The organism is Actinomadura nitritigenes (genome assembly GCF_017573545.1).
GTDB classification, from domain to species: domain Bacteria; phylum Actinomycetota; class Actinomycetes; order Streptosporangiales; family Streptosporangiaceae; genus Spirillospora; species Spirillospora nitritigenes.
Window position 1 is genome coordinate 166,596 of sequence record NZ_JAGEOK010000015.1, and the last position, 101,508, is coordinate 268,103.

Consider the following 101,508-nt stretch of genomic DNA (forward strand, 5'->3'; position numbering starts at 1 on the left):
TTGGGCGTGCCCGTCGAGCCCGACGTGAAGATGACGTAGGCGAGGTGGCCGGGCCGGACGTCGGGGCGGTTCCGGGGCGGAGCGTCGAGGGGCGGCTCGTCCCGCCCGAGGACGAGCAGCGGGCGGGCGGCGTCCAGCATCGCGTCGACCCTCGCCCGCGGGTGGGCGAGGTCGATCGGCAGGCAGGCCGCGCCGGTCTTGAGGACGGCCAGCAGCGCGACCGCGAACGCGTCGGAGCGCGGCAGGGCGATGCCGACGACGCGTTCGGGTCCCGCGCCGGCCGCCGCGAGCCGGGCGGCGAGGGCCTCGGCGCGGCGGTCCAGTTCGGCGTAGGTGATCGCGGTGCCGCCGAACACCAGCGCGGTCGCGTCCGGGGTGCGCGCGGCCTGCGCCTCGACCAGTTCCGCGACCGTCCGGACCGGCAGGTCGCGGGCCGTGTCCGGGTGCCCGACGGGCGTGCCGAGGGCGGACAGGCGGCGGCCGGGATCCTCCGTGACCTGGTCGAGGAGGCGGGCCAGGTCGTCCAGGAGGCCCTCGACCGTGGCGGCGTCGAAGAGGTCCTCGGCGTAGGCCGCGAACCCCTCGATCCCGTCTCCGCCGTCCGTGTCCTCGTCCGGGCGGGCGGGGCCTTCGGCGAAGTACAGGTCGAGGTCGAACTTGACGCCGCCCGTCTCGGGCAGGAACGGCTCGGCGCGCACGCCCGGCAGCGCGATCCGGACGTCGTCGAGCCGCTGGTGGACGATCATCACCTGGAACAGCGGGTTGCGCGCCGCCGACCGCTCCGGCGCGAGGCGCTCCACGACGCGCTCGAACGGGACGTCCGCGTGCGAGAACGCGGCGAGGTCGGCGGCGCGGACCCGCTCCAGCAGCTCGGTGAACGCGGGGTCGCCGGACAGGTCGGTGCGCAGCACGAGCGGGTTGACGAACGCGCCGACCAGCCCGGCGAGGTCCTCGTCGGCGCGCGCGGCGATGGGCGTGCCGAGCGCGACGTCGTCGCCGGCGCCGGACCCCTGGAGCAGCGCGGCGACGGCGGCGTGCAGGACCATGAAGATGCTGGTGCCGGTCGCGCGGGCGAGCCGCCGCACCCCGGCGGCCGGGAGCCGGAACGGGACGAGGCCGCCGCGGTGGCTCGGCTCGGCCGGGCGCGGTCGGTCGAACGGCAGCACGGTCTCCTGCGGCAGCCCGGACAGCGTCCGCTCCCAGTGGTCGAGCCCTTCGGAGAGGTCGGCGGAGGCCGCGCGCTCCCAGGCGGCGTAGTCGGCGTACTGGACGGGCAGCGGTTCCCAGCCGGGGGCCTCCCCGGCGCGGCGGGCCTCGTAGGCGCGGGCGAGGTCGGCGAGCAGCGGCGTGAACGACCACTCGTCGGCGGCCGCGTGGTGGAGCAGCAGGATCAGCGACCATTCCTCGGCGCCGGTGCGGAGGAGCGTGCCGCGGACGGGCGGGTCGGCGGCGATGTCGAAGACGTGCGACGCGGCGTCCCGCTCGATGGCCGCGCGCTGTTCCGGGCTCTCGGCGCGGGCGTCGACCACGGTGAAGTCCACCGGCGTGCCGGGCTCCAGGATCCGCTGGACGGGCAGGCCGTCGTCGCCCTCGACCAGCAGCGTGCGGAGCGCCTCGTGCCGGGCGACGACGTCGGCGAACGCGGCGCGCAGCGCGGCCGGGTCGAGGGCGCCGGTGAGCCGGAGGCCGAACGGGAGGGCGTAGGAGGCCGAAGGCCCGCGCAGCCGCTCCTCCAGCCACATCCCGCGCTGCGCCGCGGACGCCGGGACGGTCCGCGGCCGCTCCACGTCCCGGACGCGGACGCCGTGCCGCGCCACCAGGCGCGGGGCGAGCGCGGCCACGGTCGGCGCCTCGAACACGTCGGCGATGGAGAACTCCGCGTCCAGGACCGTCCGGACGCGGGCGGCGAGCTTCGCGGCGAGCAGCGAGTGGCCGCCGAGCGCGAAGAAGTCGTCGTCGACGCCGACCCGCTCGTACCCGAGCAGCTCCGCGAACAGCGCGCACAGTGCGGCCTCGCGCGCGTCGCGCGGCCCCCGGCCGTCTGCGTGCGTGCCGGGCGCGGGGAGGGCGCGGCGGTCGAGCTTGCCGTTGACGGTCATCGGCAGGGCGTCGAGGCGGACGAGTGCGCCCGGGACCATGGAGGCGGGCAGTTCGGCGGCGAGCACGGCGCGCAGCCGCGCTTCGCCGGGAGCGCCGGGGCCGGCGACGTAGTAGCCGACGAGGCGCGGCTCTCCCGGCCGGTCCTCGCGGACGGCGACGGCCGCCTGCGCGACGCCCGGCAGCGCCGCGAGGACGGCCTGCACCTCGCCGGGCTCGATCCGGAAGCCGCGGATCTTCACCTGGTCGTCGGCGCGGCCGAGGTACTCGGCATGGCCGTCCCGCGTCCACCGGGCGAGGTCGCCGGTCCGGTACATGCGGGTGCCGGGCGGGCCGTACGGGTCGGCGACGAACCGCTCCGCGGTCAGGTCGGGGCGGCCGGCGTAGCCGCGGGCGAGCTGGGCCCCCGACAGGTACAGCTCGCCGGGGATCCCCGCCGGGACGGGCCGCAGCGACGCGTCGAGAATGCGGGCCCGCGTGTTCCACAGCGGGCGGCCGATGCCGGGTTCCGGCAGGTCGGCGGCCGTCGCGTAGATGGCCGTCTCGGTCGGCCCGTACATGTTGACGGCGGCACGGGCGCGCGCGGTCAGCTCCCGCGCGAGCGCGGCCGGGAGCGCCTCGCCGCCGGTGATGATCCGGAGGCCGTCGAGCGCGGCCGGGTCGAGGGAGCCGAGCAGCGACGGCGTGGCCTGCAGGTGCGTGGCGCCGCGGCGGAGGAGGCGGGCCAGCGCCGCCGGGTCCCGGACGGTCTCCCGCGACGCGAGGACGACCGTCGCGCCGGCGACCAGCGGCAGGCAGACCTCCAGCGTCGCGATGTCGAACGCGATCGTCGTCACCGCGGCCCACCGGTCGCCGGGGCCGAGCGGGTGCTCGGCCCGCATCCGCGCGACGAGGTTCGCCAGGGCGCGGTGTGGGACGGCGACGCCCTTGGGCCGGCCCGTCGAGCCGGAGGTGTAGATGACGTAGGCGAGGTCGTCGGGGTCCGGCTCGGCGGCGACCGGGGCCGGGCCGTCCGCGTCGGGGGCGCCGTCGAGGAGGGCGCCGTCGAGAAGGAGGACGTCCGCGCCGTCCGGAAGCAGGCCGGCCGTCCCGGGTGCCGCGACGGCGCAGAACGCGCCCGCGTCGTCCAGCATGTAGGCGACGCGGTCGCGCGGATGGTCCGGATCGAGCGGCAGGTAGGCGGCGCCCGACTTCAGCACGGCGAGGACCGCCGTCACGAGGTCCGCGGTGCGCGGCAGCGCCAGCGCGACGACGGCGTCCGGCCCGGCGCCGCGGGCGCGCAGCGCGCGGGCCAGCGCCGACGACCGCCGGTCCAGCTCGGCGTAGGTGAGGACGTCCCCGGACTCGGTCTCGACGGCGGGCGCGGCGGGCGTCCGGGCGGCCTGCTCGGCGAACAGCGCGGCGACGCCGGTCGCGGCGGTGTCCCGCTCTGTGGCGTTGGGCTCCTCCAGCCGGGCCGCCTCGCCGGCGTCCATGAGCGCGAGTGCGCCGACCGGGCGGTCCGGGTCGGAGATCGCGTCGCGGAGCAGCGTCTCCAGGTGGCGGAGGAGGGCGTCGATGCGCGCGTCGTCGAACAGCTCGCGGCGGAAGGTGGCCTCGACCGTCATGCCCCGCGGCCGGACGAACGCCTCCAGCGACAGGTCGAAGTGCGTCATGCCGTTGTGGACGTGCGTCCAGGACGTGGTGAGGCCCGGCAGCTCCAGCTCGCCGATCTCCTGGGCGAGGAACAGCAGCATGGTGTCGAAGAACGGGGAGCGGCCGCGCCCGCGCGCGGGCCGCAGCTCGCGGACGAGCGCGTCGTAGGGCAGGGACTGGTGCGCGAAGGCTCCGGTCACCGTCCGCCCGGTGCGGCGCAGCGCCTCGCGGAACGTCGGGGCGCCGGACAGGTCCGTCCGCATGACGAGGGTGTTGCCGAAGTTGCCGGCGAGCCGCTCGACCTCGGCGTGCTCGCGGTTCATCACCGACGATCCGACCGCCACGTCGGCGGACCCGGTGTAGCGGTGCAGCAGGACGGAGTAGGCGGCGAGCATCACCGTGTACGGGGTGACGTTCTCCTCCTCGGCGAGCCGGGCGAGGCCCTCGGTCACGTCGTCGCCGAAGCGGCGGGCGCGCCGGCCGCCGCGCTCGGACGCGGCGGCGGCGCGCGGCCGGTCGGCGGGCAGGTCGAGCGGCGCGGGCGGCGGGTCGAGCCGGGCGCGCCAGTACGCCAGGTCGTCCTCCGCGAGGGGCCGCTTCTGCTCCCAGTCGGCGAAGTCGGCGTACTGCACGTCCAGCGCGGGGAGGCCGTCCGGCTCGCCGGTCAGGGCGGCGCGGTACAGGGCCGACAGGTCGCGCGAGATCGAGCCCCAGGTCATGCCGTCCCAGGCGATGTGGTGGACGACGAGGACCAGCGCGTGCTCGTCCGCGCCGGTGCGCAGCAGTTCCAGCCGGACGGGCCGTTCCGCGCGCAGGTCGAACGGCGTCGCCGCGAGTTCCGCGGCGCGCGCCTCGGGGTCGGCGCAGTCGAGCGGGGCGAGGTCGAGCGCGTCGTCGCCGGTGACGATCTGGACGGCGCTCTCGCCGGGCCCGTCGGCGTAGACGGTGCGCAGGACGGCGTGGCGCCGGACGAGGCCGCGCAGCGCCTCGCGGAGCGCGGCGGCGTCGAGCGGCCCGGACATGCGCACGAGCAGGCACACGTTGTAGGCGGGGCTCGCCGGGAAGGCGCGGTGGTGCAGCCACATGCTCTGCTGCGCGTGGGACAGGGGGGCGGGCCCGCCGGCCTCGCGCGGGGCGGGGCGTCCGGCGCCGGGTCCGCGCCGGTCCGCCGGGAGGCCGGCCTCCGCCATCATCCGCCGCATCAGTTCGCGCCGCAGTCGAGCACCTTGCGCCGCCGTCGTCGTCCGCTCCCGCACGCCTCAGCTCTTTCGTCGTCGGCTTGATCAGCGAAAGTTAGGTTAGCCTTGCCTATCAAAATCACACAAGGTTAGCCTTACCTAAGTTTTTGGTTCGAATCCCGACAGAGTCGGATTTCGCCACCCAAAGGGAGCCCACTGCCTTGTCCCCCGGTCCGCGCACTGACGAGAAGCCCACGGAGCGAGTGGTCGAGGCCGCCCGCGCGCCGCTCGACCTGATGACCCGCCTGGCCGGATCCGGCCTCTTCACCGACCACGTCGTCTACGAGCGGCCCGGCCGCTGGACGTTCGCCGGCGGCGTCCGCGGCGAGGTCGTCCTCGACGCCGGCACCGTGCACACCCGCTGGCCGGACCGCGAGCCGCTGAGCGCGCCCTATGGCGGCCGGCCCGCCGGCGCGCTGCGCGAGGCGTTCGCCGCCGCGCCGCTCCCGGCCTGGAACGCCTACGGCTGGATCGCGTTCGAGTTCGCCTCGGCCCGCCCGTCCGGGCGCCTCGCCCATCTCGTCGTCCCGCGCGTCGAGGTCCGGGTCGAGGACGGCGAGGCCCGCGTCAGCGGGACCGACCCCCGCGATGTGGAACGCGTCGCGGACCTGCTGGCGGCGGACGTCCCGTCGCGCACCGCGGCACCGTCGCCGGTGGACGTGCGGCAGGGCGGCGACGCCTACCGCGCGCGCGTCGCCCGCGCCGTCGGCGACATCGCCGCCGGCCGCTACCAGAAGGTCATCGTGTCCCGGCGGGTGGACGTCCCGTACCCGGTCGACGTCGCCGCCACCTACGCGCGCGGCCGGGCCGCGAACACCCCCGCGCGGTCGTTCCTGCTCGACCTCGGCGGGTTCCAGGCCACCGGGTTCAGCCCCGAGGTCCTGGCGAGCGTGGACGAGGACGGGCGCGTCATGACGCAGCCGCTCGCCGGCACCCGCGCGTTCGGGTCCGGCGGCGACGCCGACGCGCGGACCCGGAAGGAGCTGGAGACCGACCCGAAGGAGATCTTCGAGCACGCCGTGTCGGTCCGGACGTCGCAGGAGGAGCTGTACCGGGTGTGCGATCCGGACTCCGTCCACGTCACCGGGTTCATGACGGTGAAGGAGCGCGGCAGCGTCCAGCACCTCGGCTCCAGCGTCGGCGGCGTCCTCGCGCCCGGCCGCACCTGCTGGGACGCGCTGGACGCGCTGTTCCCCGGCGTGACGGCCTCCGGCATCCCGAAGGCCGGCGCGATCGAGGCGATCGGCGGGCTGGAGGAGCGCCGCGGCCTGTACGCGGGCGCGGTCGTCGCCGTGTCGCACACCGGCGCGCTCGACTCGGCGCTCGTCCTGCGCGCGCTCTACAACGAGGACGGGCGGGCCTGGCTGCGCGCCGGCGCCGGCATCGTCAGCGGCTCGACGCCCGACCGCGAGTACGAGGAGACCTGCGAGAAGCTGTCCAGCATCTCCCCGTACGTCGTCCCTCTCGCCTGACCGGCCACGCATGCGGCGCGCCGCCCCCGGACGTCTGCGCGAGGGCGGCGCGCCTCCTCGCCGGTGCGGGAGGGTCCGCTAGCGCAGGCGGGCGGCGAGGGCCTTCTTGCTGACCTTGCCGACCGGGGTGCGCGGGAAGGCGTCGGCGGTCTCCAGGCGGTCGGGCCACTTGTAGGCGGCCAGGCCGCGGTCGCGGAGGAAGTCCTTGACGTCGCGGAGCGTCGGCGGCGCGGCCTTCGCGGCGTCGCGCAGGATGAGGAACGCGCAGGTCCGCTCCCCCATCATCGGGTCGGGGACGCCGACGACGGCCGCGTCGTGGACCGCCGGATGGGCGAGGAGGTGGTCCTCCAGCTCCTCGGCGGACACCTTGTCGCCGCCCCGGTTGATCTGGTCCTTCTCGCGGCCCTCCACGACGAGGTGCCCGGACGGCAGCTCGCGGACGAGGTCTCCGGTGCGGTAGTAGCCGTCGGGCGTGAACGCGCGGGCGTTGTGCGCGGGCGCCCGGTAGTAGCCGCGCAGCGTGTACGGGCCGCGGGTGAGCAGCTCGCCGACCTCGCCGGGCGCGACCGTCCGCCCGTCGCCGTCCACGATCCGGATCTCGTCGGCCGGGGACAGCGGGCGGCCCTGCGTCCGCTCCACCAGGTCGGGCGGGTCGTCGAGGCGGGTGAAGTTCAGCAGCCCCTCCGCCATCCCGAACACCTGCTGGACGCGGCAGCCGAGGGCGCCCGGCACCTCCGCGGCCCGTTCGGCGGCCAGCTTCGCGCCGCCGACCTGCAGGAGCTCCAGGGAGGACAGGTCGTCCCCGGACCAGGCGGCCGCGTCCAGCCACAGCAGCGCGATCGGCGGGACGGCCGCGCAGGCGGTGACGCGCTCGCGCTCGATGAGCGGGAACGCGTCGTCCGGCGACGCGGACGGGGCCAGCACCACCGTCCCGCCGGTCGCGAACGCGCCGAGCAGCCCCGGGCACGCGAGCGCGAAGTTGTGCGCGGCGGGCAGGACGGCGAGGTAGACCGTGTCGCGGGTGAAGCCGCACAGCCCGGCGCTGGCCTCCAGGTTGTAGACGTAGTCGCGGTGCGTCCGGGGGATCAGCTTCGGCAGCCCCGTCGTGCCGCCCGACAGCAGGAGGACGCCGACGTCGGCGGGGTCGGGGCGCGGATGGTCCGCGGGTTCGGCGTCCAGGTCGGCGAGGGCGGTGAACTCCTGGGCGTCGCCGTCCACGACGACGTGCTCCACGGGCAGCGTCCGGGCCATCGCGCGGTAGTCGAAGCCCCCGTCCGTCTCGCCGCACACGTAGGCGCGGGCCTCGGCCAGCTCGCACAGGTACCGGATCTCGCTCTCGCGGTGCGCGGGCAGCGCGAGGACGGGCGCCGCGCCGATCCGGACGAGCGCCAGGAACGCCACGACGAAGCCGGTGGTGTTGGGCAGCTGGACGACGACGCGGTCGCCGCGGCGGACGCCCAGCCGGAGGAATCCGGCGGCGGTCCGCTCGGCGCGCCGGTCGAGGTCGGCGTAGGTGAGGCGGTCCTCGCCGGCGACGAGCGCCGTCCGGTCCGGGTCGCCGCGCAGGACGTCGCCGAGGAGGCGGTCCTTCCAGTAGCCCTCCGCCTTGTAGCGCCGTTCGAGCTCGGCGGGCCAGGGCGTGAAGCCGTCCATGGCGGCCGGAGTGGTGTCGCGCACCGGTCAGCGCCCGGCGAGCTGGGCGGAGGCGCCCGGGACGGGCTCGGCGGGGTCGGAGCCGAGCGCCACGATCCGGTTCGCGGCGTCGACGTGCACGACGCGCGGCTCGTGCGCGGCCAGCTCGGCGTCGTCGAGGGCGGCGTAGGTGATGACGATGACGAGGTCGCCGGGCTGGACGAGGCGGGCCGCCGCGCCGTTCACGCCGACGACCCCGCTGCCGGCCTCGCCGGTGATGGCGTAGGTGACCAGGCGGGAGCCGCTGGTGATGTCGACGAGGTGGACCTGCTCCCCCTCGACGACGCCGGCGGCCTCCATCAGCTCGGCGTCGATCGTCAGCGATCCCACGTAGTGCAGGTCGGCCTGGGTCACGGTCGCTCGGTGGATCTTTCCGTTCATCAGCGTGCGCTGCACCGGGAGGGCCCCTTCTCTCACGATCAACTAAGGATAGGCTTACCTTAATCACCTCCCCTTCCGAGGAGAACCCCCGACGATGCTCCGGCGCCTCGCCCTGGACATCGGCCCGCTGCGCGACAGCCGGCCGTTCCGCAACGTGTTCATCGCCCGCACCGTCTCGGTCTTCGGGATCGGCATGCTGGCCGTCTCCGTCCCCGTGCAGGTCTACGCGCTGACCGGGTCGACCGTGCAGGTCGGCGCCGTCTCCGCCGCCGAGGGCTTCGCGCTGCTGGCCGGGTTCCTGTGGGGCGGCACGCTCGCCGACCGGCGGGACCGGCGGCGGCTGATGGTGCGCGCCCGCACCGCCTCCGGGATCGCATTCGCGCTGCTCGCCCTGAACGCGTTCCTGCCGTCCCCGTCGTCCGCCGCGCTGTACGTCCTGGCCGCGTGGGACGGGCTCGCCACCGGCGTCGCCGTCACCGCGCTGCTCGCCACGACCCCCGCGCTCGTCGGCCCGGACGGGCTCGTCGCGGCGGGCGCGCTGAACGCGCTGACGGTCCGGCTCGGGTCGATGCTGTCGCCCGCGCTCGGGGGCCTCGTCGTGTCGGCGTTCGGCGTCGGCTGGAACTACGCGGCGGCGGCGGCCGGCACCCTCGGCACGCTCGGCCTGCTGACGTCGCTGCCGCCGCTCGAGCCCGCCCGCGCCGACGGGGCCGACGAAGCGGATGGGCCGGACGGGGCCGGGAGCCATCCGCTGAAGGCGATCGGCGGCGGGCTGCGGTTCGTCGCCTCCCACCGCGTCGTCGGGTCGCTGATGCTGCTCGGCCTGCTGTTCATGGTCGCGGGCGGCATCCCGGTGCTCATGCCGGCGTTCGCCGCGCACGGCCTCGGCGGCGGGCCGTCCACGGTCGGGCTGCTGTACGCCGCGCCCGCCTGCGGCGCGGTCCTCGCCTCCGTCACCAGCGGCTGGGCGGGCTCGGTCCGGGCCCCAGGCCTCGCGCTGCTCGCGGCGTCGGTCGCCGGGTTCCTCCTGCTGGCGTGCACCGGCCTCGCCCGCCATCCGGCGCTCGCCGCCGCGATCCTGTTCGGGTACGGGTTCGCCGCGTCCGTCGAGGAGATCCTGCGGTACGGCCTCATCCAGTCGCACACCCCCGACTCGCACCTGGGCCGAGTCAACTCCCTGTGGGCGGCGCAGGAGACCGGCGGGACCGCCATCGGCTCGCTCGGCGCCGGCGGCCTCGGCCGCTACCTGGCCCCGGGGCCGGCGATCGTCGCCTACGGGACGGTCAGCGCCGTCCTCGCCCTGGTCCTCGCCCTCACCCTGACGACCCTCCGCACCGCCACCCTCAGCCCCACCACCGAATCCGACCGTTGAGTCGCGGCGAGCCGCCGTCACGGGACCCCTCATGACGACGGCCCGCCGCAGGTGAACGGGGTTCGGTCAGCGGGCGAGGCGCGCTTCGATCTCGTCGTCGGACATCGCGTCGACCTCCAGCCAGATGGCGGCGACGGCCTCCAGGCGGCCGGGGGCGTCCTCCAGCTCGGTGAAGCGGCGGGCGATGCGGGCGATCGTCCGCTCGGCGAACAGGACGCGGACCGGCAGGGCGGAGGTGTCCAGCGCCTCGCGCAGCCGCGCGACCACGGTTGTCGCGAGGACGGAGTCGCCGCCGAGGGCGAAGAAGTCGGCGTCCGCGCCGACGCGCTCCCTCCCCAGTACCTCGGCGGCGATCCGGGCCAGCACCCTTTCCAGGGGCGTCGCGGGCTCGGCGTAGGGGGCGGCGTCCTCGCCCGCCTCGGCGGCGGCGAGCGCGGCGAGCGCCCTCCGGTCGACCTTGCCGTTCGCGGTGAGCGGCAGTTCGGCGACCGGGACGAGCACCTCCGGCACCATGTGCGGCGGCACGAGGTCGCGGGCGCGCGCCAGCACCGCGTCGGCGGGGACTTCGCCGGGGGTGACGGCCGCGCACAGGCGGTCCCCGGCGAGCAGGGCGACGGCGCGCTCCACGGCCGGGTGGTCGCGCAGCGCGGCCTCGACCTCGCCGAGCTCGATGCGGAACCCGCGGACCTTCACCTGATGGTCGCGGCGGCCGAGGAACTCCAGGGTCCCGTCCGGGCGGTAGCAGGCGAGGTCGCCGGTGCGGTACCAGCGGACGCCGCCGCGGACGACGAACCGGTCCGCGGTGCGCTCCGGGTCGCCGGTGTAGCCGTCGGCGACGCCCGCGCCGCCGATCCACAGCTCGCCCGCGACCCAGTCGGGGCGGTCGCGGCCCAGGTCGTCGACGACCCGGCAGGCGACGCCGCCGAGCGGCACCCCGTACGGGACGGCGCGCCAGTCGGCGGGGACCTCGCCCGCGACCTCCTGCACCGTGGAGTGGATCGCGGTCTCGGTGGTGCCGCCGAGCGCGACGAACCGGGCGCCCGGCGCGCGCTCGGCGAGCAGCCCGGGCAGGTGGGTGCCGACCCAGTCGCCGCCGAGCAGCACCAGCCGCAGGGACGGGACGGGCCCGGAACGCAGCAGCATCTCCAGCACGGACGGGACGCTGTTGAGCACGGTCACCGACCACCGGGCGGCCAGCGCGTTCCAGCGGGCGGCGTCGCGCCGCTCGTCCTCGCCGGGGATCACCACGGCGCCGCCCGCCGTCCAGGGGGCGAACAGGTCGAACACCGACAGGTCGAAGTCGAGGGCGGAGACGGCGAGGGCGACGTCGTCCGGGCCGAGGGCGAAGCGTCCGACGAGGTCGCCGATGGTGTTCATCGCGGCGCCGTGCGGGACCTCGACGCCCTTCGGCTCGCCCGTGGACCCGGACGTGAACAGCACGTACGCGACCTGGTCGGGCCGGACCGCGACGGGCTCGGCCAGCGGCTCGGCGGCGGGCTCGAAGCCGGGGGCGACGGACGCGGCGACGGCGGCGCTCGCGCGGATCCGCTCGCGGCGCGCGTCCGGCTGATCGGGGCCGATCGGCACGTAGGCGGCGCCCGCGGCGAGAACGCCGAGCGCGGCGGCGGCCTGGCCGGGCCCCTTGGGAAGCTCGATCGAGACACGGTCGCCGGGCCGGACGCCCTGGGCGACCAGGGCGGCGGCGATGCGCAGGGCGCGGTCGGCGAGGTCGGCGTAGGTGAGGGTGCCGTCGTCGCCCCAGTGCAGAGCGGGGGCGTCCGGGGCGCGGCGGGCGTGCTCGAAGAAGCCCTCGGCGAGGGTCGAGGACGGCGGGGCCTCGGTGGCGTTGAGGCGGTCCCGGACGCGGAGCTGTTCCGGCGGCGCGCCGATGCCGAGCGGCGCGTCCCAGTCGGCGCCGTCCGCGCCGAGCCGGGCGATCGCGCCCGTATAGGCGGCGAACATCGCCTCGGCGACCCCGCCGGGGAACGCGGGGCGGCGCACGTCCCAGTTCAGCAGCAGCCCGCCGGACACCTCGGTGACCTGCGCGTCCAGCAGCACCTGCGGGCCCTGCGAGATGATCCAGGCGGGCTCGCCGAACCGTTCGCGGACCGCGTCGCCGAACAGCTCGCCGAGGTTGAGCGCGCTGGTGTGGACGATCGGCGCGAGGACCTGCTCGCCGCGCAGCCGCGACAGGTCGCGCAGCACCTCCAGGCCGGAGTAGTCGCTGTGCGCGCCGCCGGTGTGCAGGTTCGCCTGCAGGGCGCGGGCGCGCTCGGCGAACGCCCGTTCCCCGGAGAGGTCGGCCTCCAGCATGATCGAGCCGGTGAAGTCGCCGACGACGGAGTCCACGTCCGGGTGGACGGGCTCGCGGTGGAACAGCGGCAGGTTGAGCAGGAACCGCGGGGTCGCCGACCACGCGCCGACGACCTCGGCGAACACGGCGGCGAGGGCCATCGCGGGGGTCACGCCCGCCGCGTGCGCGCGGGCGATGAGCCGGGCCTTCCCCTCCGGCGGCAGCCAGTGGTGCAGCCGCTCCACCTCGTCGCCCGGTTCCGGCACGACCGGCAGCTCAGGCGGGCCCGGCAGGTCGGCGAGGCGGTCGGCCCACCACCGCCGGTCCTGCTCGCGGGCGTCGGCGCGCGGGTCGTCGGCGAGGTAGCGGGCGTAGCCGTAGCGGATCGGGGCGAGGGTCTCGCCCTCGTAGAGCGCGGCGAGGTCGGCCAGCATGACGCGGTAGCTCATCGCGTCGGCGGCGACCATGTCGACGTCGAGGTGCAGCCGCGCGGTCCCATCGGGAAGCAGGCTGAGACGGGCGTCGAAGACGCGGCCGTCCTCGATGGGGAGCCGCTGCCGCGACATCTCGCCGCGGATCCGGTCCAGCTCCGGGCCGGGGTCGGCGGCGCCGCGCAGGTCGTGGACGGTCACGGCGGGGCCGGGGCGCTCGGGCAGGATCCGCTGCGTCCCGTCGTCGCCGACCGCGACGCGCAGCATCGGGTGCCGGCCGGCGAGCGCGCGCACGGCGGCCTCGAACCGGGACGGGTCGATGGCGCGGCCGTCCAGCTCGACGTACAGGTGCGCGGCGACCGAGCCGAGGGACTGGCCGGAGTCGCGGCCGATCCAGTACGCGTGCTGCATGAGGGCGAGCGGGAACGGGCCGTCCGGCTCCCCGCCGCCCGCCTCGCCGCCGGACCCGGGTCCGGGTTCCGGCGGGCGGGCCTCCATCTGGCCGCGCTCGGCGAGCAGGTCCCACCAGGCGGCGAGGGTGGGCCGCTCGGCCAGCTCGGCGAACCGGACCTCGACGCCGCGGCGGCGGAGCCGGCCGGTCAGCCGCATGAGGCGGATCGAGTCCATCCCGAGCTCGATGAGGTTGTCGCCGGGCCCTGCGTCCTCGCCCAGCTCGTCGGCCAGCGCGACGTGCAGCTCTTCTCGGGTCAGCACGGAACTCCCCTCAATTTAGGTAAGGCTAACCTAAATTGATCGCCGGTCCGGCGTCAACGCGAGGCCGGGAGCGCCGGCGTGGCGGCCGTCAGGCCGCGGCGCGGCGGCCCGCCGTGAGCAGCAGCCAGGCCAGGTAGGCGCCGCCGAGTACGCCGGTCACCACCCCGACCGGCATCGCCACCGGCAGGTGCAGCGAGACGAGGTCGCCGCAGGCGAGCAGGGCCGCACCGGTCAGCCCGGCGGGCAGCAGCTGCGCGCCCGGACGGCGGGTCAGCCGCCGCGCGAGCTGCGGCGCCGCGAGCGCGACGAACGGCACCGGGCCGGCCGCCGCGGTCGCCGCCGCGACGAGGCCGACGCCCGCGACCGTGAGCAGCGCGCGCGTCCGCTGGACGGGCACGCCGAGCGCGCGCGCCGCGTCGTCGCCCATCTCCCCCATGCCGAGCGGGCGGGCGAGCAGCAGCGCCATCGGGACGAGCACCGCGAGCGCGGCGGCGAGCGGCGCGGCCTGCGCCCAGCCGCGCCCGTTCAGGCTCCCGGTCAGCCAGAACGCGGCCTCGTACGCCTCGCGCAGTTCGGCGCGGGTGATGAGGTAGGAGTTCGCCGCCTCCAGCATCGCGGCGGCGGCCACGCCGATCAGCACCAGCCGGACGCCGTGCACGCCGCCGCCCCGGCGGTACGCGACGGCGTACACCCCCGCCGCCGTCAGGAAGGCGCCCGCGACCGAGCCGACCGTGATCGCGACCGCGCCGCCGCCGAACACCAGGATCTGCAGCAGCGCGCCGGTCGCGGACCCGGTGGTGAAGCCGATGAGGTCGGGGCTGCCGAGCGGGTTGCGGGACATGCTCTGGAAGATCGCCCCGCTCATGCCGAGCGCCAGCCCGGCGAGCAGCCCGGTCGCGGCGCGCGGCAGCCGCAGCGTGCGGACGATGAAGCCGGTCGCCTGGTCGCCCTGCCCGGCGAGCGAGCGCACCACGTCGCCGGGCGAGACGGGGAACTCGCCGGAACCGACGACGAGCACCGCGGCGCCCGCCGCGACCAGCGCCACGAGCCCGCACACCAGCGCCGCCCGCGGCTCCCACCGGAACGACACCCCGCCCGCTCGCACCACCCGGCTCACGGCTCGCGCGTCCCTCCGCGGCGGACGATCAGCATGAACAGCGGCGCGCCGAGGAACGCCGTGACGATCCCGGTCTGCAGCTCGCCCGGCGCGGCGACGCGCCCCGCGATGTCGGCGGTGAGCAGCACGACGGGCGCCAGCAGCAGCGAGTACGGCAGCACCCAGCGCTGGTCGGGCCCGACGAGCGCGCGGACCGCGTACGGGACGGCGAGGCCGAGGAAGGTGATCGGCCCGACGGCCGCGGTCGCCGACCCGCACAGCAGCACGACCGCCAGCGCGCCGAGCGCCCGCGTCCGCCCCGGACGGGCGCCGAGCGCCCGGCCCGCCTCGTCGCCGAGGCCGAGGGCGTTCAGCGGGCGGGCCAGCAGCAGCGCCAGCGCCGTCCCGGCGGCGATGAACGGCAGGATCCGGGCGAACACCGCGGCGTCCCGTCCGGCGAGGGTGCCGACCTGCCAGAACCGGAAGCCGTTGAAGGCGCGCGGGCTGAGCAGCATCAGGCCGGCCGTCAGCGCGCTGGCCACGGCGTTGACGGCGGCCCCCGCGAGCACCAGCCGCGCGGGCGACGTGCCGCCGCGCCCCCGCGCGCCGATCGCGTGGACGAGCACCGCGGCCCCGGCGGCGCCGGCGAACGCGGCCCACACGTAGGCCAGGACGTCGTCGGCGCGGAACGCCCCTATGACGATGACGACCGCGAGGGCGGCGCCGCCGTTCACGCCGAGCAGGCCGGGTTCCGCCAGCGGGTTGCGGGTGAGGGCCTGCATCACCGCGCCGGCGAGGCCGAGCGCGGCGCCGACGCCGATCCCGAGCAGGGTGCGCGGGAGCCGCAGCTCGTGCACGATCAGCGCGTCCCGCGACCCGTCCGGCGAGAGCACGGCCGGCGCGACCCGGCCGATCGGGACGTGCTCGGCGCCGACGGCCAGGCTCGCGGCGGCCGCCAGCAGCAGGAGGACGGCGAGAACGCCGAGCCCGGCCCAGCGCCCCGCCGGATGCCGGACGGGGGGCGCGGCGGCCTCCTTCGCCGGGGGTGTGCGGGGGGTTCTCCGCGCGAGAGGCAGCACGGCAAGTAAGGCTAGCCTAAGCTAACTTGCCGCTTCCACCCCCCTTTCCCTCCGCCCCCCGAGCCGCCGCACCCCCTCCGCCAATACACGTGTATGGTGTACATCGGTATTGGGAACTGAACGCTTGTATTGGAGGAGGCGGGAGCGTGACGGAGACAGGCCCCGCACCGGAGGACCTGACGGCGCGGGCGCGGATCAGGGACGCCGCGCTGGAGATGTTCGCCGAGCACGGGATGAGGGGCGCGACGTTCCGCGGCATCGCCGAGGCCGCGGGCGTGTCGGTCGGGCTCGTCCAGCACCACTTCGGCTCCAAGCAGGAGCTGCGGGAGGCGTGCGACGCCTACGCGCTGGACACGATCCACCGGCTCAGCGCCGAGAAGATCGACGGCATCGGCGACCCGGGGTTCCTGGCGAAGGCGATGCGGATCGACCTGCCGGTGCGGCGCTACCTCGCCCGCGCGCTCGTCGACGGCTCCCCCGCCGCGGCGCGGGTGTTCGACGACCTGGTCGACACCACCGAGCGCTACTTCGTCGAACCGCTGCCGCCCGGCGTCAACGCGCCCGCCACCGCCGACGTGCACGCCTACTCCGCCGCGCTCGTCGCGATGTCGATCGGGATGGAGGTCCTGCACGAGCACCTGTCGCGGGCGCTGGGCGTCGACACCTTCACCCCGGAGGGCTCGCTGCGGCTGCGCCGCGCCCTCTTCGAGATCTTCGACGACCGCCTGCTGAGCCCGGAGCTCGCGGCGCGCGCCCGCGCCGCGATGCGGGAGTACGAGAGCGGGAACTTCGGGCGCACCGCCCCCATCGGGGAAGACCCGGGAGAGAAGGCAGGATGACTGAGGCAGTACGGGCCGACGGCCTGGTCAAGACGTTCGGCAGGACGCGCGCGCTCGACGGGCTCGACCTGAGCGTGGCGTCCGGCGAGGTGCACGGCTTCCTCGGCCCGAACGGCGCCGGGAAGTCCACCACCGTCCGCGTCCTGCTCGGGCTGATGCGCGCCGACGCCGGGACAGCCCGGCTGCTCGGCGGGGACCCGTGGCACGACGCGACCGCGCTGCACCGGCGCCTCGCCTACGTCCCCGGCGACGTCACGCTGTGGCCCAACCTGTCCGGCGGCGAGGTCATCGACCTGCTCGGGCGGCTGCGCGGCGGGCTGGACGAGCGCCGCCGCGACGACCTCCTCGACCGCTTCGAGCTGGACCCGAAGAAGCGGGGGCGCGCCTACTCCAAGGGCAACCGGCAGAAGGTCGCGCTCGTCGCCGCGTTCGCGTCCGACGCGGAGCTGCTCATCCTGGACGAGCCCACCTCCGGCCTCGACCCGCTCATGGAGGAGGCGTTCCAGGAGTGCGTGCGGGAGGAGCGGCACGCCGGGCGGACGGTCCTGCTGTCGAGCCACATCCTCAGCGAGGTGGAGGCGCTCTGCGACCGCGTCACCATCATCCGCAAGGGCCGCACGGTGGAGACCGGCACGCTCGCCGAACTTCGCCACCTGACCCGCACGTCGATCCGCGCGGAGCTCGCCGCGCCGCCCGACGGCGTCCCGCTGCCCGGTGCGCACGACGTGCGCATCGACGGCAACACCCTCACCTTCGAGGTCGAGACGGCCGAGCTGGACGCCGCGCTCCGGCAGCTCACCGAGATCGGCGTCCGCTCCCTCACCAGCCGGCCGCCCACGCTCGAGGAGCTGTTCCTGCGGCACTACGAGAACGACAAGGCCGGACGGACCCTGCAGGAAGGCGGGGTGTCATGACCGCCACGACCCTGCCGCCCTCGGCACGGGCCGCCCGCGCGGAGGGCGGCCTCGCGGGCACGGGCACGCTGCTGAAGATGTGGCTGCGCCGCGACCGCGTCATGATGCCGTCCTGGATCTACGTGCTCACCGCGCTGGTCGCCAGCACCGTGTACAGCTTCAAGAACGGGTACGACACGCCCGCGGCGCTGCGGAGCTTCGCGCGCGGCATCGACGGGAACCCGTCCATGCGGGCGCTGTACGGGCCGGTGCTGAACGACCACACGGCCGCGGGCGTCAGCGCGTGGCGCGTCGGCACGACCGGCGCCGCGCTCACCGCCGTCATGTGCGTGCTGCTCGTCGTCCGGCACACCCGCGCCGAGGAGGAGACCGGCCGGCTGGAGCTGGTCGGCGCTGCCGCCGTCGGGCGCCGCGCCCCGCTGACCGCCGCGCTGGCCGCCGCCGTGACCGCCGCCGCGGCCGCGGCGTCCCTGGCCGCCGCCGTCATGATCCTCTTCGGGCTGCCGGCCGCCGGGTCGGTCGCGTTCGGGCTGTCCTGGTTCGGGGCGGGCCTGGTGTTCGCCGGGGTCGCCGCCGTCACCGCCCAGCTCGCCGAGACGTCCCGGCTGGCCAACGGGCTGGCGTTCGCCGTGCTCGCCGCCGCGTACCTGGTCCGGGGCGTGGCGGACGCCGGGTCCGCGCACTGGGCGTCCTGGCTGTCCCCGATCGGCTGGGCGCAGCGGGTGCGCCCGCACGCGGGCGAGCAGTGGGCCGTGCTGCTGCTCCCGCTGCTGGCGTCCGCGGTCCTCGTCGCGGCCGCGTACGCGCTGGCCGGGCGCCGCGACCTCGGCGCCGGGATCATCGCCCCCTCGCCGGGACCGGCCCGGGCGGCGCCGTCGCTGCGCGGCCCGCTCGCCCTGTCATGGCGGCTGCAGCGCGGCTCGCTGCTCGGCTGGTCCGTTGGGTTCCTGGTGTACGGGCTCGCCATCGGCGGCGTCGCCGACGGCGTCGGCGACCTGGTCAACGGCAGCGACGCCGTCCTCGACGACATCCGCAGGATGGGCGGGCAGCAGGACCTCGCGGACGCCTTCCTCGCCACCTCCATGGGCCTCATGGCCCTGTTCACGTCGGCCTACGCGGTGCAGAGCGTGCTCCGGATGCGGGCGGAGGAGAGCGGCGGGCGCCTCGAGCCGGTGCTCGCGGCCGCCGTCGGCCGGACCCGCTGGGCCGTCGCGGGCCTCGCCGTCACCGTCGCGGGCACGGTGGTCCTCCTCGGCCTCAGCGGGCTCGCCGTCGGGCTGGTGCACGGAGCCCGCTCCCACGACCTGGGCGGCCAGCTCCCCCGGCAGCTCGGCGCCGCGCTCGTGCAGCTGCCGGCGGTGTGGGTCGTCGCCGCCGTGACCGCGCTGCTCTTCGGCCTGCTCCCCCGCGCGACGTCCGCCGCGTGGGGCGTGCTGGCCGGGTGCCTGCTGCTCGGGCAGGTCGGGCCGCTGCTGAAGCTGCCGCAGGCGGTCATGGACGTCTCGCCGTTCACGCACACGCCGAAGCTGCCCGGCGGCGGCTTCGACGTCCTGCCGGTCGCCGCGCTCACCGCCGTCGCGGTCGCCGTCGCCGGGGCGGCGCTGCTCGGCTTCCGGCGCCGCGACATCGGCTGAGCCCCGGGGGCACCGGGGACGTCCCGGTGCCCCCGGGCATCAGGAGGCGTCGTGGTCGGGGTGGGAGAGCAGCCACGCCCAGATGGCGGCCGGGTCCTCGGCGGTGCGCCGGGCGCCGCAGTGGCAGATGCCGGTGAGCCGGTCCGAGCCCGGGGACCACTCCACCCGCAGGCGGCCGGCGCTCACCGCTCCGCCGTGAGGCGCTGGAGGACGCGCCGGGCGGCCAGCCCGCCGGTGTCGATGTTGATGGACAGCTCCTGGTACCCCTCGGGCTCGGCGGCGATCACCGTCTCCAGCAGGTTCAGCGCCTCGACGTCCTGCAGGACGACGGTGCGGTTGCTGTCGCGCAGGAACCGCGAGACGCCCTCGTCGTCCAGCGCGAAGTCGCGGGCGACCCACCAGAAGTCGTGGGTGGTCGTGTCGGTCTCCGGGACGATCGCGTAGCCGACCTCCACGTGGAACGCGTGCGGGTCGTCGCCGTCCGGGCCGGGCTCCACGCCGGTCGGCGCGATCCGGCTGTGCAGCAGGTAGAAGCACGGCGGGTGGTACTCGATGTCCTGCCACCGGTCGATCCGGCCCTCGACGCCGGTCGACTCGGAGTAGAACGGCGGGCACTCGACGTCCTTCATGCGCCGGCTCACGTAGACGATCCCGGCCTCGTCGTCGACCTCCGTGGTGATCGGGGTCTGCGCGACCTCGGGCGTGCCGATGTACCCGGCGTGCAGGTAGGTCTCGTGGGACAGGTCGAGGAGGTTGTCGACGAGCAGTTCGTACCGGGCGGCGAGCGGCTCCATCCCCCGGACGGTCACGTAGTCCGGCGAGCTCAGCCAGGGGGCGCGCGGGATCGAGTCCGCGTCGCCCGTCCCGTCGCCGATCCACACCCAGACCAGCGAGTCCTGCTCGACGACCTGGTAGGCGGGGACGCGGGCGGTGCGCGGGATCCGGGTCTGCCCGGGCACGGCGACGCACGCCCCGTCGGGAGCGTAGGTGAAGCCGTGGTAGCCGCAGACGATCCGGTCGCCGTCGCGGTTGCTCGCCGACAGCGGGAAGCGCCGGTGCACGCAGCGGTCGGCGAGCGCGACGGCCTGCCCCGCCCCCGTGCGGTACATGACGAGCGGCTCGCCGCAGATCGTCCGGGCGAGCAGGCCGTCGCCGACCTCCTCGCTGTAGGCGGCGACGTACCACTGGTTGCGTGCGACGGCCATGGGCTGCTCCTCGGGGTGGACGACGGACCGTGCGGACGAGACGACCTTCGCCGCCGCCCGCGAGGCCGGACCACACCGATTCCGTCCAACGGAAGAACCCGCCCTTTCGGGACGCGGCCTCGCTCAGACCTCGCGCATCGCCGACTCCGGCGGGCGCAGGGCGCGCGGCGCGCCGAGGGCCCGGGAGATGCCGCGGGCGCCGGCCCGCACGACGGGGACGAGCGAGCGCGCCTCCCAGCCGGACGCCGGGACGACGACCGCGACGGCCGCCACGACCGCGTCGTCCGGCCCGAACACCGGCGCGCCGACCGACATCGCGAACGTCTCCACCTGCCCGTCGCTGACCGCGGCCCCGGTGCGGCGGACCTCGGCCAGGACGCGGCGCAGCTCGGAACCGGTGGTGATGGTCCTCGGGGTGAAGCGGCGCAGCGGCCCGGCGATCGCGCGTTCCTGCAGGTCCCTGCCGGAGTGCGCGAGCATGGCCAGGCCGACGCCGGTCGCGTGCGCCGGCCAGCGGCCGCCGACGCGGGAGAACACGTGCACGGCGTCGCGGGCGGAGATCCGCTCGATGTACACGACGTCCAGGCCGTCCAGGACGGCGAGGTGGACGTTCTCGTGGGTGGCCTCGTACAGGTCCTCCAGGAACGGCATCGCCGCCTCGCGGAGGGCCGGCCCCCGCGCGAGCGCGCCGACCTCCCACAGCCGCAGCCCGACGCGGTAGAGGCCCGCGTCGTCGCGTTCGAGCGCGCCCCAGCACGCCAGCTCGCCGACGAGCCGGTGCGCCGTGGACAGCGGCAGCCCGGCGCGGCGCGCGATCTGGGTGATGGTCAGCGCCGGGCGCTCGGGCGTGAACGCGCCGAGGATGCCGAGGACCCGGGTGGTCACGGTGGGGCGCCGCCCGGGCGCGGCGGGCCGGGCGGCCGCGGCTCCGTGCGCCGCCGGCGGGGCGCCGGGTCCTTCGTCGAGCATGCGGGCCGTCCTCTCGGGGCGTCACGGTCGAAGTTAGGCGTATGCTTCACAGCGGTCAAGCATGTGCCGAACAACGAGGTCCCGGGCTCCTTCCGGGGCCGCGCTGCGCGGCGGAGGACGGGAGCCGAGCGGATGGGACGAGAAGGCCGCCCGGCGGCGGACGCCCCGGTCGGCGACGAGGCGCCGCCGCGGCTCCGGCCCCGGTCGCTGATGCTGAGCTACCTCGGGAACTACGTGCTCGGCCGCCGCGTCGCGGTGTTCTCCGGCAGCTTCATCGACGCCTTCGGCCGGCTCGGCGTCGGCGAGCACGCGGTCCGCTCGACGCTGGCCCGCATGGTCGACCGCGGCCTGCTGGCCCGGCACCGCGCGGGCCGCCGGATGCACTTCGGCCTCACCCCCCGCTCCGAGGCGATCCTGCTCGACGGCGAGGACCGGGTGTGGCGGCGCGGCGTGCTGAACACCGACTGGGACGGGACCTGGACCGTGCTGGCGTTCTCGCTGCCGGAGTCCTGGCGGCGCGTCCGCCACGACCTGCGCGCCCGGCTGGCCTGGGCGGGGTTCGGGTCGCTCGGCAACGGCACGTGGATCGCGCCGTCGGCGGTCGACGTCCCCGCGCTCGTCGACGGGCTCGGCCTGGACGGGCGCCTCAAGGTGTTCACCGGCCCGGCGCAGGCGCCGACCGACGTCCCGGCGATGCTCCGCGAGGCGTTCGACCTCACCCCCCTGGCCGCCGGCCACCGCGCCTTCCTCCGCCGCTGGGACCGCCCCGAGCCGCTGCCCGGTGCACCCGACGACCTGGCCCGCTACCTGTGGATGTCGGCCGAGTGGCTGGAGCTCGTCCGCGCCGACCCCCGGCTGCCGGTGGAGCACCTGCCGGACGGCTGGCCCGCCGTCCGCGGCCAGTGCGTCGTGCGCGAGCTGCGCCGCCGCTGGGAGGGTCCGGCCCGCCGCATCGCCGACGCGTCGATGGAGTGCATCGACGTCTGACGGCCGCCGCGCCCCGGGGGCTCAGCCCCGAGCCGTCATCCTCGGCACGGTCTCCTCGATCAGATGCATGATCGTGTCCTCCAGCAGCAGGTGCACCTGCGCCCGGGTGAGCCGGCCGTGCCGCAGCCACTCGCGGGTCGCGGCCTCCGCCATCCCGCTGAACCCGCGCAGCGCCGAGCGCACCTCCGGATGCTCGGCGGCGAGCCGGGACAGCCCGACCACCTCGGTGATGTGGTCGACCGCGCCCTCCCGCGCCGCGTCCACCAGCCGGGCGAGGTCGTCGTCGCTCGCGGTCCCCGCCGCCATGTCCAGCGCGACGAGCCAGGTGCCGGCGTTGCGCTCCAGCAGCTCCAGCCAGCCGGTGATGCTCTCGGTGACCCGCTCGCGGACGCTCGCCCCCGGCTCGTAGGCGGGCACCGGGACCGGCGGGATGTGCAGCATCCGCTCCACGACCGCCAGGTACAGCTCCCGCTTGGTGCCGAAGTAGTGGTTCAGGAGGCCCCGGCTGACGCCCGCCACCGCCGCGATCTCGGTGTTCGAGACCTCCTCGTACGGCCGTTCGCTGAACAGCTCCCGCGCGCACACCAGGATCTGCTCGCGCCGCTCGTCACGGTCCTTGCGCACCCGTACCCGCTCGCCCATGTCTCCCTGTCCGCGCCGTCCTCGCCGGCCGCCGCCCGGTGGTCCGGGTCGCGCGGCGGCGCGCTCCAGTGTTCCAGAAGCACGGCCTCCCACGTCAGGTCCGCGTCCGCCGGTGGCGCCGCCCGGCCGGTCATCGGGGCGCGGGCAGGGTGATCCGGACGGTGGTGCCCCGGCCGGCGCGACTCTCGACGTCGACGTGCCCGCGCAGCGCGCGGACCCGGTCGGTCAGGCCCGCGAGCCCGCCGCCGGGGACGGCGTCCGCGCCGCCCGCGCCGTCGTCGCGGACCTCGGCGACGACGCGGCCCGCCTCGTCGCGCACGCTCAGCCGGATCTCGTCGGCGCCCGCGTGCTTGGCCGCGTTCGCGAGCGCCTCGCACAGGGCGAAGTACAGCGTCGACTCGATCTCCGGCGGGTACCGCCGATCGGGCAGGTCGAGCCGGACGGGCACCGGCGCCCGGCCGGCGACGAGCCGCATCGCCGCGTCCAGCCCCGCGTCGGTGAGGATCGCCGGATGCACGCCGCGGGCCAGGCCGTCCAGCTCAGCGGCCGCCTCCGCCAGCTCCCGGCGGCAGGCGCGCGCGTGCTCGCGGGCGCGCGGGCCGACCGCCGCCTCCAGCCCTTCGAGCAGCCCCTCCAGCGCGCGCAGCCGCTGCTGGGCGCTGCGCTGCAGTTCGGCCGCGAGCCGTTCGCGCTCCGCCGCCTGGACGCGGACGAGCCGTTCCCGCGCGTCGCGCGCCCGCTCCAGGTGCGCCCGCGCCGCGGCCTGCAGCCGGACGGTCTCCAGCGCGCGGCCGCCCGCGACGAGCGCCGCCTCGACGAGCGGCTCGTGCCCGCGCAGCCGGTCGTCGGTGTCGACGGCCGCGAGCGGTTCCCCGACGGACGTGCGGACCTCGTGCCGCCAGCGGCCCGGCGCCGGCCCGTCGCCGGCCGCGGCGCCGCGCCCGGCGACGTCGACGTAGCCGCCGGCCGCCCACAGCCACAGTTCCAGGGTGCCGTCGCGCAGGACGCGGCGCAGCGCGTCCCGCACCTTCTCCACCGACACGGGGTCGGTGAGGCGCTGCATGCGCTCGGCGGCGGACAGCTCCGCCATCCGGGCGCGCAGCGCCGCGGCGAGGAACGCCAGCGGCAGCACCGTCGCGAACACTCCCTGGACGAGGTAGACCTCCATCACGTCGTCCAGGGCCACGTCGCGGCCGATGAGCGAGCCCTGCACGGCCAGCGCCCCGGCGACGCCGACCGTGACGGCGACCGCGACCGGGACGGTGTACCGGCGGTCGAGCCGGCCGGTGCCCGGCAGCCGCAGCAGCAGGATGATGACGAGCGCGCCTGCCAGCACCGCCTCCACGGTCGTGACGCCGCGGTAGGCGTCACCGAACGTCTCCCGGTCGGGGGAGACCGACGGCCAGGCCACCGCCGCGTCGAACCCGTTCCACGCGGGCCGCGACAGCGCGCACAGCAGCGCCTGCCCGCCGAGCATGACGGCCGCCGTGACGCCGGTCCACAGCCGGGCGACGGCGCCGTCGAGCCGGCCGTCGGGGTACAGCAGCACGCCCACCCCGATCGCGACGAAGAAGACGGACTGCGCGAACACCGACACCACCGGACCGGCGCCCGCGTTCCAGCTCGCCGTCCAGGTCAGCGCCCACGCCGCCGCGCCGGCGGTGAACGCCGCGCCGGTCCGCCGGCCGAGCCTCCCGGCGGCCAGCAGCCCGCCCGCGACGGCGAACCCGCCGCAGCACGCCAGCGTGACCGCGGCGGCGGCGGGGTGGTCGCGCCAGTACGGCCAGCCCGCGGCGAGCGCCCCCGCCGCCACCGCCGCGCCCCCCGCGGCGGCGCGGCGCAGCGGAGCGCCGAACCACGACGGCGCCCGCAGGCGCACCGCCCTCACAGCCAGCCGTCCCTTTCCTGTCGGGGGCCCGGGGGCCCGCGCCGGAGACCGCGCACACGGCGAGCCGGCGGACGCGGACCCCGGGGAACCACCGGGCGGGCCTCGGGTTTCCCCGGATGCGCCCGGGGCGCGGCGGCGGGAGGATGGGGGCGCCGGACGGCCACGGGCACGGCCCGCGGCGCGCCCCGGTGGCGTGCGGGGGCCACCACCGGCGTCACGTACCGCGACCGGACTCGTACAGAGGATTCTTCCCACCGCACCGCCGTGCGCGGAAGCCCGTTACCCGATCGATGCGCGGGGCGGGCGGTTCAGGCGCGTCCTCACGCGGTCTCCGCGTCCGGCGCCGGCCCGCTCACCGCGTCTCTCGCCGGTCTCTCTCACTGCGTCTCGGCGGCGCGCAGCCAGGTGAGCACCGCCAGCACCCGCTTGTTGCTGTCCTGCGGGCCGGGCGGCCCGCCCGACGAGGTGATCTTGAGTTTGGTGAAGATGGCCCGGACGTGGTCCTCCACGGTGCGCGCGGACAGGTGCAGCCGCTTGCCGATCCCCGCGTTGGAGTGCCCCTCCGCCATCAGGCCCAGGACCTCCCGCTCGCGGCCGGACAGCCGGGAGAGCTCCCGCTCCCGGTGCCGGGCCTCGACCAGGCGGCTCACCACGTCCGGGTCGATGACGACCTCGCCGCGCATCACCCGCTCCAGCGCGCCGCGCAGGTTGTCGACGTCGGTGACGTGGTCCTTCAGCAGGTAGCCGACGCGCCGCGGCTGGTCGCGGAACAGCTCCATGGCCTGCGGCGTCTCGTTGAAGGCCGACAGCACCAGCACGCCGATCCCGGGGTGGCGCCGCATCAGCTCGCGCGCCGCGACCACGCCCTCGTTGGTGTGCGTCGGCGGCATGTGCAGGTCGACGATCGCGACGTCCGGCGGGTCCTCGGCGACGCGTGCGAGCAGCTCCTCGCCCGATCCCGCGGACACCGTCACCTCGATGCCGACCGTGGTGAGCAGGGTGACCAGGGCCTGCCGGAAGATCCCGCTGTCCTCCGCCACGGCTACTCGCATGGCAGGACCATCCTCACCGTCGTGCCCCGGGCGGGCTCGCCGTCGATTTCCACGTGCCCGCGCAGCGCCCTGATCCGCCCGGCCAGCCCGTCCGGCACCGCGCCGGGCTCCCCGCCCGGCCGTTCACCGTCGTCGCTGACCTCGGCCACCAGCCGGCGGCCGTCCGGGCGCACCCGGACGGTCACGCGGGTCGCACGCGCGCGGTCGACAGCGTACGACAAAGCCTCGCAGAGCACCGAGTAAAGCGTGGACTCGATCTCGCGGGAGTAGCGCTCGGCGGTCACGTCCAGCAGCACCCGGGTGCCGAGCCGCTCGGCGACGACCTCCAGCGCCGGGCCGAGCCCGTCCTGGACGAGCAGCGCCGGCTGCACCTCGCGGGCGAGCGCGCGCAGCTCGGCCAGCGCCGCCATCAGCTCCGCGCGGCACGTGCGCGCCTGCTCCCTGACGGCCGGCTCCTCGGCGAGCGCCTCCAGGGTGGCGAGCATCGCGCCGAGCGCCAGCAGCCGCTGCTGCGCGCCGTCGTGCAGGTCGCGGGCCAGGCGCTCGCGCTCCACGGTCTCGGCGCGCACCAGCCGCTCGTACGCCGACCGCACCTGCTCCAGGCCGGCCTGGACGTTGGACTGCAGCCGCGCCGTCTCCAGCGCCCGGCCGCCGGCCGCCAGCGCCGCCTCGACGAGCGAGCCGTGCTCGCGCAGCGCCCCGCCCAGCTCCACGATCGCGAGGGGCTCGCCCGCGGCGGTCTCGACGCGGCGGCGCCACCGCCCCCCGTCCCCCTGCGGCGGATCGCCGTCCGCCGGTTCCGCGTCGCCGGCGTCCGGCGCGACGGGGCGTCCCGAGATGTCGACGTAGACCTGCTCGGCGGGCGCCCAGAACCACAGCTCCAGGGACGGGTCCTGCAGGACGTCGCGGAGGGCGTCGCGGATCCGCTCCACCGACACCGGGGCGGTCAGCCGCAGCATCCGCCCGGCGACGGCCAGCTCCGCGAGCCGGACGCGCAGCCCGGACGCCAGCAGCGCGAGCGGGATGAGCGCGGACACCGCGCCCTGGATCGCGTACACCCTCAGCAGCGCGTCCAGCGAGATGGACTCCTCCATGATCGGCCGCTGCGTCAGCGCCGCGGAGAGCCCGACGAACGCCAGCGCCACCGTGACCGGCAGCGCGACCACCCGCCGCATCCGGCTCATCTTCGGCAGCCGCAGCAGCAGGACGACGGCGAAGGACGCGGCGAGCACGAGGTACAGCGCGGCGGAGACCTCCAGGACGGCGCGGAACGCCGCGTGGTCGGGGAACGGCGCCGGCCACCACACGTGCCGCCCGGGGAACGCCGCCCACTCCGGGCGCGAGGTGACCCACAGCGCGGTCGGGCAGCCCCACAGGACCACGCAGGCGAAGACCGTCCAGATCCGGTCGGCGCGGTACTCCAGCCTCCCGGCCGGGTACAGCAGGACGCCCACGGCGAGGGCGAGGTAGAAGTCGGCCTGGGCGTACGGCGACAGCAGCGGTCCCGGCCCGGCGTTCCAGCTCGCCAGCCAGTTCAGCGCCCAGGACAGCGACGCGGCCAGGAACAGCAGCCCCGTGCGCCGGGTGCGGGCGCCCGTCGCCAGCAGCGCGCCGACGACCGCGATCCCGCCGGTGCTGACGAGGCCGAGCGCCGCGGCGGCGGCGTGGTCGCGCCAGTACGGCCACCCCGCGGCCAGCGCGAGCGCGGCCACCGCGAGGCCGGCGGCGAGGGCGCGCCTCGCCTCCGCACCGAACCACGGTGGCGACCTGCGCCTCCGCGGGGCGGATATCACCACGACCATCCCCTCCATGCTCGGGCCCGGAGCGGTCCCCCGGGTACCGGGAACCCACGGGCGCGGGCACCGTGCTTTCCCGGACGCACGGGAAGTGTCCCCGCTCCGCCGCGTCCGGGAGAGCCGCGTTACCGGATCGGGATGAGCGTTTCCGGCCGCCCGTTTCCCCCAGGCTGGATGTTTGCGCTACCACGATTGCTTCCTGGGTATTGACATCGATTCGCGTTACCGCAAACATTCAGGGCACCCGACCGATGTGGAGCAGATCACAGTGACCACCGCAGCGCCCCCTCCCCCGTCCGGCACCGGCCCGTCCGGTTCCGGGACGGGCGGCGTGCGGTCGCGCGCGGCGGTCATGGAGGACGTCGCGGCGCTCGCGGGCGTCTCGGCGATGACGGTGTCGCGGGTGCTGAACGACCCCGGCAAGGTCGCGCCGCGGACCCGCGAGCGGGTGCTCGCGGCGATGCGCGAGCTGGACTACCGGCCGAACTCGGCGGCGCGCGTGCTCGCGACCGGCCGGTCCGGGGTGCTCGGCGTGGTCAGCTTCGACACGACGCTGTACGGGCCCGCCTCGACCCTGTACGGGATCGAGCGGGCCGCGCGCAGCGCCGACTACATGATCAACATCGCCAGCCTCGGCTCGCTCACCCGGCGCTCCATCGAGGACGGCGTGCAGCGGCTGCGCGCCCAGTCGGTGGACGGGATCGTCATCATCGCGCCGCACCAGTCGGCGGCCGAGGGGCTGCGGCGCCTCCCGCCGGACATGCCGGTGGTGGCGGTCGGCGCGGGCGACGACCTGCCGGTGCCGGTCGCGTCGGTGGACCACCGCGCGGGCGCGGTGCGGGCCGTCCGGCACCTGCTGAGCCTCGGGCACGAGACCGTGTGGCACATGGCCGGGCCCGCGGACTGGATCGACGCGAGCGCCCGCGTGGACGGCTGGCGCTCGGTGCTGGCGGACGAGGGCCGGGAGGTCCCCGAGCCGCTGTCCGGCGACTGGAGCGCCCGGTCGGGATACGAGCTCGGCCGGCGGCTGGCCGCCGACCCGGCGGTGACCGCGGTGTTCGCCGCCAACGACCCGATGGCCCTCGGCCTGCTGCGCGCGCTGCGCGAGGCGGGCCGCCGCGTCCCGGAGGAGGTGAGCGTGGTGGGCTTCGACGACGTTCCGGAGGCGCCCTACTTCGCGCCCCCGCTGACCAGCGTCCGGCAGCCCTTCGGCGAGGTCGGGCGGCACGCGTTCCAGCTTCTGCTGGAACGCGTCGACGACCCCGCGGGCGAGGGCGCCGGGCCCCCGGCGCGCCGCACCGTGGAACCGGAGCTGGTGGTGAGGGAGAGCACGGCCGTGCGGCCCGGCGGCCGCTGACGCCGGCCGCGGGAGGGACCGGTTCCGCAGGCGCGGGAATGTTAGCGCTAACACAAGCTAGTGCCAGGTTGATTCGAGAGGGGCGGCACGTTGCGCATCACCGAGATCGGCACCCATGTCCTGGGCACCCCGTGGCGGAACCTCACGTTCGTGACCGTCCGCACCGACGAGGGCCTCACCGGCGTCGGCGAGGCGCGGATGCTCGGCCACACCGACGCGCTGGTCGGCTATCTCGCCGAGGCGGAGCGCCGACACATCGCCGGCAGCGACCCGTTCGACGTCGAGGACCTCGTCCACCGGATGAAGTACGGCGACTTCGGCCGCGCGGGCGAGATCGTCATGTCCGGCATCGCGTGCGTCGAGATGGCGTGCTGGGACATCATCGGCAAGGCGCTCGGCCAGCCGGTGTGGCGGTTGCTCGGCGGCAAGGTGCGCGACCGCGTCAAGGCCTACGCGAACGGCTGGTACACCGTCGACCGGACCCCGGACGACTTCCACGCCGCGGCCAAGCGCGTCGTGGAACGCGGATACCAGGCACTGAAGCTGGACCCGTTCGGCGCGGGACGGATGGAGCTGGACCACGCCGGGACGGTGCTGGCCGTCGACCTGGTCGAGGCGGTGCGGGACGCGGTCGGCCCCGACGTCGAGCTGCTCGTCGAGATGCACGGCCGGTTCTCCCCCGCCACCGCGATCCGGCTCGCCGGCCTGCTCGCCCCGTTCGACCCGGCCTGGCTGGAGGAGCCCGTCCCGCCGGAGAACCTCAAGGCGCTCGCCAAGGTGTCGGCGCACACCGGGCTGCCGATCGCGACCGGCGAGCGGATCCACGACCGCATCGAGTTCCGCGAGCTGCTGGAGCTGCAGGCCGCCGACATCCTGCAGCCCGACGTCGGGCACAGCGGCGGCATCGCCGAGGTCCGCAAGCTCGCCGCGACCGCCGAGACCTACTACGTGCAGGTCGCGCCGCACAACGTCGGCGGGCCGGTGCTGACCGCCGCGAGCCTCCAGCTCGGCGTCTGCACCCCCAACTTCAAGATCCTGGAGCACTTCAACGACTTCGCCGACGCCGCCGTCAAGGACGTCGCGAAGGGCGCCCCGCAGGTCGTCGACGGCCACTTCGCCCTGCCGGAGGCGCCGGGCCTCGGCGTCGAACTGGACCTCGACGCGGTCGCCGCCTTCCCCCAGCAGAACGCCGACTTCGACCTGTACGCCGACGGCTGGCACTTCCGCGGGACGCGCAGTTGAGCCGCGCGGTGCTCGTGGAGGCGCCGGGCCGCTGGCGGATCGACGCCGGCGACCCGCCGGAGCCGGGACGCGGCGAGGCCCGCGTCCGGATCGCCGCGGCCGGGCTGTGCGGCAGCGACCGCGAACTGTTCGACGGCGCGCGCCCCGAGGGCTTCTCCCGCTACCCCGTCGTCCCCGGGCACGAGTGGTCGGGCACGGTCGAGGCGGTGGGCCCCGACACCGACCCGTCGCTGGTGGGCGCGCCCGTCGTCGGCGAGGGGTTCCGCGGCTGCATGGCGTGCGGGCGCTGCCGGGAGGGCGCGCCGAACCTGTGCGCCGCCCGCTACGACGAGACGGGCTTCACCCGGCCCGGCGCGTTCGCCGACCACCTGCTGGTCCCGGCCCGGCTGCTGCACGTGCTGCCGCCCGGCGCCGACCTGCGCGCGGCGGCGCTGCTGGAGCCGGCCGCGGTCATCGCCGGGGCCGTCCGGCACGCGGCGCCGCGTCCCGGCGAGACGGTCGCGGTGGTGGGCGCCGGCACGCTCGGGATGCTCGCGCTGCAGTTCCTCGCCGCGTCGTCGCCGGCCCGCCTCGTCGCGATCGACCCGCGGGTGGAGCGCGGCGAGCCGGCGCTGGACGCCGGGGCGACCGCGTTCAGCCGTCCGGGCGAGGCGCCCGAGGGGGCGTTCGACGTGGTCGTGGAGACCGCCGGCGCGTCCGGCACGGCCGGTTCGGCGGTGCGGCTTGCGCGCCGCGGCGGCCGCGTCGTGCTCACCGGCATCCCCGCCGACCCGGCCGACGCCGTCCCGACGTCGCTGCTGGTCACCCGGGCCCTCGCGATGCACACCGTGTTCGGCTCCGGCCCCGCCGACTGGACGTACGCGGTGCGCGCGTTCGCCAGCGGGGTGCTGCGGCCGGCGTCCCTGATCACCCACGAGCTGCCGCTGACCGCGTTCGCGGCGGCGCTGGAGCTCAGCGGCTCCCCCGACGCCGGGAAGGTGCTGCTGCGCCCCGACCTCGACACGCCCCCGACCGGCGGGAGGACCGATGCACCCCTTCTCTGACGACCCGGCCGAGACCGGCCGCGCGCCCGGCGAGGACGCGCTGCGCTCCCTCGGCCTGCCCGGCCGCGCCGCGCCGCCGCCCGCGTCCGGCCTGCGGTTCCCGGACGGCGGCACGTGGCGCACCGAGCTGCCGTCCTGCGAGGGGCCCGCCGTGCTGGCGGCGGTACTGGAGGAGAGCGAGCGCCTTGAGGTGCCGCTGCACCGCATCAGCCAGGGCAGCGGCGTGTGGATGCTCACCGACGCCGAGATCGGCGAGATGGTGGACGCCTGCGACGCGCGCGGCATCGAGCTGTGCCTGTTCCTCGGCCCGCGCGGCACCTGGGAGCCGGGCGCCGGCGGCCGGTCCTACAACGCCTCCGGGCCGCGCGCCCGCGGCCGCGACCAGCTCGCCCAGTGCGTCGAGGACGCCGAGCGCGCGACGGCGCTCGGCGTGCGGTCGCTGCTGGTCGCCGACGAGGGCGTGCTGTGGACGCTGCACCGGCTGCGCGAGGCGGGCCGGCTGCCCGCCGACACCACGTTCAAGGTGTCCGCGCTGGTCGGCCCGGTGAACCCGGCCTCGTTCGCGGTGTGGGAGGGCCTCGGCGCCGACTCGGTCAACGTGCCGAGCGACCTCACCGTCGCCCAGCTCGCCGAGATCCGCGCGGTGAGCGCCGCGCCGATGGACTTCTACGTCGAGGCGCCCGACGACCTCGGCGGGTTCGTCCGCTTCTACGACGCGGCGGAGCTGATCCGCTGCGGCGCCCCGCTCTATCTGAAGTTCGGGCTGCGCAACGCGCCCGCGCTGTATCCGGTCGGCCTCCACCTGCTGCCCGCCGCCGTGGCGAGCGCGCGGGAGCGGGTGCGGCGCGGCCGGCTCGTCCTGGACACCCTCGCCCGGCTCGGGGCGGGCGGCGGGATGTCCCCGATCGGGTCCCGGGACCCGGGGCCGCTGCGGCGGTTCCCGTCCGCGCCCGAGGCCCTGCCCACGTCCGCCGTCCCACGCTGATTCGCTCCGCTGCCCTCCCCCACCCCGAAGGAGAACGAGATGAGACTCCGGCGCATCACCACGGTCCTGTCCGCGCTGGTCCTGGCGACCGCCATGACGGCGTGCGGCTCCAGCGAGAAGAGCATCGACAAGAAGGGCAAGTCCGGCGACACCAAGGGCGCGCTGATCGGCGTGACGATGCCGACGAAGTCGTCCGAGCGGTGGATCCGCGACGGCAACACCCTGAAGGCCGACCTGGAGAAGCTCGGCTACAAGGTGGACCTGCAGTACGCCGAGAACGACATCCCGACGCAGGTCAGCCAGATCGAGAACCAGATCACCAAGGGCGCCAAGCTGCTGGTCGTCGCGTCCATCGACGGCACCGCGCTGACCAGCCAGCTGCAGGAGGCGCACCAGAACCACATCCCGGTGATCTCCTACGACCGGCTCATCATGCGCAGCCCGGACGTCGACTACTACGTCACGTTCGACAACTACAAGGTCGGCGTGGAGCAGGCGACCTCGCTGCTCACCGGCCTGAAGATCAAGAACGCGGACGGGTCGGAGGGCAAGGCGAAGGGCCCGTTCAACATCGAGCTGTTCGCCGGCTCCCCCGACGACAACAACGCGCCGTTCTTCTACAAGGGCGCGATGTCGGTGCTCCAGCCGTACATCGACAAGGGGACCCTGGTCGTCAAGAGCGGCCAGACCGACTTCAAGACCATGGCGATCCTGCGCTGGGACCCGGCCACGGCGCAGAAGCGGATGGAGGACATCCTCACCAAGACCTACCGGGGCGGCGCCAAGGTCGACGGGGTGCTCTCGCCGTACGACGGCCTGTCGATCGGCATCCTGTCGGCGCTGAAGAGCAACGGCTACGGCACCGCGAGCCAGCCGTACCCGGTGGTGACCGGGCAGGACGCGGAGCGGGCGTCGGTGAAGTCGATCCTGGCCGGCGAGCAGTACTCCACCATCTTCAAGGACGTCCGCAAGCTCGCCGACGAGGCGGCGAAGATGTCCGACGCGATCCTCAAGGGCGGGAAGCCGCAGGTCAACAACACCACCGACTACAACAACACCAAGAAGGTCGTGCCGACCCAGATGCTCCAGCCGGTCATCGTGAACAAGGAGAACGTGCAGACCGAACTGGTGCAGTCCGGCTACTACACGCAGGCGCAGCTGGGTTGACGCCGTGACCACCGACGACACCACCGACACGACGGGCACGGACGCGCCCGGCGCCCTCACGGAGGGCGCCGGCGCGGCCGGCGCGGGGCCGGCCGGCGCCGCGGGGGGCGACGAGATCCTGCGGATGCGCGGCATCACCAAGACGTTCCCCGGCGTGAACGCGCTGGCGGACGTCGACCTGACCGTGCGCCGCGGCGAGATCCACGCGATCTGCGGCGAGAACGGGGCCGGCAAGTCCACGCTGATGAAGGTGCTGTCCGGGGTCTACCCGCACGGCTCGTACGACGGGGAGATCCTCTTCGACGGCGAGCCGTGCCGGTTCTCCGGCATCCGCGACAGCGAGGAGCGCGGGATCGTCATCATCCACCAGGAGCTGGCGCTGTGCCCGCAGCTGTCGATCGCCGAGAACATCTTCCTCGGCAACGAGCGGGCGGCGGGCGGGTTCCTGGGGCGCCGGTTCCTCGGGCGGGGCCTGGTCGACTGGAACCGCACCAACCACGAGGCCGGGCTGCTGCTGGAGCGGGTCGGGCTGCCGGAGAACCCGGTGACCCCGATCGCCGACCTCGGCGTCGGCAAGCAGCAGCTGGTGGAGATCGCCAAGGCGCTGTCCAAGCGGGTCCGGCTGCTGATCCTGGACGAGCCGACCGCCGCGCTGAACGACGCGGACTCCGCGCACCTGCTGGACCTGATGCGCGGGCTCCGCGACGACGGCATCACCTGCGTGATCATCTCGCACAAGCTGAACGAGGTGCTGGCGATCGCCGACACCGTCAGCGTGCTGCGCGACGGCCGGATGATCGAGACGCTCGACCCGTCCGGCGGCGGGGTCACCGAGGACCGCGTCATCTCCGGGATGGTCGGCCGGGACCTGGAGCACCGCTTCCCGCCCCGCGAGCCGGAGATCGGCGAGGAGGCGCTGCGGATCGAGGACTGGACGGTGCACAGCCCGGCGCAGCGCGACCGCGCGGTGGTGTCGGGCGCCGCCCTGACGCTGCGGCGCGGCGAGATCGTGGGGCTCGCCGGGCTGATGGGCGCGGGCCGCACCGAGCTGGCGATGAGCGTGTTCGGGCGGTCCTACGGGGTCGACATCTCGGGCAGGGTCTACAAGGACGGGCAGCCGGTCCGGCTGCGCACCGTCCGGGACGCGATCCGGCACGGCATCGCCTACGCCACCGAGGACCGCAAGCGCTACGGGCTCAACCTCATCCAGGACATCAGGCGGAACGTGTCGGCCGCGCGGCTCGGGAAGCTGTCCCGGGCCGGGTGGGTGAACGAGTACGACGAGTACCGGGTCGCCGAGGAGTTCCGCGGCGGGATGAACATCAAGGCGCCGAGCGTGCTGGCCACCACCGGGCAGCTGAGCGGCGGGAACCAGCAGAAGGTCGTCCTGTCCAAGTGGATCTTCACGGACCCGGACGTGCTGATCCTGGACGAGCCGACCCGCGGCATCGACGTCGGCGCCAAGTACGAGATCTACACGATCATCAACCGGCTCGCCGCCGAGGGCCGGGCGATCCTGCTGATCTCCTCCGAGCTGCCGGAGCTGCTCGGCATGTGCGACCGGATCTACACGATGGCGGCCGGCCGGATCACCGGCGAGGTGCCGCGGGCCGAGGCCACCCAGGAGCGCCTCATGTCCTACATGACCATGGGAAGGGAGCAGGCCGGATGAGCCGTACCGCGCCCGCGAAGACCGACGCCGCGCAGGCCGCGACCGCGCCGCGCGGCGGCGCGGCGGCACCCGCCGCCCGGCCGCGGCTGACCGTGAACGTGCGGCAGAGCGGCATCTACATCGCGTTCGCGCTGATCGTGGTGCTGTTCGCGGTGCTGACCGGAGGCGATCTGCTTCAGCCGCAGAACATCTCCAACATCATCGTGCAGAACTCCTACATCCTGATCCTGGCGATCGGGATGATCCTCATCATCATCTCCGGGCACATCGACCTGTCGGTGGGCTCGCTGGTCGGCGTCACCGGCGCGATCGCGGCCTGGCTGATGGTCAGCCACCATGTCGCGTGGCCGGTCGCGCTGCTGCTGACGCTGGTGGCGGGCGCCGCGATCGGCGCGTGGCAGGGGTACTGGACGGCCTTCTTCGGCATCCCGTCGTTCATCGTCACGCTCGCGGGGATGCTGCTGTTCCGGGCGCTGACCATGACGGTGCTCGGCAACCAGGGCCTCGGCCCGTTCCCCGACCAGGTCCGCACGCTGTCGAACGGGTTCACCTCGGGCTACCTCGGCAACGTCGGGCTCGGCCCGCTGGGCGGCGCGGACCTGTTCAGCCTGCTGGTCGGGATCGTGGTCGTGGCGGGGCTGGCGGTCTCCCGGTGGCGCACCCGCGCGACGCGGCTCGGCTACGGGCAGACCGTCGACCCGGTGCCGGTGTTCCTGCTGAAGATCGTCGCGGCGGGCGCGCTGATCATGGCGGTGACCGTGCAGCTGGCCCGGTTCCACAACCTGCCGTGGGTGCTGGTGCTCCTGGCGGTGCTGGTGCTGGCGTACTCGCTGCTCACGAGCCGGTCGGTGTTCGGCCGCCATGTGTACGCCGTCGGCGGCAACCTGCAGGCGGCCGTGCTGTCCGGGGTGCGGGCCAAGTCGGTGGTGTTCTGGCTGTTCGTCAACATGGGCGTGCTGTCGGCGCTGGCCGGGGTCATCTTCGCCGGGCGGCTCAACCAGGCGGGCCCCACCGCGGGCAACACCTTCGAGCTGGACGCGATCGCCGCGGCGTTCATCGGCGGCGCGGCGGTGCAGGGCGGCGTCGGCAAGGTGGTCGGCGCGATCACCGGCGGCCTGATCATGGGTGTGATCAACAACGGGATGTCCCTGATGGGCGCGCCGAGCGAGCGGGTGATGCTGGTCAAGGGCCTGGTCCTGCTCGCGGCCGTCGCGTTCGACGTGTGGACCAAGCGGCGGTCCGGCTCCCCGCTGCTGCGCTGACCCGGCCGGCGCCCGCCGCCGCCGATCCGTCCGTACGACCCCGCGGCCCCCCTCTTCCACCAGAAAGGTCCCTGTCCCCAACCAGAACACGCCAGTCCGTCTCCTCCCTCCCCCCAAGCGAGAGGAACACCGATGAAGCGCGTCCCACCCCTCACCGTCCCGCTGGCCACCGGCGCCCTGATCGCCGCCGGCCTGCTCGCCGGCGGCCTGCTGACCGTCCCGGCCACGGCCGCGGCGTCCGGGCCCACCATCGCCAAGGAGCCGTTCGGCGCGCTGCCGGACGGCACGAAGATCGACCGGTACACGCTCGGCAGCGGCCACGGGATGAAGGTCCGCATCCTCACCTACGGCGGCATCGTCCAGTCCCTCGACGTCCCCGACCGGCACGGCCGCTCCGGCGACGTCGCGCTCGGGTTCCGCACGCTGGACGGCTACCTCAGCGACACCTACAAGGACGCGAACCCCTACTTCGGGGCGCTGATCGGACGCTACGGCAACCGGATCGGCGGCGCCCAGTTCACCCTGGACGGCAAGACCTACAAGGTCCCCGCCAACGACGGGGAGAACAGCCTGCACGGCGGCACGACCGGCTTCGACAAGCGGGTGTGGACGGCGCAGCCGGTCAAGGGCGGCGACACGGTGTCGCTCCGGCTGTCGTACGTCAGCCCCGACGGCGAGGAGGGCTACCCCGGCACCCTCCGCACCACCGTCACCTACACCGTCACCCGCGGGAACGACCTGCGCATCCGCTACCAGGCCACCACCGACAAGCCGACGGTCGTCAACCTGACCAACCACACCTACTTCAACCTGGCCGGTGAGGGATCCGGCGAGGTCTACGGCCACAAGGTGCAGATCAACGCGTCCCGCTACACGCCGGTCGACTCCACCCTCATCCCGACCGGGCAGCTGGCCACGGTGCACGGCACGCCGCTGGACTTCACCCGCCCGCACACCATCGGCGAACGCGTCCGCCAGGGCGACCAGCAGATGGTGTACGGGCGCGGCTACGACCACAACTTCGTGCTCGACGGCACCGGCATGAAGCTCGCCGCCCGCGTCACCGAGCCGACCACCGGCCGGGTGATGGAGATCCGCACCGACCAGCCCGGCCTCCAGTTCTACTCCGGCAACTTCCTCGACGGCCGGCTGGTCGGCACCGGCGGGACGATGTACCGGCAGGGCGACGGGTTCGCCATGGAGACCCAGCACTTCCCCGACTCGCCCAACAAGCCGCAGTTCCCGAGCACCACGCTGCGGCCCGGCCAGACCTACGACTCCACCAGCGTCTACTCCTTCTCCACGTCCTGACCCGGCCGGGAGCGGGCACCCGGCCGGCGCCGCGCCGGTGCCCGCTCCCGCCCGTCCGGAGCGACCGAGGATCCCCATGGAACACCGCATCGAGATCGCCCTGCCCTCCCGCGTGCGGCTCGGCGAGGGGCCCAACTGGCACGCCGCCGGCGGCGTGCTGCTCTGGGTCGACATCCTCGGCAACGAGGTGCACGCCTATGACCCGGCCACCGGTGCCGACACCGTCCGCCACACGGCGCAGCACGTCGGCGCGGCCAGGCCCCGGGCGGGCGGCGGGCTGGTCGTCAACCTCCGCGACGGCGTCGGGCTCTACGATCCCGACGGGGCGTTCCGCTGGCTCGCCGAGCACCCCGTCCCCGGCTGCCGCGGCAACGACGCCGCCGTCGGCCCGGACGGCGCGCTCTGGGCCGGGACCATGCGCTACGACGAGGCGCCGGGAGGCGGCCGGCTGCGCCGCGTCCGCCCCGACGGCGGGACGGCCATGGTGCTGGACGACGTGACGGTCAGCAACGGGATCGCCTGGAGCCCCGACGGACGCCTGATGTACTACGTGGACACGCCCACGCGCCGCATCGACGTCTTCGACTTCCATCCCGAGGAGGGCGCCACCGGCCGCCGCCCGTTCGTCTCCGTCCCGGGGCTGCCGGACGGGCTGACCGTCGACGCCGAGGGGCGGCTCTGGGTGGCGCTGTGGGGCGGCGGCCGCGTCCTCTGCTACACCCCCGGCGGCGCCCTCGACCGCACCGTCGAGGTGCCCGCCGCCCAGACCACCGCCTGCGCGTTCGGCGGCCCGGACCTCCGCGACCTCTACATCACGACGGCGACCGTGGGCGCCCCGAAGGACGACTCCCACGCCGGGTCCCTGTTCGTCGTCCCGGACGCGGCGCAGGGCCTTCCGTCCCCCGCGTTCGCCGCCTGACCCGTCCGGGTGCGGCGGCCGGGTGCCTCGGCCAGGTGCCTCGGGGTCAGGTGCGGCGGCCGACGCCGGCGAGGGTGAACGTCCGCTCGGCGTGCCGCACGTCCTCGCCGCCGGGGTCGGGCCGCCACAGCGGGGTGTAGGTGAGGCCGGGTTCGAGCAGGTCGAAGGGCTCGACGATCGACTCGATCTCGGCGCGGGTGCGGCCCCAGAAGTGCCCGCTGGTCGGCTTGAACACCTCCCCCACGTCGCCGCTGGACTCCGGCTGCGGGTCCTGGGTGATGTGCGTGAACACCAGGTGGCCGCCGGGCGGGAGGGCGTCGTGCAGCCGCCGGACGGACCGCCGGGCGTCGGCGGCGTCGCCGATGAAGTGCAGGACGCGGTCGAGCACGATCGCCACCGGCTCGGTGAAGTCGATGTGCTCGCGGACGTCCGGATCGTCCGGGAGCGTCTCGGGACGCGCGAGGTCGCAGTGCACGGCCGCCGTCCGCTCCGTGCCGGCGAGCAGCGCCCGCGCGTGCACCAGCACGACCGGGTCGCCGTCGGCGAACACGACGGTCGCGTCCGGGGCGACGGCGGCCGCGACCTCGTGCACGTTGCCGGCCGCAGGAAGCTTGCTGCCGACGTCGATGAACTGCCGCACGCCCTGCCGGGCGAGGTGCCGGACCGCGCGCCCGATGAAGGCGTGGTTCGCCCTGGCCGCCGCGCGCGCCTCGGGGATGACGGTCAGCAGCTGCTCGGCCACCTCGCGGTCGGCGGCGTAGTTGTCCTTGCCGCCGAGCAGGTAGTCGTAGATCCGCGCGGTGTTGGGGGTCGTCAGGTCGACGCCCGCGGGGGACCACCTCTCCTCGGCCATGGCATTCTCCGCTTCGTCCGGGGGAAGACGATCGTCTCACGGGACGCGCCGTGCTCGCACGGGGACGCACCGCGTCCGGCCCGCCGGCGTCAGGCGTCGAGCAGGTCGATCAGCTCGGCGTCGAGGCCGATGTCCGGGTCGGCCGCGCGCGCCGCGCGCAGGGCGCCCGCCAGCGTCCCCGCCGCGAGGGCCGCCAGCCGGTCGCGCGGGACGTCGCGGTGCCGCAGGTGGTCGATGACGACCTCGTCCAGGTAGCCGACCCAGCCGCGCATCGCGGTGCGCAGGACGGGACGGGCGGGACCGGCGGCGCCGAGCGCGTCCAGCAGCCGTCGCGCGCCCTGCCAGCGCAGGTCCTCCACGATCGCGCGGACCTCCGGGTCGGAGCCGTTGCCGCCGCGCGTCACCGCCAGGAACCCGGCGGCGTTGTCCTCCATGAAGGCGATGTGCCGGTCGAGGGCGTCGCGCAGCCGCTCCCCCGGCGCCGCCCCCCCGGGCTCCGCCTCGTGGACGACCCGCAGCCGGTCGGCGGCGGCGCGGATCGTCGCGAGGTACAGGCCGCGCTTGTTGCCGAAGTGGTGCGCGATCAGCCCGTAGGCGACGCCCGCCCGCCGCGCTATCTCGGTCGTGGTGACCTCGTCGTAGGCGCGGTCGGCGAACAGCTCGGCGGCGGCGTCGATCAGCATCTGCCGGCGGTCGGGCCGGGCCATCGGCGGCTCCCTCGGATTGACGTGCGGTCGCGGACCAGTCTAGCCTCCGAAACTGATTGATAATCAGTCAATATCGGGAGGCGATGATGGCCCGGATCGAGCTGGCGGACGCGCCGGTCCTGCTCACCGGCGCGTCCAGCGGGATCGGCCGCGCCCTGGCGTTCGCACTGGCCGCGCGCGGCGCGCGGCTGGCCATCGCGGCGCGCCGGCGGGACGCGCTGGAGGAGGTGGCCGACCTGGTCGCGGCCCGCGGCGGGACGCGCCCGCACGTCGTCGAGGCCGACCTGTCGCGTCCGGGCGCCGCCGCCGAGCTGGCCGGCGCGGCGGTGGAGGCGCTGGGCGGCGTGCGGGTCCTGGTCAGCAACGCCGGCGCGGGTCTCGTCGCGCCCCAGGGCGAGCTCGGCGACGGCGACGGCGCGCGGGCGCTGTTCGAGACGAACTTCTGGTCGCCGCTCGCGCTGGCCCGCGAGCTGCTGCCCGGCATGCGCGGCGGCGGCGCGATCGTCAACGTCACGTCCACGCTGCAGGCGCTGCCGGTCCCGATGCTCGGCCACTACGGCTCGGCGAAGGCCGCGCTCGCGCACGCCACCCGCACGCTGCGCAACGAGCTGCGCGGCACCGGCGTCACCGTCCTGGAGTACGTGCCGGGCGCCACCGACACCGACGCCCGCGACGTCGGCCTGCTGCCCTGGCGCGGCCGGCCGGTGCGCACGCTCCCGCCGGTCTCCCCCGAGTCCGCCGCGCGGGCGGTCGTGCGGGCCGTCGAGCGCGGCCGGCGCCGCCGCGTCCACCCGCGCCCCTCGCTGCTGCCGCTGGAGGTCCCCGCGATCGGGCGCCTGGCGGCCCTGGCCGCGGCGCGCCGGATCGAGGTGCCGCGCCCGGCTCAGGTGCCGCGGAGCCTCTGAAGTCCCGGGCGGACGCGCTGCCCGGCACCGCCGTGTACGGCACGACGCGGTACCCGGGACCGGCGCGCACGTTCGCCGAGCGGGCCCGCGACCACGCCGCCGACGCCCGCTAGCCCGGTGGCTCGTCGGGCAGCGTCGGCACCGCGATGCCCGGGTCGCGGCCGAGCAGCACCGCACGGGTGATCGCGGACGACCCGAACCGGCCGCGGACCCCGTCGACGGCGGCGTCCGCGGCCTCGCCCGCGTCGAACGGCAGCGCGAGCTGGACGGTCCGGTCGTCGTGCAGCGAGCCCAGCGACACCCCGATCAGCGTCAGCCCGCGCTCGGCGACGAGCGGGGCGGCGCCGCCGAGCAGCCGGCGCGCCGCGTCCAGCAGGACGGACGTCTCGGCCGTGGCCTGCGGCAGCGTGTGCGAGCGGGAGGCGCGCGCGTAGTCGCCGAACCGCAGCCGCAGCGTGACCGTCCGACACACCCGGTGCGCGCCGCGCAGCCGGCCCGCGAGCCGGTCGACGAGGCCGACGAGGATGGCGTCCAGTTCCTCGGGCGGCCGCCGCCGGCGCCCGAGCGCGCGCTGGGCGCCCATCGACCGGCGCCGCACCCCGGTGCGGACGTGCCGCGGGTCCCGGTTGCGGGCCAGCGCGTGCAGGTGCCGGCCGGCGCCGGGGCCGAGCAGGGAGACCAGCGTCGCCTCCGGCATGTCGGCGACGTCGCCGACCGTGACGACGCCGTAGGCCGCGAGCTTGGCGGCGGTCGCCGGGCCCACGCCCCAGAGCCGCCGCACCGGCAGCGGGCGCAGGAACTCCAGCTCGCCGTCCGGCGGGACGACGAGCAGCCCGTCGGGCTTCGCGACGCCGCTGGCCACCTTCGCCAGGAACTTCGTGCGCGCCACGCCGACGGTGATCGGCAGCCCGACCTCCTCGGCCACCCGGCGCCGCAGCCCCGCCGCGATGCCGGCGGGCGTCCCGGAGATCCGGCGCAGGCCGTCCACGTCGAGGAACGCCTCGTCGATCGACAGGCCCTCGACGAGGGGCGTCGTCGCGCGGAACAGCGCGAACACCGCCTTGCTCGCCTCGGCGTAGGCGTCCATCCGGGGCCGGACGACCACGGCGCCCGGGCACAGCCGGCGCGCCTGCCCGCCGCTCATCGCGGTGCGGACGCCGTGCGCCTTCGCCTCGTAGCTGGCCGCCAGCACCACGCCCCCGCCCACGATCACCGGCCGCCCGCGCAGCGCCGGGTCGTCGCGCTGCTCGACCGACGCGTAGAACGCGTCCAGGTCGGCGTGCAGGATCGTGGCGGCGCGGGACACGAACATATGTTCGCATACCGGTTCGCGACCTGGGCCGGTACGCTCCCCGCGTGACCGAGACCGGGTTCGCCGAGTCCGCCGACGGGACGATCGTCGGCTACGAGACGCGGGGCTCGGGCCCGCCGCTGGTCCTCGTGCACGGCGCGGCCGTCGACCGCCGGTGCTGGGCGCCGGTGCTCCCGAGGCTCGCCGAGCGGTTCACCGTCCACGCGCTGGACCGCCGGGGCCGCGGCCTCAGCGCCCGGGAGGGCGGCCCGTACGCGATCGAGCGCGAGGGCGAGGACATCGCGGCGGTCGCCGAGGCGGCCGGAGGCGGCGTGCTCCTCGTCGGCCACTCCTACGGCGCGCTGTGCTCCCTGCACGCGGCCGCGGCGACCGGCGCGATCGGGCGGCTTGCGCTCTACGAACCGCCGATCACGACGCCCTGGCGGGAGGTCGCCTCCCCCGCGATGCTGGCGCGGCTCCGCGAGCTCGCGGACGCGCGCGACCACGACCGGCTCCTCGCGACGGTGTTCCGCGACCTGATGGGCCTGTCGCAGCGGCAGGTCGACGTGCTGCGCGGGGCCCGCCGGTTCTGGGCCGCCTGCCTGGACAACGCGCCGCCGCTCGCCCGGGAGAGCGAGAGCGTGCCGCGGATCGAGGACTGCGCCCGGTTCGCGGGCTTGAACGTGCCCGTGCAGCTGCTGGTCGGGACGGCCGGCCCTGCGTACCAGCGGCCGACGGCCGACGCGCTGGCCCGGATCGTTCCCGGCGCCGAGGTCGTCGAGCTGCCCGGGCAGGGGCACATGGCGATGGCGGACGATCCCGACCTGTTCGCCAAGGCGCTGTTCGCGTTCGCGGGCTGAGCGTTCGCGGGCCGAGCGTGCCGCGGCGCCGGGGGGCGCGCCGTCATCCCTTGGTCGCGCCGGCGGTCAGGCCGCCGATCAGCTGGCGCTCGGCGACGGAGTAGAACGCGATGGCGGGGATCATCGCCAGCACGATGTAGGCGATGACGAGCGCGTAGTTCGTCGCGTACTGCCCCTGGAACTGCTGGATGCCGACGGGGATCGTCTGCCATTTCTGGTCCCCCAGCACGAGCAGCGGCAGGAGGAAGTTGTTCCAGCTCGTCACGATGGCGAGGACGGACACGGTGCCGAGCGCGGGCCGCGCCATCGGCAGCAGGATCCGCCAGAAGAACCCGAACCGGCCGCAGCCGTCCATGACGGCGGCCTCCTCCAGCTCGGCGGGGATCGTCCGGAAGAAGGAGCGCAGGATGATGAGCGTCATCGGCAGCGCGAACGCGGCCTGCGGCAGGATCACCCCCAGCGGGTTGTCGAGCAGCCCGAACGAGCGCAGCAGGACGAACAGCGGCAGCACCGCCACCGCGGGCGGGAACATCAGGCCGGCCGCGAACAGCGTGAAGAAGAACTCGCGGCCGCGGAAGGCGTAGCGGGCGAACGCGAACGCCGCCAGGGCGGCGGCCGCCACGGTGATCAGCGTGGTGGCGACCGCGATCAGCACGCTGTTGCCGATCTGCCGCCAGAAGGTGTCCGAGGACAGGATGCCGGTGTAGTTCGACACCTTCCACGGGTGCGGGAGCCCGGCGGGGTCCGTGGTGAGGTCGCCGGTGGTCTTGAACCCGGACACGACGGCGTACAGGAGCGGGACGACGACGAAGGAGCCGAGCACCCACACCAGCACGTGGCGGGACGCGCCCCGGACGGCGGCCGCCCTCATCGCCCGCCTCCCGCCGAGGTGACCGCGCCCTGCAGGTCGCGGCGCAGCGCGTAGCGCTGGTACAGCAGGGAGAAGACCATGCTGATGAGGAACATCGCCACGCTGATCGCGCTCGCGTAGCCCATCTGGTAGCGCTTGAAGCCGAACTGGAACATGGTGACGGCCATCGTCTCCGTGGAGTTGGTCGGCCCGCCCGTCGTGGTGACCCACACCAGGTCGAACAGCTGGATGGAGCCGATGACGGACAGGAACACGCTGATCCGCAGGGTCGGCGCGAGCAGCGGCAGCGTGACCGAGCGGAACCGGCGCCACGGCCCGGCCCCGTCGATGGCGGCCGCCTCCAGCACCTCCGCCGGGACGCCCTGCAGCCCGGCGAGGTAGATCATCATGTGGAAGCCGAAGTACTTCCAGGTCATGACGGCGAACAGGGTGGGCAGCGCGGTGCCGGGATCGGAGAACCACTTTCCGGCGAGGCCGCCGACCAGCGGAAGGCCGCCGACCAGCTCGTCGGCGAGCCCGCTGCCGGGCAGGAAGATGATGCCGAACAGCACGCCGGCGATCACCTCGGACAGGATGTAGGGCGCGAAGAAGACCGCCCGGTACACCGCGCGGCCCCGCATCCGCTGGTTCAGCAGTACGGCGGTGCCGAGCGCGATCGGCAGCTGGACGACCAGCGACAGCACGACGATCAGCAGGCCGCGCCACAGGTCGCCGCGGAAGACCGGGTCGCCGGACAGCTTGCGGTAGTTGTCCAGCCCGACGAAGTCCTCCGGGCGGCCGAAGCCGCCCCACTTGAAGAGGCTCGTGTAGAGGGCGACGGCGATCGGGATCAGGACGAACAGGAAGAACAGCAGCAGGGCCGGCACCAGGAACCAGGTGGCGGACGCCCAGTCGCGCAGCCGCCGGCCGAGCGGCGCCCGGGAGCCCCGCGCGCGCGGGGCCCGGGCGGCGCGCCGCCGGTCGCCGGTCGCGGCGGGCAGCGTCAGCGGTTCCGTCATTGGCTCTTGGCCGCCTTGGTCACCTGCTGGGCGACCTGCTCGGGCGTCGCCTTACCGCCGATGAGCGCGGCGACGCTGTCGTTGACCTGCTGCCCGACGGCGGGCGGGAACGCCTGGTCGAGGTACAGCTGGAATCCGGTGGAGGCGCCGAGCGCCTCGGCGACCTGCTTGCGGCCGGGGTCGGCCAGCGCGCTCTCGGCGCCCTTCACGACCGGCATGAAGGCGCCGGAGGAGACGAGCTCGTGCTCGTTCTCGGTGTTGACGAGGAAGGCGAGGAAGTCGACCGCCTCCTTGGGCGCGTCCTTGCCGAGGGCGTGGCCGTTGCCGCCGCCGAAGACGTCGGTCAGGACGCCCTGCCCGCCGTCGACGGCCGGGAACGGGAACCAGCCCTCGTCGTCGCCGAGCCCCTTGCCGGAGGCGTCCTTCTCCACCGCCGGCGCCCACTGCCCCATCAGCTCCATGGCGGCCTTGCCCGCGCCGACGCTGGCCGCCTCGCCGCCGGGCGTGTCGAATCCGGCGTTCTGGAAGCCGGCCTGGAAGGGCTGCAGGTCGACGAGTTCCTTGAGATGCCGCCCGGCGCCGACGAACGCGGGCCCGGTGAAGTCGTTGGTCTTGGCGGCCTGCTGCATCGCGGTCATGCCGCCCATGCGCATCGCGAGGTAGGCCCAGTAGTACATGCCGGGCCACTTGTCCTTGCCGCCGAGCGCGATGGGGGTGACGCCGGCGGCCTTGAGCTTGCGGACGTCGTCGAGGAACTCCGCCCAGGTCCTCGGCGGCGCCTTGATGCCGGCCTTGTCGAAGTGCCGCTTGTTGTACCAGAACCCGACCATGCCCATGTCGTACGGCACGGCGTAGGTCTTCCCGTCGAACTGGTACGGCTTCTGCGACACCGGGGTGATGGTGTTCAGCAGGCCGGACGCGGACGAGGTCAGGTCCTTGACGAGGCCGGCGTCGATCTGCTGCTTGAGGACGCCGCCGCCCCAGGTCACGAAGATGTCGGGCACCTTCCCGGAGGCGGTGAGCGCCGTCATCTTCGACTTGAACGCCTCGTTCTCCAGGTTGGTGAGCTTGATCTTGACGTTCGGGTGCGCGGCCTCGTACGCCTTGGCGATCTTCGGGTAGAGCGTCTTGGACGGCTCGGTGGTGGCGATGTCCATCCATTCGATCGTGACCTTGCCGTCCGAACCGGAGCCGCCGTCGCCGCAGGCGGCGAGCAGCGGCGCGGCGGTGACCGCGGCCGCCCCTGCGGAGACTGCGGTCAGGAACGAGCGGCGCGACAGGTGGGGGATGCCCATGGTGGTCTCCTGGATGGGGGGTGGGCGGCCGGAGCGGAGGACGATCCGCTCGAAACATTTCGAAACTCTTCGAGGCTCCGTTGCCGTGGAACTCTAAGAACGTGTTCCCTTTCGGTCAAGGCCCTGCGGGCAGTTCGCCACATCCGGCACACGCTTGGCCACATCACGAGCGCCGAATGAAACCCGATCACGGGGCTAGGAGAGCGCGAAAGATTGCGATACTGTTCGCAATCGTTTCCTCGGGGAGGAGAGAGGCGTGCCCGTGCGCACCACCGACGAGATGCCGGATCCGCCGTCCCGGCCGACCCTGGCCGTCATCGCCGCCGAGGCGGGGGTCTCCCCCGCCACGGTGTCCAAGGTCCTCAACGGCCGCACCGACGTGGCCGCCGCGACCCGCGAGCGGGTGGAGGCGCTGCTGCGCACCCACAACTACCCGGGTCCCGGCGGCGTCGCCCGGCGCACCCGCCGGTCCGGGCTGATCGACCTGGTGCTCGCCGGGCTGGACAGCCCCTGGGCGGTGGAGATCCTGCGCGGCGTCGAGGCCGAGTGCGCCGAGCAGGGCACCGGCGTCGCGGTCTCGCTCGTCCGCGAGGACGACGCGCGCCCGCCGAGCTGGCAGAACCTGCCCGCGCTGCACCACAGCGACGGCGTGATCCTCGTGACCTCCCGGATGACGCACCGCCAGCGCGCCCAGCTGGAGAAGGCGGGCGTCGGGCTGGTGCTGGTCGACCCGGTGAACCTGCCGGACACCGACATCGCCAGCGTCGGCGCCACCAACTGGGCCGGCGGCCTGGCCGCCACCGAGCACCTCATCGACCTCGGCCACCGCCGCATCGGGATGATCGGCGGGCCCGCCGACATGCTGTGCACGCAGGCCCGCGTGGACGGCTACCGGACGGCGCTGGAGCGCGCCGGGATCGAGGTCGACAGGGACCTCGTCCGGTACGGCGACTTCCACCACCGCGGCGGCTTCGCCCGCACCCGCGAGCTGCTGGAGCTGCCGGATCCGCCGACCGCCGTCTTCGCCGGCAGCGACGAGCAGGCCATGGGCGCCTACCAGGCGGCCCGGCTCGCCGGCCTGCGCATCCCCGAGGACCTCAGCGTCGTCGGCTTCGACGACCTGCCGACCTGCGAGTGGCTGTCGCCGCCGCTGACCACCGTCCGGCAGCCGCTGGAGGAGATGGGCCGCGTCGCCGCCCGCACCCTGCTCCAGCTGCTGGACGGCCGCCCGCCGCTGACGCCGCGCGTGGAACTGGCCACCGACCTGCGCGTCCGCGGGTCCACCGCCCCGCCGCCCCCACGCCGGCGGCCCTCGGCCCCACCGTCCCCCGCGGACGAGCGGGTCGCCGGCCTGCTGGCCCGGATGACGCCGGAGGAGAAGGCCGGGCAGCTCGCCGGCTTCTGGGTGATGCCCGCCGAGCCGGGCGCGCAGGTGGCGCCGATGGAGGACGACTTCGACGAGGACGTCCCGAGCCTGGACGAGGTGCTGCCCCGCGGCCTCGGCCAGCTCACCCGCGTGTTCGGCACCCTGCCGGTGCCGGCGGCCGAGGGCGCCGCCCGGCTCCGCGAGCTGCAGGCCCGCGTCGCCGCCGGGAACCGGTTCGGCATCGCGGCGATCGCGCACGAGGAGTGCCTCAACGGCTTCATGACGTGGGGCGCCACCGTGTTCCCCAGCCCGCCCGCCTGGGGCGCGACCTTCGACCCGGAGCTGGTGGCCGAGATGGCGTCCGCGATCGGGGCGAGCATGCGGGCGGCCGGCGTCCACCAGGGCCTCGCACCCGTCCTGGACGTCGTCCGCGACGCCCGCTGGGGCCGGACGGAGGAGTGCATCGGCGAGGACCCGTATCTCGTCGGAGTCCTCGGCACGGCCTATGTGAGCGCCCTGGAGCGATCGGGCATCGTCACGACGCTGAAGCATTTCGCCGGCTACTCGGCGTCCCGCGCGGGGCGGAACATGGCGCCGACGCCGATCGGACCGCGCGAGTTCACCGACGTGGTGCTGGAGCCGTTCGTGATGGCGCTGCGCGACGGCGGCGCCCGGGCGGTCATGCACTCCTACACCGACGTCGACGGGATGCCCGCCGCCGCCGACGAGCGCCTGCTCACGGGCCTGCTGCGCGAGGAGCTGGGCTTCACGGGCGTCGTCGTCGCCGACTACTTCGGCATCTCGTTCCTGCAGAGCCGGCACCGGGTGGCCGGGTCGCGGGCCGAGGCCGCCGTACTCGCGCTGCAGGCCGGCGTCGACATCGAGCTGCCGACCGTCCGCTGCTACGGCGCGCCGCTGATCGACCGGGTCAGGCAGGGGGAGGTGCCCGAGGAACTGCTCGACCGCGCCGCCGGCCGCGTCCTGGCCCTGAAGGCCGAACTCGGCCTGCTGGACCCGCTGCCGGCGGACGACGACCGCGCGCCGCTCGACCTCGATCCCCCCGAGCACCGGGCGCTGGCGCGGCGGCTGGCGGAGGAATCGGTCGTCCTGCTGGCGAACGACGGCGTCCTTCCGCTGCGCTCCGGCTCCGGCGTGGCGCTGACCGGCCCGCTCGCCGACGACCCCTTCGGGATGCTGGGCTGCTACACCTTCCCCAGCCACGTCGGCCGCGAGCATCCGGACCTGCGGCTCGGCGTGGACGTCCCGACGCTGGCGGACGCGCTGGCCGCCGAGCTGCCCGGAGTCCGGGTGGCCGCGACGGACGACGTGTTCGTCGCCGACGACGCCGACATCGAGAAGGCCGTCGCGGCGGCGCGGGACGCCGAGGTGTGCGTGCTCGCGCTCGGCGACCGGGCAGGGCTCTTCGGCCGGGGCACGTCCGGGGAGGGCTGCGACACCGAGACGCTCGCGCTGCCGGGACGGCAGGCCGAACTGGCCTCCGCCGTGCTGGACACCGGCACGCCCACCGTGATCGTCATGCTCAGCGGGCGCCCCTACGCGCTCGAGTCCGTCGCCGACCGGGCCGCGGCCGTCGTGCAGGCCTTCTTCCCCGGTGAGGAGGGCGGCCGGGCGGTGGCGGCGATCCTGGCGGGACGGGCCGAGCCGTCCGGGCGGATGCCGATCAGCGTGCCGCGCCGCGCCTCCGGCCCGCCGGTCACCTACCTGCGGTCCCTGATGGACGGCGGGCACGACTGGAGCGTGGTCGACCCCGTCCCGCTCTATCCGTTCGGCTACGGCCTGACGTGGACGTCCTTCGACTACGAGGACCTGAGGACCGAGGAGCGCGCCGCCACCGACGGGACGGTCACGGTCAGCGCGGTCGTCCGCAACACCGGGGACCGCGCGGGCACCGAGGTCGTCCAGCTGTACCTGTCGGACCCGGTCGCGTCGGTGGTGCGGCCGGCGCGCTGGCTCGCCGGGTTCGCCCGGATCCGGCTGGAGCCGGGCGAGGCGGCCCGCGTCACGTTCGAGGTGCACGCCGACCGGACCTCGTTCACCGGCGCGGACCTGCGCCGCATCGTCGAACCGGGAGTGATCGAGGTGGCCGTCGGGGGGTCCAGCGCCGACCTGCCGCTGCGCGGCTCGTTCACGCTGGACGGCCCGGTCCGCGAGCCCGGCCCGGACCGCGTCCTGACCGTCCCGGTGAAGGTGACGCCGCTGTGAGGCGCTTCCGCAACCCCGTGCTGCCGGGCTGCCACCCGGACCCGTCGATCTGCCGCGTGGGCGACGACTTCTACCTCGTGACGTCGACGTTCGAATGGTTCCCCGGCCTGCCGGTGCACCACAGCCGCGATCTGGTGCACTGGCGGCCGATCGGGCACGCCCTCGACCGGCCGGAGCAGCTGCCGCTGGACGGCGTCCCTGCGTCGGGCGGGCTGTACGCGCCCACGCTGCGGCACCACGACGGCACCTTCTACCTGGTCTGCACCCTCGTGGACGGGCCGGAGTGGTCGGGCCATTTCGTGATGACGGCCGGCGATCCGTCCGGACCGTGGTCGGACCCGGTGCGGCTGGAGGGGGACGGCATCGACCCGTCCCTGTTCTTCGACGACGACGGCCGCGCCTGGTGCACCGGGACCCGGCCGACCGGGCGGTACGAGGGGCACACCGAGATCTGGCTGCGCGAGTTCGACCCGCGGTCGCTGTCCCTCGTCGGCGAGGAGCACGTGATCTGGGACGGTGCGCTGAAGGGCGCGATCTGGTCGGAGGGCTCCCACCTCTACCGCATCGGCGGCCGGTACTACCTGCTGACGGCCGAGGGCGGCACCGCGATGGACCACGCGGTGATGATCGCGCGGGCCGACCGCGTCACCGGCCCCTACGAGGGGAACCCCCGCAACCCGATCCTGACCCACCGCGACCTCGGCGCCGGCCACCCGATCGTCGGGACGGGGCACGCCGATCTCGTGGAGACGCCGGACGGCGAGTGGTGGATGGTCCTGCTCGCCATGCGCCCGCACCACGGCGACCGGTGCGCCCTCGGCCGCGAGACGTTCCTCGCCCCGGTCACCTGGGAGGACGGCTGGCCGGTCGCCGGCGGCCGGGTCGAGGCGGAGTGCCCCGCGCCGTCGCTGCCGGAGCGTCCGTGGCCGGCCGTCCCGGCGTGCGACCAGTTCGACGGGCCGGAGCTCGACCCGTCGTGGACCATGCTGCGGACCCCGCGCGAGCGGTGGTGGAGCCTGACGGACCGTCCCGGCCGGCTGCGGCTGCGGCTCCGTCCGGAGGGCCTCGCCGACGCGGCCAACCCGTCCTTCGTCGGGCGGCGGCAGCGGCATCCGGAGTTCGCCGCCTTCACCGCCCTCGACTTCGCGGCCGGCGACGACGAGGAGGCCGGGCTCGCGCTCGTGCAGAACCCCGACTTCCACGTGGTGCTGGCCGTGACGGACCGGGGGCTGCGGCTGGCCAAGCGGGAGCAGGGCGTCACGACCGTCCTGGCCGAGGCGCGGGCCGTGCCGGGGATCGTCGGGCTCGGTTTCGAGGCCCACGGCCGCTGGTACCGGGCGTCCTACTCCCCGGGTCCGGGGCGATGGGCGCCGCTCGGCGACCCGATCGACGGCGACTTCCTGACCAGCCAGGTCGCCGGGGGCTTCACCGGCGTCCTCGTCGGGCTCTACGCCACCTCCAACGGCCGGTCCGGCACGAACCACGCCGACTTCGACTGGTTCGAGTACGTCCCGCTCTAGAGGAGGCGCGCGGGGTCGGCGATGACGCGCTCGATGACGAGGCCGGCGGCGCCGAGGACGGCGGCGCCCTCGGCCAGGCCGGACACCTCCACCGGCGGGACGCCGCGGCGCAGCGACCCGGTCCCGGCGGCGAGGACCCCTTCGAGCGGCGGCCGGATCCACTCGGCCAGCGGCGAGAAGACCCCGCCGAGGACGATCGCGTCCGGGTCGATGAGGTTGACGACGGAGGCGAGCGCCCCGCCGAGCGCGCGGCCCGCGCGGTCCACCGCGGCGAGCGCGGCGGCGTCGCCGCCGTTCAGCCGGTCGAGGAGCGCGTTCACCGAGCCGTCCGGCCCGGTGACCGCCCTCGCCTCCGGGATGCCGGCGGCGCGCAGCATCGCCTCCTGACCGGCGATCTGCTCCAGGCAGCCGCGCCCGCCGCACGAGCAGGGCGGGCCGGACGGGTCGGCGACCAGGTGGCCGAGCTCGCCGGCGAAGCCGTGCGCGCCGCGGAAGACCCGGCCGTCGACGACGATCCCGGCGCCGATCCCGATCTCGCCGGAGACGTGCACGAAGTCGCCGAGCCGCGCGCCGCCCCCGAACCACAGCTCGCCGAGCGCGGCGAGGTTCGCCTCGTTGTCGTACTCGGCGGGCAGCGGCGCCGGGCCGGTCGGCACGGCGACGGGGACGTCCGCCCAGCCGAGGTTCGGGGCGTGCCGGACGACGCCGTGCTCGCGGTCGAGCAGGCCGGGCAGCGCGACGGCGGCGCCGGCGACCGCGAGGCCCTGGCCGGCGACCGCGGCGATGGCCTCCGCGGCGAGCGCCGACAGCGCGGCGAGGACGGCGGCGGGCGGCCGGCCGCGGTTGTCGGCGCTGACCACGTGCCGGTACCGGACCTGCTTGCCGAGGTCGAGGACGCAGGCGGCGAGGTAGTCGACGTTCACCTCCAGCCCGAGCCCGGCGGCGCCGTCCCCGGCGATCGACACGCCGACGCCGGGCCGGCCGCGCTCCCCCTCGTGCACGGGCGCGCCGTCGCGGACGAGACCCGCCCCCTCCAGCAGGCCGACGAGGTTGGAGACGGTGGTCTTGGTGAAGCCGGTCAGCTCGGCGAGCCGGGCCCGGGTGACGGGCTGGTGCCGGGCGATGTGCTCGAGCACGACCGCGAGGTTGCGCCCGCGCATCGTGGCGTGCCGGACGGGGGCGTTTCCGGACTTCGTCATGGACCAACCCTAATTCAATCGGGTGCCTGGGCAGGGGGGATGTCATCTGCTACGTTATTTAGTCCAAACTCTTTACGAAAGAGGGCGCATGGCCGAGACCCTGGTGGCGGGCGTCGATTCGTCGACGCAGTCGACGAAGGTCGTGCTCTGCCGTGCCGGGGACGGCACCGTCGTGGCGCAGGCGTCGGCACCGCACCCGGACGGCACCGAGTGCCATCCCCGGCACTGGTGGGACGCGCTGTCGCAGGTGCGCGACGTGCTCGAACGCGCCGACGCGGTCGCCGTCGCCGCGCAGCAGCACGGGATGGTCGCGGTCGACGGCGCCGGCGAGGTCGTGCGGCCGGCGCTGCTGTGGAACGACACCCGCTCCGCGCCGCAGGCCCGCGCGCTGGTCGCCGAGTTCGGCGGGCCGCAGGCGTGGGCGGAGCGGACCGGCAGCGTGCCGCTCGCCTCGTTCACCGTCGGCAAGCTGCGCTGGATGGCCGAGCACGAGCCCGAGAACGCGCGCCGCACCGAGCGGGTGATGCTCCCGCACGACTGGCTGACCTGGCGGCTCGGCGCGAGCGAACCGGTCACCGACCGGGGCGACGCGTCCGGCACCGGCTACTGGTCCCCCGCCGCCGGCGCCTACCTGCCCGACCTGCTGCGCGCCGCGCTCGGGCACGACGCCGAGCCGCCGCGCGTCGCGGGCCCCGGCGAGGCGGTCGGCGAGACGTCCTGGGGCGCGGCGCTCGGCCCCGGCACCGGCGACAACATGGGCGCCGCGCTCGGCCTCGGGCTGGAGCCCGGCGACGTCGTGGTGTCGATCGGCACGTCCGGGACGGCGTTCGCGGTCGCCGACGCCCCCGCCGCCGACCCGTCCGGCCTCGTCGCCGGGTTCGCCGACGCGACCGGCCGGTTCCTCCCCCTCGTCTGCACGCTGAACGCCGCCCGGATCCTGTCGGCCGCCGCGTCGATCACCGGCGCGGACCTGGAGGAGCTGTCGGCGCTCGCGCTCGCCGCCGAGCCGGGCGCGGGCGGCCTGACGCTGCTGCCCTACCTCGACGGCGAGCGCACCCCCGACCGCCCCGACGCCAGCGGGGTGCTCGCGGGCCTCACCACGTCCAACGCCACCCGCGAGAACGTCGCGCGGGCCGCGGTCGAGGCGCTGCTGTGCTCCCTCGCCGACGCCGTCGGCCATCTCGCCGCGCAGGGCGTCGCGCCCCGCCGCACCCTGCTCATCGGCGGCGGCGCGCGCTCGGAGGCCGTCCGGGCGCTGGCCCCCGCGATCCTGGGTACGCCGGTCACCGTGCCGGAGCCCGCCGAATACGTCGCGCTCGGCGCCGCCCGCCAGGCGGCCTGGGCGCTCGCGGGCACGCCGGAGCCGCCGCGCTGGCCCGCGCCGCCCGCCACCGAGCACACCACCGACCGCGCGGCGGACGCGGACCCGGTCCGCGCGCGCTACGCCGCGCTGCGCGACTCCGCTCCGCAGATCTGACAAGGAGACCCATGAGCGACTACACGCCCGTCCCGGAAGACCGGTTCTCGTTCGGCATCTGGACGGTCGGCTGGCAGGGCGTCGACGTGTTCGGCCCCGGCACCCGGACGCCGATGCCCGCCGACCGCGCCGTCCGCAAGCTCGCGGAGATCGGCGCCTACGGCGTCAACTTCCACGACAACGACGTGTTCGACTTCGACGCCTCGCCCGCCGAGCGCCAGGAGAAGATCGACGCGTTCCGGAAGGCCCTCGACGAGACGGGCCTGGTCGTCACCACCGCGACGACCAACCTGTTCTCCCACCCGGTCTTCAAGGACGGCGCGTTCACCTCCAACGACCGCGACGTCCGCCGGTTCGCGCTGCGCAAGGTCATGGACAACCTCGACCTCGCCGCCGAGCTGGGCGCGAAGACCTACGTGTGCTGGGGCGGCCGCGAGGGCGCCGAGTCGGGCGCCGCCAAGGACGTCCGCGCCGCGCTGGACCGTTACAAGGAGGCGTTCGACGTCCTCGGCGACTACGTCGCCGACCAGGGCCACGACCTGCGCTTCGCCATCGAGCCGAAGCCGAACGAGCCGCGCGGGGACATCCTGCTCCCCACCATCGGCCACGCCCTCGCCTTCATCGAGACCCTCGAGCGGTCCGAGAACGTCGGCCTCAACCCCGAGGTCGGGCACGAGGAGATGGCCGGCCTCAACTACGCGCACGGCCTCGCGCAGGCGCTGTGGCAGGGCAAGCTGTTCCACATCGACCTGAACGGCCAGCACGGCCCCCGCTACGACCAGGACCTGCGGTTCGGGGCGGGCAACGCGCGCGGCGCGTTCTGGGTCGTCGACCTCATCGAGAACAGCGACTACAGCGGTCCGGTCCACTTCGACTTCAAGCCGCCGCGCACCGAGGACGACGAGGGCGTCTGGGAGTCGGCGCGGGCCTGCATGCGCAACTGGCTGATCCTGCGCGAGAAGGCCCGCGCCTTCCGCGCCGACCCCGAGGTCCAGGACGCCCTGCGGGACGCGAAGCTCGACGAGCTGGCCGTCCCGACCCTCGCCGACGGCGAGGACTGGCGCTCCGTCCGCGACGCGTCCCCCGACATCGAGGCCCTCGCCACCCGCGGCTCCGCCTTCGAACGCCTCGACCAGCTGGCCCTGGAACACCTCTACGGCGTCCGCTGACCCACCGGCACCCGTCGACGGGCAGGGCGTCAGCGCGAGCGAGGAACGCCCTGCCCGTCGTGACGGGGGTTCCAGGGGGTCGTCCCCCCTGGGCTAAACAGCCCCCAGGGCCTCGGTCGGGGGGAGGCGTGCGGCGCGGATCGCCGGGTAGAGGCCGGCGACGGCGCCGATGAGGAGGGTGGCGAGGACGCCTCCCGCCATCGCCCAGATCGGGACGACCGTCGGCCAGCCCTGCGCCACCGCGAACACGGCGGTGACGGCGGCGCCCAGGGCGACGCCGCCGACTCCGCCGAGCCCCGCGAGCAGCTGCGACTCGGTGAGGAACTGCAGCCGGACCTGGCCGCGGGTCGCGCCGAGCGAGCGGCGCAGCCCGATCTCGGCGCGGCGCTCCAGCACGGAGATCACCATGGTGTTCGCCACGCCGACGCCGCCGACCAGGAGCGCGACGCCGCCGAGACCGAGCAGCAGCGCGGTGAACGTCGCGTTCGCGGCGTTCTGCGCGGCCAGCGCGTCGGAGGGGCGGCTGACCTCGACCTCGTTGGGCGACTGCGGGTTGGCGGTCGCGGCGAGCAGGTTCTGCGCCTTCTCCACCGCGTCCTTGCGGGCGCGGGCGTAGACGGTGGTGGGATGGCCGTCGAAGCCGAGGTGGGTCATGGCGGCGTCCCAGCCGACGAGGGCGGCGCTGTCCAGCTCCGGAGCGAGCTGGTTCGGGTCGAGGATCCCGACGACGGTGAACCACTGGGCGCCGAGCCAGACCTGGACGCCCGGCGTGGAGACGCCGAGCGCCTGCGCCGCGTCCGCGCCGATGACGACCGCGGGGTAGCGGGCCGTGCCGGCGTTCAGCCAGGTCCCCGCGGCCATGGTGAGGCCGATGGTGCGGGGCAGGTCCAGCCGGGCGGCGAGCACCGAGATGCCGCCGGTCTGCGCCTCCGGGATGTGGTCGTTGCGGTAGACGTCGGTGTCCTCCAGCTTCCCGGTGGCGGACGCCGAGTCGACGTCGGACATCCGCCCGACCATGCCGGTGGACTCCTCGGGCAGCTCGCTGTTCGAGCCGAACAGGTCCTTGCCGGGCGCCACGGTCAGCAGGTTCGTGCCGAGCCGGTCGAGGGTGGCCTGGAGCTGCGCGCGGCTGGACGTGGAGATGCCGACCACCGCGATCATGGCGGCGATGCCGATCGCGATGCCGAGGGCCGACAGGAACACGCGCAACGGGCGGGCGCGGAGCCCGGCGGCGCCGACGCGCAGGACGTCGGGCGGGGTGAGGCGCGCCGGGGCGTCGCCGCTTCTCGGGTGCGCTGCGGGGGGCGTCATCGCGCGGCCTCCAGTCCGGCGTCGTCGTGGACGATCCGCCCGTCGCGCATCCGCACCTGCCGGGGCAGCGACGCGGCGATGTCGCGGTCGTGGGTGATGAGGACGACGGCGGTGCCGCCGCCGGCCAGCTCGCGCAGCAGGTCGAGGACGCCGGCGCCGGACGCCGAGTCCAGCGCGCCGGTCGGCTCGTCGGCCAGCAGGATCGCCGGTTCGCCGACGACGGCGCGGGCGATCGCGACCCGCTGCCGCTCGCCGCCGGACAGCTGGTGCGGCCGGTGGCCGAGGCGGTGCCCGAGGCCGACGCGCTCCAGCGCGAGGCGGGCGCGCCGGCGCCGCTGCGCGAGCGGCACGCCCCCGTACAGCAGGCCGTCGGCGACGTTGTCGAGCGCGGCGACCCCGGCCGCGAGATGGAACTGCTGGAAGACGAACCCGATGCGGCGGGCGCGCAGGGCCGACAGGCGGCGGTCGCTCATCGCGGACGCGTCCCGGCCCTCGACGAGCACGGTGCCGCTGCTCGGCCGGTCGAGGGTGCCGAGCAGGTGCAGCATCGTGGACTTGCCGGAGCCGGACGGCCCCGCGATCGCGACGAGCTCGCCCGCCCGCACGGTGACCGACACCCGGTCCAGGGCGGTGACGCCGCCGGGGTAGCTCCTGGTGACCTCGCGCAGTTCGACCACCGGCGTCACGAGGGGACCCCCACCTTCATGCCCTCGGCCAGCCCGGATCCGGAGACCTCGACCTTCCCGCCGGCGAACACGCCGGTCTCGACCGGGACCGTCCGGACCGTCCCGTTCTGGACGACCTGTACCGCGTAGCCGCCGTCGCCCTGCGCGAGGAGCGCGGCGACGGGCACGGCGAGGACGCCGGGGTGCCGGCCGGCGACCAGGTTCACGCCGACGGGGGCCTTGTCGTACGTGCCGAGCGCGTGCCGGCCGGTGACGGAGATGGTGAGGTGGACGGTGGTCGGGTCGTCGCCGTGCCCCTGCTCGGCGACCTTCCCGACGGACGCGATGGTGCCCTGCGCGGTGCGGTCGTCGGGCAGCGCGATCTCGACCTTGGCGCCCTTCCTGGCGAGCCGCTGGTACTGGACGTCCAGGTCGACGCCGACGACGCGGGTCGTGCCGGTGTAGGTGAGGACGGGGCCGCCGAGCTTGTCGCCGACCTGCGCCTTGTGGTCGGCGACGCGGATCCGCCCGGGTGCGATCACCACCGAACCGGGGGCGACCTTGCCGGTCTCGTCCACGCCGAGGTCGTCCTGCCAGCGCTTGACGGCCGCCGCGGTGGCGGAGCCGTAGGTCTTGTCGACGGTGAACCCGGTGTAGCCGAGCGCGGCGAGGTTCTTCTCGAACTGGAGGACGTCGGCGCCCTCCGTCCCCTCGTCGAGGGTCCGGTAGAGGGGCAGCTTCCCGTACAGCAGCGGCACGGGCTCGTTGTCGGCCCGGTACACCGGCCGCCCGCGCGTGACCACGGCCCCTTCCCCGGCCAGCCAGGTGAGCGTGCCGCGTCCCTGGGCGGAGACGGAGGCGGACGTGCCGTAGCCGAGCGTGCCGTCCACCTTCTGGGTCTCCACGAGCGTGGTGCGCTCGACCGCCGCCGTGGCGGGCGGCAGTGCGCCGTGCCGGGCGGAGGGGCCGTCGCCGCCGCCCAGTCCGGCGGCGGCCAGGCCGGCGCCGCCGACCACCACGACGCCCGCCGCGCCGAGCACGGCCGTGCGCCTCCGGCTCACTTCCCGCCTCCGCTGAAGAGCCTCGGGCGGCCCTTGCCGCCGTCCGGCTGGTACTTCTGGCACGCCTTGTCGGCGTCCTTGAAGGTCTGGCTCTGCGGGTCGATCCCCGTGCCCTTGCCGGCCCGCAGCTGCATGCCGCCGTCGGGATTCGGGTCGGGGAAGGCGGTGACGCCGTGGTCGCGCATGCACTTGGAGTAGGCGCGCATCGTGGCCAGTTCCGCCGAGGAGGGCTTGCGCGGCTTCCCGCCGTTCGGCATGAGGTGCGCGCACTTCTTCTGCGCCGCCTCGATGGTGGGGTCCGAGAGCTTCGGCCCGCCGCCCGCCGAGGACTTCGCGCTCGCCTTGATCTCAACCCGGCCGTCCTTCGGGTCCTGCATGTCGACGCCGTTGTCGCGCATGCACTGCGCGAACTTGCGCATCTTCGCCTCGTCGCTCGCCTTCCGGGAGGCGCCGGTCCCGCCGCCGTCTCCGCCGCATCCCTGGAGTCCCAGGGCGAGGACCGGCAGCAGGGCCAGCATCGCGAGCTTGTTCCGTCTCATCGGTCGTTCTCCTCAGGCCGCCGGGCGGACGCCGGCGGCGAGGCAAGTCCAGCGGCCGGGCGGTAACCCCGGCGTAACCGGAACTCGTTATGCCGGCGTTACGCCCGATGCCGCAGGCTGGCGCCGAACGGTTACGGGCGAGGCGGAGGACGGCACAGGTGCGCGTATTGGTCGCCGAGGACGAGCGGATGCTCGCCGACTCGATCGCCGAGGGCCTGCGGGCGGAGGCGCTGGCGGTGGACGTGGTGTACGACGGGGACGCGGCGCTGGAGAGGCTCGGCCTCAACGACTACGACGTCCTCGTCCTGGACCGCGATCTGCCGGTGGTGCACGGCGACGACGTGTGCCGCGCGGTGGTGGAGTCGGGGGCGCTGGTGCGGGTGCTGATGCTCACGGCCGCGGCGGCCGTCCCCGCGCGCGTCGACGGCCTGCGGATCGGCGCGGACGACTACCTGACGAAGCCGTTCGCGTTCGAGGAACTGGTCGCGCGGATCCTGGCGCTCGGCCGGCGGGCCCGCCCGGCGGCGCCGCCCGCGCTGGAGCGCGCGGGCATCCGGCTGGACCCGTCCCGCCAGGAGGTCGTGCGGGACGGCCGGTACGTGCGGCTGGCGCGCAAGGAGTTCGGACTGCTCGCCGAGCTGATGCGCGCGGACGGGACGATCGTGTCGGCGGAGCGGCTGCTGGAGAAGGTGTGGGACGAGCACACCGACCCGTTCACCAACACGGTGCGGGTGACGCTGATGAAGCTGCGCCGCAAGCTCGGCGAGCCGCAGGTCATCGAGACCGTGCCGGGAGCGGGGTACCGGATCCCGTGACACGCCTCGCAGAACGCGTCCGCCCCACCATCCGGATGCGCCTCACCCTGCTCTACACCGGCCTGTTCCTCGGCGCCGGCATCGTCCTGCTCGGGCTGACGTACCTGCTGGTGCAGAACAACCTGGCGCAGCGCAGCGGCCCGATGGAGGTCAGCGGTTCGGCTCCGAGCGGGGCCACCGACCGGGTGTTCACCCAGGCGCCCGCCGACGTCGCCGCCCCCGACGCCGGCCAGACGATCACGCCGGGCCAGCTGAAGGGCGTGCTGGTGAGGGCGCAGCGCGACTACAAGGACGACACGCTGAACGCGCTGCTGACGCAGGGCGGGATCGCGCTCGGCCTGGTCGGCGCGGCCGGGCTCGGGCTCGGCTGGCTGCTGGCGGACCGGGCGCTGCGCCCCGTCCACAAGATCACCGAGACGGCGGGGCGGGTGGCGCGCAGCCACGACCTGACCGAGCGGATCGGCTACGAGGGCCCGCGCGACGACGTCAAGGAGCTGGCGGACGCCTTCGACACCATGCTCGGCCGCCTCGCCCGCGCGTTCGACGGGCAGCGCCGCTTCGTCGCGAACGCCTCGCACGAGCTGCGCACCCCGCTCGCGATCAACCGCACGCTGGTGGACGTGGCGGTCCGCCGCCCGGACGCGACCGACGACGTCAAGCGGCTCGGCGAGTCGCTGCTGGTCGTCAACACCCGGCACGAGCGGCTGATCGACGGGCTGCTCACCCTCGCCGGGACGGAGAACGCCGAGGCCGGCACGGACCCGCTGGACCTGGCGGACGTCGCCGGGCACGTCCTGGACCAGGCCGCGCCCGAGGCCCGCGTGCACGGGGTCACCGCGGACCGGCGGCTCGGCCCCGCGCCGACCGCCGGCGACCCGGTCCTGGTCGAGCGGCTCGTGCAGAACCTTGTGGAGAACGCGATCCGGCACAACCGCGAGGGCGGCGAGCTGTGGGTGTCGACGCGCGGCCGGGACGGCTGGGCCGAGGTGCGGGTCGCCAACACCGGGCCTGCCGTGCCGGGCTACGAGATCGAGACGATCTTCGAGCCGTTCCGCCGGCTCGGCAACGACCGGGTGCGCTCGGACCGCGGGTCGGGGCTGGGCCTGTCGATCGTCCGCGCGATCGCGGGCGCGCACGGCGGGACCGTGACGGCCGAGCCGCGTCCCGGCGGGGGCCTCGTCGTCACCGCCCGGCTGCCGTCCCGCATGCCCGTCCCGCTCGCCGCACACGGCGCTCCCGGGCACGGCACGCCCGCGCAGGACGGGCGGCCGGTCCAGGGCGGCCGCCCCCTCCGCGGGGACGAGGGGGTGTCTCACTCGCGCGAGTGAGGTGCGCGGCGGCCCCGGTCCCCGACACTGGCGGCATGCGCGACGCGAGGACCGCCGACCGGGCGGTGGCCGCCGCCGTCACCGCCGCGACCGTGGCGCCGGCGCTGTGGGCGGCGCGGCCGTGGTGGGTGGTGGCGCTGGCGCTGCTCGCGTCCGTCCCGGTGCTGTGGCGGCGCCGCGCCCCGCTGCGCGTCGGCCTCGTCGTCGGCCTCGCGATGACCGCGCTGGTCGAGTGGCAGAAGCCGCTGCTGCTGCCGTGGGGGCCGCTGGTGGCCGTGTACACGATCGCCGCGCTGAGCCGGCCGGTGCTGCGGCTGCTGTCGGTCCCGCTACTCGCAGCCACCGTGTACGTCTCGATCGTGCTGCCCGGCGAGGACTCCGACGTCTACCCGCTGCTGGGCACCGCCTTCACCGCCGCGTTCGCGCTCGGGACGGCCGAGCAGGCCCGCCGCGCGCAGGCCGCCGAGCACGCCGAGCGGACGCGCCGGCTGGAGCAGGAGCGGGCGGCGGCCGCCGCCGGCGAACGGGCCCGCATCGCCCGCGACATGCACGACGTCCTCACCCATTCCGTCGGGCTGATGGTGGTGCAGGCCGAGGCGGCGCCGCTCGCCGGCCCGGACCGGGCGGACGCGGCGTTCGCGCGGATCGCCGACACCGGACGCGGCGCCCTGGCGCAGTTGCGGGCGATCCTGGACGCGCTGCGCGAGGACGCGGCGGCGCCCGGCGGCGCGCAGCCGGGCCTCGCGACGCTGCCCGACCTCGTCCGCGACTGCGGGCTGCCGGCCGCGCTGACCGTGGACGGCGAGCCGCGCCCGGTCGCGGCGGACGCCGGGGTCGCCGCGTACCGGATCGTGCAGGAGGCGCTCACCAACGTCCGCAAGCACGCCGGACCGGTGGGCGCGGTGACCGTGGCGGTGCGCTGGCGGGACGCGCTGGAGATCGAGGTCGCCGACGACGGGCGGGGCGGCGAGCCCGACGCGTCCGGGCACGGTCTCGCCGGGATGCGCGAGCGCGCGGCCGCCTGCGGCGGCGCCCTGCGCGCCGGGCCCGGCCCGCGCGGGTTCACGGTCCTCGCCCGGCTTCCGGTTGAATGAGCCCGTGACGGACGACACGGCGTTGCGCGTCCTCGTCGCCGACGACCAGGACCTCTTCCGTGCCGCGTTCACGATGATCCTGGACGCGCAACCGGACATGACCGTCGTCGGGGAGGCGGCGGACGGGGCCGCCGCCGTCCGCGCCGCCGCGGAGCTGCGGCCCGACGTCGTCGTGATGGACGTGCGGATGCCCGTGATGAACGGGATCGAGGCGACGGAGCGGATCTGCGCGACGCTGCCCGCCAGGGTGCTCGTGCTGACGATGTTCGACTCCGACGAGCACGTCTACGACGCGCTGCGGGCGGGCGCCGGCGGGTTCCTGCTGAAGGACATCCGGCGCGACGAGCTGGCGGACGCCGTCCGGGTCGTCGCCGCCGGCGACGCGCTGCTCGCGCCCGCGGTGACGCGGCGGCTGGTCGAGGACCTGGTCCGGCGGCCCGGCCACGGCGTCGTCCCGCGGCTCGCGGCACGGCTCGCCGGGCTGACCGAGCGGGAGGCCGCGACGCTGCGGCAGGTGGCGCGGGGCCGGTCCAACGCGGAGATCGCCGAGGCGATGGTCGTCACCGAGCACACCGTCAAGACGCACGTCAGCCATGTGCTGGGCAAGCTCGGGCTGCGGGACCGGGTGCAGGCGGTCGTGTTCGCCTACGAGTCGGGGCTGGTCGTCCCGGGCGACCCGGCGGACTGAGCGGCGGCCCGGCGGGGTCCGGTGGAGTGAGGCGGGGTTTCACTCGCCCCGGCGACGCGGCGGAGGGCACGCTCGGCCGACGCTCGCTCCATGACCGCGATCGTCTCGACGCTGCTGTCCTCCGTCCTTCTGCTGTTCGGCACCGGGCTGCACCCGGTCGCCTGGCTCACCTGGTTCGGCCCGCTGCCCGTCCTGTGGCTCGCGCCCCGGACCGGCGGGCGGGCCGCGTTCGCCGCCGCGTCCCTCGCCTGGCTCGCCGGGCAGAGCCGGATGTGGCCCTACTACCTCGGCACCCTGGAGATGCCGCCGCCCGTGGCTGCCGGCATCATCGCCGGCACCGCGCTGGCGTTCGGCCTGCTCGCGCTGGCGTTCCGGCGGCTGCTGCTGCGCGGGCTCCCGCTCATCGCGGCGCTGACCGTCCCGGCGGGCTGGGCGGCGCTGGAGTACGCGCTGTCGGTGGCCGCCCCGCACGGCGCGTGGCTGAGCCTGGCCTACACGCAGGCGGACGTCCCGCCGGTCGTGCAGACCGCGTCGCTGACCGGCCCGTGGGGGATCACGTTCCTCGTCATGGGCGTGCCCGCGGCCGTCGCGGCGGCCGCCGCACCCGGCACCGCGCGGCGGTGGCGGGTGCTGCTCGCCGGCGCGCTCGTCCTCGCCCTCCCGCTGGCCTACGGCGGCTGGCGGCTCCGGCAGCCGCACGACCCCTCGCGGGCGACCGTCACGCTGCTCGGCACCGACCGCCCCGACGACACGGTCGACCTCGCCGCGCCGCAGGGGCGCGACCTGCTGCGCCGCTACCTCGCCGCGATCCGCGCGACGGCGCCCGCCGGCACGGTCGTCCTGCCGGAGAAGACCTTCGCCGCGAACGAGACGACCCTGCCCGCGCTCACCGGGCCGCTGGCGCGGCTCGCCGCCGAACGCCACGAGGACATCGTCGTCGGGCTGGTCCTGACGACCGCGGGGACCGCGCGCAACGTCGCGCTCGGGATCCGCGCGGACGGCGGCGCGCCCGTCCGCTACGCCAAGCACCACCTGATCCCCGGGCTCGAAGACGGCCTGGCGCCGGGATCGGAGTTCGCGTTCCTGCCCTCCGGCCGCGGCCTCGCCATCTGCAAGGACCTGGACTTCCCGGGCCTCGTCCGGGGCTACCGGGCCCGCGGCGCGACGGTGCTGTACGCCCCCGCATGGGACTTCACCGGCGACGGCCGGCTGCACGGGCGGATGGCGCTCGTCCGCGGCGTCGAGAGCGGGCTGACCGTCGCGCGGGCGGCGCGGGCGGGGACGCTCCTGGTCAGCGACCCCTACGGCCGGGTCCTCGCGGAGCGCGCCACCGGCGGAGCCGGGTTCGCCTCCGTCACCGCGACGCTCCCCGCGGGCGGCGTCCGGACCGTCTACTCCCGGTTCGGCGACTGGTTCGCCTGGCTCTGCGTGCTGCTCGTCGCCGGGGCGTCCGGGACGAGCCTGATATATCGCAGGTGCGCGGCGGACGCGGCGAGGGCGACCGCCGACCCGATGACGGCGTAGCCCGCCAGCACGCCGAGGGCCTGCGCCGTCGCGTGGCCGGAGAAGTAGACGGTGTTGCGGACGGCGGTGGTCCCGGCGCCCGTCGGCAGCCAGTCCCCGATGGCCCGCCAGAACGTCGGCAGCAGGGTCATCGGGTAGGCGCCGCCCGCGCTCGGGTTGCCGAAGACGACGAACACGAGGATCGCCAGCCCGACGCCGAGCAGCCCGAGCAGGATCTGGAACGCGACGGTCGTCGCGGCGGCGGCCATGACGACCAGCGCGCCGATGCCCCACAGCGCCCAGAAGTGCCCGTTCAGGGCGCCGAGGACCGGCCCGGCGATGATCGCGCCGCCGAGCCCGGACACGATCGCGTACAGCGCGAGCGCGCCCAGCCGGATGACCGTGCGGCGCAGGTTCGCCGGGCGCGCGCCGCCGGCCACGCCGAGGATCGCCGCCGCCAGGTAGCCGCCCACGATCCAGCCGATGACCAGGTAGAACGACGACAGGCCGCGGCCGTCCCCGGGGGCCGGCGGGCGGATGTCGACGGTCCGCACCCGCCGGTGCCGGGACTGCTCGATCCCGGCCGCGATCTGCTGGGTGGTGCTGGAGACGGCGGGGCCGCTCGCGGACGCCACGAGCAGCGTGTCGGTGCCGCCGCGCGGGTCGACGACGATCGCGGCGTCGACCGTCCGGTCCAGGATCAGCTCACGGGCCCGCTGCCCGCTCGGCGCGGTGCGGGCCTCGAGCGGGTCGCCCTTCAGCGCGTTCAGCTGCGCGGCGACCTGCCCCGCCGCCGGCCCGGGCGCGACGACCGCGACGGGGATCCGGTGCGGTGTCGGCGAGTGGAACGCGCCGATGTAGGACAGGATGAACGCCAGCTGCAGGATCAGCACGCCCACGACGAGGCTGAACGAGCGCAGCGTCACGGCGTCGCGCAGCTCCGCGGCGAAGCCGCGGACGGGCGCGGCCCCGTTCCGGCCGGTCGCGGGTGTGCCCATGCCGGACAGGTACCCGCTCAGCAGCCGCTACTCCAAGGGGAAGCGCAGCACCCAGCGCCGCTGCCAGGGCGTCTCGACCGCTTTGCGGTGATAGTTCTCTCTCGTCCATGCGACGGCGCGGTCCGCCGGCACCCCGGACAGCACGGCCAGGCAGGCCATGACGGTGCCGGTGCGGCCGACGCCGCCGCCGCAGGCGACCTCGACCCGCTCGCCGGCGGTGGCCCGCGCGTGCAGGTCCCGGATCAGCGCGACGGCCCCCTCCCGGTCGCGGGGCAGCAGGAAGTCCGGCCAGTCGACCCACGCGTGCGGCCAGGCCAGCGCGGCGTCGTGGCGGCCGCGGGGGCGGTCCGAGCCGAGGTACAGGCCGTAGTCGGGCGCGGCGCCGCCCGGCGCGGGCCGGCGCAGCCCCCGGCCCCTGACGAGCAGGCCGCCCGGCAGTTCGGTCGCGTCTTCGAGGCGTGTGCTCACCATCGCCCCATCCTGGCGCGGCCCCGCCGCCCCGCGCCCCGTCCTCCGCTCACAGCGGACGCCCTCCGCTCTCAGCGGACGCCCTTGCCGAGCGGACGCTCCCGGGTTCGGCGGGCGCCCCCGCATCGAACGGACGCGCGCGGGGTAGCGTCGGGGAAATGACCAGTGCGCAACTGCTCGCCGACGCCTTCGACCGCATCCAGGAGGTCGTCCGGGAAGCCGTGGACGGCCTCACCCCGGACCAGCTCGTCCTCCGCCCCGACGCCGAGGCCAACACGATCGCCTGGCTCGTCTGGCACCTCACCCGCGTCCAGGACGACCACGTCGCCGACGCCGCCGGCACCGAGCAGGTCTGGACGTCCGGCGGCTGGGCGGACCGTTTCGCGCTGCCGCTCGCGACGGCCGAGACCGGCTACGGCCACGACCCCGGGCAGGTCGCGTCCGTCCGCGTCGACTCGGCGGACCTGCTCACCGGCTACCACGACGCGGTGCACGACCGGACCGTCGAGTACGTCGGCACGCTGACCGACAAGGACCTCGACCGGATCGTCGACACGGCCTGGGACCCGCCCGTGACGCTCGCGGTGCGGCTGATCAGCGTGATCTCCGACGACCTCCAGCACGCCGGGCAGGCCGCCTACGTCCGGGGCCTGATCGAGCGGGCCTGAAACGCGCGAGCGGCGCCCCCCGAGCGGGGGGCGCCGCCACGACGCGTCTCGGCGCGCCGTCAGCCGGTGGTGACGGTGCGGTCCAGAGCGCTGCCCTTCACCCACTTCTTCCAGGACATCTGGTAGAAGCCCCAGCCGTTGTCCGGCTCCAGCTTGCGGCTGGTACCGGTGATGATCACCGGGTCGCCGCGGTAGGAGAAGTTGTAGAACCAGCGGGCGGCGGCGGGCGGGGAGTTGACGCAGCCGTGGCTGACGTTCTGGTGGCCCTGCGCCCACACCGTCGAGGCCATCGAGTGGATGTACTCGCCGCTGTTGGAGATCCGCACCGCGAACGGGATGACCTCCTTGTAGCCGCCCGGCTCGTCCGGCTTCACGCCCATCCACTCCGACGTCATGATCGCCGGATTCTCCTTGCCCATGGTCAGGTGGATGCCGCTGGTGGTGGCGTAGGTGTCCACGCCGTTGACCACGCGGCCGCCCCGGCCGGCGCTGATCGGCCAGCTCTTGACCTTCCTGCCGTTCTTGGTGACGGTCAGGTGGTGGGTCTTGGTGCTCGCCTTGATGATGTGCGCGTCACCGATGGTGAACTTGCGGCTGAAGTCCGTCATCCCGTAGGTCTTCTTGCCCGACTTCACGCCCGCCAGCTTGGCGGTGAAGGTCACCTTCTGGTTGGGCTGCCAGTAGTGCCCGTTCTCCGTCCGGAAGATCACCTGGGTGTCGCCGACCCAGCGCCAGGCGCCGGTGGCGGGCTTGGTCGAGGTGACCTCCAGGGCCTGCTCGACGGCCTTCTTGTCGCCGACCGCGCGGTCGAAGGTGACGATGATCGGCATCCCGACGCCGACCTTCTCCCCCTTGGTCGGCGAGACGTCGGCGATGCCCAGCTCGTTGGCCGCCTTCAGCGTCGTGAAGGTGGAGTTCACGGTGGCCGACTTGCCCTTGGGGCTGACGGCGACCGCGGAGACCTGGTACTGCGAGCCGGGGCGCAGCGTGCGCGACTTCCAGCTCTTCTTGTCGGCCGCCATCGCGCCGTCCACCGGCTTGCCCTTGCGGGTGACGGTGACCTGCTGCAGCGTGCCGCCCGCCGCCGTGACGGTGACTCCGGCCTCCGGCGCCGCCTTCCCGTTCCCGTTGCCCGGGCTGATCGTCACCTGCGGAGCGGCGGCGTCCCCCTGCTCGCCGACCGGAACGCCGTGCTCCTTCTCGCCGCCCGAGCAGGCGGTCGTGAGGAGCAGCACGGCCCCCGCCATCCCCGCACCGGCCCGGACACCCGCGGACATCCTCCGCTGCACCTCAAACCTCCAGAACCCCGCCGTCTACCACAGCGACATTAGCGACAAAATTGGGCGACGATGCCATGACCCGGGGTTTTGACGGCAGTCCGAGATCAAAGCGTTGCAAGCGGACACGGTCCGTAGTACCTGCCGGGCATCGCCCGGCCCGGAACCGCGATCGGGCGGGAAAGCGCGGTCGGCGGGGAAAGCGCGGTCCGCCGGGAAAGCGCGGTCATCCAAGGGCGCTGCCCTCCTTCCACTTGGCGAAGGGCAGCTGCCAGAAACTCCAGCCGTTGTCCCATTCGACCTCGCGGTTGGAGCCGGTGAGCTCGAGCACGTCACCGCGCTGGGCGATGCCGTAGAACCAGGCGGCGTCGGACGGGCTGACGTTCAGGCAGCCGTGGCTGACGTTCGCCGATCCCTGCGACCCCACCGACCAGGGCGCCGAGTGGACGTACTCGCCGCTGTCGGAGAAGCGCACCGCGTAGTCGACCACCTCCTGGTAGTAGCCCGGGTCGCCCGGCTGCCGGCCGGGCGAGGTCATCGTGACGGGGTTGCCCTTGTCCATCAGCAGGTGGACGCCGCTGGTGGTGGTGAACTCCCGCGTCTCCCCGTTGCCCGCGCTGAACGGGACGGTCCGCAGCTTCCGGCCGTCCCGCGTGACCGTCATGTGGTGGCCGCCGATGTCGCCGGTGGTGACCTGCGCGGCGCCGATGGTGATCGTCTCGGCGACGTCGGCGGCCCCGTACACGCCGCCCCCGGCGTTCACGCCCGCGAGGTCCGCCCGGAACCGGACGGTCTGGTGCGGCTGCCAGTACGTCTTCGTCCGGTAGACGACCTGGTCGGACCCGATCCAGCGCCAGGCGCCCTCGACCGGCTTGTCCGGGGTGACGTGCAGGGCCTTCTCCACCGCGGCCTTGTCGGCCACCGGGCGGTCGAACCGCAGCATGATCGGCATGCCGACGCCGACCTTCTCCCCGGCCAGGTTCGGCGTGACGTCGGTGATCGACAGCGTCCGGTCCGGGGTCAGCACGGTGAACGCGCTGGTCACGGTGCGGAGCTTCCCTCCGCTCTTGGCCTGCGCCGTCACGGTGTAGGACGCGCCGGGCGTCATGGTCCGGGTGGAGTGCCACGACTTGCGGTTCCCCGCGAGCTCGCCGGTGACGGCCGAGCCCTTGCCGCCCTGGACGGCGACCTTCGCCAGCTTGCCGCCGGACGCCTTCACCCGGATCACCGCGTCCGGCGCGACCCGCTGCGTCCCGTTCGCCGGCGTGATCGTCACCGTGGTGTCGGACTCGCCCGCCGACAGCACCCCCGTGCCGCCGATGCCGCATCCGGCCGCGAGCAGCGCCACGGCGCCCGCTCCGCCCGCCGCCGCCAGAGCCGGCCGCCCCTTGATCGCCACGAAACTCCCCCAGTCCCAAGACTCACCCTGCTTCGGCGAATGCCTGTGCAAAGAAAGATGGTCCGGGAACCGGAAAAGTTCGCGCCGGGATCAGAGAATCGCAGCTCAGGACGGTCAGAGCGGCCGGAGCGGCCGGGAGCGGGTCAGGCCGCGGGGGCGGGCTCGCGGTTGATGTGCCGCAGGAGCCGCTTGAAGCCCAGCACCGAGACGCCGACGCCCAGCGCGCCGAGCCCCGCGACGATGCTGGTGCGCAGCCACAGGTAGGTGCCGATCGACTCGTTGAACAGCATCCAGAGGCTGAGCGCGACGTTGACGAACAGCACCATCGACCAGAGCAGCGAGATCCGCAGGAAGAACTGGTGCACCTTGTCGTGCCGGAAGAACGCCTCGGGGATCGGCACCATGTCGCGGGCGAGCTTCATCGCCAGTGGCCGCCCGAGCGGGACGGACGCGAGGAAGGCCATGCTCACCATCAGCGTGCCGAGCGTCGGCTGCAGGAAGTAGACCACGGCGCTGTGCGTGGCCGCCGCCAGGGCCGCCCGCACGGTCACGCCGACCGCGGCCAGCATCAGCATCCCGGAGACGGGGTGCCCGCGCAGGTACCGGAAGATGATCCCCCCGTACACCCAGGCGACCGCTGCGGCGAGGGCGCCGTTCAGCCCCAGCAGCGCCAGGGCGGCGTAGAACACCGCGACGGGCGCCACCACCCCCTCGACGAAGCGCGGCAGCGCGTGCAGGAGCAGCGCCCGGATCCGCGGCAGTTCGAAGTGGTGCCCGCCGCCCTCGGCGACCACGGCCGCGGCCGTGGCGCCCGAGGGCCCGGCCGCCGAGACGGCCGGCGTCGTCGCTGGTGGGTTCATCGAGTGCTGCGCTCCCCGATCGGTGTGCATGGACTGATGCATGGCCTGGGACGGCGTCACGATTCGCACCACCGTACGTGATGATCCGTGTGCGTCGTCCCGTTTTGACGAACCTGGAGGCGTCCGTGTTCAGACCGTCCGCCGGATTGCTCTCTCATCAGCGACTTCCCACCACAGAGCGATCTATTGAGGTGATTTGTCTCTTAATTCGGATTTGTCCCGCGCTTGGCCGAGCCGCGGCCGGAAGCGGTCAGAACTCCGGCGCGGCGGGCTGGGCCTCCCGGGCGGCGGCGTAGATCGCCCGCAGCGTCACCGCCACCGACGGCCGCCGCACGCTCGCCCGCCGCGTCACCGCGTACACCTCCCTGGCCAGCCTGCATTCGGGGATCCGGCGGACGGCCACGCCCTGGTCGCCGGCGGCCAGGGCCAACGCGGGCACGGCGGTGATGCCGATCCCCCGCGCCACCAGGCTGAGAATCGTGTGCAGGCCCTCGAACTCCCAGGGGACGGGCCGGGCGCCCCCCACGGTGTCCAGCAGCCGCTCGACGGCCTGCCGGGACGGCTCGCCAGGGGGCGCCGCCATCCACGCCTCGTTCCGCAGCATCTGCAGCTCCACGGGGCGGTCCGGGTCCGACATCGGATGCCCGGCCGGGACGACCAGGACGAGCGGGTCGCGGCGCAGGTGGAAGAACTCCAGCACCGCCGGGGACTGGTCGGGGACCTTGCCCGTCCAGTCGTCGATCAGCGCGATGTCGACCTCGCCGTTCTGGACCTGGCGGATGCCGTCGCCCGGGCGGGTCTGCCGCAGCACGAAGGTCAGCCCGGGATGGTCGCCGAGGCTGTGCGCCAGCGCCGGCGCGAAGGCCACGGCGGCGGTCGGGAAGGCCGTGACCACCACCCGGCCCATGGGGGTGTCGGCCTGCGCGGACAGCTCCGCCTCCGCGGTCTCCACCAGGCTCAGGATCTCCTCGGCGCGCCCGGCGAGCCGCCGTCCGGCGTCGGTCAGCTCCGCGCTGCGGGCCGTCCGGTCCAGCAGCGGGACGTGCGCCTCCCGTTCCAGGGCGGCGAGCTGCTGGGAGACGGCCGACGGCGTGTAGCCGAGGGCGGCGGCGGTCGCGGCGATGCTCCCGCGGCGGGCGAATTCGGCGAGCAGCCGCAGGCGGCGCAGTTCCAGCATCAGCTCAGCTTACGGTCACCATCGCCGAGACTCGCTTGTGATGATGCTGAATGCGGGAAAGCATGAAGCGAGCCCCGGCCGGGTCACTCAGGGGGATCTTTCCGACACCCACCGTTATTTCGCCATGCCTTTGGAGCGTCGATGCATGCCCAGAACCCGCCCGCGCACGAACGCCCGGCCGGCCGCCCGACCAGTCCCTCCAGCCCCAGTCCCTCCGGCCCCCGTGTCTCCTCAGGCGCCTCCGTCCCGTCCACGGCGTCCGGCCCGGCCCGGCCCGTGTCGTTCGCGCCGCGCGCCGTCCCGCTGTCGCCGACGCTCGCGGTGAACGAGGCGCTCGCGCGCAAGCGCCGCGAAGGGGTGCGGGTGCTGCCGCTCGGTTTCGGCGAGGCCGGCATACCGATCCATCCCGCGCTGACCCGCGAGCTCGCCTCCGCCTCCGGCCGCGGCGGCTACGGTCCGGTGGCCGGGTCGGCCGCCCTCCGTGCGGCGGCGGCGGGGTACTGGGCGCGGCGCGGACTGCCGACCGATCCGTCCACCGTCGTGTGCGGCCCCGGCAGCAAGCCGCTGCTGTTCGCGTTGCTGATGGCGATCGGCGGGGACGTGGTGGTGGCCGCGCCGAGCTGGGTGAGCTACGCGGCGCAGGCGCCGCTGGCCGGGGTGCGGCCGATCCGGGTGGCGACCCCGCCGGGCGAGGGCGGGGTGCCGAGTCCGGCGCTGCTCGCCGACGCGGTGGTGCGCGCGCGGGCCGCCGGGCGCACGGTCCGGGCGGTGATCGTCACGCTGCCGGACAACCCGACCGGCACGCTCGCCTCCGAGGAGACCGTCCGCCGGCTCTGCGCGGCGGCGCGCGACCTCGACCTCGTGATCGTCTCCGACGAGATCTACCGCGACCTGGTGCACGACCGCGGCCGCGCGGTGCCGAGCCCCGCCCGGTACGCGCCGGAGCGGACCGTGGTGACGACCGCGCTGAGCAAGAGCCTGGCGGCCGGCGGCTGGCGGCTCGGGGTGGCGCGGCTGCCGGAGGGCCCGTTCGGCGCCGCGCTGCGCGCCGCCGTGCTCGGGATCGCCAGCGAGGTCTGGTCCAGCGCGCCGGCCCCGGTGCAGCACGCCGCCGCGTACGCGTTCGCCGAGCCGCCGGAGCTGGTCGAGCACGTCGACCGCAGCCGGCGGCTGCACGCGGCGGTCTGCCGGGCGGTCGCGGGCCGGTTCGCCGCGGCGGGCGCCCGGGTGCCGGCCCCGCAGGGCGCGTTCTACGTCTACCCCGACCTCGGCCCGCTCCGGGACGCGCTGCGCCGCGGGCACGGGGTGAACACGTCCGTGGAGCTGTCCGAACTGCTCCTGGAGCGCTACGGGGTGGGGGTGCTGCCCGGCAGTTCGTTCGGCGAGCCGCCCGTGGCGCTGCGCCTGCGGGTCGCGCCGAGCCTGCTGTACGGGGAGACCGACGAGCAGCGGCTCGCCGCGCTCGCCTCCCCCGATCCGGCGTCGCTGCCCTGGATCGCGGGCGGCCTGGACCGCCTTTCCGAGGTGCTCGCCGATCTGCGGGAGAGCGCGCGGGCCGGGCAGGCGGCGCTCGCCTGACACGGTCCGCGTCCGCCTCGCGGAAGGGACGCGGACACAAAGGAAGAGTGCGGCGCGGGAACGTCGCGTGAACGCGGCGGGCGGGATGGCCAGGCTCGGCCATCCCGCCCGCCGCGTTCCCCCCGAATGGCGGAGGGTAAGGGAGTCGAACCCCTTCGAGTTTCACCTCGACGTCAGTTTTCGAAACTGCTGCCTTACCGTTCGGCCAACCCTCCTCGCACGGGCGGGGGAGCGCCCGGCGGCGGCCGTGACCGCGTGGACCGGCAGGGAGTCGAACCCTGGTCACTTCCTTGCAAGAGAAGTGTGCTTCCGTTGCACCACAGGCCCATCGAGCGTGCTCAGCAGGGGCGGTAGGAGTCGAACCCACTTTCCGCCGGTTTTGGGGACCGGCCGCCTATCCGGTGGCTCACCCCTTCGCACTTCCGTCCGACATGTTCGATCATGCGCCTTTTCGCGTCCGCGGGCAAAGCATTTATCGGCGAACGGCGCCCGGCCGGCGGTGCCGCGCCCGGGCGCGGTAAGTGGCGGTCCGGGCACGGAGAGGAACGATCAATATGCGCCCGTACGGCACGTATAAGCGTGGTGTAAGGTCCAACGACGCACGGGGCGAACACCGCGAACCCGCCCGCTGGCAGGGACGGCAGGCCGAGGACTTCCTGCAGGGCGCACCCGTGGTGAAACCCATGAGAAGCGTGACATCACGTTATGTGATGAAAGAAGAAGGCGAGGGGGCCCGCCATGAGGCACGCACGGGACGGGGCTGCCGCCGCGATGAGCGCGGCCTCGAGGATTCTCGTCGCCCGGGGCAAGAACGAGCCCCAGGAGATGGAGAACCCCGACGTCGCCTGGGGGCAGCGCGCGCGTGACGGCGTGTGGGTGCCGACCAAGGACGGGCAGCGCATCCACCTCGGCATCGACGTGGCGGCGGCCGACACGGTCGCCCATGTGCTGCGGCCCAGCCTGCGGGTGTTCGTCGGCGTGGACGTCGACACCGACATCGTGGCGCAGACGACCGACAACGGCGTGCGGCTGCTCACGGTCATCCACGGCCCCGACGCCCCCTCGGAGTTCCGCTTCCCGGTGTCGCTCGCCGACGGCCTGGCGCTGGAGGCGATGCCGTCCGGCGGCTATGACGTCGTCCACCTGCGTTACGGCGCGACCGTGGGGCGGCTCTACAACCCGTGGGCCAGCGACTCGATGTTCCGCCAGGTGAAGGCGGACTACACGCTGGAGGGGTCGGCCGTCACCATGCGCGTGCAGCACTCGGACGCCTACTACCCGGTCGTGGCGGACCCCCACTACGCCCGCTGAGGCCGTGAGGCCCCCTAGGAGCGGCTGCGGCGGATGACGACGGGGTCCTCGAAGTCGAGCTCGCGGCTGATCTGGCGGAGCGTGCCGGCGCCGATCCTGCCCTTGCGGTAGAGCGCGGTCAGCTTCGCGCGCTGCGCCCTGACCAGCTCGGCGCGCACCCTGCGGCTGTTGGGCGGCGGCGCCTCGGTGCCGGCCTCCTCCTCGTCCATGAGGTAGCGGACGCGCTCCAGCCGCAGCTCCAGCATCTGCCGGAACGCCTCGGCGGTCTGGTCGTCGACCTGCTCGTCATCGGCGAGCTCGTCCAGCTTGGTCAGGGCGGCCTGCAGCCCGGCCCGGCGGGCCGTCATCACCTCCAGCCGGCGCTTGTCGGACTCGATCAGCCCGAGGCCGCGCAGCAGCGGCGGCAGCAGGGGCGCCTGCCCGACCAGGGTGATCAGCACGACGAGGGCGGTGAGCAGCACCAGCACGCCCCGGTCGGGGCCGACCGCGGCCGGCAGCGACAGCGCGATCGCCAGCGAGATCGCCCCGCGCATCCCGCCGAGGCCGATCACCAGCCGCTGCCGCCACCCGAGGCCCTCCTGGCTCCGCCGGCCGCCCGGCAGCAGCCCGGCGAGCGGGCCGTTGCCGAGCTCCCAGGCGAGCCGTACGCCGATGACGACGGCCGACACCGCGAGGGTGGTCAGCAGCACCTCGTGCCAGGTGTGCCCGCCCGGCTGCCGGATGATCTCCCGGATCTCCAGGCCGAGCAGGACGAACAGCGCCGACTCCAGCAGGAACGTCAGGATCCGCCAGAACGTGTCGCCGGCGAGCCGGGACGCGGGCTGCAGCACGCCCTCTCCGTGGGTGCCGATGGAGAAGCCCGCCACGACCGTCGCCAGCACCCCGGACGCGCCGAAGTTCTCCGCCGGGACGAACGCCGCGTACGGGGTGACCAGCGACACGATCACCTGGCTGATGGGGTCCTGGATGCGGCGCCGGATCCGGCGGATCACCACGCCCAGCACCAGCCCGTAGGCGACGCCGCCGAGCACCACCTGGACGAGCCGGACGGCGCCGTGCGCGGGCGCGAACCCGACGCCGATCGCCTCGATGGCGAGCCCGAAGATCGTCAGGGCGACGCCGTCGTTGATCAGGCTCTCGCCCTCCAGGATGGTGACGAGCCGGGCGGGCGCGCCGAGCCGCTGCAGCACCGCCGTCGCGGCGACCGCGTCGGTGGGGGCGACCGCGGCGCCGAACGCCAGCGCGGCGGCCCAGCCGAGGCCGGGCAGGAGCGCGTGCACGGTGGCGGCGACGGCCCCGGTGGTGACGGTGGTCAGCCCGAACGCCAGCGTGACGATCGGCACGGCGTCGGCGCGGGCCTCGCGCGGGGCGGTGAAGAACGCGGCGTGGTACACGAGCGGCGGCAGGAAGCCCATCAGCACCAGGTCGGGCGGGGCGACGACGGCGGGCAGCCCCGGCACGAACCCGGCCCCCATCCCGAGCAGCACGAGGAGGATGGCGTCCGGCAGGCGCAGCCGCCCGGACAGCGCCCGGGCCGCCAGCACCACGACGGCGACGACCAGGAAGACGATGAACAGCCGGTCCCCCTCCACGCCGTGATCCTCTCCGGATCGCGGCGCGGTACGCGCCGCGGCGGGACCGCGTCCGGCGCCGGGGCCCGACATGGAACGTTCCCGCAGGCAGTGGGGCCGGAACCGGCGGCGCCGTGCCGGCAGGGTCGGCGTAAACGGAGGCGTCGGGCGTCATATGGTGGGGGCCGGGCCGCGTTCCGGCCCCGGCGGCGCTGCCGGGCGCACGACCGTCCTGCCCTCGTCGGGGCGGTCTGGGGGTCGCCCCCCAGGAGCAGTACGACCCCGGTCCCCCGAGACTGGAGCCACAGTGATCTTCACTCATGACACCGAGCACGCCCTCGCCGTCGTCGTCGACCTGATCAACACCGGCGCCGCCGCGTCCGGCACCGAGGAGCTCGGCGGGCTGCCGGGGCTGCGCGCGTTCGTCGGGCGCAGCGCCTTCAGCGACGTCGGCGAGCTGGCCGAGGCGGACCTGGCCCGGGTGCTGGAGCTGCGCGACCGGTTCCACGCGGTGTTCCAGACCGGCGACGTGCCCACCGCGGTCCGGCTGATCAACGAGATCGTCGGCGAGGTCCGCACCACGCCGCACCTCACCGACCACGACGGCTACGACTGGCACGTGCACTTCTTCGCGCCGGGCGCGCCGGTGGGCGAGCACCTGGCGGCCGACTGCGGGATGGCGCTGGCGTACGTGGTGGCGGCCGGCGAGCTGGACCGGCTGCGCACCTGCGAGGCCCCCGACTGCTCGCGCGTGCTGGTGGACCTGTCGCGCAACCGCTGCCGCCGCTACTGCGACAGCCGGACGTGCGGCAACCGCATGCACGTCGCCGCCTACCGGGCCCGCCAGCGCGAAGCGGCGCTGTGATCTCGCAATCCCGGCCCAGCAGGCTCGCCTGGCGGCTCGCCCGCTGACCGTGCTTGGGCGAGCGCGACCTCGCTTCGCGAGCTTCCCGGTGGGGGCTCGCCTTCGGCTTCGCCCCCACCGGTCAGATAGCGCGCTCGCGCGGTGGCCGGGACCGTCGCGCTCACGCGGAAACCGTTCGTCCGGTCGCCTACTCGGGGGCGACGGCGGCCACGGCGTCCAGGGCTCGGCGGGCGGCGGCCACGTCGTGGACGCGGAAGACGCGGGCCCCCAGCAGCGCCGAGACGCCGAGCACGGCCATGGTGCCGACGCCGCGCTTGTCGACGGGACGGCCGAGGGCCTCCCCGATGAAGTCCTTGTTGGACACCGCGACCAGTACCGGCCAGCCGGTCGCGGTCAGTTCCCCGAGCCGCCGGGTGATCTCCAGCGAGTGCCGGGTGTTCTTGCCGAAGTCGTGCGCGGGGTCGATGAGGATCGCCTCCCGCGCCACCCCGAGCGCGACCGCCCGCTCGGCCTCGGCGGTGACGTGCCCGATCACGTCCGCGACCACGTCGTCGTACCCGATCCGGTGCGGCCGGGTGCGCGGGTCGAGACCGCCGGCGTGCGCGCAGACCAGCCCGACGCCGTGCGCGGCGGCGACCTCCGCCAGCGCCGGGTCCGGACCGCCCCAGGTGTCGTTCAGCAGGTCGGCGCCCGCCTCGGCGACGGCCGCGCCGACCTCCGCCCGCCAGGTGTCGACGCTGATCACCACGCCAGGGTGCCGGTCCCGGACGGCGGCGACCAGGTCCACCACCCGGCGCAGCTCCTCGGCGACCCCGACGTCCTCGCCGGGGCCGGCCTTGACGCCGCCGATGTCGATGATGTCGGCGCCGTCCGCGACGGCGCGGTCCACCGCCTCCAGCGCGGCCCCGAAGCCGTAGGTGGCGCCCTTGTCGAAGAACGAGTCGGGCGTCCGGTTCACCACGGCCATGATCGCGTGGCGGCCGAGGTCGCGCCCGTTCAGCCGCAGCGGCGCGGCGTCCGGAGAGGTCATGATGCCCACCACCGTGGCACACGCGGGGGCCCGCACGCCACGCGCCGCGGCGCCCGGCGGGGCCGCCCCGGCCGGCCGGCCGGGGCCGGGACACCGAACCTGAAGCAAATTCGGTTCAAACGGCGCCCTCCCTCGTCAGCATCCCCGCCGGGTCGCTAACCTCATATTTCACGCTCGCCCGGGTTCGCCCCGCGGTGGGTCCCGCGTCGCACCGATCAGCCCATGGAGGATCCGCTGTCCAGGCGAGCACTCATCACCGGCATCACCGGACAGGACGGCTCGTACCTGGCCGAGCATCTGCTTGAGCTGGGGTACGAGGTGTGGGGCCTGGTCCGGGGGCAGGCGAATCCGCACGTGTCGCGGCTGCGCAAGCACATCGGCGACGTCCAGATCACGACGGGCGACCTGCTGGACCAGGGCAGCCTGATCTCCGCGGTCGAGCGGGTCAGGCCCGACGAGGTCTACAACCTCGGCGCGATCTCCTACGTCCCGATGTCGTGGCAGCAGGCGGAGCTCACCGCCGAGGTGACCGGCATGGGCGTGCTGCGGATGCTGGAGGCCATCCGGGTGGTGTCGGGCATCAGCCCGTCCCGCACGCCCGGCAGCGAGCAGATCCGGTTCTACCAGGCGTCGTCCTCGGAGATGTTCGGGATGGTCCGGGAGACCCCGCAGAACGAGAGGACGCCCTTCCACCCGCGCAGCCCGTACGGCGTCGCGAAGAGCTACGGGCACTACATCACGCAGAACTACCGCGAGTCGTACGGGATGTTCGCGGTCAGCGGCATCCTGTTCAACCACGAGTCGCCGCGCCGCGGCGCCGAGTTCGTCACGCGGAAGGTGTCGCTCGGCGCCGCCCGCATCAAGCTGGGCCTCGCGAAGGAGCTGCGGCTCGGCAACCTCGACGCCCGCCGCGACTGGGGCTACGCCGGCGACTACGCGCGCGCGATGCGGATGATGCTCGCCCAGGACTCCCCCGAGGACTACGTGATCGGGACGGGCCAGACCCAGTCGGTGCGCGAGCTGGTCGAGTTCGCGTTCCGCACCGCCGGGCTGAACTGGGAGGACCACGTCGTCCTGGACGACCGGTACACCCGTCCGGCGGAGGTCGACCTGCTGTGCGCCGACCCGAAGCGGGCCCGCGAGCAGCTCGGCTGGGAGCCCGAGGTCGACTTCGAGGGCCTGGTGACCATGATGGTCGAGTCGGACCTGCGGCTGCTCGCCGAGTCCGCCCGTCCCGAGGACGAGCCGTTCAGCCCCGACCACTGGTGATCCGTTGACGGCGGGCGTGGCACGATGCCCGTATGGCCACTTGTGAGCACGTGCAGTCCATTCCGCTCGAGGACCCGGCGCCGAACACGCCGCAGGGCTGCCAGGAATGCCTGGAACAGGGCACCCGGTGGGTGCACCTGCGGCTCTGCCTGAGCTGCGGGCACGTCGGCTGCTGCGACTCCTCCCCCATGCGGCACGCCACGGCGCACTACCAGAAGGAGGGGCACCCGATCGTCCGCTCGTTCGAGCCCGGCGAGGACTGGCGCTGGTGCTTCGCCGACGAACTGATCGTGTGATGTCGCGCGGGAGGGCGTCCTGCGGCGGGAGGCGCTGATGCCGGACGTCCGGTTGGGCACCGCGCCGGGGCGCTGGATCCTGCTGGCGACCGTCCTCGGGTCGAGCGTGGCGATGCTCGACTCGACCGTGGTGAACGTGGCGCTGCCGAGGCTCGCGCGGGACCTGCACGCCGACATGGCGGGGCTGCAGTGGACGGTCAACGCCTACACCCTCACCCTCGCCGGGTTCATCCTGCTCGGCGGGTCGCTCGGCGACCGGTACGGCCGCCGCCGGATCTTCCTGATCGGCGTGGTGTGGTTCGCGGTGGCGTCGGTGCTGTGCGGGATGGCGCTGAACGTCGAGATGCTGGTGCTCTCGCGGGCGCTGCAGGGGATGGGCGGCGCGCTGCTCACCCCGGGCTCGCTGGCGATCATCCAGGCGTCGTTCGCGTCCGACGACCGGCCGCGCGCGGTCGGCGCCTGGTCGGGGCTCGGCGGCGTCGCCGGGGCGGTCGGCCCCTTCGCGGGCGGCTGGCTGGTCGAGGTGGCGGGCTGGCGGTGGGTGTTCCTCCTCAACGTGCCGCTCGCGGTGGTCGTGGTGCTCGTCGCCGCCCGGCACGTCCCCGAGAGCGTCGATCCGGCCGCCCGCGGACGTTTCGACGTGCCCGGCGCCGCGCTCGCCGCGCTCGCCCTGGCGGGGACGACGTACGCGCTGACCGAGGCGCCGGGCGGCCGCACGCCGGGCGCCGTGATCGCCGTCGCGGCCGTGGCGGGCGTCGCGGCGGCGGCCGGGTTCGTCCTGCTGGAGCGGGCGCGCGGGCGGGGCCGGCGGCTGTTCGGCGGCCCGGTCCGGGCGGGCGGGCGCGAGGTGCCGCAGCCGATGCTGCCGCTGGACGTGTTCGCCTCCCGGCAGTTCTCCGCGGTCAACGTCGTCACGTTCATCATGTACGGCGGGATGGGCGTGCTGTTCTTCCTGTTCGTGCTCAACCTCCAGGTGGTCGGCGGGTTCTCGCCGATCGCGGCGGGCACCGCGCTGCTGCCCGTCACGGTGCTGATGCTGCTGCTGTCGGCGCGGGCGGGCGCGCTCGCGCAGAAGATCGGCCCGCGGCTGCCGATGACCGCCGGTCTGGTGGTCGCCGCGTTCGGGATGCTCCTGGTCGGGCGGATCGGCAAGGACACCTCCTACGTGCGGGACGTGCTGCCCGCCGTGGTGGTCTTCGGGCTGGGGCTGTCCGCGGTCGTCGCTCCGCTGACCGCCACGGTGCTCGCGACGGCGGACGTCCGGCACGCGGGGGTGGCCAGCGGCGTCAACAACGCGGTCGCGCGGGCCGCCGGGCTGCTCGCGGTCGCGGCGATCCCGCCGCTGGCCGGGCTGACCGGCGACGCCTACAACGACCCCGCCCTCTTCTCGCACGGCTTCCGCATCGCCATGACGGCCTGCGCGGCGCTGCTGGCCGCGGGCGCCGTCCTGACGTTCCTCACCGTGTCCGGCGACGCGCTGCGCGCGCCGACCGGCGAGCAGGTCGAACCGGAGTGCCGGAGGCACTGCTCCGTCGGCGCCCCGCAACTCCAGCCCGAACCGGAGGCCGTCCCCGCCGGCTCTCCCGGGCCGAACGACCGGAACGCGGCCCCGCCGCGGCCGTGACCGCCCGGCCGTTCTCGGGCCGATTCCGGCTATGTCCAGGACCGGAGCGGTTCGTTGTCATACGGTCGTGGCATGAATCTGCGGCAGCTGCGCTACGTCGTGGCGACCGCCGACCACGGCACGATGACGTCGGCGGCCCAGGCTCTCTATGTCGCGCAGCCCGCGCTGTCGCGCGCCGTCCGCGAGCTGGAGCGGGAGCTCGGCGTGGAGCTGTTCGCGCGCTCCGGCCGGGGCGTGGTCCTCACCCCCGTCGGCGAGCGGGTGGTCCGTGAGGCGCGGGCGGCGCTGGACGCCGTCGACGCGATCGAGGGGATGTCGGCGGCCCGCTCCGACGGGCGCGGCGCCGAGCTCCGCGTCGCCACCACACCGTCGCTGGAGCCGGAGCTGATCGGGCGGCTGCTCCCCCGCTTCGCCCGGGACCAGCCGGCGGTGCGGGTCCGGGTGGTGCGGTGCGCGGGCCGGGAGGAGGTCGCCGCCCTGCTGCGGGCCGGGCGCGCCGACCTCGCGCTCACCGACCTTCCGGTCCCCGGCGACCTCACGGCGCACCCGTTCGAGCAGCGGGAGATGGTACTGGTCTCGCCGCCCGCGCTGCGGATCCGCGAGCCGGTGCCGCCCGCCGCGCTGGACGGCATGCGGCTGGTGCTCCCGGCCCGCGGCGGCGCCCGGCGCGCGGAGGTCGACGCGGTGCTGCGGCGGTTCGGCGCGAAGCCGGTGCCGGTCGCGGAGTCCGACGAGCGGGCGGCCTGGTTGGGCTGGGTCCGCGCCGGGCTCGGCTCGCTGCTGTGGTACCGCAACCAGCTGGAGGACACCGACGGCCTGGCCGTCCGGTCGTTCATGCCGCCGATCACCCGGCTGATCGGGCTGGTGCACGCGCACCGGCGGCTCCCGCCGTCCGCCCGCGACTTCCTGGCCTTCGCGAAGGACGACGGGCGGGAGCCGCGCGGGCGCGAGCCCCGCTGAGCACGCCTCATCCCGCCCGGACGGCCGGCCGCCGGGTTCGGGGCGAACCGTCGGCCATGCCATGATCTGCGCGTGGAGACGACGCACGCACTCTGGCTGCTGGCCGTGCCGGTCGGCGCGCTGATGGTGGCCGCGGCGGCGCGCCGGGCCGGAGCGCCCGCGCCGCTGGTCCTGGTGATCGCGGGGCTGCTGTTCTCGTTCGTGCCGGGCGTGCCGGAGTTCGGGCTGAACCCGGAGTTCGTCCTGTACGTCTTCCTGCCGCCGCTGCTGTTCTCCGCCGCGTGGCAGAGCTCGTACGCGAACATGCGGGAGAACGCCTGGTCGATCGGGCTGCTGTCGGTCGGGCTGGTCCTGTTCACCACGTTCGCCGTCGGCTACGCGGCGCATCTGCTCGTCCCGGGGCTGCCCCTGTCGGCCGCGTTCGTGCTCGGCGCGATCGTCGCGCCGCCGGACGCGGTCGCGGCGGTCAGCGTGGCGCAGCGGCTCGGGCTGCCGCGCCGCATGGTGACGGTGCTGGTCGGGGAGAGCCTGTTCAACGACGCGACGGCGCTGACCGCGTTCCGCGTCGCGGTGATCGCGGCGACGGGCGCGGGGTTCACGCTGGCGGACGGGGTGTGGCGGTTCCTGTTCTCGGCGGTGGCCGGCACGGCGGTCGGGCTGCTGCTCGGGCCGCCGCTGCACTGGCTGCGGACCCGCATGAACGACCCGCTGGTGGAGAACGGGGTGGCGGTGCTCGCGCCGTTCGCGGCGTACCTGATCGCCGAGAGCGTGCACGCCTCCGGCGTGATCGCGGTGGTGGTCAGCGGGATCTACCTCGGCCACCGCTTCACCGAGTCGGCGCCGGTGACCCGGCTGATCGGGCACTCGTTCTGGAAGGTCGTCGTCTTCGTCCTGGAGTCGGTGGTGTTCCTGCTGATCGGGCTGCAGCTGCCGCCGGTGGTGAACGGGCTGTCCGGGCACGGCTGGCCGGAGCTGACCTGGTGGGCCGCGGCGATCTTCGCGGTGACGGTGGCGGCCCGGTTCGTCTGGGTCTTCCCCGCGTCCCGGCTGCCGCGGCTGCTGTCGCGCAGGGAGCGGGCCCGCGAGGACGTCGGATGGCGCGGCGCGACCGTCGTGTCGTGGGCGGGGATGCGCGGGGTGGTGTCGCTCGCGGCCGCGTTCGCGATCCCGTTCGAGGCGTCGCACGCCCCCTTCCCCGGCCGCGACCTGATCATCTTCTTCACGTTCACGACCGTGCTCGGGACGCTGCTGGTGCAGGGGCTGACGTTCCCGGCGCTGATCCGGATGCTGCGCATCGGCAGCGAGCGGGAGCGCTACACCGACACGGTGGCGGAGGCGGGCGCGCAGCACGCGGCGGCGAAGGCGGCGCTGGAGCGGCTGGAGGAGCTGAACACCGCCGAGGAGCTCGACGAGGCGGTCGTGCAGCGGCTGCGGCAGCTGGCCGAGCACCGGCAGCTGCGGGCGTGGGAGCGGCTCGGCGGCGGGACGGGCCCGGAGGGCGAGGAGGTCCCGACGGCCACCTACCGGCGGCTGCGGCGGGAGATGCTGGCGGCGGAGCGACGGGTGTTCGTGCAGATGCGCGACGACCGCCGGATCGACGACGAGGTGCTGAACCGGGTCCTGCACGAGCTGGACCTCGAGGAGGTCGCGCTCAGCCGCGACTGACGCGGCCGCCCGGGGCCCCGGCGGGGCGCGGACGCCGGCCCCGGTCGTGGCTGACGCCGCCGGGGCGCCGGGAACGGCGCCCGCGGCGGCCCTCCTTCACGCCCCGTTCAGGGGCCGCTCGGGGAGTTCGACGGCATAGGACTCCTTCACCACGTCCAGGTGGTGCCAGGACTCCCGCACCGTCACGCCGGGCACGGACCGGATCCCGTCCAGGACGGCGACCAGCTCCGCGCGGGAGGCGGCCTCGGCCTGGCCGACGATGTCGTAGCGGCCGAACCCGGTCGCCAGGTAGCGGACGCCGTCCTGCGCGGCGACCGCCTCGGCGGCCTTGCGGAGCCCGCCGGTCACCAGGAGCCCGAACCCGCCGAGCTCGGCGGCGCCGAGGGCGAGGGGGTCGGCCAGCCCGGTGACCTGGATGACGCCGGTGCGCATCAGCCGGACGACGCGGGCCCGGGTGGCGGCCTGCGACAGCCCGATGATGTGGGCGAGCCGGGTGTAGGGGGCGCGCCCGTCGCGCTGCAGCTCCTGGAGCAGCCGCCAGTCGATGTCGTCGAGGGTGACCTCGCCGAGCTCCCGCACCACCGCGTGGGTGTCGCGGACGGTGCAGACCGAGCGGAAGACCTCCGCCGAGCGCACGCCGGGGACGGACCGCAGCCGGTCCACCTCGGTCGCGAGCGCGGCGTCGTCGCGGGTGCGGACCTGCGCGACCAGGTCGTGCGGGCCCGCGGTCAGCGCGGCGAAGCTGACCGCCGGGAGGCCGGCGACGGCGTCCGCGACCTCCCGGGCCGAGCCCTCCACGGTGACCGAGACGTGCCCGATCGCCTCCGCCCCGACGACGGCGGCGTGCACGATGCCGACGACGCGCACGACGCCGGTCTCGAGAAGGTTCTGCACCCGTGCCCGCACGGCCGTGCGGGAAAGCCCGACGCGGTCGGCGAGCGCCTGGAACGTCGCCCTGCCATCCCGCTGGAGCTCGCGGACGAGCACGGCGTCGACCGCATCCAGCACGGCTGTCCTCCTCGACATGTGATGAATCGTTCTGCTGGCAACTGCAAGATCATTCCATTTCAAGACGGTATGGCGTCAAATATTGATCTTGCTCGTGTTCGCCCCGCCCGGTGACCGTCGAACCGTCGGCGCCGGGTTCCGGGCGGCGCCGTTTCCGACGCCGCGCCGACCGGTCCGAGAGCGCAACGCGGCCGGGGCCGGGCCGCGCGCGGGCCCGCGCGGGGGCGGGCGGCGGGCGCGCGGGGTGGCGATGGTCACTCCCGGAGGGACGGTGCGGGCGGGGCGGCCCGCGGCGCGGACGGACGCTGCTGACCGGGTTCGAGTGCGTGACCTGCATTCCGCCTTCTCCCGGTGTTCTGATGTGCGCGCCCCTACGGCGGGCAGGCCGTCCGCGTGACGCACATGTAAGAAAAGTGCATCGGGGGCGCAGTTACGTCAAGAGGTAACTTTACAGAGAGCCAAGCCTCACGTTGCACGCTTTTCAGCCTCGTCCGCGAAGACACTTCCGTTACGCCTGGAAGGGCGCGGACACAACGCGGGAGATCACCCGGACGATCCCCGGAGACACACGACCATCACCCCCGGTCACGGGCCTGGGACGGCCCTCGCGGCGGGCCCGGGGCGGCTCCGGGCGAGCGCTTGGCCGGAGCACCCGCGGGTATGGATCACAATGTACGGTGGCCCAGCCACTCTGATCCGGGATTGGTGTGTAGTACAGCCGTGCGCCTGCTGAACGGTGAGCGTTCCGCTCACGATCTCACCTACAACGACGTCTTCATGGTCCCGCGCCGCTCCGCGGTCGGGTCCCGCCTGGAGGTCGACCTCTCCACGGTCGACGGCAGCGGGACGACCGTGCCGCTGGTCGTGGCGAACATGACGGCGGTGTCCGGCCGCCGGATGGCCGAGACCATCGCCCGCCGGGGCGGCGTCGCGGTGCTCCCCCAGGACATCCCCGTCGAGGTCGTCTCGGAGGTCATCGGCTGGGTGAAGCGCCGCGACCTGGTGGTGGACACCGCCATCCGGCTGGACCCGGGCAGCACCGCGGGCGAGGCGCTGGCGCTGCTGCCCAAGCGCGCGCACGGCGCCGTGATCGTGGTGGAGGACGACCGGCCGGTCGGCGTGGTGACGGAGGCCGACTGCCAGAGCGTGGACCGGTTCGCGCAACTGCGCGACATCATGTCGCGGGACCTGGTGACGCTGCCGCACGGCGTCGACCCGCGCGAGGCGTTCAACCGGCTGCACGAGCGCGGTCACCGGCTCGCGCCCGTGGTGGACGCCGAGGGCAGGCTCACCGGCGTGCTCACCCGGACCGGTGCGCTGCGCGCCACGCTCTACAAGCCCTCCGTCGACACGGCGGGGCGCCTGCGCGTCGCCGCGGCGGTCGGCGTGAACGGGGACGTCGCCGGCAAGGCGAAGGCGCTGCTGGAGGCGGGCGCCGACCTGCTCGTGGTGGACACCGCGCACGGCCACCAGGAGAAGATGATCGGCGCGCTGGCCGCGGTGCGGGGCCTGGACCCGTCGGTGCCGGTGGTGGCGGGCAACGTGGTGACCGCCGAGGGCACCCGCGACCTGATCGAGGCGGGCGCCGACATCGTCAAGGTCGGCGTGGGCCCGGGCGCGATGTGCACGACCCGGATGATGACCGGGGTCGGGCGGCCGCAGTTCTCCGCCGTGCTGGAGTGCGCCGCCGAGGCCCGCCGACTCGGCCGGCACGTGTGGGCGGACGGCGGCGTCCGGCACCCGCGCGACGTCGCGCTCGCGCTCGCGGCGGGCGCGGCGAACGTGATGGTGGGCTCCTGGTTCGCCGGCACCTTCGAGTCGCCGGGCGACCTGCAGCGGGCCGCCGACGGCCGGCTGTACAAGGAGAGCTTCGGCATGGCGTCGGCGCGGGCCGTCCGGCTGCGCACCGCCGAGGACTCGCCCTTCGACCGGGCCCGCAAGGCGCTGTTCGAGGAGGGCATCTCCACGTCGCGGATGTTCCTCGACCCGCGGCGTCCCGGCGTCGAGGACCTGATCGACTCGATCGTGGCGGGGCTGCGCAGCTCCTGCACCTACGCGGGCGCGCGCACCCTGGAGGAGTTCCACGAGCGGGCGACGGTCGGGATCCAGAGCGCGTCCGGCTACGCCGAGGGGATGCCGCTGTCCACCAGCTGGTGACCCGCCGCTGACCGGCTCGCGGTGCCGGATTTACGCGACACGGCCCCGGATCGGCCTCCCGATCATGCCGGTGACCTGCACGCTCTTGGTGCGGGGCGGGGATGCGGGGTCCGCCGCCCCGGAGGGGGCGACAGCATGGTCGACGGGGATCCGGCCGCCGCGGCGGGCGCGTCCGGCGGGACCGGGCGGGGGCCGGCGGGCGGGCGCGCGGGGGTGCCCGGCCGGCTCGCCGAGGCGCTGCTGATCGCGGCCGTGTCGCCGGTGGTGCCGGGGATCGCGCATCTGCGGGCCGGGCGGGTCCGGCTGGGCGGGGCGCTGCTCGGCGCGCAGGCGGCGGCGCTGACCGCGGCGGCGCTCGCCGCCGGGCGTTACCGGGCGCTGTTCCTGGAGCTGTCCGCGCGGCCGTCCTGGCTGCTGGCGCTGGCGGCGGCCTGCGTGGCCCTGGCGGCGCTCTGGGCACTGCTGATCGCCCACTCGTACGCGGTGCTGGCCCCGGAGGGGCTCGCCCCGCTGTGGCGGCTGGCCGGTGGCACCACCGTCTCGGTGCTGTGCCTGCTGGTGATCGTGCCGCCGCTGACCCTCGCCCAGTACGGCTACGTGCAGCGGCACCTGATCCGGACGATCTTCGCGGACGGGCCGGTGGCGGCCGCCGCCGTCCAGGTCGCCGCCCGGCGGATGGACACGGGGGACGCGGCCCGGCGGCCGGCCGCGCCGCGCCTCAACGTGCTGCTCATCGGCTCCGAGCCCGGCGCGCCGCAGGCCCCCGACCGCGTCGGCGGCATCACCCTGGCCGCGGTCGACGCCCGGTCCGGCGCCACGACGCTGCTGAGCCTGCCGGACGGCCTGCGCCGCGTCCCGGTCTGGTCGGGCACGGAGCCGGTCCCGTTCCCTCCGGGGCGTCCGCTGGCCGACGTGTACCGCGAGGGCGCCGCGCACCCGGAGCTGCTCGCGGGCGGCGGGCCCGTCCGGGACCCCGGGGCCGAGCTGCTGAAGCGGACGGTCGCCCACATGCTCGGGCTGGACGTCCCCTACTACGTGAAGGTGGACGCGCGCGGGGTCCGGGAACTCGCCGCGACGACCTCCCGCGCCGCACCTGCCAAGAAGGGCTGCCCTTTTTGGGCAAATCTTCGGGAAACCCGGCCATTGGCAGTGCTGAAGCGATACCAGCGACTCGCCCGGGTTCTCATCAATTCGGTAAAGACCGACGTGCCCCGCCGGCTGCTCCCGGCGCTCGCCGGGCTGGCCGCCAGGATCGAGAACGCCGAGATCACGAGCCTGCGACCAGCGGCGGGCGGGCCGTCCGCGCCGCGCGCCGACCACCCCGCACTGCGGGCCATGGCGGCGCGGGAGCCCGGTGACCCGGTCCCGGCCGTCCGGCCCGCGAGTGGATTGCCTATCCTGATCAAGAGCTGCAACTGATCGACGTTCGCGCTCGCATGCGGTCGACTCCCACGCAACCTTTGTCCGGTTCTGCGCGTCCATAATGTGAGCCAGGGGCTTAATTCACCATGGGTGGGGGACGGAGCGTTACATGTCGAGTCCATCGGCGGGCGGACGCGTCCCGGAAGATGACGTGGACCGTTCCTCGGACGGTGCGGGGGGCCTCCCCCGCGCTCTTGCGCTGACCCTGGCGTCGGCGCTCGTCTGGGGTGTGGCGCACCTCGTCGCGGGACGCCGGGTGGCCGGCGGGCTCCTGCTCGGCCTGTGGGTCGTGGCGGTGGCGGCCCTGGCGGTCACCGTCACCGTCTACCGCTCCAGCCTCGTCCACCTCGCCGTCCGGCCGGACGAGCTGCAGCGCCTGGCCGCCGGCATCGTCGCCCTCGGGGTCGTGTGGGTCGCCGTGGTGATCCGCTCCTACCTGGTGGTGCGCCCCGCCGGGCAGTCGATCAGCGCCCGGACGCTCGGCGCCGCCGCCGTCGCGGTGATGTGCTTCGCCGTCGCGGTGCCCGTGGCGTGGGGCGCGCACAGCACCTACGTCTACCGGGACGCGCTGACGAGCATCTTCCGCACCGGCAGCCAGAACGGCCGGCAGATCGACACCGCGGACCCGTGGGACGGGCAGCCCCGGGTGAACGTCCTGCTGCTCGGCGGCGACTCGGCGGCCGACCGGACCGGAGTGCGCACCGACAGCATGACGCTCGCCAGCGTCGACACCAAGACCGGCGACACGGTGCTGCTGAGCCTGCCGCGCAACCTGGAGAAGTTCCAGATGCCGCCCGGCCCGGCGCGCGACCGGTTCCCCTACGGCTTCACCGGCGACGGCCCGGAGAACCCGGGCCTGCTGAACGAGGTGTACGAGTACGCCGAGAACCACCCGGACGTGGTGCCGGGCGTGCCCAAGAACCGGCGCGGCCCCGAGCTGCTGAAGGCCACCATCGCCGGGGTCCTCGGGCAGCGCGTCGACTACTACATCCTGGTCGACATGTTCGGCTTCGCCGACATCGTGGACGCGATGGGCGGCGTCAAGATCAGGGTCACCCAGCCCATCCCGTACGGGCTCGACGGCCAGGTGCTGCAGCCCGGCTACCGGACGCTGAAGGGCAAGGAGGCGCTCTGGTACGGGCGCTCCCGCACCGACAGCGACGACTACGTCCGGATGGGCAGGCAGAAGTGCCTGATGCGGGCGATCGCGCAGCAGGCCGACCCGCAGACCGTGCTGACCAGCTTCGACAAGCTCGCCGCGGCGGCGAAGCGGACGCTCTCCACCGACATCCCGCAGGAGCTGCTGCCCGCGCTGATCAAGCTGTCCGGGAAGGTCAAGGACGGCGCGCAGATCAACAGCCTGCAGTTCGTCCCGCCGCTGATCAACTCCGGGAACCCGGACTTCGCGCTGATCCGCAGGCTGACCGCCAAGGCCGTCGGGCCCGAGCAGGCGCACGCGCCCACCTCGGCGAGCCCGTCGCCGACCGGCTCGTCCAACCTCGCGGCGAACGGCTCGCCCGGCGCGACGCCGAGCGCGGGCGCGTCGGGCGGCGCGTCGCCGGACCCGACGGGGTCGCCGGCGCCGGAGTCCAAGCCGACGTCCCTCGCGGCGACCTGCCCGTCCTGATCGTCGCGCCGGTCCTTCACACCGGTCTTCACGGGCGGTCGCGCGGCGGCGGGGGTGGGGACACACTGGCGGGGTGAAGCCCGCATACCGTGTCCGCTCGGTCGTCAACGTCGTCAACCTCTCGACGCCGCTGGGCCTGCTGCTGGCGCTGGCGGCGGCGCGCCCCTCCGGCGGCGGCCCGCGGCTGCGCGGCGCCGGGGACGGCCTGCTGGTGGCGGGCGGTTACCGGCCGCCGGTGCCGGTGGCGTCGGCGTTCACCGTCGGCAACGTGATCCTGGTCCGCGGCGACGCGTCCGGCCTGCTGTCCAGCCCCCGGCTGCTGCGCCACGAGGCCCGGCACGCCACGCAGTACGCCTGGTGCCTGGGCGTCGTCATGATCCCCCTCTATCTCGCGTGCGCGGGCGCGTCGATGGCGCTGTGCGGCGACTGGGCGTCCTTCAACCCCTTCGAGCGGTTCGCGGGGCTGGCGGACGGCGGCTACGAGCGGCGCCCGCCGCGCCCGTTCCTGCGGGGCCGCCGCTGAGCTCCCGCCCGGCCGGTGTTCGGGCAGGTCCCGCGAGGGGGGATCATTGAGGGGAGAACACTTCCGACCACGAGAGGGCGGGTGCGGGTGCCCCGGATCCTTGGCTGCGACGCCTTCCGCGTCGCGATGCCGCGCGGGCGGCGGCCGGAGAGCATTCTCGTGCGGCTCTCCGGCGGGGACGGCGCGGCGGGGTGGGGCGAGATGGCCGTCCCGGCCGGGACGGCGGACCCCGGCCCCGGCTGGGCCGACATCGAGAAGCGGATGGCGCCGGCGCTGATCGGGCTGGACTGGGACCGTCCCGAGGACGTGTCCGCCGCCGCCGACCTCGGCGCGAACGAGGCCGCCGCGGCGATCGACGTCGCCTGCTGGGACCTGTGGTGCCGGGAGCGGGGCCTGCCCCTCGCGCACGCGCTCGGCGGGACGCGGACGTCCATCGTCACCGGCGCCCGGCTCGGGCCCGAGCCGATTCTGGACACGGTCGCGTCCCGCGCCAACAGGGCGGTGGGCGCGGGCCACACTCGGGTGACCCTGCCGATCCGGCCGGGCTGGGACGTCGAGCCCGTCCGGGCGCTGCGGGAGGCCTACCCGGCGCTGGCGCTCGTCGCGGACGCGGGCCACGCCTACACCGAGTCCTCCGAGCACATGGCGGTGCTGGAGGCGCTGGACGCCTACGGGCCCGTGGCGATCGAGCGGCCGTTCCCCGCCGACGACCTCGCCGCGCACGCCCGGCTCCAGCTGCGGGTCGGCACGGCGGTCGCGCCGGCGGTCGGCGACCTGGAGACCCTGGACGCGGCGATCACGCTGGAGGCGGGCCGCGCGCTGCACCTGCGGCTGGACCGGCTCGGCGGGCTCACGGCGGCGCGCAGCGCCCACGACCTGGCGTACGCGGCGGGCTGGGACGTGTGGTGCAGCGGGTGCGGCGCGTTCGGCATCGGGCAGGCGGCGGCGGTGGCGCTGGCGGCGCTGCCGGGCTGCACGCTGCCGAGCGACGTGTCGGACCCGGCGGGCGGCCCGGTGTTCGTGACGCCGCCGGTCCGCTCGTCCGGCGGGGTCGTCGGGGTGCCGCTGACCCAGCCGGGCCTCGGCCACGAGATCGACGAGGCGCGCATCGGGCGGCTGGCGACCCGCCGGATGCGGCTGCCCGCCTGATGCCGGCGGCCGTCTGGATCGTGGCGGGCCCGCCGGGCGGCGGCAAGTCGACGGTGTGCGACCTGCTGCTGGCGCGGCTGCGCCCGGTCCCGGCGCTGCTCGACAAGGACACCCTGTTCGGCCCGTTCGTCGCGGCGACGCTGGCCTCGCACGGCCGCGACCCCGGCGAGCGCGAGGGCCCCTGGTACGACGAGCACGTCAAGCGGCACGAGTACGCCGGGCTCACCGCGGCGGCGCGGGAGATCCGTGGGCACGGCTGCCCGGTGCTGCTGAGCGCGCCGTTCACCGGGCAGATCCGGTCCCCCGCCCGCTGGGCGGAGTGGGTGGACGCGCTCGGCGGCCCGCAGGTGCGGCTGCTGTGGATCCGCACGGACGCCGCCACGCTCCGGCACCGCCTGGAGCGGCGCGGCCTGCCCCGCGACGCGGGGAAGCTGGACGGGTTCGACGCCTTCGTCGCGCGGATGCGCCCGGACGAGCCGCCTCCCGTCCCGCACGCGGCCGTCGACAACCGGCTGGCGGCGCCGCGGACGCTGGAGTCGCAGCTCGACGCGCTGCTCGCCTGAGGGGCCGCTCGCGTCACGGGCTGCGCGCCCGGGGGCCGGTGGTTCTGGAGCCGGCCGTGCCCCGCCGCGCCCGGGACGGACGGCCGCGGCGGGGCACGGCGGGCGTCAACCGTTGATGTTGATGTTGATGTTCGTGTTGTGGTCGCCGCAGCAGTGGTGGCAGCCACCGGCGATGGCCGCGGGCGCGGCGGCGGACGCCGTGGAGGCCGACGCGGCCGTGGTGAGGCCGAAGAAGCCGGCGAGCAGCGCGGCGACGGTCAGGACCAGGGCAGAGAGGAACTTCCGCATGATCATCCCTTTCGTTCGTTATGCGGCGGTCGCTCCGCGATGGTCCCCCTGGCGACACGCTCTGTAACTCGATCATCGCCATAAGTAGGCAAAGGCGCGCGGACCCGGACATCCGCCCGGTGGTCCGCGCGCCTTCCCGTGGCGCGGCGGGTCAGTACGACTTGGGCAGCCCCAGCGAGTGCTGCGCGACGAAGTTGAGGATCATCTCCCGGCTGACCGGGGCGATCCGCATCAGCCGGACGACCCCGGCCAGCATCCCGACGCCGTACTCGGTGGTGAGCCCGTTGCCGCCGTGGGTCTGAATGGCCTGGTCGACGCAGTGGATCGCGGCCTCGGCCGTCGCGTACTTCGCCATGTTCGCGGCCTCGCCCGCGCCCATGTCATCGCCCTCGTCGTACAGCCAGGCGGCCTTCTGCCCCATCAGCCGGGCCAGCTCCAGCTCGATCTTGGCGGCGGCGAGCGGGTGCGCGAGGCCCTGGTGCGCGCCGATCGGCGTCTTGAACACCTGCCGGTCCTTGGCGTAGGAGATCGCCTTGCCGAGCGCGAGCCGGCCGATCCCGGCCCCCATCGCCGCCGCCATGATCCGTTCGGGGTTGAGGCCCGCGAACAGCTGCAGCAGGCCGCCGTCCTCGTCGCCGACGAGCGCGTCGTAGGGCAGCCGGACGTCGTCGAGGTGGCAGATGAACTGCTTCTCCGGCGACACGATCTCCATGTCGATCGGGGTGAAGGTGAACCCGTCGGTGGCGGTCGGGACGATGAAGAGCGACGGCCGCAGGTTGCCCTTCTGGTCCTCGGTGCGGCTGACGAACAGGACCGCGTCGGCCTCGTCCACGCCGGAGATGAACGTCTTCTGCCCGTTGAGCACCCAGCCGTCGCCGTCGCGGCGGGCGGTGGTGGTGATGCGGTGCGCGTTGGACCCGGCGTCCGGCTCGGTGATCGCGAACGCCATCTTCACCGACCCGTCGGCGAACCTCGGCAGCCAGTGCTTCCGCTGCGCCTCGGTGCCGGACCGGGCGATGATCGTCGCGCAGATCGCCGGGGAGACGACCATCAGCAGCAGCGGGCAGCCCGCCGCGGCCAGCTCCTCGCAGACGGCGGCGAGGTCGCCGATGCCGCCGCCTCCGCCGCCGTACTCCTCCGGCACGTTGACGCCGAGGTAGCCGAGCCGCCCGGCCTCGGCCCACAGCTCGTCGGTCTTCTCGCCCGCCCTGGCCTTCTCCACGTAGTACGACGAGCCGTACTTCGCGCCCAGCTCGGCGACGGCGGCGCGCAGCGCCCGCCGTTCCTCGGTCTCGACGAAGCTCATTCGGGGGTCCCTTCCACGGAGATGACGGCGAGGACGGCGCCGGACTCGACCTGCCGTCCGGCCTCGACGTTCAGTTCGGCGACGGTCCCGGCGGCGGGGGCGGCGATGCGGTGCTCCATCTTCATCGCCTCGAGGACGACGAGGGTCTGCCCCTCGGCGACGGCGGCGCCGGGCTCGGTCTCGACCCGGACGACCGTGCCGGGCATGGGGGCGAGCAGCGAGCCGGGCGCGACCTGCGCGCTCGGGTCGGTGAAGCGCGGCACGGCCCGCAGCGCGACGGGTCCGAGCCGGGAGTCGACGAACACCTCGTCTCCGGCGGCGGCGACCGTGAACGTCTCGCGCAGCCCGTCCCGGTCGAGGACGACGCGGTCCGGCCCGGCGCTCACCAGCGCCGTGCCCGGGCACAGCTCGCTGACCAGGCCGTCGCGGCCGAGGCGGTAGTCGACGTCGACCGTGCCGTGCGGGCCGTCGAACGACCGCCGCTGCGGCTGCGACCGGACGTTCCGCCACCCGGACGGCAGCCCGCCGAGCACACCGGCGGACGCGCGGGCCCGTGCCGCGCCGGCGAGCGCGGCGGCCAGCGCGGACACCGCGACGGTCTCCTCCCCGGCGAGCGGCGCGGCCAGGGCGTCCAGGCCGATGCGGTCGAGGTAGCCCGTGTCGGTGTCCCCGGCCAGGAACGCCGGCTCCTCCAGGATGCGCACCAGCAGGTCGCGGTTGGTGGTCAGGCCGTGGACGCGGGCGCCGCGCAGCGCGGCCGCCAGGCGGCGTGCCGCGGCGGCGCGGGTCGGCGCCCAGGCGATCACCTTGGCGAGCATCGGGTCGTAGTGGACGCCGACCTCGCTCCCGCTCTCCACGCCGCTGTCGAGCCGCAGCCCGCCGGAGGGCGGGACGGCGAACGCGGCGTCCACCCCCGGCACCTCGAAGGTGTGCAGGGTGCCGCTCGCGGGCCGCCAGTCGTGCGCGGGGTCCTCGGCGTACAGGCGGACCTCGATCGCGTGCCCGTCCGGCTTCACATCGTTGTGCGGGAGCGCGGCGCCCTCGGCGCACTCGATCTGCATGCGGACGAGGTCGACCCCGTAGACGCATTCGGTGACCGGGTGCTCGACCTGCAGGCGGGTGTTGACCTCGAGGAAGTAGAACCGGCCGTCCGGCGCGAGCATGAACTCGACCGTCCCGGCGCCGACGTACCCGATGGCGCGTGCAGCGTTCTCCGCGGCCGTGCACAGCGCGTCGCGCAGCGCGTCTCCGACGGCCGGCGATGGCGCCTCCTCGATGATCTTCTGGTGGCGGCGCTGGATGGAGCACTCCCGCTCGCCGAGCGCGACGACGGTGCCGTGCGCGTCCGCGATGATCTGCACCTCGATGTGGCGGGCGCTCTCCAGCAGCGGCTCGCAGAACACGGTCGGGTCGCCGAACGCCGACTCGGCCTCGCGGCGGGCGCCGGCGACGGCGGCGGGCAGCTCGTCCAGGGCCCGGACGATCCGCATGCCGCGCCCGCCGCCGCCCGCGGACGCCTTCACCAGCAGCGGCAGGTCGGCGGCGGTGGCCTGCGCGGGGTCCAGTTCCGGCAGCACCGGGACCCCGGCCGCCGCCATCAGCTTCTTCGCCTCGATCTTCGAGCCCATCGCGGCGATCGCGGCGGGCGGCGGCCCGATCCAGGTCAGGCCCGCGTCGAGGACGGCCTGCGCGAAGGCGGCGTTCTCCGACAGGAACCCGTAGCCGGGATGGACGGCGTCGGCGCCCGCCCGGAGCGCCGCGTCCACCACCTTCGCGGCCGCGAGGTAGGTCTCGGCGGGCGACGCCCCGGGCAGCCGCACCGCCGCGTCCGCCTCACGGACGTAGGGCGCCCCCGCGTCGGGGTCGGAGTGGACGGCGACGGTCCCGATGCCGAGGTCCCGGCAGGCCCGGAACACCCGGCGGGCGATCTCGCCGCGGTTGGCGACCAGCACAGTCTTGATCATCTGCGACTCACATCCGGAAGACGCCGAAGCCGTCGGCTCCGCGCACGGGCGCGTTGTGGACAACGGACAGGCACAGGCCGAGGACGGTGCGGGTGTCGCGCGGATCGATCACCCCGTCGTCGTAGAGCCGGCCGGACAGGAAGAACGGCAGCGACTCCGCCTCGATCTGCGTCTCGACGAGCTCGCGCATCGCGCGGTCCTGGTCCTCGTCGTAGGCCTGGCCGCGCGCCTCGGCGGCCTGCCGCGCCACGATCGACAGCACGCCCGCGAGCTGCTGCGGCCCCATCACCGCGGACTTCGCGCTCGGCCAGGTGAACAGGAACCTGGGGTCGTACGCCCGGCCGCACATGCCGTAGTTGCCGGCCCCGTACGACGCGCCCATCACGATGGTGATGTGCGGGACCTTGCTGTTCGCCACCGCGTTGATCATCAGGGCGCCGTGCTTGATGATCCCGGCCTGCTCGTACTCCTTGCCGACCATGTAGCCGGTGGTGTTGTGCAGGAACAGCAGCGGCGTGTCCGCCCGGTTCGCGAGCTGGATGAACTGCGCGGCCTTCTGCGCCTCCGGGCCGAACAGCACGCCCTGCGCGTTGGCGAGCACCCCGACCGGGTAGCCGTGGATCCGGGTCCAGCCGGTGACCAGGCTCGTCCCGTACAGCGGCTTGAACTCGTCGAACTCCGAGCCGTCCGCGATCCGGGCGATCACCTCGCGCGGGTCGAACGGGATCTTCAGGTCCTCGGGGACGATCCCCGCCAGCTCCTCCGCGTCGTACCGCGGCTCCTCGACGGGGCCGGGCGCGGGGCCGAGCTTGCGGTGGTTGAGGTTCTTGACGATCTGCCGCCCGATGCGGAGCGCGTCCGCCTCGTCCGCGGCCATGTGGTCGGCGAGGCCGGACGTGCGGGCGTGCATCTCGGCACCGCCGAGCTCCTCGTCGTCGGCCTCCTCGCCGGTCGCCATCTTCACCAGCGGCGGCCCGCCGAGGAACACCTTCGCGCGCTCCTTGACCATGACGACGTGGTCGCACATGCCGGGGATGTACGCGCCGCCGGCGGTCGAGTTGCCGAACACCAGCGCGATCGTCGGGATCCCGGCGGCCGACAGCCGCGTCAGGTCGCGGAACATCCGGCCGCCCGGGATGAAGATCTCCTTCTGCGTCGGCAGGTCCGCACCGCCCGACTCCACCAGGTTGATCACGGGCAGCCGGTTCTCCAGCGCGATGTCGGACGCGCGGAAGCTCTTCTTCACCGTCCACGGGTTGCTGGCGCCGCCCCGCACCGTCGGGTCGTTCGCGACGATCATGCATTCGACGCCCTCGACGACGCCGATGCCGGTGACGACGCTGGCGCCGACCGGGAAGTCGCTGCCCCAGGCGGCGAGGGGGCTCAGCTCCAGGAACGGCGAGTCGGGGTCGAGCAGCAGCTCGATGCGCTCCCTGGCCAGCAGCTTCCCGCGCCTGCGGTGCCGGGCGACGTACTTCTCGCCGCCTCCCTCCAGCGCCTTGGCGTGCTCGGCGTCCAGTGCCGCCAGCTTCTCCAGCATGGCCGCGCGCCGCGCCCGGTACTCCGGGCCGCCGGTGTCGAGCGTGCTCTTGAGGGTCAACGGACTCCCTCCGGCTTCTCGATGTTCTCCGCCGCCGGGGCCTCGCCCCCGGCCCCCGCGTCCGGGGCGAGCAGGGATCGGGGCACGTCGGCGAGGCGGGACCGCAGCCACTCCCCCAGGGCCTTGCCCTGCGGGTCGAACCGGGTCGAGGCGGACACGCCTTCCTGCAGCAGGCCCTCGACGACGAAGTTGACCGCCCGCAGGTTCGGCAGGACGTACCGCCGGACGCGGTGGTCGCGGGTCTCGGGCATCAGCTCGTTCAGCCGCTCGACGGTGAGGAAGGGCTCCAGCCACCGCCACTGCGCGTCCGTGCGGGCCCAGACGCCGATGTTGGCGTCCCCGCCCTTGTCCCCGCTCCGCGCGCCCGCGACGCGCCCCAGCGGGACCCGCACCGTCTCCCCGGCGGGCGGGCGCGGGTCGTCCGCAGAACGCGATCCCTCTTCCGGGGCACGACCGGCGGGCCGGACACCGGACGCGGGGTCGCCCCCGGCGGCGGGGATCGGCACGCGCGTCCCGTCGGGCAGGACGGCGACGTGCTCGACCTCCCCGTTCGGCACGAACGCCGGCTTGTACACCCCGTACGGGGCGCCCTTCCCGGGCGGCGACGTCATCGTGAACCCGGGGTATCCGGCCAGCGCCAGCTCCACGACCGCCCCGCTGAACCGGCGCCCCACCTTCTCGGGGTCCGGGTCGAGGACGGCGCACCGCAGCAGCGAGGTCGCCGCGCCCTGCGAGGCCGGATCGGCCGCGGGGGCGCCGATGAGCGTCCATTCGACGCGGGCCGGCGGCGCGTCGCCGAACGCGGCCTCGACCTGGGCCCGCGCGAACGCCGCCTTGGCCTCGATGCCGAGCCCGGTGAGGACGAACGTCATCTCGTTGCGGTGGCCGCCGAGGTGGTTCAGGCACACCTTCGTCGTGGCGGGCGGCGGCGAGCCCTCGACCCCGCCGATCCGCACCCGGTCGGGCCCGTCCTGCGCCAGTTCGATGGTGTCGAAGCGCGTGGTCACGTCGGGGCCGGCGTAGGCGGGCGCGCCGATCTCGTAGAGCAGCTGGGCCGTGACGGTCTCGACGGTCACGGCACCGCCCGTCCCGGGATGCTTGGTGATCACGCTGGAGCCGTCGGCGTGGATCTCGGCGAGCGGAAAGCCCAGCGGCTTTACATTGTAGATTTCTTCAAAGAAGGCGTAGTTCCCGCCGGTCGCCTGCGCGCCGCACTCCAGGACGTGCCCGGCGGCCGTCGCCCCGGCCAGCGCGTCCCAGTCGTCGCGCGCCCACCCGAAATGCGCGGCCGCCGGCCCCACGACCAGCGACGCGTCCGTCACCCGTCCGGTGACCACCACGTCCGCGCCGGCCCGCAGGCACTCGGCGATGCCCCACGCCCCGAGATAGGCGTTGGCCGTGAGCGGGTCGCCGTACCGGGGATCGGTCAGCCCCAGCTCACCGGCGCGCGGCAGCAGGTCGTCGCCCTCGACATGGGCGATCCGCACGTCGACGCCGAGCCGGCCGGCCAGCTCGCGCAGCCGCTCGGCGAGCCCGCGCGGGTTCAGCCCGCCCGCATTGGCGACGATCTTGACGCCGCGCTCGGCGGCGAGGCCGAGGGAGTCCTCCATCTGCCGCAGGAAGGTGGACGCGTACCCTCCCCCGGGGTCCTTCATCCGGCTCCGGCCCAGGATCAGCATCGTCAGCTCGGCCAGGTAGTCGCCGGTGAGGACGTCCAGGGGACCGCCCTCCAGCATCTCCCGCACCGCGCTGAAACGGTCGCCGTAGAAGCCCGAGGCGTTACCGATCCGCAAGGGTCGACTCATGGCCAGCACCCTGCCAGCCCGCCCTGAAAAAATCAATCGCGCTTGATTGTTTTCCGGCGGCCGGATTTGGTTGACTGGAGGGCCACCCGAGCCGAGGAAGAGATGACCACGCAGGCGATCCCCCGTGAACCGCAGCAGGACCGCAGCCGCGCGACCCGGCGGCGCCTCCTCGAGGCCGCCGTCGACCGCCTCGCGTCGGTGGGCTGGGCCGGCACCACGGTCGCCACCGTCGCCGAACGCGCCGGGGTGTCGCGCGGCGCCGCGCAGCACCACTTCCGCACCCGGGAGGAGCTGGTCACCGCCGCGGTCGAGTACGGCTCCGAGGTGCGGATGGCGCAGATGCGGGAGCACCTGGACGCGCTCGCCGACCGCCGGCCGTCCACCCTCGACGTCGTCACCCTGCTCGGCGAGATGTACACCTCGCCGCTGTTCCGCGCGGCGCTCCAGCTGTGGGTCGCCGCCAGCTCCGACGAGCAGCTCCGCGCCCATGTCCTGCCGCTCGAGGCCCGGGTCGGGCGCGAGGCCCACCGCCTCACCGTCGAGGCCCTCGGCGCGGACGAGTCCGTGCCCGGCGTCCGGGAGACCGTGCAGGCCACGCTCGACCTCGTCCGCGGTCTCGGCCTCGCCGACCTGCTCACCGACGACTCGGCCCGCCGCACCGGGCTCCTCCGCCAGTGGGCGGCGACCCTCGACATGGCCCTGTCCGCACGCTGAACGTCCCGCGCCCGGCGGCAACGCACCGCGAAGTCGACGGCCCGCCCGCCCGCTGGGAGACTGGCCCGATACGCCGGACGATCACCGAGAGGGCGGGAATGCTGCATCTGCTGAGGCTGGAGTACACGGTGTCGGAGGAGGCCGCCGAACCCCACGTCAAGGAGCACGTGGCGTTCCTCGACCGGCATCATGCCGCCGGCACCTTCCTGGTCTCCGGCCAGACGGTCCCGTCCGAGCAGGGCGGCCTCATCATCGCCGCGGGCGTCGACCGCGCCGGCGCCGAGGAGATCGCCGCCGGCGACCCGTTCGTGCGCGCCGGCGTCGGCCGCTACACCATCACCACGATCGTCCCCGGCCGCGCCCACCCCGCCCTCGCCGAGCTGTTGGCGCCGTTCGGTCCATGACCGGCGAGCCTCTCCCGGACTTCCGTCCCGGCGATGTCCTCCGGATCTCCTGCCCGTTCACGGAGGTGACCGTCAGCGCCGTCCATCCCTACAACGTCTCCGTCCGCTGGCCGTGGTGGCAGGTGGATCCCGACAGCGACTTCTTCCACTGGAACGGCGACGTCGCGCTCCCCCGCGCCTCCTCCATGGACGCGGAACGCGAGTTCTTCACGACGATCCCGGACACCGAAGCGCTCGCCGCGGGCGACCGCTGCAAGGTCGGGATACCCCCGACGATCGTCCATGTCATGTCCGTCGAACGCTTCGACCCGCCGCTGGAGACAGGCCGCCTCCCCCGCCCGCACCGGCACGTCGTCGTCCTCCACCACGGCGAATCAGAGGACCCCGACGCGGAGTTCCAGGGATACATCATCGACCCCGACGACGATCAGCCGATCGCCATGGACCTCGTCTTCCGCCCGTACGCGTTCCTGCGCCCCGACGACGAGCTGGCCGACGCCGCCGGACGAGCCTGGCGCTTCGTCGCGCCCTGGGACTGGCGCCCCTTCGACGGCGGCACCGGCACCCCCGTCTGGCCGCTGACCCTCCTCTACCGCGACGGCGCCGAACCGTCGGCCGCGTCGCTCAACGCCGTCGCTCAGGCGACCTCCATGGGCTCGCACACGGAACAGCTCGCACGATGGCAGCGCTTGACGGGCGCACACCCGCCCGAACGCAGCCACCCCGCCTCCGCGTGAAGGACGACGCACCGCGCCTGACCGTGCTTATCTCGTGTGCGCTTCCAAGGCATCGATGATCACGGGCCAGAGCTCACGCGGACGGTCATGCCCCATGTCGGGGATCAGCAGCAGCTCCGCGCCGGGCACGAGCTCCGCGGTACGCCGGCCGCCGCTCGGATCGATGAGCGTGTCGTCCAGGCCGTGGATCACGAGAGTCGGCACCTGGAGTTCCCGGAGGGCATCGGCACGCGAGCCGCTGAGGATCATCGCTCCGAGCTGACGCCCGACGCCGGCGGGGTAGTAGGCACGGTCGTAGGCGGCCGCAGCCAGCTCTCGCAGGGCGGACGCGTCGCCATAGCGCTTGGAGGCCCACACCAGTTCCCGCTCCGCCGCCGCTATGTATCCGTCCCGGTCCTGAGGCTTCGGGGCGAAGAGCACCGTCCGGGCGTCCGCACTGGATTGGCCGTACTCGCTCTCACCCGTCGACGACATCATGGACGTCAGGGTCAGCACCCGCTCCGGCCTGGTGATCGCCATCGTCTGGGCGATCATTCCGCCCATCGAGGCTCCGACGACGTGGGCCCGCTCGACGCCGAGCGCGGTCAGCAGCCCGAAACCGTCGTCGGCCATGTCCTTCAGCCCGTACGGGACCATCGCCACGGCGGAGGCGATGTCCCCCGAACTCACGGCGCCGATGAACCGCCCCATGTCGACCGGATGATCGTCGAATCTCGTCGACAGCCCGCAATCGCGGTTGTCGAACCGGATCACGTAGCGGCCGCGAGCCGCCAGCGCACGGCAGAAGTCCTCATGCCAGGCGATCATCTGGGCGCCGAATCCCATGACGAGCAGAACGGGAGCATCGGAGGGATCGCCGAAGCTCTCATAGGCGATGGACACCCCGGGCGACACGTCGACGATCGGCATGTCCGCAGCCTCCCAGGGCCGGCTTCCGGAGCGCATCCGAATATTCGACGGGCGTGCGCCGCAGGCGGAAATGCGGAAGGCCCCGCCGTAACGGCGGGGCCTTCCTAAAAAATGTCCGGCGGTGTCCTACTCTCCCACACAGTCTCCCATGCAGTACCATCGGCGCTGAAGGGCTTAACTTCCGGGTTCGGAAT

81 protein-coding genes, 3 tRNA genes, 1 rRNA gene and 1 pseudogene (1 of these 86 cut by a window edge) are annotated in these 101,508 nt (G+C 74.7%); 44 read left to right on the top strand and 42 right to left on the bottom strand.

Going from position 1 to position 101,508, the window contains the following annotated elements:
* Positions 1–4,988: the 5' end (the start) of a non-ribosomal peptide synthetase gene (locus J4557_RS24310; RefSeq protein ID WP_208269035.1), read on the bottom strand. It extends 7,186 nt beyond the left edge of the window; only the first 4,988 of its 12,174 coding nucleotides appear in the window; the start codon lies at positions 4,986–4,988; the stop codon falls past the left edge of the window.
* Positions 4,989–5,173: 185 nt separating this feature from the next.
* Between J4557_RS24310 and J4557_RS24315 the strand changes: the two genes are divergently transcribed.
* Positions 5,174–6,442: a salicylate synthase gene (locus J4557_RS24315; protein WP_307800166.1), complete on the top strand. Its 1,269-nt coding sequence runs from the start codon at positions 5,174–5,176 to the stop codon at positions 6,440–6,442.
* A gap of 78 nt (positions 6,443–6,520) precedes the next feature.
* On the opposite strand, the gene J4557_RS24320 is transcribed toward J4557_RS24315, so the two are convergent.
* Together J4557_RS24320 and panD are read right to left on the bottom strand one after the other, a co-directional pair.
* Positions 6,521–8,095: a (2,3-dihydroxybenzoyl)adenylate synthase gene (locus J4557_RS24320; RefSeq protein ID WP_208269116.1), complete on the bottom strand. Its 1,575-nt coding sequence runs from the start codon at positions 8,093–8,095 to the stop codon at positions 6,521–6,523.
* 27 nt (positions 8,096–8,122) lie between these two features.
* The gene (gene panD, locus J4557_RS24325) at positions 8,123–8,530 is read right to left on the bottom strand and encodes an aspartate 1-decarboxylase (RefSeq protein WP_208269036.1); all 408 of its coding nucleotides are present in this window, start codon (positions 8,528–8,530) and stop codon (positions 8,123–8,125) included.
* Between the two features lie 79 nt (positions 8,531–8,609).
* Between panD and entS the strand changes: the two genes are divergently transcribed.
* On the top strand, positions 8,610–9,887 hold the full coding sequence (gene entS, locus J4557_RS24330; protein WP_208269037.1) for an enterobactin transporter EntS: 1,278 nt from the start codon (positions 8,610–8,612) through the stop codon (positions 9,885–9,887).
* Positions 9,888–9,953: 66 nt separating this feature from the next.
* On the opposite strand, the gene J4557_RS24335 is transcribed toward entS, so the two are convergent.
* From J4557_RS24335 to J4557_RS24345, 3 genes are all read right to left on the bottom strand, one after another.
* Positions 9,954–13,325: a non-ribosomal peptide synthetase gene (locus J4557_RS24335; RefSeq protein ID WP_208269038.1), complete on the bottom strand. Its 3,372-nt coding sequence runs from the start codon at positions 13,323–13,325 to the stop codon at positions 9,954–9,956.
* Positions 13,326–13,413: 88 nt separating this feature from the next.
* Positions 13,414–14,442, bottom strand: coding sequence for a FecCD family ABC transporter permease (locus tag J4557_RS24340; RefSeq protein ID WP_208269039.1), 1,029 nt, complete (start codon positions 14,440–14,442; stop codon positions 13,414–13,416).
* Positions 14,439–15,500 carry a FecCD family ABC transporter permease gene (locus J4557_RS24345; protein ID WP_307800167.1) on the bottom strand — a complete coding sequence of 354 codons (1,062 nt, stop codon included), beginning with the start codon at positions 15,498–15,500 and terminating at the stop codon, positions 14,439–14,441. Before J4557_RS24345 ends, J4557_RS24340 begins: the two co-directional genes overlap by 4 nt.
* A gap of 146 nt (positions 15,501–15,646) precedes the next feature.
* Between J4557_RS24345 and J4557_RS24350 the strand changes: the two genes are divergently transcribed.
* From J4557_RS24350 to J4557_RS24360, 3 genes are read left to right on the top strand one after another with little or no spacing between them, the layout of a single operon-like run.
* On the top strand, positions 15,647–16,339 hold the full coding sequence (locus J4557_RS24350) for a TetR/AcrR family transcriptional regulator (protein ID WP_307800168.1): 693 nt from the start codon (positions 15,647–15,649) through the stop codon (positions 16,337–16,339).
* The gene (locus J4557_RS24355) at positions 16,336–17,253 is read left to right on the top strand and encodes an ABC transporter ATP-binding protein (RefSeq protein WP_208269040.1); all 918 of its coding nucleotides are present in this window, start codon (positions 16,336–16,338) and stop codon (positions 17,251–17,253) included. The genes J4557_RS24350 and J4557_RS24355 overlap by 4 nt, the downstream gene beginning before the upstream one ends.
* Positions 17,250–18,887: an ABC transporter permease gene (locus tag J4557_RS24360; protein WP_208269041.1), complete on the top strand. Its 1,638-nt coding sequence runs from the start codon at positions 17,250–17,252 to the stop codon at positions 18,885–18,887. Before J4557_RS24355 ends, J4557_RS24360 begins: the two co-directional genes overlap by 4 nt.
* Positions 18,888–18,926: 39 nt before the next feature.
* Here J4557_RS24360 and J4557_RS24365 read toward each other — a convergent pair whose 3' ends face one another.
* The 3 genes from J4557_RS24365 to J4557_RS24375 all read right to left on the bottom strand — a co-directional run bounded on the left by J4557_RS24365 (position 18,927) and on the right by J4557_RS24375 (position 21,061).
* Positions 18,927–19,073 carry a hypothetical protein gene (locus J4557_RS24365; protein ID WP_202125554.1) on the bottom strand — a complete coding sequence of 49 codons (147 nt, stop codon included), beginning with the start codon at positions 19,071–19,073 and terminating at the stop codon, positions 18,927–18,929.
* Positions 19,070–20,092 (bottom strand): aromatic ring-hydroxylating oxygenase subunit alpha, encoded by a 1,023-nt coding sequence (locus J4557_RS24370; RefSeq protein WP_208269042.1) that lies wholly within the window; start codon positions 20,090–20,092, stop codon positions 19,070–19,072. Before J4557_RS24370 ends, J4557_RS24365 begins: the two co-directional genes overlap by 4 nt.
* A 123-nt stretch (positions 20,093–20,215) precedes the next feature.
* Positions 20,216–21,061, bottom strand: a complete 846-nt coding sequence (locus J4557_RS24375; protein ID WP_208269043.1) for an IclR family transcriptional regulator — start codon at positions 21,059–21,061, stop codon at positions 20,216–20,218.
* Between the two features lie 132 nt (positions 21,062–21,193).
* On the opposite strand from J4557_RS24375, the gene J4557_RS24380 reads away from it, so the two are divergent.
* Positions 21,194–22,048, top strand: coding sequence for a PaaX family transcriptional regulator (locus tag J4557_RS24380; RefSeq protein WP_243776262.1), 855 nt, complete (start codon positions 21,194–21,196; stop codon positions 22,046–22,048).
* Between the two features lie 21 nt (positions 22,049–22,069).
* Here J4557_RS24380 and J4557_RS24385 read toward each other — a convergent pair whose 3' ends face one another.
* The 4 genes from J4557_RS24385 to J4557_RS24400 all read right to left on the bottom strand — a co-directional run bounded on the left by J4557_RS24385 (position 22,070) and on the right by J4557_RS24400 (position 27,432).
* Complete coding sequence (locus tag J4557_RS24385; RefSeq protein ID WP_208269044.1) at positions 22,070–22,690, bottom strand: TetR/AcrR family transcriptional regulator; 621 nt, start codon at positions 22,688–22,690, stop codon at positions 22,070–22,072.
* Between the two features lie 130 nt (positions 22,691–22,820).
* On the bottom strand, positions 22,821–24,578 hold the full coding sequence (locus J4557_RS24390) for a sensor histidine kinase (RefSeq protein WP_208269045.1): 1,758 nt from the start codon (positions 24,576–24,578) through the stop codon (positions 22,821–22,823).
* 377 nt (positions 24,579–24,955) lie between these two features.
* A complete protein-coding gene (locus J4557_RS24395) occupies positions 24,956–25,630 on the bottom strand; it encodes a response regulator transcription factor (RefSeq protein ID WP_208269046.1) in 675 nt (224 codons plus the stop codon).
* The gene (locus J4557_RS24400) at positions 25,621–27,432 is read right to left on the bottom strand and encodes a sensor histidine kinase (RefSeq protein ID WP_208269047.1); all 1,812 of its coding nucleotides are present in this window, start codon (positions 27,430–27,432) and stop codon (positions 25,621–25,623) included. Before J4557_RS24400 ends, J4557_RS24395 begins: the two co-directional genes overlap by 10 nt.
* A 262-nt stretch (positions 27,433–27,694) precedes the next feature.
* Between J4557_RS24400 and J4557_RS24405 the strand changes: the two genes are divergently transcribed.
* From J4557_RS24405 to J4557_RS24445, 9 genes and pseudogenes are all read left to right on the top strand, one after another.
* Positions 27,695–28,783: a LacI family DNA-binding transcriptional regulator gene (locus J4557_RS24405; RefSeq protein ID WP_307800169.1), complete on the top strand. Its 1,089-nt coding sequence runs from the start codon at positions 27,695–27,697 to the stop codon at positions 28,781–28,783.
* Between the two features lie 90 nt (positions 28,784–28,873).
* A complete protein-coding gene (locus J4557_RS24410) occupies positions 28,874–30,025 on the top strand; it encodes a mandelate racemase/muconate lactonizing enzyme family protein (protein WP_208269048.1) in 1,152 nt (383 codons plus the stop codon).
* Positions 30,022–31,068: a zinc-dependent alcohol dehydrogenase gene (locus J4557_RS24415; protein ID WP_208269049.1), complete on the top strand. Its 1,047-nt coding sequence runs from the start codon at positions 30,022–30,024 to the stop codon at positions 31,066–31,068. The genes J4557_RS24410 and J4557_RS24415 overlap by 4 nt, the downstream gene beginning before the upstream one ends.
* Positions 31,052–32,053: a hypothetical protein gene (locus J4557_RS24420; protein ID WP_208269050.1), complete on the top strand. Its 1,002-nt coding sequence runs from the start codon at positions 31,052–31,054 to the stop codon at positions 32,051–32,053. The genes J4557_RS24415 and J4557_RS24420 overlap by 17 nt, the downstream gene beginning before the upstream one ends.
* Positions 32,054–32,092: 39 nt before the next feature.
* On the top strand, positions 32,093–33,220 hold the full coding sequence (gene chvE, locus J4557_RS24425; protein ID WP_208269051.1) for a multiple monosaccharide ABC transporter substrate-binding protein: 1,128 nt from the start codon (positions 32,093–32,095) through the stop codon (positions 33,218–33,220).
* Between the two features lie 163 nt (positions 33,221–33,383).
* A pseudogene (gene mmsA, locus J4557_RS24430) lies at positions 33,384–34,892 on the top strand (multiple monosaccharide ABC transporter ATP-binding protein); the annotation flags it as partial.
* A complete protein-coding gene (mmsB, locus tag J4557_RS24435; RefSeq protein WP_208269052.1) occupies positions 34,889–36,154 on the top strand; it encodes a multiple monosaccharide ABC transporter permease in 1,266 nt (421 codons plus the stop codon). The pseudogene mmsA and the gene mmsB, both read left to right, overlap by 4 nt.
* 132 nt (positions 36,155–36,286) lie before the next feature.
* Positions 36,287–37,465 carry an aldose epimerase family protein gene (locus J4557_RS24440; protein ID WP_208269053.1) on the top strand — a complete coding sequence of 393 codons (1,179 nt, stop codon included), beginning with the start codon at positions 36,287–36,289 and terminating at the stop codon, positions 37,463–37,465.
* Between the two features lie 76 nt (positions 37,466–37,541).
* Positions 37,542–38,384, top strand: a complete 843-nt coding sequence (locus tag J4557_RS24445; protein ID WP_208269054.1) for an SMP-30/gluconolactonase/LRE family protein — start codon at positions 37,542–37,544, stop codon at positions 38,382–38,384.
* Between the two features lie 46 nt (positions 38,385–38,430).
* On the opposite strand, the gene J4557_RS24450 is transcribed toward J4557_RS24445, so the two are convergent.
* The gene (locus J4557_RS24450; RefSeq protein ID WP_208269055.1) at positions 38,431–39,237 is read right to left on the bottom strand and encodes an SAM-dependent methyltransferase; all 807 of its coding nucleotides are present in this window, start codon (positions 39,235–39,237) and stop codon (positions 38,431–38,433) included.
* Between the two features lie 89 nt (positions 39,238–39,326).
* Complete coding sequence (locus J4557_RS24455; RefSeq protein ID WP_208269056.1) at positions 39,327–39,944, bottom strand: TetR/AcrR family transcriptional regulator; 618 nt, start codon at positions 39,942–39,944, stop codon at positions 39,327–39,329.
* Positions 39,945–40,027: 83 nt separating this feature from the next.
* On the opposite strand from J4557_RS24455, the gene J4557_RS24460 reads away from it, so the two are divergent.
* Positions 40,028–40,849: an SDR family NAD(P)-dependent oxidoreductase gene (locus tag J4557_RS24460; RefSeq protein ID WP_208269057.1), complete on the top strand. Its 822-nt coding sequence runs from the start codon at positions 40,028–40,030 to the stop codon at positions 40,847–40,849.
* Between the two features lie 109 nt (positions 40,850–40,958).
* Here J4557_RS24460 and dinB read toward each other — a convergent pair whose 3' ends face one another.
* Entirely contained in the window at positions 40,959–42,155 is a 1,197-nt protein-coding gene (gene dinB, locus J4557_RS24465; RefSeq protein WP_307800170.1) for a DNA polymerase IV, read from the bottom strand.
* Between the two features lie 50 nt (positions 42,156–42,205).
* Here dinB and J4557_RS24470 point away from each other — a divergent pair, with 50 nt between their 5' ends.
* Complete coding sequence (locus J4557_RS24470) at positions 42,206–43,000, top strand: alpha/beta fold hydrolase (RefSeq protein WP_208269059.1); 795 nt, start codon at positions 42,206–42,208, stop codon at positions 42,998–43,000.
* A 43-nt stretch (positions 43,001–43,043) separates the two neighbouring features.
* Here the strand turns inward: J4557_RS24470 and J4557_RS24475 are convergent, their stop codons facing one another.
* Genes J4557_RS24475 through J4557_RS24485 form a run of 3 tightly spaced genes read right to left on the bottom strand, consistent with a single transcriptional unit; the run spans position 43,044 to position 46,164 of the window.
* Positions 43,044–43,871 (bottom strand): carbohydrate ABC transporter permease, encoded by an 828-nt coding sequence (locus J4557_RS24475; RefSeq protein ID WP_208269060.1) that lies wholly within the window; start codon positions 43,869–43,871, stop codon positions 43,044–43,046.
* Entirely contained in the window at positions 43,868–44,869 is a 1,002-nt protein-coding gene (locus J4557_RS24480) for a carbohydrate ABC transporter permease (protein ID WP_208269061.1), read from the bottom strand. Before J4557_RS24480 ends, J4557_RS24475 begins: the two co-directional genes overlap by 4 nt.
* Positions 44,866–46,164, bottom strand: a complete 1,299-nt coding sequence (locus J4557_RS24485; protein ID WP_208269062.1) for an extracellular solute-binding protein — start codon at positions 46,162–46,164, stop codon at positions 44,866–44,868. The genes J4557_RS24480 and J4557_RS24485 overlap by 4 nt, the downstream gene beginning before the upstream one ends.
* 256 nt (positions 46,165–46,420) lie before the next feature.
* Between J4557_RS24485 and J4557_RS24495 the strand changes: the two genes are divergently transcribed.
* Both J4557_RS24495 and J4557_RS51720 read left to right on the top strand, forming a co-directional pair.
* Positions 46,421–49,753, top strand: coding sequence for a glycoside hydrolase family 3 N-terminal domain-containing protein (locus J4557_RS24495; RefSeq protein WP_307800171.1), 3,333 nt, complete (start codon positions 46,421–46,423; stop codon positions 49,751–49,753).
* On the top strand, positions 49,750–51,273 hold the full coding sequence (locus J4557_RS51720) for a glycoside hydrolase family 43 protein (RefSeq protein WP_208269063.1): 1,524 nt from the start codon (positions 49,750–49,752) through the stop codon (positions 51,271–51,273). Before J4557_RS24495 ends, J4557_RS51720 begins: the two co-directional genes overlap by 4 nt.
* Here the strand turns inward: J4557_RS51720 and J4557_RS24505 are convergent.
* The gene (locus J4557_RS24505) at positions 51,270–52,472 is read right to left on the bottom strand and encodes an ROK family protein (protein WP_208269064.1); all 1,203 of its coding nucleotides are present in this window, start codon (positions 52,470–52,472) and stop codon (positions 51,270–51,272) included. The genes J4557_RS51720 and J4557_RS24505 overlap by 4 nt on opposite strands.
* An 88-nt stretch (positions 52,473–52,560) precedes the next feature.
* Between J4557_RS24505 and xylB the strand changes: the two genes are divergently transcribed.
* Both xylB and xylA read left to right on the top strand, forming a co-directional pair.
* Positions 52,561–53,949, top strand: coding sequence for a xylulokinase (gene xylB, locus J4557_RS24510; protein ID WP_208269065.1), 1,389 nt, complete (start codon positions 52,561–52,563; stop codon positions 53,947–53,949).
* Between the two features lie 11 nt (positions 53,950–53,960).
* On the top strand, positions 53,961–55,118 hold the full coding sequence (xylA, locus tag J4557_RS24515) for a xylose isomerase (RefSeq protein ID WP_208269066.1): 1,158 nt from the start codon (positions 53,961–53,963) through the stop codon (positions 55,116–55,118).
* Positions 55,119–55,211: 93 nt separating this feature from the next.
* Here the strand turns inward: xylA and J4557_RS24520 are convergent, their stop codons facing one another.
* From J4557_RS24520 to J4557_RS24535, 4 genes are read right to left on the bottom strand one after another with little or no spacing between them, the layout of a single operon-like run.
* On the bottom strand, positions 55,212–56,429 hold the full coding sequence (locus tag J4557_RS24520; RefSeq protein ID WP_208269067.1) for an ABC transporter permease: 1,218 nt from the start codon (positions 56,427–56,429) through the stop codon (positions 55,212–55,214).
* Complete coding sequence (locus J4557_RS24525) at positions 56,426–57,106, bottom strand: ABC transporter ATP-binding protein (RefSeq protein WP_307800179.1); 681 nt, start codon at positions 57,104–57,106, stop codon at positions 56,426–56,428. The genes J4557_RS24520 and J4557_RS24525 overlap by 4 nt, the downstream gene beginning before the upstream one ends.
* Positions 57,107–57,111: 5 nt before the next feature.
* Entirely contained in the window at positions 57,112–58,155 is a 1,044-nt protein-coding gene (locus tag J4557_RS24530) for a peptidoglycan-binding protein (RefSeq protein ID WP_208269069.1), read from the bottom strand.
* A complete protein-coding gene (locus J4557_RS24535; RefSeq protein ID WP_208269070.1) occupies positions 58,152–58,694 on the bottom strand; it encodes a hypothetical protein in 543 nt (180 codons plus the stop codon). The genes J4557_RS24530 and J4557_RS24535 overlap by 4 nt, the downstream gene beginning before the upstream one ends.
* Before the next feature lie 158 nt (positions 58,695–58,852).
* Here J4557_RS24535 and J4557_RS24540 point away from each other — a divergent pair, with 158 nt between their 5' ends.
* The 5 genes from J4557_RS24540 (at position 58,853) to J4557_RS24560 (ending at position 64,143) form a co-directional block, all read left to right on the top strand.
* On the top strand, positions 58,853–59,509 hold the full coding sequence (locus tag J4557_RS24540) for a response regulator transcription factor (RefSeq protein WP_208269071.1): 657 nt from the start codon (positions 58,853–58,855) through the stop codon (positions 59,507–59,509).
* On the top strand, positions 59,506–60,837 hold the full coding sequence (locus J4557_RS24545; protein WP_307800172.1) for a sensor histidine kinase: 1,332 nt from the start codon (positions 59,506–59,508) through the stop codon (positions 60,835–60,837). The genes J4557_RS24540 and J4557_RS24545 overlap by 4 nt, the downstream gene beginning before the upstream one ends.
* 35 nt (positions 60,838–60,872) lie before the next feature.
* Positions 60,873–61,931: a sensor histidine kinase gene (locus J4557_RS24550; protein ID WP_208269072.1), complete on the top strand. Its 1,059-nt coding sequence runs from the start codon at positions 60,873–60,875 to the stop codon at positions 61,929–61,931.
* 4 nt (positions 61,932–61,935) lie between these two features.
* Complete coding sequence (locus J4557_RS24555; RefSeq protein ID WP_307800173.1) at positions 61,936–62,619, top strand: response regulator; 684 nt, start codon at positions 61,936–61,938, stop codon at positions 62,617–62,619.
* A 90-nt stretch (positions 62,620–62,709) separates the two neighbouring features.
* Positions 62,710–64,143: a nitrilase-related carbon-nitrogen hydrolase gene (locus J4557_RS24560; RefSeq protein WP_208269073.1), complete on the top strand. Its 1,434-nt coding sequence runs from the start codon at positions 62,710–62,712 to the stop codon at positions 64,141–64,143.
* 1,004 nt (positions 64,144–65,147) lie between these two features.
* On the opposite strand, the gene J4557_RS24565 is transcribed toward J4557_RS24560, so the two are convergent.
* Positions 65,148–65,591 carry a protein-tyrosine phosphatase family protein gene (locus tag J4557_RS24565; protein WP_208269074.1) on the bottom strand — a complete coding sequence of 148 codons (444 nt, stop codon included), beginning with the start codon at positions 65,589–65,591 and terminating at the stop codon, positions 65,148–65,150.
* A gap of 155 nt (positions 65,592–65,746) precedes the next feature.
* On the opposite strand from J4557_RS24565, the gene J4557_RS24570 reads away from it, so the two are divergent.
* The gene (locus J4557_RS24570; protein ID WP_208269075.1) at positions 65,747–66,256 is read left to right on the top strand and encodes a mycothiol transferase; all 510 of its coding nucleotides are present in this window, start codon (positions 65,747–65,749) and stop codon (positions 66,254–66,256) included.
* Positions 66,257–66,315: 59 nt separating this feature from the next.
* On the opposite strand, the gene J4557_RS24575 is transcribed toward J4557_RS24570, so the two are convergent.
* The 4 genes from J4557_RS24575 to J4557_RS24590 all read right to left on the bottom strand — a co-directional run bounded on the left by J4557_RS24575 (position 66,316) and on the right by J4557_RS24590 (position 70,969).
* Positions 66,316–67,533 carry a L,D-transpeptidase gene (locus tag J4557_RS24575; RefSeq protein WP_243776264.1) on the bottom strand — a complete coding sequence of 406 codons (1,218 nt, stop codon included), beginning with the start codon at positions 67,531–67,533 and terminating at the stop codon, positions 66,316–66,318.
* 226 nt (positions 67,534–67,759) lie between these two features.
* Complete coding sequence (locus J4557_RS24580) at positions 67,760–68,932, bottom strand: L,D-transpeptidase (RefSeq protein WP_208269076.1); 1,173 nt, start codon at positions 68,930–68,932, stop codon at positions 67,760–67,762.
* 143 nt (positions 68,933–69,075) lie between these two features.
* Positions 69,076–69,792 (bottom strand): VC0807 family protein, encoded by a 717-nt coding sequence (locus J4557_RS24585; protein WP_243776265.1) that lies wholly within the window; start codon positions 69,790–69,792, stop codon positions 69,076–69,078.
* Positions 69,793–70,042: 250 nt separating this feature from the next.
* Positions 70,043–70,969 carry a LysR family transcriptional regulator gene (locus tag J4557_RS24590; RefSeq protein ID WP_208269077.1) on the bottom strand — a complete coding sequence of 309 codons (927 nt, stop codon included), beginning with the start codon at positions 70,967–70,969 and terminating at the stop codon, positions 70,043–70,045.
* Positions 70,970–71,272: 303 nt separating this feature from the next.
* Between J4557_RS24590 and J4557_RS24595 the strand changes: the two genes are divergently transcribed.
* Positions 71,273–72,547, top strand: coding sequence for a pyridoxal phosphate-dependent aminotransferase (locus J4557_RS24595; protein ID WP_372442524.1), 1,275 nt, complete (start codon positions 71,273–71,275; stop codon positions 72,545–72,547).
* Positions 72,548–72,674: 127 nt separating this feature from the next.
* On the opposite strand, the gene J4557_RS24600 is transcribed toward J4557_RS24595, so the two are convergent.
* From J4557_RS24600 to J4557_RS24610, 3 genes are all read right to left on the bottom strand, one after another.
* A tRNA-Ser gene (locus J4557_RS24600) sits at positions 72,675–72,762 on the bottom strand.
* Positions 72,763–72,803: 41 nt separating this feature from the next.
* Positions 72,804–72,874: transfer RNA gene (locus J4557_RS24605), tRNA-Ala, on the bottom strand.
* Between the two features lie 15 nt (positions 72,875–72,889).
* Positions 72,890–72,961 (bottom strand) — tRNA-Trp (locus J4557_RS24610).
* A 324-nt stretch (positions 72,962–73,285) separates the two neighbouring features.
* On the opposite strand from J4557_RS24610, the gene J4557_RS24615 reads away from it, so the two are divergent.
* A complete protein-coding gene (locus tag J4557_RS24615; RefSeq protein ID WP_208269079.1) occupies positions 73,286–73,858 on the top strand; it encodes a hypothetical protein in 573 nt (190 codons plus the stop codon).
* 14 nt (positions 73,859–73,872) lie between these two features.
* Here J4557_RS24615 and J4557_RS24620 read toward each other — a convergent pair whose 3' ends face one another.
* Complete coding sequence (locus J4557_RS24620) at positions 73,873–75,450, bottom strand: Na+/H+ antiporter (RefSeq protein WP_307800174.1); 1,578 nt, start codon at positions 75,448–75,450, stop codon at positions 73,873–73,875.
* A gap of 286 nt (positions 75,451–75,736) precedes the next feature.
* Here J4557_RS24620 and J4557_RS24625 point away from each other — a divergent pair, with 286 nt between their 5' ends.
* Positions 75,737–76,294, top strand: a complete 558-nt coding sequence (locus J4557_RS24625; protein WP_208269081.1) for a CGNR zinc finger domain-containing protein — start codon at positions 75,737–75,739, stop codon at positions 76,292–76,294.
* Positions 76,295–76,481: 187 nt separating this feature from the next.
* On the opposite strand, the gene folP is transcribed toward J4557_RS24625, so the two are convergent.
* A complete protein-coding gene (folP, locus tag J4557_RS24630) occupies positions 76,482–77,324 on the bottom strand; it encodes a dihydropteroate synthase (RefSeq protein WP_208269082.1) in 843 nt (280 codons plus the stop codon).
* A 234-nt stretch (positions 77,325–77,558) separates the two neighbouring features.
* On the opposite strand from folP, the gene J4557_RS24635 reads away from it, so the two are divergent.
* The 5 genes from J4557_RS24635 (at position 77,559) to J4557_RS24655 (ending at position 83,138) form a co-directional block, all read left to right on the top strand.
* Positions 77,559–78,593: a GDP-mannose 4,6-dehydratase gene (locus J4557_RS24635; protein WP_208269127.1), complete on the top strand. Its 1,035-nt coding sequence runs from the start codon at positions 77,559–77,561 to the stop codon at positions 78,591–78,593.
* Between the two features lie 32 nt (positions 78,594–78,625).
* Entirely contained in the window at positions 78,626–78,889 is a 264-nt protein-coding gene (locus J4557_RS24640; RefSeq protein ID WP_190854382.1) for a ubiquitin carboxyl-terminal hydrolase 14, read from the top strand.
* 37 nt (positions 78,890–78,926) lie between these two features.
* Positions 78,927–80,513 (top strand): MFS transporter, encoded by a 1,587-nt coding sequence (locus J4557_RS24645; protein ID WP_208269083.1) that lies wholly within the window; start codon positions 78,927–78,929, stop codon positions 80,511–80,513.
* Positions 80,514–80,585: 72 nt separating this feature from the next.
* The gene (locus J4557_RS24650; protein ID WP_208269084.1) at positions 80,586–81,473 is read left to right on the top strand and encodes a LysR family transcriptional regulator; all 888 of its coding nucleotides are present in this window, start codon (positions 80,586–80,588) and stop codon (positions 81,471–81,473) included.
* Between the two features lie 72 nt (positions 81,474–81,545).
* Entirely contained in the window at positions 81,546–83,138 is a 1,593-nt protein-coding gene (locus J4557_RS24655) for a Na+/H+ antiporter (RefSeq protein ID WP_307800176.1), read from the top strand.
* A 96-nt stretch (positions 83,139–83,234) separates the two neighbouring features.
* Here the strand turns inward: J4557_RS24655 and J4557_RS24660 are convergent, their stop codons facing one another.
* Positions 83,235–84,146 (bottom strand): Lrp/AsnC family transcriptional regulator, encoded by a 912-nt coding sequence (locus J4557_RS24660; RefSeq protein WP_190854388.1) that lies wholly within the window; start codon positions 84,144–84,146, stop codon positions 83,235–83,237.
* A 720-nt stretch (positions 84,147–84,866) separates the two neighbouring features.
* On the opposite strand from J4557_RS24660, the gene J4557_RS24665 reads away from it, so the two are divergent.
* From J4557_RS24665 to J4557_RS24690, 6 genes are all read left to right on the top strand, one after another.
* Positions 84,867–86,303 carry a GuaB1 family IMP dehydrogenase-related protein gene (locus tag J4557_RS24665; RefSeq protein ID WP_208269085.1) on the top strand — a complete coding sequence of 479 codons (1,437 nt, stop codon included), beginning with the start codon at positions 84,867–84,869 and terminating at the stop codon, positions 86,301–86,303.
* Positions 86,304–86,438: 135 nt separating this feature from the next.
* Positions 86,439–87,722, top strand: a complete 1,284-nt coding sequence (locus J4557_RS24670) for an LCP family protein (RefSeq protein WP_208269086.1) — start codon at positions 86,439–86,441, stop codon at positions 87,720–87,722.
* A gap of 112 nt (positions 87,723–87,834) precedes the next feature.
* Complete coding sequence (locus J4557_RS24675; protein ID WP_208269087.1) at positions 87,835–89,352, top strand: LCP family protein; 1,518 nt, start codon at positions 87,835–87,837, stop codon at positions 89,350–89,352.
* 73 nt (positions 89,353–89,425) lie between these two features.
* On the top strand, positions 89,426–89,875 hold the full coding sequence (locus J4557_RS24680) for a hypothetical protein (RefSeq protein WP_208269088.1): 450 nt from the start codon (positions 89,426–89,428) through the stop codon (positions 89,873–89,875).
* Positions 89,876–89,962: 87 nt separating this feature from the next.
* Entirely contained in the window at positions 89,963–91,024 is a 1,062-nt protein-coding gene (locus J4557_RS24685; protein WP_208269089.1) for an enolase C-terminal domain-like protein, read from the top strand.
* Positions 91,024–91,587, top strand: coding sequence for a P-loop nucleotide/nucleoside kinase family protein (locus tag J4557_RS24690; RefSeq protein ID WP_208269090.1), 564 nt, complete (start codon positions 91,024–91,026; stop codon positions 91,585–91,587). Before J4557_RS24685 ends, J4557_RS24690 begins: the two co-directional genes overlap by 1 nt.
* Positions 91,588–91,692: 105 nt before the next feature.
* On the opposite strand, the gene J4557_RS24695 is transcribed toward J4557_RS24690, so the two are convergent.
* The 5 genes from J4557_RS24695 to J4557_RS24715 form a co-directional block, all read right to left on the bottom strand.
* The gene (locus tag J4557_RS24695; protein WP_208269091.1) at positions 91,693–91,875 is read right to left on the bottom strand and encodes a hypothetical protein; all 183 of its coding nucleotides are present in this window, start codon (positions 91,873–91,875) and stop codon (positions 91,693–91,695) included.
* Between the two features lie 151 nt (positions 91,876–92,026).
* Entirely contained in the window at positions 92,027–93,181 is a 1,155-nt protein-coding gene (locus tag J4557_RS24700) for an acyl-CoA dehydrogenase family protein (RefSeq protein WP_208269092.1), read from the bottom strand.
* A complete protein-coding gene (locus J4557_RS24705; RefSeq protein ID WP_208269093.1) occupies positions 93,178–95,145 on the bottom strand; it encodes an acetyl/propionyl/methylcrotonyl-CoA carboxylase subunit alpha in 1,968 nt (655 codons plus the stop codon). Before J4557_RS24705 ends, J4557_RS24700 begins: the two co-directional genes overlap by 4 nt.
* A gap of 7 nt (positions 95,146–95,152) precedes the next feature.
* Positions 95,153–96,685, bottom strand: a complete 1,533-nt coding sequence (locus tag J4557_RS24710; RefSeq protein ID WP_243776303.1) for an acyl-CoA carboxylase subunit beta — start codon at positions 96,683–96,685, stop codon at positions 95,153–95,155.
* A 56-nt stretch (positions 96,686–96,741) separates the two neighbouring features.
* A complete protein-coding gene (locus J4557_RS24715) occupies positions 96,742–98,550 on the bottom strand; it encodes an acyclic terpene utilization AtuA family protein (protein ID WP_208269095.1) in 1,809 nt (602 codons plus the stop codon).
* A 102-nt stretch (positions 98,551–98,652) separates the two neighbouring features.
* On the opposite strand from J4557_RS24715, the gene J4557_RS24720 reads away from it, so the two are divergent.
* From J4557_RS24720 to J4557_RS24730, 3 genes are all read left to right on the top strand, one after another.
* Positions 98,653–99,264, top strand: a complete 612-nt coding sequence (locus J4557_RS24720) for a TetR/AcrR family transcriptional regulator (protein WP_208269096.1) — start codon at positions 98,653–98,655, stop codon at positions 99,262–99,264.
* 98 nt (positions 99,265–99,362) lie between these two features.
* Positions 99,363–99,668, top strand: coding sequence for a YciI family protein (locus J4557_RS24725; RefSeq protein ID WP_208269097.1), 306 nt, complete (start codon positions 99,363–99,365; stop codon positions 99,666–99,668).
* The gene (locus J4557_RS24730; protein WP_208269098.1) at positions 99,665–100,405 is read left to right on the top strand and encodes a hypothetical protein; all 741 of its coding nucleotides are present in this window, start codon (positions 99,665–99,667) and stop codon (positions 100,403–100,405) included. The genes J4557_RS24725 and J4557_RS24730 overlap by 4 nt, the downstream gene beginning before the upstream one ends.
* Positions 100,406–100,432: 27 nt before the next feature.
* On the opposite strand, the gene J4557_RS24735 is transcribed toward J4557_RS24730, so the two are convergent.
* Together J4557_RS24735 and rrf are read right to left on the bottom strand one after the other, a co-directional pair.
* Positions 100,433–101,314 carry an alpha/beta fold hydrolase gene (locus J4557_RS24735; RefSeq protein WP_208269099.1) on the bottom strand — a complete coding sequence of 294 codons (882 nt, stop codon included), beginning with the start codon at positions 101,312–101,314 and terminating at the stop codon, positions 100,433–100,435.
* A gap of 113 nt (positions 101,315–101,427) precedes the next feature.
* Positions 101,428–101,508, bottom strand: a 5S ribosomal RNA gene (rrf, locus tag J4557_RS24740); the annotation flags it as partial.

What these genes read in the sequence shown, in the direction of transcription:
- J4557_RS24320 (WP_208269116.1), bottom strand. Translation starts at nt 8,095, where the DNA reads ATGGACGGCTTCACGCCCTGGCCCGCCGAGCTCGAACGGCGCTACAAG.
- entS (WP_208269037.1), top strand. Translation starts at nt 8,610, where the DNA reads ATGCTCCGGCGCCTCGCCCTGGACATCGGCCCGCTGCGCGACAGCCGG.
- J4557_RS24355 (WP_208269040.1), top strand. Translation starts at nt 16,336, where the DNA reads ATGACTGAGGCAGTACGGGCCGACGGCCTGGTCAAGACGTTCGGCAGG.
- J4557_RS24360 (WP_208269041.1), top strand. Translation starts at nt 17,250, where the DNA reads ATGACCGCCACGACCCTGCCGCCCTCGGCACGGGCCGCCCGCGCGGAG.
- J4557_RS24370 (WP_208269042.1), bottom strand. Translation starts at nt 20,092, where the DNA reads ATGGCCGTCGCACGCAACCAGTGGTACGTCGCCGCCTACAGCGAGGAG.
- J4557_RS24375 (WP_208269043.1), bottom strand. Translation starts at nt 21,061, where the DNA reads ATGCTCGACGAAGGACCCGGCGCCCCGCCGGCGGCGCACGGAGCCGCG.
- J4557_RS24380 (WP_243776262.1), top strand. Translation starts at nt 21,194, where the DNA reads ATGGGACGAGAAGGCCGCCCGGCGGCGGACGCCCCGGTCGGCGACGAG.
- J4557_RS24385 (WP_208269044.1), bottom strand. Translation starts at nt 22,690, where the DNA reads ATGGGCGAGCGGGTACGGGTGCGCAAGGACCGTGACGAGCGGCGCGAG.
- J4557_RS24395 (WP_208269046.1), bottom strand. Translation starts at nt 25,630, where the DNA reads ATGCGAGTAGCCGTGGCGGAGGACAGCGGGATCTTCCGGCAGGCCCTG.
- J4557_RS24400 (WP_208269047.1), bottom strand. Translation starts at nt 27,432, where the DNA reads ATGGTCGTGGTGATATCCGCCCCGCGGAGGCGCAGGTCGCCACCGTGG.
- J4557_RS24420 (WP_208269050.1), top strand. Translation starts at nt 31,052, where the DNA reads ATGCACCCCTTCTCTGACGACCCGGCCGAGACCGGCCGCGCGCCCGGC.
- chvE (WP_208269051.1), top strand. Translation starts at nt 32,093, where the DNA reads ATGAGACTCCGGCGCATCACCACGGTCCTGTCCGCGCTGGTCCTGGCG.
- mmsB (WP_208269052.1), top strand. Translation starts at nt 34,889, where the DNA reads ATGAGCCGTACCGCGCCCGCGAAGACCGACGCCGCGCAGGCCGCGACC.
- J4557_RS24440 (WP_208269053.1), top strand. Translation starts at nt 36,287, where the DNA reads ATGAAGCGCGTCCCACCCCTCACCGTCCCGCTGGCCACCGGCGCCCTG.
- J4557_RS24445 (WP_208269054.1), top strand. Translation starts at nt 37,542, where the DNA reads ATGGAACACCGCATCGAGATCGCCCTGCCCTCCCGCGTGCGGCTCGGC.
- J4557_RS24450 (WP_208269055.1), bottom strand. Translation starts at nt 39,237, where the DNA reads ATGGCCGAGGAGAGGTGGTCCCCCGCGGGCGTCGACCTGACGACCCCC.
- J4557_RS24455 (WP_208269056.1), bottom strand. Translation starts at nt 39,944, where the DNA reads ATGGCCCGGCCCGACCGCCGGCAGATGCTGATCGACGCCGCCGCCGAG.
- J4557_RS24460 (WP_208269057.1), top strand. Translation starts at nt 40,028, where the DNA reads ATGATGGCCCGGATCGAGCTGGCGGACGCGCCGGTCCTGCTCACCGGC.
- J4557_RS24475 (WP_208269060.1), bottom strand. Translation starts at nt 43,871, where the DNA reads ATGAGGGCGGCCGCCGTCCGGGGCGCGTCCCGCCACGTGCTGGTGTGG.
- J4557_RS24480 (WP_208269061.1), bottom strand. Translation starts at nt 44,869, where the DNA reads ATGACGGAACCGCTGACGCTGCCCGCCGCGACCGGCGACCGGCGGCGC.
- J4557_RS24485 (WP_208269062.1), bottom strand. Translation starts at nt 46,164, where the DNA reads ATGGGCATCCCCCACCTGTCGCGCCGCTCGTTCCTGACCGCAGTCTCC.
- J4557_RS24505 (WP_208269064.1), bottom strand. Translation starts at nt 52,472, where the DNA reads ATGACGAAGTCCGGAAACGCCCCCGTCCGGCACGCCACGATGCGCGGG.
- xylB (WP_208269065.1), top strand. Translation starts at nt 52,561, where the DNA reads ATGGCCGAGACCCTGGTGGCGGGCGTCGATTCGTCGACGCAGTCGACG.
- xylA (WP_208269066.1), top strand. Translation starts at nt 53,961, where the DNA reads ATGAGCGACTACACGCCCGTCCCGGAAGACCGGTTCTCGTTCGGCATC.
- J4557_RS24520 (WP_208269067.1), bottom strand. Translation starts at nt 56,429, where the DNA reads ATGACGCCCCCCGCAGCGCACCCGAGAAGCGGCGACGCCCCGGCGCGC.
- J4557_RS24535 (WP_208269070.1), bottom strand. Translation starts at nt 58,694, where the DNA reads ATGAGACGGAACAAGCTCGCGATGCTGGCCCTGCTGCCGGTCCTCGCC.
- J4557_RS24550 (WP_208269072.1), top strand. Translation starts at nt 60,873, where the DNA reads ATGCGCGACGCGAGGACCGCCGACCGGGCGGTGGCCGCCGCCGTCACC.
- J4557_RS24560 (WP_208269073.1), top strand. Translation starts at nt 62,710, where the DNA reads ATGACCGCGATCGTCTCGACGCTGCTGTCCTCCGTCCTTCTGCTGTTC.
- J4557_RS24565 (WP_208269074.1), bottom strand. Translation starts at nt 65,591, where the DNA reads ATGGTGAGCACACGCCTCGAAGACGCGACCGAACTGCCGGGCGGCCTG.
- J4557_RS24570 (WP_208269075.1), top strand. Translation starts at nt 65,747, where the DNA reads ATGACCAGTGCGCAACTGCTCGCCGACGCCTTCGACCGCATCCAGGAG.
- J4557_RS24575 (WP_243776264.1), bottom strand. Translation starts at nt 67,533, where the DNA reads ATGTCCGCGGGTGTCCGGGCCGGTGCGGGGATGGCGGGGGCCGTGCTG.
- J4557_RS24585 (WP_243776265.1), bottom strand. Translation starts at nt 69,792, where the DNA reads ATGAACCCACCAGCGACGACGCCGGCCGTCTCGGCGGCCGGGCCCTCG.
- J4557_RS24590 (WP_208269077.1), bottom strand. Translation starts at nt 70,969, where the DNA reads ATGCTGGAACTGCGCCGCCTGCGGCTGCTCGCCGAATTCGCCCGCCGC.
- J4557_RS24615 (WP_208269079.1), top strand. Translation starts at nt 73,286, where the DNA reads ATGAGGCACGCACGGGACGGGGCTGCCGCCGCGATGAGCGCGGCCTCG.
- folP (WP_208269082.1), bottom strand. Translation starts at nt 77,324, where the DNA reads ATGACCTCTCCGGACGCCGCGCCGCTGCGGCTGAACGGGCGCGACCTC.
- J4557_RS24640 (WP_190854382.1), top strand. Translation starts at nt 78,626, where the DNA reads ATGGCCACTTGTGAGCACGTGCAGTCCATTCCGCTCGAGGACCCGGCG.
- J4557_RS24645 (WP_208269083.1), top strand. Translation starts at nt 78,927, where the DNA reads ATGCCGGACGTCCGGTTGGGCACCGCGCCGGGGCGCTGGATCCTGCTG.
- J4557_RS24650 (WP_208269084.1), top strand. Translation starts at nt 80,586, where the DNA reads ATGAATCTGCGGCAGCTGCGCTACGTCGTGGCGACCGCCGACCACGGC.
- J4557_RS24670 (WP_208269086.1), top strand. Translation starts at nt 86,439, where the DNA reads ATGGTCGACGGGGATCCGGCCGCCGCGGCGGGCGCGTCCGGCGGGACC.
- J4557_RS24675 (WP_208269087.1), top strand. Translation starts at nt 87,835, where the DNA reads ATGTCGAGTCCATCGGCGGGCGGACGCGTCCCGGAAGATGACGTGGAC.
- J4557_RS24690 (WP_208269090.1), top strand. Translation starts at nt 91,024, where the DNA reads ATGCCGGCGGCCGTCTGGATCGTGGCGGGCCCGCCGGGCGGCGGCAAG.
- J4557_RS24695 (WP_208269091.1), bottom strand. Translation starts at nt 91,875, where the DNA reads ATGCGGAAGTTCCTCTCTGCCCTGGTCCTGACCGTCGCCGCGCTGCTC.
- J4557_RS24700 (WP_208269092.1), bottom strand. Translation starts at nt 93,181, where the DNA reads ATGAGCTTCGTCGAGACCGAGGAACGGCGGGCGCTGCGCGCCGCCGTC.
- J4557_RS24705 (WP_208269093.1), bottom strand. Translation starts at nt 95,145, where the DNA reads ATGATCAAGACTGTGCTGGTCGCCAACCGCGGCGAGATCGCCCGCCGG.
- J4557_RS24710 (WP_243776303.1), bottom strand. Translation starts at nt 96,685, where the DNA reads ATGCTGGAGAAGCTGGCGGCACTGGACGCCGAGCACGCCAAGGCGCTG.
- J4557_RS24715 (WP_208269095.1), bottom strand. Translation starts at nt 98,550, where the DNA reads ATGAGTCGACCCTTGCGGATCGGTAACGCCTCGGGCTTCTACGGCGAC.
- J4557_RS24720 (WP_208269096.1), top strand. Translation starts at nt 98,653, where the DNA reads ATGACCACGCAGGCGATCCCCCGTGAACCGCAGCAGGACCGCAGCCGC.
- J4557_RS24725 (WP_208269097.1), top strand. Translation starts at nt 99,363, where the DNA reads ATGCTGCATCTGCTGAGGCTGGAGTACACGGTGTCGGAGGAGGCCGCC.
- J4557_RS24730 (WP_208269098.1), top strand. Translation starts at nt 99,665, where the DNA reads ATGACCGGCGAGCCTCTCCCGGACTTCCGTCCCGGCGATGTCCTCCGG.
- J4557_RS24735 (WP_208269099.1), bottom strand. Translation starts at nt 101,314, where the DNA reads ATGCCGATCGTCGACGTGTCGCCCGGGGTGTCCATCGCCTATGAGAGC.